The 115,343-nt window shown below is 40.7% G+C and carries 83 protein-coding genes, 1 tRNA gene, 3 rRNA genes, 2 pseudogenes and 3 riboswitches (1 of these 92 cut by a window edge); of the genes and pseudogenes, 63 read left to right on the forward strand and 26 right to left on the reverse strand.

From position 1 onward, the window contains the following. From mnmE to gyrA, 5 genes are all read left to right on the forward strand, one after another. Nucleotides 1–237, forward strand: partial view of a tRNA uridine-5-carboxymethylaminomethyl(34) synthesis GTPase MnmE gene (gene mnmE, locus CDO33_RS19900; RefSeq protein ID WP_103082993.1) — the 3' end only. Its footprint begins 1,143 nt before the window's first position; 237 of the gene's 1,380 nt are visible here — the last part of the coding sequence; the start codon falls outside the window, past its left edge; the stop codon is at nucleotides 235–237. Between the two features lie 46 nt (nucleotides 238–283). After that, nucleotides 284–2,176, forward strand: coding sequence for a tRNA uridine-5-carboxymethylaminomethyl(34) synthesis enzyme MnmG (gene mnmG, locus CDO33_RS19905; protein ID WP_103082994.1), 1,893 nt, complete (start codon nucleotides 284–286; stop codon nucleotides 2,174–2,176). Nucleotides 2,177–2,546: 370 nt separating this feature from the next. Beyond that, complete coding sequence (rsmG, locus tag CDO33_RS19910) at nucleotides 2,547–3,281, forward strand: 16S rRNA (guanine(527)-N(7))-methyltransferase RsmG (RefSeq protein ID WP_103082995.1); 735 nt, start codon at nucleotides 2,547–2,549, stop codon at nucleotides 3,279–3,281. A gap of 296 nt (nucleotides 3,282–3,577) precedes the next feature. Beyond that, the gene (gene noc / locus CDO33_RS19915) at nucleotides 3,578–4,423 is read left to right on the forward strand and encodes a nucleoid occlusion protein (RefSeq protein WP_103082996.1); all 846 of its coding nucleotides are present in this window, start codon (nucleotides 3,578–3,580) and stop codon (nucleotides 4,421–4,423) included. Between the two features lie 427 nt (nucleotides 4,424–4,850). Further along, nucleotides 4,851–7,334, forward strand: coding sequence for a DNA gyrase subunit A (gene gyrA, locus CDO33_RS19920; RefSeq protein WP_103082997.1), 2,484 nt, complete (start codon nucleotides 4,851–4,853; stop codon nucleotides 7,332–7,334). Between the two features lie 247 nt (nucleotides 7,335–7,581). On the opposite strand, the gene CDO33_RS19925 is transcribed toward gyrA, so the two are convergent. After that, nucleotides 7,582–7,809, reverse strand: a complete 228-nt coding sequence (locus CDO33_RS19925) for a hypothetical protein (protein WP_151898668.1) — start codon at nucleotides 7,807–7,809, stop codon at nucleotides 7,582–7,584. A gap of 409 nt (nucleotides 7,810–8,218) precedes the next feature. On the opposite strand from CDO33_RS19925, the gene CDO33_RS19930 reads away from it, so the two are divergent. The 8 genes from CDO33_RS19930 to nadC all read left to right on the forward strand — a co-directional run bounded on the left by CDO33_RS19930 (nucleotide 8,219) and on the right by nadC (nucleotide 18,700). Further along, nucleotides 8,219–9,916 (forward strand): 16S ribosomal RNA (locus tag CDO33_RS19930). Between the two features lie 239 nt (nucleotides 9,917–10,155). Continuing rightward, nucleotides 10,156–10,232: transfer RNA gene (locus CDO33_RS19935), tRNA-Ile, on the forward strand. A gap of 344 nt (nucleotides 10,233–10,576) precedes the next feature. Next, nucleotides 10,577–13,491, forward strand: a 23S ribosomal RNA gene (locus CDO33_RS19940). A gap of 224 nt (nucleotides 13,492–13,715) precedes the next feature. Then, nucleotides 13,716–13,832: ribosomal RNA gene (rrf, locus tag CDO33_RS19945) — 5S ribosomal RNA — on the forward strand. Together the 16S, 23S and 5S rRNA genes with 1 tRNA gene alongside form the textbook arrangement of a ribosomal RNA operon. A 345-nt stretch (nucleotides 13,833–14,177) precedes the next feature. After that, the gene (locus tag CDO33_RS19950) at nucleotides 14,178–14,825 is read left to right on the forward strand and encodes an accessory gene regulator ArgB-like protein (RefSeq protein ID WP_103082663.1); all 648 of its coding nucleotides are present in this window, start codon (nucleotides 14,178–14,180) and stop codon (nucleotides 14,823–14,825) included. 437 nt (nucleotides 14,826–15,262) lie between these two features. Then, nucleotides 15,263–16,174, forward strand: coding sequence for a quinolinate synthase NadA (nadA, locus tag CDO33_RS19955; protein WP_103082664.1), 912 nt, complete (start codon nucleotides 15,263–15,265; stop codon nucleotides 16,172–16,174). Between the two features lie 37 nt (nucleotides 16,175–16,211). Further along, nucleotides 16,212–17,807, forward strand: a complete 1,596-nt coding sequence (gene nadB, locus CDO33_RS19960; RefSeq protein ID WP_422678812.1) for an L-aspartate oxidase — start codon at nucleotides 16,212–16,214, stop codon at nucleotides 17,805–17,807. Between the two features lie 56 nt (nucleotides 17,808–17,863). Next, on the forward strand, nucleotides 17,864–18,700 hold the full coding sequence (gene nadC, locus CDO33_RS19965) for a carboxylating nicotinate-nucleotide diphosphorylase (protein WP_103082665.1): 837 nt from the start codon (nucleotides 17,864–17,866) through the stop codon (nucleotides 18,698–18,700). 399 nt (nucleotides 18,701–19,099) lie between these two features. On the opposite strand, the gene CDO33_RS19970 is transcribed toward nadC, so the two are convergent. Beyond that, nucleotides 19,100–20,143 carry a lipase family alpha/beta hydrolase gene (locus CDO33_RS19970; RefSeq protein ID WP_161496732.1) on the reverse strand — a complete coding sequence of 348 codons (1,044 nt, stop codon included), beginning with the start codon at nucleotides 20,141–20,143 and terminating at the stop codon, nucleotides 19,100–19,102. Nucleotides 20,144–20,391: 248 nt separating this feature from the next. Here CDO33_RS19970 and CDO33_RS19975 point away from each other — a divergent pair, with 248 nt between their 5' ends. After that, nucleotides 20,392–20,829 carry a CBS domain-containing protein gene (locus CDO33_RS19975; RefSeq protein ID WP_103082667.1) on the forward strand — a complete coding sequence of 146 codons (438 nt, stop codon included), beginning with the start codon at nucleotides 20,392–20,394 and terminating at the stop codon, nucleotides 20,827–20,829. A gap of 74 nt (nucleotides 20,830–20,903) precedes the next feature. Here the strand turns inward: CDO33_RS19975 and CDO33_RS19980 are convergent, their stop codons facing one another. Both CDO33_RS19980 and CDO33_RS19985 read right to left on the reverse strand, forming a co-directional pair. Next, nucleotides 20,904–21,350 (reverse strand): hypothetical protein, encoded by a 447-nt coding sequence (locus tag CDO33_RS19980; RefSeq protein WP_103082668.1) that lies wholly within the window; start codon nucleotides 21,348–21,350, stop codon nucleotides 20,904–20,906. 21 nt (nucleotides 21,351–21,371) lie between these two features. Then, a complete protein-coding gene (locus CDO33_RS19985) occupies nucleotides 21,372–21,815 on the reverse strand; it encodes a cell wall hydrolase (RefSeq protein WP_103082669.1) in 444 nt (147 codons plus the stop codon). A 214-nt stretch (nucleotides 21,816–22,029) separates the two neighbouring features. Between CDO33_RS19985 and CDO33_RS19990 the strand changes: the two genes are divergently transcribed. From CDO33_RS19990 to CDO33_RS20010, 5 genes are all read left to right on the forward strand, one after another. Continuing rightward, complete coding sequence (locus tag CDO33_RS19990) at nucleotides 22,030–22,203, forward strand: small, acid-soluble spore protein, alpha/beta type (protein ID WP_103082670.1); 174 nt, start codon at nucleotides 22,030–22,032, stop codon at nucleotides 22,201–22,203. Between the two features lie 375 nt (nucleotides 22,204–22,578). Next, on the forward strand, nucleotides 22,579–25,434 hold the full coding sequence (locus CDO33_RS19995; protein ID WP_103082671.1) for a hypothetical protein: 2,856 nt from the start codon (nucleotides 22,579–22,581) through the stop codon (nucleotides 25,432–25,434). Nucleotides 25,435–25,757: 323 nt separating this feature from the next. Further along, complete coding sequence (locus CDO33_RS20000) at nucleotides 25,758–28,880, forward strand: O-antigen ligase family protein (protein ID WP_161496584.1); 3,123 nt, start codon at nucleotides 25,758–25,760, stop codon at nucleotides 28,878–28,880. Nucleotides 28,881–29,253: 373 nt separating this feature from the next. Continuing rightward, on the forward strand, nucleotides 29,254–30,231 hold the full coding sequence (locus CDO33_RS20005; RefSeq protein ID WP_161496585.1) for a YveK family protein: 978 nt from the start codon (nucleotides 29,254–29,256) through the stop codon (nucleotides 30,229–30,231). Between the two features lie 285 nt (nucleotides 30,232–30,516). Then, nucleotides 30,517–33,537: an Ig-like domain-containing protein gene (locus tag CDO33_RS20010; RefSeq protein WP_103082674.1), complete on the forward strand. Its 3,021-nt coding sequence runs from the start codon at nucleotides 30,517–30,519 to the stop codon at nucleotides 33,535–33,537. A gap of 155 nt (nucleotides 33,538–33,692) precedes the next feature. Here CDO33_RS20010 and CDO33_RS20015 read toward each other — a convergent pair whose 3' ends face one another. Further along, nucleotides 33,693–33,869, reverse strand: coding sequence for a Spo0E family sporulation regulatory protein-aspartic acid phosphatase (locus CDO33_RS20015; protein WP_103082675.1), 177 nt, complete (start codon nucleotides 33,867–33,869; stop codon nucleotides 33,693–33,695). A 248-nt stretch (nucleotides 33,870–34,117) separates the two neighbouring features. Between CDO33_RS20015 and yycF the strand changes: the two genes are divergently transcribed. From yycF to CDO33_RS20085, 14 genes are all read left to right on the forward strand, one after another. Continuing rightward, nucleotides 34,118–34,813: a response regulator YycF gene (gene yycF, locus CDO33_RS20020; RefSeq protein ID WP_103082676.1), complete on the forward strand. Its 696-nt coding sequence runs from the start codon at nucleotides 34,118–34,120 to the stop codon at nucleotides 34,811–34,813. 23 nt (nucleotides 34,814–34,836) lie between these two features. Continuing rightward, nucleotides 34,837–36,606 (forward strand): two-component system histidine kinase PnpS, encoded by a 1,770-nt coding sequence (gene pnpS / locus CDO33_RS20025; RefSeq protein WP_103082685.1) that lies wholly within the window; start codon nucleotides 34,837–34,839, stop codon nucleotides 36,604–36,606. A gap of 151 nt (nucleotides 36,607–36,757) precedes the next feature. Further along, on the forward strand, nucleotides 36,758–37,264 hold the full coding sequence (locus CDO33_RS20030; RefSeq protein ID WP_103082677.1) for a hypothetical protein: 507 nt from the start codon (nucleotides 36,758–36,760) through the stop codon (nucleotides 37,262–37,264). Nucleotides 37,265–37,277: 13 nt separating this feature from the next. Further along, nucleotides 37,278–38,741 (forward strand): hypothetical protein, encoded by a 1,464-nt coding sequence (locus tag CDO33_RS20035; RefSeq protein WP_103082678.1) that lies wholly within the window; start codon nucleotides 37,278–37,280, stop codon nucleotides 38,739–38,741. Nucleotides 38,742–38,752: 11 nt separating this feature from the next. Further along, nucleotides 38,753–39,589 carry a two-component system regulatory protein YycI gene (locus CDO33_RS20040; RefSeq protein ID WP_161496586.1) on the forward strand — a complete coding sequence of 279 codons (837 nt, stop codon included), beginning with the start codon at nucleotides 38,753–38,755 and terminating at the stop codon, nucleotides 39,587–39,589. Between the two features lie 131 nt (nucleotides 39,590–39,720). Then, entirely contained in the window at nucleotides 39,721–40,986 is a 1,266-nt protein-coding gene (locus CDO33_RS20045; RefSeq protein WP_103082680.1) for a UDP-N-acetylglucosamine 1-carboxyvinyltransferase, read from the forward strand. Nucleotides 40,987–41,004: 18 nt separating this feature from the next. Further along, entirely contained in the window at nucleotides 41,005–41,796 is a 792-nt protein-coding gene (locus CDO33_RS20050; protein ID WP_103082681.1) for an MBL fold metallo-hydrolase, read from the forward strand. A gap of 89 nt (nucleotides 41,797–41,885) precedes the next feature. Beyond that, nucleotides 41,886–42,365, forward strand: a complete 480-nt coding sequence (gene rlmH / locus CDO33_RS20055) for a 23S rRNA (pseudouridine(1915)-N(3))-methyltransferase RlmH (protein ID WP_103082686.1) — start codon at nucleotides 41,886–41,888, stop codon at nucleotides 42,363–42,365. 71 nt (nucleotides 42,366–42,436) lie between these two features. Next, complete coding sequence (locus CDO33_RS20060) at nucleotides 42,437–42,733, forward strand: hypothetical protein (protein ID WP_151898669.1); 297 nt, start codon at nucleotides 42,437–42,439, stop codon at nucleotides 42,731–42,733. Then, nucleotides 42,711–42,965, forward strand: a complete 255-nt coding sequence (locus CDO33_RS20065; RefSeq protein WP_103082683.1) for a type II toxin-antitoxin system RelE family toxin — start codon at nucleotides 42,711–42,713, stop codon at nucleotides 42,963–42,965. The genes CDO33_RS20060 and CDO33_RS20065 overlap by 23 nt, the downstream gene beginning before the upstream one ends. Before the next feature lie 379 nt (nucleotides 42,966–43,344). Continuing rightward, nucleotides 43,345–43,911 carry a DUF6431 domain-containing protein gene (locus tag CDO33_RS20070; RefSeq protein WP_103083291.1) on the forward strand — a complete coding sequence of 189 codons (567 nt, stop codon included), beginning with the start codon at nucleotides 43,345–43,347 and terminating at the stop codon, nucleotides 43,909–43,911. Between the two features lie 78 nt (nucleotides 43,912–43,989). After that, nucleotides 43,990–45,324 carry a DDE-type integrase/transposase/recombinase gene (locus CDO33_RS20075; protein WP_103083290.1) on the forward strand — a complete coding sequence of 445 codons (1,335 nt, stop codon included), beginning with the start codon at nucleotides 43,990–43,992 and terminating at the stop codon, nucleotides 45,322–45,324. After that, nucleotides 45,317–46,120, forward strand: a complete 804-nt coding sequence (locus CDO33_RS20080) for an ExeA family protein (protein WP_103083289.1) — start codon at nucleotides 45,317–45,319, stop codon at nucleotides 46,118–46,120. Before CDO33_RS20075 ends, CDO33_RS20080 begins: the two co-directional genes overlap by 8 nt. A gap of 283 nt (nucleotides 46,121–46,403) precedes the next feature. Beyond that, complete coding sequence (locus CDO33_RS20085; protein WP_103082202.1) at nucleotides 46,404–47,510, forward strand: M48 family metalloprotease; 1,107 nt, start codon at nucleotides 46,404–46,406, stop codon at nucleotides 47,508–47,510. A gap of 483 nt (nucleotides 47,511–47,993) precedes the next feature. On the opposite strand, the gene CDO33_RS20090 is transcribed toward CDO33_RS20085, so the two are convergent. Together CDO33_RS20090 and CDO33_RS20095 are read right to left on the reverse strand one after the other, a co-directional pair. Further along, nucleotides 47,994–48,773 carry an ABC transporter ATP-binding protein gene (locus CDO33_RS20090; RefSeq protein ID WP_242973492.1) on the reverse strand — a complete coding sequence of 260 codons (780 nt, stop codon included), beginning with the start codon at nucleotides 48,771–48,773 and terminating at the stop codon, nucleotides 47,994–47,996. Between the two features lie 157 nt (nucleotides 48,774–48,930). Then, complete coding sequence (locus CDO33_RS20095) at nucleotides 48,931–50,109, reverse strand: iron-containing alcohol dehydrogenase (RefSeq protein ID WP_103082204.1); 1,179 nt, start codon at nucleotides 50,107–50,109, stop codon at nucleotides 48,931–48,933. Nucleotides 50,110–50,519: 410 nt separating this feature from the next. Here CDO33_RS20095 and CDO33_RS20100 point away from each other — a divergent pair, with 410 nt between their 5' ends. Both CDO33_RS20100 and CDO33_RS20105 read left to right on the forward strand, forming a co-directional pair. Further along, complete coding sequence (locus CDO33_RS20100; RefSeq protein WP_103082205.1) at nucleotides 50,520–51,224, forward strand: ABC transporter ATP-binding protein; 705 nt, start codon at nucleotides 50,520–50,522, stop codon at nucleotides 51,222–51,224. Between the two features lie 2 nt (nucleotides 51,225–51,226). Continuing rightward, nucleotides 51,227–54,580, forward strand: coding sequence for an ABC transporter permease (locus CDO33_RS20105; RefSeq protein ID WP_103082206.1), 3,354 nt, complete (start codon nucleotides 51,227–51,229; stop codon nucleotides 54,578–54,580). 147 nt (nucleotides 54,581–54,727) lie between these two features. On the opposite strand, the gene CDO33_RS20110 is transcribed toward CDO33_RS20105, so the two are convergent. Beyond that, complete coding sequence (locus CDO33_RS20110; protein WP_103082231.1) at nucleotides 54,728–56,086, reverse strand: MATE family efflux transporter; 1,359 nt, start codon at nucleotides 56,084–56,086, stop codon at nucleotides 54,728–54,730. Between the two features lie 565 nt (nucleotides 56,087–56,651). On the opposite strand from CDO33_RS20110, the gene CDO33_RS20115 reads away from it, so the two are divergent. The 6 genes from CDO33_RS20115 (at nucleotide 56,652) to CDO33_RS20140 (ending at nucleotide 62,769) form a co-directional block, all read left to right on the forward strand. After that, nucleotides 56,652–57,524, forward strand: a complete 873-nt coding sequence (locus CDO33_RS20115; RefSeq protein WP_103082207.1) for an FMN-binding protein — start codon at nucleotides 56,652–56,654, stop codon at nucleotides 57,522–57,524. Between the two features lie 232 nt (nucleotides 57,525–57,756). Continuing rightward, nucleotides 57,757–58,053 carry a hypothetical protein gene (locus tag CDO33_RS20120; RefSeq protein ID WP_103082208.1) on the forward strand — a complete coding sequence of 99 codons (297 nt, stop codon included), beginning with the start codon at nucleotides 57,757–57,759 and terminating at the stop codon, nucleotides 58,051–58,053. Between the two features lie 77 nt (nucleotides 58,054–58,130). Then, nucleotides 58,131–58,328: riboswitch (cobalamin riboswitch) on the forward strand. Nucleotides 58,329–58,537: 209 nt separating this feature from the next. Then, nucleotides 58,538–59,065 (forward strand): cob(I)yrinic acid a,c-diamide adenosyltransferase, encoded by a 528-nt coding sequence (locus CDO33_RS20125; RefSeq protein WP_479690683.1) that lies wholly within the window; start codon nucleotides 58,538–58,540, stop codon nucleotides 59,063–59,065. A gap of 88 nt (nucleotides 59,066–59,153) precedes the next feature. After that, nucleotides 59,154–60,212 (forward strand): ABC transporter substrate-binding protein, encoded by a 1,059-nt coding sequence (locus CDO33_RS20130; RefSeq protein ID WP_103082209.1) that lies wholly within the window; start codon nucleotides 59,154–59,156, stop codon nucleotides 60,210–60,212. A gap of 287 nt (nucleotides 60,213–60,499) precedes the next feature. Beyond that, on the forward strand, nucleotides 60,500–61,528 hold the full coding sequence (locus tag CDO33_RS20135; RefSeq protein ID WP_242973928.1) for a FecCD family ABC transporter permease: 1,029 nt from the start codon (nucleotides 60,500–60,502) through the stop codon (nucleotides 61,526–61,528). Beyond that, complete coding sequence (locus CDO33_RS20140; RefSeq protein ID WP_103082210.1) at nucleotides 61,528–62,769, forward strand: ABC transporter ATP-binding protein; 1,242 nt, start codon at nucleotides 61,528–61,530, stop codon at nucleotides 62,767–62,769. Before CDO33_RS20135 ends, CDO33_RS20140 begins: the two co-directional genes overlap by 1 nt. Before the next feature lie 701 nt (nucleotides 62,770–63,470). Here the strand turns inward: CDO33_RS20140 and CDO33_RS20145 are convergent. From CDO33_RS20145 to CDO33_RS20155, 3 genes are all read right to left on the reverse strand, one after another. Then, a complete protein-coding gene (locus CDO33_RS20145; RefSeq protein ID WP_103082211.1) occupies nucleotides 63,471–64,721 on the reverse strand; it encodes a DNA polymerase IV in 1,251 nt (416 codons plus the stop codon). Nucleotides 64,722–64,885: 164 nt separating this feature from the next. Next, on the reverse strand, nucleotides 64,886–66,166 hold the full coding sequence (locus CDO33_RS20150) for a glycoside hydrolase family 18 protein (RefSeq protein ID WP_103082212.1): 1,281 nt from the start codon (nucleotides 66,164–66,166) through the stop codon (nucleotides 64,886–64,888). Between the two features lie 402 nt (nucleotides 66,167–66,568). After that, entirely contained in the window at nucleotides 66,569–67,387 is an 819-nt protein-coding gene (locus tag CDO33_RS20155) for a sporulation peptidase YabG (protein WP_103082213.1), read from the reverse strand. Nucleotides 67,388–67,568: 181 nt separating this feature from the next. Further along, nucleotides 67,569–67,787: riboswitch (cyclic di-AMP (ydaO/yuaA leader) on the forward strand. Between the two features lie 3 nt (nucleotides 67,788–67,790). Here CDO33_RS20155 and CDO33_RS20165 point away from each other — a divergent pair. After that, a complete protein-coding gene (locus tag CDO33_RS20165; RefSeq protein ID WP_103082215.1) occupies nucleotides 67,791–68,597 on the forward strand; it encodes a LysM peptidoglycan-binding domain-containing protein in 807 nt (268 codons plus the stop codon). A 118-nt stretch (nucleotides 68,598–68,715) separates the two neighbouring features. On the opposite strand, the gene CDO33_RS20170 is transcribed toward CDO33_RS20165, so the two are convergent. Then, nucleotides 68,716–69,600 (reverse strand): AraC family transcriptional regulator, encoded by an 885-nt coding sequence (locus CDO33_RS20170; RefSeq protein ID WP_103082216.1) that lies wholly within the window; start codon nucleotides 69,598–69,600, stop codon nucleotides 68,716–68,718. Between the two features lie 703 nt (nucleotides 69,601–70,303). Between CDO33_RS20170 and CDO33_RS20175 the strand changes: the two genes are divergently transcribed. Continuing rightward, complete coding sequence (locus CDO33_RS20175) at nucleotides 70,304–71,371, forward strand: uroporphyrinogen decarboxylase family protein (protein WP_103082217.1); 1,068 nt, start codon at nucleotides 70,304–70,306, stop codon at nucleotides 71,369–71,371. Between the two features lie 124 nt (nucleotides 71,372–71,495). Here the strand turns inward: CDO33_RS20175 and CDO33_RS20180 are convergent, their stop codons facing one another. Both CDO33_RS20180 and CDO33_RS20185 read right to left on the reverse strand, forming a co-directional pair. Continuing rightward, a complete protein-coding gene (locus CDO33_RS20180) occupies nucleotides 71,496–72,605 on the reverse strand; it encodes a Gfo/Idh/MocA family protein (protein ID WP_103082218.1) in 1,110 nt (369 codons plus the stop codon). A 153-nt stretch (nucleotides 72,606–72,758) separates the two neighbouring features. Continuing rightward, nucleotides 72,759–73,424 carry a ThuA domain-containing protein gene (locus CDO33_RS20185; RefSeq protein ID WP_103082219.1) on the reverse strand — a complete coding sequence of 222 codons (666 nt, stop codon included), beginning with the start codon at nucleotides 73,422–73,424 and terminating at the stop codon, nucleotides 72,759–72,761. A 392-nt stretch (nucleotides 73,425–73,816) separates the two neighbouring features. On the opposite strand from CDO33_RS20185, the gene CDO33_RS20190 reads away from it, so the two are divergent. Next, nucleotides 73,817–74,620, forward strand: a complete 804-nt coding sequence (locus CDO33_RS20190; protein ID WP_103082220.1) for an AraC family transcriptional regulator — start codon at nucleotides 73,817–73,819, stop codon at nucleotides 74,618–74,620. Between the two features lie 88 nt (nucleotides 74,621–74,708). Here CDO33_RS20190 and CDO33_RS20195 read toward each other — a convergent pair whose 3' ends face one another. Next, nucleotides 74,709–75,836: an aldo/keto reductase gene (locus CDO33_RS20195; protein WP_103082221.1), complete on the reverse strand. Its 1,128-nt coding sequence runs from the start codon at nucleotides 75,834–75,836 to the stop codon at nucleotides 74,709–74,711. Nucleotides 75,837–76,434: 598 nt separating this feature from the next. Next, nucleotides 76,435–76,526, forward strand: a riboswitch (glycine riboswitch). Nucleotides 76,527–76,762: 236 nt separating this feature from the next. Here CDO33_RS20195 and CDO33_RS20200 point away from each other — a divergent pair. Next, nucleotides 76,763–78,145, forward strand: a complete 1,383-nt coding sequence (locus CDO33_RS20200) for an alanine/glycine:cation symporter family protein (RefSeq protein WP_103082222.1) — start codon at nucleotides 76,763–76,765, stop codon at nucleotides 78,143–78,145. A gap of 165 nt (nucleotides 78,146–78,310) precedes the next feature. On the opposite strand, the gene CDO33_RS20205 is transcribed toward CDO33_RS20200, so the two are convergent. Further along, nucleotides 78,311–78,499 (reverse strand): small, acid-soluble spore protein, H family, encoded by a 189-nt coding sequence (locus CDO33_RS20205; protein WP_103082223.1) that lies wholly within the window; start codon nucleotides 78,497–78,499, stop codon nucleotides 78,311–78,313. A 628-nt stretch (nucleotides 78,500–79,127) separates the two neighbouring features. Between CDO33_RS20205 and CDO33_RS20210 the strand changes: the two genes are divergently transcribed. Next, the gene (locus tag CDO33_RS20210) at nucleotides 79,128–80,429 is read left to right on the forward strand and encodes a methyl-accepting chemotaxis protein (RefSeq protein ID WP_103082224.1); all 1,302 of its coding nucleotides are present in this window, start codon (nucleotides 79,128–79,130) and stop codon (nucleotides 80,427–80,429) included. Nucleotides 80,430–80,556: 127 nt separating this feature from the next. Here CDO33_RS20210 and CDO33_RS20215 read toward each other — a convergent pair whose 3' ends face one another. Next, nucleotides 80,557–80,913, reverse strand: coding sequence for a hypothetical protein (locus CDO33_RS20215; protein ID WP_103082225.1), 357 nt, complete (start codon nucleotides 80,911–80,913; stop codon nucleotides 80,557–80,559). Nucleotides 80,914–81,302: 389 nt separating this feature from the next. Between CDO33_RS20215 and CDO33_RS20220 the strand changes: the two genes are divergently transcribed. The 5 genes and pseudogenes from CDO33_RS20220 to tnpC (CDO33_RS20240) all read left to right on the forward strand — a co-directional run. After that, entirely contained in the window at nucleotides 81,303–82,082 is a 780-nt protein-coding gene (locus tag CDO33_RS20220; RefSeq protein WP_103082226.1) for a hypothetical protein, read from the forward strand. Between the two features lie 478 nt (nucleotides 82,083–82,560). Beyond that, nucleotides 82,561–83,511 (forward strand): ABC transporter ATP-binding protein, encoded by a 951-nt coding sequence (locus tag CDO33_RS20225; RefSeq protein ID WP_103082227.1) that lies wholly within the window; start codon nucleotides 82,561–82,563, stop codon nucleotides 83,509–83,511. Further along, entirely contained in the window at nucleotides 83,508–84,782 is a 1,275-nt protein-coding gene (locus CDO33_RS20230; protein WP_103082228.1) for an ABC transporter permease, read from the forward strand. Before CDO33_RS20225 ends, CDO33_RS20230 begins: the two co-directional genes overlap by 4 nt. Nucleotides 84,783–85,661: 879 nt before the next feature. Continuing rightward, on the forward strand, nucleotides 85,662–86,387 hold the full coding sequence (locus CDO33_RS20235; protein ID WP_161496554.1) for a tyrosine-type recombinase/integrase: 726 nt from the start codon (nucleotides 85,662–85,664) through the stop codon (nucleotides 86,385–86,387). Nucleotides 86,388–86,494: 107 nt separating this feature from the next. Then, a pseudogene (gene tnpC / locus CDO33_RS20240) lies at nucleotides 86,495–87,349 on the forward strand (IS66 family transposase); the annotation flags it as partial. Nucleotides 87,350–87,644: 295 nt separating this feature from the next. On the opposite strand, the gene CDO33_RS20245 reads toward tnpC (CDO33_RS20240), so the two are convergent. Next, nucleotides 87,645–89,009 (reverse strand): DDE-type integrase/transposase/recombinase, encoded by a 1,365-nt coding sequence (locus tag CDO33_RS20245; RefSeq protein ID WP_207655289.1) that lies wholly within the window; start codon nucleotides 89,007–89,009, stop codon nucleotides 87,645–87,647. A 274-nt stretch (nucleotides 89,010–89,283) separates the two neighbouring features. Here CDO33_RS20245 and CDO33_RS20250 point away from each other — a divergent pair, with 274 nt between their 5' ends. Further along, on the forward strand, nucleotides 89,284–89,568 hold the full coding sequence (locus CDO33_RS20250) for a hypothetical protein (protein WP_103083277.1): 285 nt from the start codon (nucleotides 89,284–89,286) through the stop codon (nucleotides 89,566–89,568). A 611-nt stretch (nucleotides 89,569–90,179) separates the two neighbouring features. Here the strand turns inward: CDO33_RS20250 and CDO33_RS20255 are convergent. Continuing rightward, nucleotides 90,180–90,869, reverse strand: a complete 690-nt coding sequence (locus CDO33_RS20255; protein WP_103083278.1) for an SAM-dependent methyltransferase — start codon at nucleotides 90,867–90,869, stop codon at nucleotides 90,180–90,182. A 144-nt stretch (nucleotides 90,870–91,013) separates the two neighbouring features. Beyond that, complete coding sequence (locus CDO33_RS20260; protein WP_103083279.1) at nucleotides 91,014–92,231, reverse strand: IS701 family transposase; 1,218 nt, start codon at nucleotides 92,229–92,231, stop codon at nucleotides 91,014–91,016. 129 nt (nucleotides 92,232–92,360) lie between these two features. Here CDO33_RS20260 and tnpA point away from each other — a divergent pair, with 129 nt between their 5' ends. The 3 genes from tnpA to tnpC (CDO33_RS20275) all read left to right on the forward strand — a co-directional run bounded on the left by tnpA (nucleotide 92,361) and on the right by tnpC (CDO33_RS20275) (nucleotide 94,718). After that, nucleotides 92,361–92,708 (forward strand): IS66 family insertion sequence element accessory protein TnpA, encoded by a 348-nt coding sequence (gene tnpA / locus CDO33_RS20265; RefSeq protein WP_103083352.1) that lies wholly within the window; start codon nucleotides 92,361–92,363, stop codon nucleotides 92,706–92,708. After that, nucleotides 92,702–93,058 carry an IS66 family insertion sequence element accessory protein TnpB gene (gene tnpB / locus CDO33_RS20270; protein ID WP_103083353.1) on the forward strand — a complete coding sequence of 119 codons (357 nt, stop codon included), beginning with the start codon at nucleotides 92,702–92,704 and terminating at the stop codon, nucleotides 93,056–93,058. The genes tnpA and tnpB overlap by 7 nt, the downstream gene beginning before the upstream one ends. A 76-nt stretch (nucleotides 93,059–93,134) precedes the next feature. After that, a complete protein-coding gene (gene tnpC, locus CDO33_RS20275; protein WP_103083333.1) occupies nucleotides 93,135–94,718 on the forward strand; it encodes an IS66 family transposase in 1,584 nt (527 codons plus the stop codon). Nucleotides 94,719–94,720: 2 nt separating this feature from the next. Here tnpC (CDO33_RS20275) and CDO33_RS20280 read toward each other — a convergent pair whose 3' ends face one another. From CDO33_RS20280 to CDO33_RS20300, 5 genes are all read right to left on the reverse strand, one after another. Continuing rightward, nucleotides 94,721–94,942, reverse strand: coding sequence for a hypothetical protein (locus CDO33_RS20280; protein ID WP_103082924.1), 222 nt, complete (start codon nucleotides 94,940–94,942; stop codon nucleotides 94,721–94,723). An 854-nt stretch (nucleotides 94,943–95,796) separates the two neighbouring features. Further along, nucleotides 95,797–96,591 (reverse strand): TlyA family RNA methyltransferase, encoded by a 795-nt coding sequence (locus CDO33_RS20285; RefSeq protein ID WP_103082923.1) that lies wholly within the window; start codon nucleotides 96,589–96,591, stop codon nucleotides 95,797–95,799. Nucleotides 96,592–97,226: 635 nt separating this feature from the next. Then, nucleotides 97,227–99,044 (reverse strand): ABC transporter ATP-binding protein, encoded by a 1,818-nt coding sequence (locus CDO33_RS20290; protein ID WP_242973969.1) that lies wholly within the window; start codon nucleotides 99,042–99,044, stop codon nucleotides 97,227–97,229. Beyond that, nucleotides 99,004–100,746 (reverse strand): ABC transporter ATP-binding protein, encoded by a 1,743-nt coding sequence (locus CDO33_RS20295; RefSeq protein WP_103082921.1) that lies wholly within the window; start codon nucleotides 100,744–100,746, stop codon nucleotides 99,004–99,006. Before CDO33_RS20295 ends, CDO33_RS20290 begins: the two co-directional genes overlap by 41 nt. A 32-nt stretch (nucleotides 100,747–100,778) precedes the next feature. Then, a complete protein-coding gene (locus tag CDO33_RS20300; RefSeq protein ID WP_103082920.1) occupies nucleotides 100,779–101,768 on the reverse strand; it encodes a LacI family DNA-binding transcriptional regulator in 990 nt (329 codons plus the stop codon). A gap of 631 nt (nucleotides 101,769–102,399) precedes the next feature. On the opposite strand from CDO33_RS20300, the gene CDO33_RS20305 reads away from it, so the two are divergent. Further along, entirely contained in the window at nucleotides 102,400–103,473 is a 1,074-nt protein-coding gene (locus CDO33_RS20305; RefSeq protein WP_103082919.1) for a Gfo/Idh/MocA family protein, read from the forward strand. Between the two features lie 44 nt (nucleotides 103,474–103,517). Here the strand turns inward: CDO33_RS20305 and CDO33_RS21375 are convergent. After that, nucleotides 103,518–103,717, reverse strand: a pseudogene (locus CDO33_RS21375) (IS701 family transposase); the annotation flags it as partial. A gap of 774 nt (nucleotides 103,718–104,491) precedes the next feature. Between CDO33_RS21375 and CDO33_RS20310 the strand changes: the two are divergent. The 7 genes from CDO33_RS20310 (at nucleotide 104,492) to CDO33_RS20340 (ending at nucleotide 115,047) form a co-directional block, all read left to right on the forward strand. After that, nucleotides 104,492–106,093 (forward strand): response regulator transcription factor, encoded by a 1,602-nt coding sequence (locus CDO33_RS20310; RefSeq protein ID WP_103082918.1) that lies wholly within the window; start codon nucleotides 104,492–104,494, stop codon nucleotides 106,091–106,093. 4 nt (nucleotides 106,094–106,097) lie between these two features. Next, nucleotides 106,098–107,906, forward strand: a complete 1,809-nt coding sequence (locus CDO33_RS20315) for a sensor histidine kinase (protein WP_103082917.1) — start codon at nucleotides 106,098–106,100, stop codon at nucleotides 107,904–107,906. 142 nt (nucleotides 107,907–108,048) lie between these two features. Continuing rightward, nucleotides 108,049–108,987, forward strand: a complete 939-nt coding sequence (locus CDO33_RS20320) for an ABC transporter permease (RefSeq protein WP_103082925.1) — start codon at nucleotides 108,049–108,051, stop codon at nucleotides 108,985–108,987. Next, nucleotides 108,981–109,886, forward strand: a complete 906-nt coding sequence (locus tag CDO33_RS20325; RefSeq protein WP_103082916.1) for a carbohydrate ABC transporter permease — start codon at nucleotides 108,981–108,983, stop codon at nucleotides 109,884–109,886. The genes CDO33_RS20320 and CDO33_RS20325 overlap by 7 nt, the downstream gene beginning before the upstream one ends. A 67-nt stretch (nucleotides 109,887–109,953) precedes the next feature. Continuing rightward, nucleotides 109,954–111,552, forward strand: coding sequence for an extracellular solute-binding protein (locus CDO33_RS20330; RefSeq protein WP_103082915.1), 1,599 nt, complete (start codon nucleotides 109,954–109,956; stop codon nucleotides 111,550–111,552). A gap of 87 nt (nucleotides 111,553–111,639) precedes the next feature. Continuing rightward, the gene (locus tag CDO33_RS20335; protein WP_103082914.1) at nucleotides 111,640–113,853 is read left to right on the forward strand and encodes an FAD-dependent oxidoreductase; all 2,214 of its coding nucleotides are present in this window, start codon (nucleotides 111,640–111,642) and stop codon (nucleotides 113,851–113,853) included. A 78-nt stretch (nucleotides 113,854–113,931) separates the two neighbouring features. After that, nucleotides 113,932–115,047, forward strand: coding sequence for a uroporphyrinogen decarboxylase family protein (locus CDO33_RS20340; RefSeq protein ID WP_103082913.1), 1,116 nt, complete (start codon nucleotides 113,932–113,934; stop codon nucleotides 115,045–115,047). Nucleotides 115,048–115,343: the final 296 nt, after the last annotated feature.

Raw genomic sequence — 115,343 nt, forward strand, 5'->3', positions numbered from 1 at the left:
GGTGGAATAAGCCTAAACAGTGAAGTTATCATTACCAATATAAGGCACAAGGATTTAATAGCAAAGGCTATACAAAGCATAGATGAAGCCCGCGGCTCGTATGAAAACGGTATGCCGCTGGATCTGATCGCTATTGACATAAAAAATGCAGCGGAATTCATAGGTCAGATTACCGGCGAATCGGTGAGCGATGATGTAATACACGAAATTTTCAAGAACTTCTGTTTAGGAAAGTAATATCAGTTATTGTAAGAAGCAGGGAATCAGTCAGGGAGGAAAAAGAATGGAGTATTTTGCAGGTGAATATGATGTGATTGTTGTTGGGGGCGGACATGCCGGTTGCGAAGCTGCTCTTGCCTCTGCAAGGATGGGATGTAAAACTGCGGTATTTGCAATAAATCTGGACAGTATTGCCAATATGCCCTGCAACCCGAGTATCGGTGGAACTGCAAAAGGTCATCTGGTACGGGAGATTGACGCTCTGGGCGGAGAGATGGGCAAAAACACCGACAAAACGTTTATACAATCAAAGATTTTGAATTCTGCCAAGGGACCGGCCGTATTTTCCCTGAGGGCTCAGGCCGACAGAAGAAGATATCAGATGGAGATGAAGCACACCCTGGAAAAGCAGGAAAATCTGGATGTAAAGCAGGGTGAGATAGTGGAGCTTCTTACAACGGAAGATAAACGGAAAATTACAGGGGTAAAGACCCATACAGGAGCAGTATATAATTGCAAAGCCGTAATACTTGCTACCGGGACATTCCTGAAAGGCAGAATAATAATAGGTGATGTCAGCTACAGTGGGGGACCGGATGGACTTTTCCCGGCCAACAAGCTGTCCGACAGCATGAAAGAACTGGGTATAGAGCTTTTAAGATTTAAAACCGGTACTCCGGCAAGAATCAACAGGAGAAGCATTGACTTTTCAAAGATGGAGGAGCAGCCGGGGGATGAGAGGATAGTTCCTTTCTCTTTTGAAACCGACGAAATAGAAAAAGAACAGGTTTCCTGCTGGCTGACCTACACAACGGAAGAAACCCATAGAATAATAAGGGAAAATCTTCACCGTTCTCCCTTGTATTCCGGTGATATAAAGGGGGTAGGCCCCAGGTATTGTCCTTCAATAGAGGATAAGGTGGTGCGTTTTGCCGATAAGGAAAGACACCAGGTGTTTGTTGAGCCTATGGGCTTGGATACCGAGGAAATGTACCTTCAGGGAGTATCTACGAGTTTGCCTGAGGATGTTCAGATTAAATTGATGAGATCGATACCCGGCCTGGAAAATGTCTCTGTTATGAGAAGCGCCTATGCGATAGAATATGATTGCATAGATGCTACACAGCTAAAGCTTTCTCTGGAGTTTAAAAACATCGACGGGCTTTTTTCCGCCGGACAGATAAACGGAAGTTCGGGATATGAGGAGGCGGCAGCCCAGGGGCTTATGGCCGGGATAAACGCAGCGCTGAAAATCAAAGGAAAGGAACCGCTCATCCTGGACAGATCCCAGGCATATATCGGAGTACTCATTGACGATCTCGTAACGAAAGGCACAAAGGAACCCTACAGGATGATGACTTCAAGAGCCGAATACAGGCTGCTGCTGAGGCAGGATAATGCGGATTTGAGGCTGACACCAATAGGATATGCCATCGGACTCATAAGCGATGAAAGATACAGGAGGTTTGAAGAGAAGAGAAATCAGATAGCCGAAGAGATCGAGAGGGTTGAGAAGACTGTTATAGCACCCCGTGAAAATGTGAACAGGTTTTTGGAAAGCCGGAAAAGCACTCCCATAAAGAGCGGTGTGAAGCTTGCTGAACTTCTCAGAAGGCCGGAGCTCTCCTATGATGATCTTGCTGAAATTGATGAGGGTCGGCCCGCATTGAGTAGGGCTGTCCGGGAGCAGGTGGAGATATCCGTTAAATACGAGGGATATATAAAAAGACAGATGCAGCAGGTGGAGCAGTTTAAAAAGCTGGAAAACAGGAGACTTCCAAAGGATATTGACTATATGGCTATAGAGGGAATAAGGATTGAAGCCCGCCAAAAGCTGGACAAAATAAGGCCGGATTCAGTCGGCCAAGCTTCAAGAATAACCGGAGTGTCTCCTGCAGACATCAACGTGCTGCTGATATACCTTGAGCAGTCAAAGCACGGGAGAAAGAATCCATAGCAGGTTTTCCACATATTCATAAGCCAGCACTGCGATTTGGTGGATAATTTTATAATATTCCACGCAAAATGGGGATAACTTTATTAATGTGTTAACTCATTAACACAAAATAAGAATATTGCTTTCATTATTGGCTGCATTATGCAAATATGAGTGGGTTGTATTAGCATTTTCGATAGCAAAGTTCTGTGTTAAAGAGCTATAATCGTTGCTAAATAATAATTTGCAGTAAAATTTTGATATGATAGTTTTTGTTGATGGTCATACTATGCTATCATAAATGGCTGCACCGTTGGTGCCGGTGCGAAAGTAAAGGAATAATCGGTAGAAAAAATAATTAACGTAAAATATAAACTTGACAGGAGGAAGCATGGAAAGGGAGTTGGAACAGCTTCTTGTAAAAGGGGCGGAAGAATATTCAGTCCATCTTGATGAAGAAAAGATAAAAAGCTTTGGTAAGTACAAGGAAATACTTCTTGAATGGAATGAGAAAATTAACCTTACTGCGATAGAAGAAGATAAGGACATCATACTAAAGCACTTTATTGATTCACTGAGCATCATGCCTTATATACGCGGGCTTATTAAGGGAGAAAGCAGCCTGAGTTTGGTTGATGTAGGCACTGGTGCGGGTTTTCCAGGTATACCTGTGAAAATAGCCGCTCCTGAAATAAAGGTGACCCTGTTGGATTCCCTGGAAAAAAGGGTGAAATTTTTAAAAGAAGTGGTCAAGGGATTAGGGCTTACGGACATAGAAGCTATGCACGGCAGAGCTGAAGAATATGGAGTCAAAGCGGAGTTCAGAGAAAAGTTCGATGTTTCCACAGCCAGAGCTGTTGCAAGCCTCCCTGTTCTCCTCGAATACTGCCTGCCTTTTACCAAGGTGGGAGGGCTTTTTATCGCAATGAAAGGGAGCAATACTGAAGAAATCAGCAGTTCCAAAAGAGCTCTGGAAATATTGGGAGGAGAAATAGTGGATGTTAAGGAAATAACTCTTCCTTGGAGTGATATGAAAAGAAATATAATTTTAATAAAAAAGTTACGACAAACCCCTGCAAAATATCCGAGAAAAGCCGGAAAACCTGCAAAAGAACCTCTGATATAATCAAATTAATAAGGAAAAATAAAACATTTCGGCGAAAACTTTTTATTGTAAAAAAAAGGAAATGTGGAAATAATGGTGAATATAAATATTGACTACGGAAATAGATACGGGCAATGATGATGACATCCAGTCCTGGTTTATATATGAGGAGTGGAAAAGTCATCAGTGAAATTTACTAGCTAAAGCCATTATTAAGGAGTGCAATGCCAAAAAAATTATAACAGCCATAAGGCAGCCGTAGTATAACGCAAACAGCCTGTATCTTGCCTGAGGCGTTTACAAAGGAAGGTGCCGAAATGTTGGAAAGTAAACTGCATGTTTCAAAGAATGAGAAGAAAGAAGACTTAAAAAACATCACGTACATAAAAATCGAAAACATCAGACCTAATCCCTACCAACCAAGAAAGCAATTTAATAAGGCATCTCTTGAGGAGCTTTGTGAATCAATTAAGGAATATGGCGTTCTTCAGCCCATCAATGTAAGACAGATTTCAAGCAGCACTTATGAGCTGGTTGCTGGGGAGAGAAGGCTAAGGGCTGCTACTATGGCCGGTCTGGAAGAGATACCTGCCATTATTGTAAATGTCAATGATAACAACTCCGCAATAATGGCTTTGATCGAAAACCTCCAGAGGGAAAATTTAAGTTATATGGAGGAAGCAGAAGGATACAGCAATTTATTAAACGAGCACAATCTTACTCAGGAAGAACTGGCACAGAAAATAGGGAAGAGCCAGTCTACTATAGCTAATAAAGTAAGACTTTTAAAACTTCCACCCTTGGTTAAGAAAATCCTTGCTGACAACAACCTTACCGAACGCCATGCAAGAGCTTTGCTGAAACTTCATGATGAACAGCTGCAGCTTAAAGTATTAAAGCATGTTTGTGAAAAGGGATTGAATGTGAAAAAGACAGAGCAATTGGTGGAGCGGGCAATAGAAAAGTATACCCGGAGCGAAAAGGAGAAGGTGGAAGAAAAGAAAAGGACAAAAGCTATTAAAGATATAAGGATTTTTGTAAATACGGTAAGGCAGGCGATTGACCTCATGAAGAAATCAGGGGTTAACGCAAAGGCTGCCCAGCTTGATAGGGGAGAGTATATAGAATTCATAGTGAGAATACCAAAAAAGGGTGTGAATTAGAAAGACTTACAGTGAGGGCATTAAAAGATGGTATATTGGAAAGTATTAAATGGGCGGAATTTCAGCCCATTTTTTATGCATTAAAAATATGCTCCCTCAAATTTGTGTTATAATTTATATTTAATCAAAATAGTTTTACCATTTGCGTTACTATTTATTATTTAGCAAAAGCCGGACTTATCAAAATCAGCAGCAAAGCATGATATATAGGGAGGGCTTGGCCTTTAACCGACAGCATCAACTTTTAGTGTTGCAGTAGCTAAAATTGGATAAAATAAATAAGACAGCATTTGCATACATATAGCGGCCTTTATGGTATTATATGGTAAAATCAGTGGACAGGTTCAAAAAACTTTATTAAAATATATAATGTGTCAGCATGTACCAAAAAAATGACCGAAAGTAGTTTAGAAAAGGAGTTCTTTTAATGGCAGATAATACAAATGAAATTAGGGAGCAAAAGATAATACCTGTAAATATTGAATCGGAAATGAAAAAGTCCTTTATGCAGTATGCCATGAGCGTTATAATCGAAAGAGCTTTACCTGACATAAGGGATGGACTAAAACCGGTTCACAGAAGAATTTTATATGCGATGTATGAGCTGGGTTTCACTCCGGATAAAGCATATAGAAAGTGTGCGACAACTGTTGGTGAAGTTCTGGGTAAATTTCACCCCCATGGTGATGCTGCGGTATATGACAGTTTGGTTCGCATGGCTCAGGATTTTTCATTGCGGCATATACTTATAGACGGGCACGGAAATTTCGGTTCGAGGGACGGCGACCCTGCGGCAGCTATGAGGTATACTGAAGCCAGATTATCTAAAATGGCCATGGAGATGCTGACGGACATAAACAAAGACACCGTTGATTTCAAACCAAATTTTGATGAGCATGAAATGGAGCCTGTGGTTCTCCCTTCAAGATTTCCAAACCTTTTAGTGAATGGATCATCCGGTATTGCTGTAGGTATGGCTACAAATATACCTCCGCACAATCTTGGAGAAGTTATAGATGGTATAATCAAAATTATAGACAATCCGGATATAAGCTTGGATGAATTAATGAAGACCATAAAGGGTCCGGATTTTCCAACAGCCGGTATTATCGTAGGCAGGCAGGGTATAAGGGAAGCCTATAGGACCGGAAAGGGAAGAATTACGCTGAGGGCGGAAACCGTGATAGAGCAGGTATCCAGCACGAAACAGAGGATCATTGTCACGGAATTGCCCTATCAGGTAAACAAGGCGAGATTGATAGAAAAAATCGCAGAGCTGGTAAAAGAAAAAAGAATTGAAGGAATTGCAGACCTGAGGGATGAATCGGGCAGGGAAGAACCCGTAAGAATTGTCATAGATCTGAAGAAGGATGCAAATGCCAATGTAGTGCTTAACCTGCTTTATAAAAATACTCAGATGCAGGATACTTTCAGCGTAAATATGCTGGCTATTGTTGAGACGGAAGATAAAAAATATGAGCCAAGAATAGTCAATCTCAGACAGGCAATTGATTATTATATAAAACATCAGGAAGATGTAATAATAAGAAGAACTAAGTTTGACCTGGACAAAGCGGAAGCCAGAGCCCACATTTTAGAAGGGTTGAAAATAGCTTTGGATCACCTGGATGAGGTGATAAAGATAATCAGAAATTCAAAAACCGAAGCCGACGCAAAACAGGGGCTTATGGATAGTTTCGGGTTAAGCGAAAAGCAATCCCAGGCTATTGTTGACATGAGGCTGGGAAGGCTTACAGGATTAGAAAGGGAAAAAATCGAAAATGAGTACAGAGAGCTTCTGGAGAGGATTAAGTACTTCAAGGATGTTCTGGCAAACGAATCTATGGTTCTGAAAATAATAAAAGATGAACTCACGGTCATAAAGGAAAAGTATGCCGATGAAAGAAGAACCAAGATAATTGCCGATGAGGATGAAATAGATATTGAAGATCTTATTCAGGAGGAAGAAAGCGCGATAACCCTGACGCACTTCGGGTATATCAAAAGAATGCCGGCCGACACTTATAAAAGTCAAAAAAGAGGCGGAAAGGGAATCATTGGGCTTAGCACCAGGGAAGAGGATTTTGTTGAAAACCTGTTTACGGCATCAACCCATCATTTCCTGCTGTTCTTTACCAACAAGGGGAAAGTGCACAGGCTTAAGGCTTACGAAATACCTGAAGGCAGCCGCCAGGCAAAGGGAACTGCAATAGTGAACCTGCTCCAGCTGGACGCCGATGAAAAGGTAACGACAGTGATTCCTGTTGCCGAATATAAAGAGGACAGCTACCTGATAATGGCCACCAAGCATGGTCTGATAAAGAAGACCAAATTGATGGAATATGACAATATAAGAAAAGGAGGACTTACCGGCGTTGCCCTGAGAGAAAATGATGAGCTTATAGATGTAAAGCTGACAGATGGGGATAAGGATATAATACTCGTCACAAGAAACGGTATGTCCATAAGATTCAATGAGAATGATGTCCGCCCGGTAGGCAGAGTGGCTCAGGGTGTGATTGGCGTAAAGCTTGAGGACGACGATAGTGTTATCGGTATGGAGGTTTGCTGCAACGACCCCTATTTGCTGGTTGTTACCGAAAAAGGCTTCGGAAAGAGGACGGAGCTGGAAGAATATAAGGTTCAGTCGAGGGGCGGCAAAGGAATATTGACATACAGGGTGACTGAAAAAACCGGCAAAGTGGTCGGCATGAAGCTTGTGGATGACAACGATGACATAATGCTAATAAGTCAAGACGGCACAATAATTAGAATGAATGTGGATGATATAAGTGTTCTGGGAAGGGCAACCCAGGGGGTAACACTGATGAGGGTTGGTGAAGGAAACAACGTGGCTTGTATAGCCAAAATAGTTCCGGAAACCGATTCTGAAGATGATAATGAAGAATAGGATATTTAAAACTGATAAATCTTGAAAAATATAAAGGAGAGTTCACAGGGAGCTCTCCTTTATATTTTTTGACAAGGTAGGATATTAATAAAGCATTTTAAATTAATCGGATATGTCTAAAAAGTCAATAGTTTTCTTTCTCTTTGGCCGCAAGTCAGTCACAAGATAAATTGACATAAGATTCAGTCAGTGACCATATCGACAGCAGATTCCATTACTCTGCCGATCCCCAAGGGATGCAAGTCTGCTAGGTACTTCCATCGCTATTAGAATTTTCATCGGTTGCATCTATACCATACTGATTCTCATCCATCGGCTCCATGTAATCCGACGGGTGCTCCAGCCTTTTTAAAACAACAGCAATTTCTTCAACACTTTTAAGATTGCCGTCGGGAAGGACATTTACATTATATAGCCTTTCTGAAAGGCTTCTGTTTTCACGCTTTTGCTCCATAAACTCACCTCGTAAATCCATAAATTATCTTTAGGTATTTGCATAGAAATATGATATAAAAATCAAGCATTACTTAATATATGTCAAAACAGCAAAGTATATATCAGAAAGATGAATGTATTTTTGCTCAATGAAAAATAAAAAGAGAAAAATCAGGTTGATGAAGTTGGATATTGATGATATATTAATAAAGCTGTCGCTGATCAAAAAAACAACATGAATTTGGAAGAATAAACTTTCAAAAAGTTGTTGACACCAGTAAGACAGCATGATATAATAATCAAGCCGCTTCGGTGAGGCGGCAAAAAAATTGGACTTTGAAAAGTAAACAGTGTAAAGACAAAGGGAACTCGAAAATGAATTTGAGTTACGTGCTTATAAAAGCTAGTAAGTAAACAGAGCCAAAAGGCTTTTGAATAAAAGAAATCTTTTATTTGAGAGTTTGATCCTGGCTCAGGACGAACGCTGGCGGCGTGCCTAACACATGCAAGTCGAGCGGAGTAGAGTTCAACACTGAGTATTCGAGCGTTGGCAAAAGTTAAGCCAGCGTCATGCACAAACTACCTTGTTGATAGACATATTTAAAAGAAAGTTTTGTGCATCACGCTAAATTAAGTGCCTAACACAATGCTATGACTAAAGCAAGTCAAAATAGTATTGATAAGAGACGCCATACTTGAGTGCTGAGTGTTGGACTCTACTTAGCGGCGGACGGGTGAGTAACGCGTGGGCAACCTGCCTTGCACAGGGGGATAACACAGGGAAACTTGTGCTAATACCGCATAACATCACGGGGAGGCATCTTCCTGTGATCAAAGGAGAAATCCGGTGCAAGATGGGCCCGCGTCCGATTAGCTAGTTGGCGGTGTAACGGACCACCAAGGCGACGATCGGTAGCCGAACTGAGAGGTTGATCGGCCACATTGGGACTGAGACACGGCCCAGACTCCTACGGGAGGCAGCAGTGGGGAATATTGCGCAATGGAGGAAACTCTGACGCAGCAACGCCGCGTGAAGGATGAAGGTCTTCGGATTGTAAACTTCTTTGATGAGGGACGAAGGAAGTGACGGTACCTCAAAAACAAGCCACGGCTAACTACGTGCCAGCAGCCGCGGTAATACGTAGGTGGCGAGCGTTGTCCGGAATTACTGGGTGTAAAGGGCGCGTAGGCGGGGATGTAAGTCAGATGTGAAATACCATGGCTCAACCGTGGGGCTGCATCTGAAACTATGTTTCTTGAGTGCTGGAGAGGAAAGCGGAATTCCTAGTGTAGCGGTGAAATGCGTAGATATTAGGAGGAACACCAGTGGCGAAGGCGGCTTTCTGGACAGTAACTGACGCTGAGGCGCGAAAGCGTGGGGAGCGAACAGGATTAGATACCCTGGTAGTCCACGCCGTAAACGATGGATACTAGGTGTAGGAGGTATCGACCCCTTCTGTGCCGGAGTAAACACAATAAGTATCCCACCTGGGGAGTACGGCCGCAAGGTTGAAACTCAAAGGAATTGACGGGGGCCCGCACAAGCAGTGGAGTATGTGGTTTAATTCGAAGCAACGCGAAGAACCTTACCAGGGCTTGACATACAGAGGGATATGTCAGAGATGGCATAGCTCTTCGGAGCCTCTGTACAGGTGGTGCATGGTTGTCGTCAGCTCGTGTCGTGAGATGTTGGGTTAAGTCCCGCAACGAGCGCAACCCTTGTTGTTAGTTGGTAACACGTAAAGGTGACCACTCTAACGAGACTGCCGGTGACAAATCGGAGGAAGGTGGGGACGACGTCAAATCATCATGCCCCTTATGTCCTGGGCTACACACGTACTACAATGGCTACAACAAAGGGAAGCGAAGCCGTAAGGCGGAGCAAATCCCCAAAAGTAGTCCCAGTTCGGATTGTGGGCTGCAACCCGCCCACATGAAGTCGGAATTGCTAGTAATGGCAGGTCAGCATACTGCCGTGAATACGTTCCCGGGCCTTGTACACACCGCCCGTCACACCATGAGAGTCAGCAACACCCGAAGTCAGTAGCTTAACCGCAAGGAGGGCGCTGCCGAAGGTGGGGCCGATGATTGGGGTGAAGTCGTAACAAGGTAGCCGTATCGGAAGGTGCGGCTGGATCACCTCCTTTCTAAGGAGAACGGTCCGAATCTGATGGATAGCATCAGGTGAGGACGAATCTTCTGGTCGATACCGGATAACAGAAATGTTACCGGTTAAAGAGTTCCTTGTCTACACTGTTTAGTTTTCAAAGCCCAATGAGGTTTTGAAAAAAGAAAAAGTACTGGTTGACATTTAAGCGTCAATCATGTATAATAAGAAGTCCCTGATGGTTAATAAGCCGTCAGAGAAAATTGGATATAATAATATGGGCTCATAGCTCAGATGGTTAGAGCGCACGCCTGATAAGCGTGAGGTCGATGGTTCGATTCCATTTGAGCCCACCACTTTCTTGAATAGCTCAATAAGAGTTAGGAGAGAAGGAAAAAAGTACTGGTTGACATTGATATGCCAACCATGTATAATAATAAATCCCGGTTGATGAAGACTTAAAAAGTCAGAAGTCAGCCGAAGAACTTGCACTTTGAAAACTATATAATGTAAGTTGAAAATTGTTAGAACCGAGCAGTAATGCGAAGGTTATAGCAGTTTTCAGAAGATGAGAAGACAAGAAAAAATAAGGGTAACAAGTATCGAAAGGTATGCGTGACTCTTAGGAAGTCTTCACAAGATGGTTAAAAGACAATCACTTGAAGAGAACCGAAAGATATCGAGAGATCGTATCTAAGAAGGTCAAGCTATTAAGAGCATAGGGTGAATGCCTTGGCACCAGAAGCCGATGAAGGACGTGATAAGCTGCGAAAAGCTGCGGAGAGGCGCAAATAGCCATTGACCCGCAGATGTCCGAATGGGGGAACCCACCTGGGGTAAATGCCCAGGTACATGTATGTGAATACATAGCATACATGGGGGAGACGTAGGGAACTGAAACATCTAAGTACCTACAGGAAAAGAAAACAAAAGTGATTCCGTAAGTAGTGGCGAGCGAAAGCGGATTAGCCCAAACCGGGGTACAGCAATGTAGCCCGGGGTTGAGGACCGGCGGAATGATTCGGAGTATCTAGCAGAATGAGGCACTGGAACGTGCAGACCATAGAGGGTAAAAGTCCCGTATGCGAAAGATATGAAGACAGGCCGGGATCCAGAGTACCACAAGGCACGTGAAACCTGGTGGGAAGCAGGGAGGACCACCTTCCAAGGCTAAATACTAACTGGTGACCGATAGTGGAGCAGTACCGTGAGGGAAAGGTGAAAAGAACCCCGGGAGGGGAGTGAAAGAGAACCTGAAACCCTATGTTTACAAGCAGTTGGAGAGCGTTAAGGCTCGACAGCGTACTTTTTGTAGAACGGTCCGGCGAGTTATAGTATGTGGCAAGGTTAAGTACTAGAGGTACGGAGCCGAAGGGAAACCGAGTCTTAACAGGGCGACAAAGTCACATGCCATAGACCCGAAACCGGGTGACCTATCCATGGACAGGTTGAAGCGGGAGTAAAATCCCGTGGAGGACCGAACCACGTGACCGTTGAAAAGGTCTGGGATGAGCTGTGGATAGCGGAGAAATTCCAATCGAACTCGGAGATAGCTGGTTCTCCCCGAAATAGCTTTAGGGCTAGCCTCTAATGAAAGTCTAGCGGAGGTAAAGCACTGAATGGGCTAGGGGCCTTACCAGGTTACCGAACCCTATCAAACTCAGAATGCCGTATAGACGATGTTAGGGAGTCAGACTACGGGAGATAAGTTTCGTAGTCAAAAGGGAAACAGCCCAGACCATCAGCTAAGGTCCCAAAATCACAGTTAAGTGGAAAAGGATGTGGGTTTGCTAAGACAACTAGGATGTTGGCTTAGAAGCAGCCATTCATTCAAAGAGTGCGTAATAGCTCACTAGTCGAGTGAGCCTGCGCCGAAAATTACCGGGGCTAAACTGTGTACCGAAGCTATGGACTCAGAAATGGGTGGTAGGGGAGCTTACTGTCGTAGGCCGAAGCACGATCGTGAGGACGTGTGGACGAAACAGTAGTGAGAATGCCGGAATAAGTAGCGAGAGTAAAGTGAGAATCTTTACCGTCGAAAACCTAAGGTTTCCTGGGGAAGGCTCGTCCGCCCAGGGTAAGTCGGGACCTAAGCCGAGGCCGAAAGGCGTAGGCGATGGACAACAGGTTGAAATTCCTGTACTACCGTCTCTTGTTTGAGAGAGGTGGGGACGCAGGAGGATAGGCTAAGCGAGTAACTGGAAAAGCTCGTCCAAGGGAGGTAGATAGTCCGGTAGGCAAATCCGCCGGACGTTTCGAAGGCCTGATGGGGAGGGAAAATAGAGTACCGAAGTAGCCGATTCCACACTGACGAGAAAAGCCACTATCGAGAGAGAAGGTACCCGTACCGCAAACCGACACAGGTAGGTGAGGAGAGAATCCTAAGACGAGCGGGAGAAGCGTTGTTAAGGAACTCGGCAAATTGACCCCGTAAGTTCGCGAGAAGGGGTGCCTGTAGGAATACAGGCCGCAGTGAAAAGGCCCAAGCAACTGTTTATCAAAAACACAGGTCTCTGCTAAATCGAAAGATGACGTATAGGGGCTGACGCCTGCCCGGTGCTGGAAGGTTACGGGGAATGCTTAGCGCAAGCGAAGGCATGAACTTAAGCCCCAGTAAACGGCGGCCGTAACTATAACGGTCCTAAGGTAGCGAAATTCCTTGTCAGGTAAGTTCTGACCCGCACGAATGGCGTAATGATTTGGGCACTGTCTCGACAACGCACCCGGTGAAATTGTAGTACTTGTGAAGATGCAAGTTACCCGCGACTAGACGGAAAGACCCCATGGAGCTTTACTGTAGCCTGATACTGGGTTTCGGTATTCTTTGTATAGGATAGGTGGGAGGCAGAGAAGTAGCGGCGCCAGCCGCTATGGAGCCGACGTTGGAATACCACTCTAAGAGTACTGGAACTCTAACCAGAGTCCATAAGCTGGACTTGGGACACTGTCAGGTGGGCAGTTTGACTGGGGCGGTCGCCTCCCAAAAGGTAACGGAGGCGTCCAAAGGTTACCTCAGCGCGGTTGGAAACCGCGCAACGAGTGCAAAGGCATAAGGTAGCCTGACTGTGAGAGAGACACCTCGAGCAGGTACGAAAGTAGGGCTTAGTGATCCGGTGGTATGAAAGTGGAATTGCCATCGCTCAACGGATAAAAGCTACCCTGGGGATAACAGGCTTATCTCCCCCAAGAGTCCACATCGACGGGGAGGTTTGGCACCTCGATGTCGGCTCATCGCATCCTGGAGCTGTAGCAGGTTCCAAGGGTTTGGCTGTTCGCCAATTAAAGCGGTACGCGAGCTGGGTTCAGAACGTCGTGAGACAGTTCGGTCCCTATCTGTCGCGGGCGCAGGATATTTGAGGGGATCTGTCCTTAGTACGAGAGGACCGGGATGGACGAACCTCTGGTGCACCAGTTGCATTGCCAAGTGCAGAGCTGGGTAGCCAAGTTCGGCAGGGATAAACGCTGAAGGCATCTAAGCGTGAAACCCACCCCAAGATGAGATATCCCATTCGAAAGAAGTAAGACCCCATGAAGACTACATGGTAGATAGGCCGGATGTGGAAGTGCAGTAATGTACGAAGCTGACCGGTACTAATAGGTCGAGGGCTTGACCAAGAAAAGAAGGTCTTTTAATAGTCTGAAAGTGAAGACAAGTCTTCGAAGAAAGCTTACATTATATAGTTTTGAGAGTGCAAGAAATTGCACAAAGTTTATAAAATTGTTAGATGCAAGTAGTGCAAGGAAGCCGACTGCTGAGGAACGGAATTTATGAAAGATAAATGAGTACCGGAGGCAGGAAGGCTGACGCAGCAATACGAAGCATATCACAATTTTAGATATCTGGTGGCAATAACGAGAAGGAAACACCCGTACCCATTCCGAACACGGCAGTTAAGCTTCTCAGTGCCGATGATACTTGGACGGAGACGTCCTGGGAAAGTAGGTCGCTGCCAGATTTATATCAGAACCCTGAGGTTATTCACCTCAGGGTTTTGTTGTATTTGTGAAATAATTTTTGTAACATTTCTTTTTGCCCTGATTGCTACTTGAGTAAGTGTCCATTGACTCAGTTTTCGGCTGAAACATAGCCATTAATCCGACTGATTCTTTTTAATTCCAACATGCAGGATGCTATAAAATGGGAGTTTAAGCTTGGCATTTATCTTTACTTTATGACGATATGGCAAAGACAACTTTTTTATACCCAAATATAACAGAATAGTGTATAATACTAGTTAATAATCTTACAAATTAAGAAAATTTTTGTGGATAAAAATTGAACCCAGGGAGGGAATGATCAAATGAGATTCATACAATCATGCTCCTATGCCTGCGCAAAATATCTCTCCACACAGCTTAACGAAAATCATGAAAAGAGAAGAATATACTATTATGGTTTTCAGGTTGTGATCGGCGCTATAGTTAAAGGGTTTTTCCTCGTATCGATCTCTTTCCTGTTCGGGGCATTAATACCTGCCCTCATTGTAGCTGCTGCATTTGGGCTTCTAAGGAAGGCAGCGGGCGGATATCACATGGACACTTATTCAAAATGCATAGTACTTTCCATGACTTTATTTATCTCGGCAGCGTTAATAGCGAGATATACATATCCATATTGGACAGAGTGGAGCCTGATCGTTCTGATAGCCGTGGTTTTTGCAATCAGCATCCCGGTTCTTATAAAATGGGCGCCATCAGATACTCCCAACAGACCTATAACGAAACCGGAAGAAATCAAGAAGTTTAAACGGTCTTCCATTATTTATATGGTAGTTTGGTTATTGCTGGCTTTTTTAACCTTGCATCTGGAAATCGGAAAATACCAGCAATACATTATAGCTGCATCTTTTGGAGTTCTTCAGGAGCTGTTTGCCATAAGTCCGATAGGATATCGGCTTTTTAGCAAAATCAGCAAAGGCATGGATAATATAAAAGTATTTTCCCGTTAAAATCACCGTTCTAAAAAACACTGTTCGGAGAATTTACTCTTTCCTAACAATTTCTTTACAAAACAGCATCATAGTATTAAAATTATAAAGCATATAGAAGGATATCAGCCACTCGTGAAAATGTTAACATGGCTTACCAAAAAAGAGCAAAGTGGTAATTTTCAGTGTGGCTGCATCTTTACAAATATATGTGACTTATATCAAAGAAAAATTGCTGAGATTAATTTAAGATGTAAATAAGATATCTCAAAATAAATTTGCTGATGATTAGTTGCCTGTCAACAACGGATCTAAAATACCGTACAAACAGGGCTTGCTTGACGGAGGTTTATAATGTCAGCTGCTATTGGGAGTCACGCTTTCTAATAATTTAAAGCATAAGATTCATACTAGTGATATAGCAATAAAGTAAAATTGTCGGAAAGGTATATGGAAAAATGGATAAAAGGGAGTTAATTGAAAAAATTCAAGCATTAAAAAAGGAAAGGAATGCGGTAATAGTTGCACATAACTATCAGGTAGATGATGTACAGGAAGTTGCCGATATCGTTGGAGATTCCTTTGCTTTAAGCAAGTACTGTGCATCCGGCAATGCGGATGTTATTGTGTTTTGCGGAGTGCACTTCATGGCTGAAAGTGCAAAGATCTTATCACCGGAAAAAACGGTTCTTCTTCCTGAAAAGGATGCAGGATGTCCTATGGCCGATATGGTTACGGCAGATGCTTTGCGAAGGGAAAAGGAAAAATATAAGGATGCGGCTGTCGTCTGCTATATTAACTCTTCGGCTGAGGTAAAAGCCGAATGTGATGTATGCTGCACATCATCAAATGCTTTGAAGGTTGTGGGGTCGCTAAAGGAAAAAGACATACTTTTCGTTCCCGACCAGAATTTGGGAAGCTATATAGCAGCTAAGCTTCAGGAGAAGAACTTCATCCTGTGGAAAGGTTTCTGTGCTACCCACCATAGGATCAAAAAGGATGAGGTCATTAAAATCAGGGAAATGCATCCCGATGCCTTGGTGCTGGTTCATCCGGAGTGTCGGCCTGAAGTAGTTGAAATGGCTGATTTTGTCGGAAGCACTAAGCAGATAATAGATTATGCCAACAGCTCCCCTCATCAGAAATTTATCATAGGTACGGAGATGGGAGTCTTGTATAAGCTGAAAAAGGATAATCCGGGCAAGACATTTTATTTACTGTCTCCAGGCTTGATTTGCCCCAATATGAAAAAAACATCCTTGGAAAGCGTATATAATGCATTAAATGAAATGAAATATGAGATCAATGTCGATCCACAGATCAGTGCCAAAGCAAGAAGGGCGCTGGACAGAATGCTGGAGCTTGGGTAGATAATATTTGGCAGAATATATGAAGGAAGGTCTTCTTTTGAATAGATATATAGCTGATTTTAATTCTGACGAGATAGAAAAAGAATATCATGATGTGTTGGTAATAGGCAGCGGTATTGCCGGTGTTTACACGGCCCTTGAAATACCTGAGGAATATGATATAGCCATACTTACCAAGGAAACGATAGAGATAAGCAATTCCGTGCTTGCGCAGGGAGGAATAGCGGTATCCCTGGACAAGGAGGATTCTCCCGAGCTACATTTCAAGGATACCCTTTATGCCGGTGCCGGATTGTGCGATGAAGAGAGCGTATGGGTGCTTGTTAATGAAGCTGCTGATAATATTGAAAAATTGCTGGAGTACGGTGTAAACTTCGACAGAAAAAAGCAGGGAGAGCTGGCCTTTGGCAGGGAAGCCGCCCACAGCAAAAACCGCATCATCCATGCTGGGGACACTACGGGGAAAGAGGTATGTGACAAGCTCATATCGGTTGTAAGAACAAGAAACAATATCAAAATAAAAGAGAGAACTTTTGCTATAGACCTCATCACTGAGGATAACAAATGCAAGGGTATACTTGCCTATGATGAAGATACTGCTTCAAAAAAGCTTTATTTATCAAATGTGGTGATATGTGCGACTGGTGGTTTTGGTCAGCTATATTCCAGAACTACCAATCCGGAGGTTGCCACCGGTGATGGAATCTGTCTTGCATACAGGGCCGGTGCCCGGTTGATGGATCTGGAGTTCATACAATTCCATCCCACTGTGCTGTACCATCCTTTAAATAAGAGCTTTCTCATATCCGAAGCTGTGCGGGGAGAGGGAGCTATCCTGAGGAACATACACGGAAAGAGGTTTATGCCCGAGTATCATGAATTATGTGAGCTTGCACCCAGAGATGTGGTATCAAGGGCAATTTTTCAAGAAATGAAGAAGACAGGAGCTACCAATGTATTTCTGGATATCACCTTTAAAGATAAGGAGTATTTGGAAAACCGGTTTCCCAACATATATAAGACATGTCTTAGCTATGGAATAGATATGGCAAAGGACTATATACCTGTGGCTCCGGCTGAACACTACTGCATGGGGGGAATCCGTACTGATGCCTTTGGAAGGACAGGAATTGAAGGTTTTTATGCCTGTGGCGAAACTGCATGCACAGGGATACACGGAGCAAACAGGCTGGCCAGCAACTCCCTGCTGGAAGGGCTGGTTTTTGGCAGGAAGATCGGCCAGGAAGTAAGCAAGATTCTGAAAGATAGCGGCAAACGGAAATTTGACATCTCCATAAAGTATTCAGCCAACCGTTCAGAAGCTACAGTGAATGCCGATGAGGTGATCCGGCATATACAGAAGATCATGACGGAGCATGTAGGCATAGTTAGGAACAGGGAAGGCCTTCTGCTGGCAAAACAGGAGGTAGGAAATTATTTTGACCTCATTAAGAATATGAAAAATAGCACCTTAAGGGATTACGAAATGCAGAATATCGTACTTTTGGCTACGCTTATTATAGAGTCGGCCCTGGAACGGGAAGAGAGCAGGGGAGCCCACTATAGGACGGATTTCAACAAAACGGATGATGTAAACTGGAAAAGAAATATAATAAAAAAATTAGAAATATAAGCAAACATTTATGACGGATATAATAATTAAAGAAATTTCTTAGAGGGGTGTTGCTGATGCACATAGATAAATTTTACATAGATGACCTTATAATAAACTCTCTAAAAGAGGATATGCCTATGGGGGATATCACTACCGATAATCTGATAGATATCAATTCAACCTCCGAAGCAAGGCTTATCGCCAAGGAAAGAGGCATCATTGCAGGGCTGGATGTAGCAAAGAGGGTTTTTGAAATATTGGATGAAAAGGTTGTGTTTTTAAAAAGAGTTGATGACGGAACCTTGGTAGATCGGGGGGACGTAATAGCAGAAATAAGGGGAAACACCAGGGCATTGCTAAAAGGTGAAAGAACTGCCCTTAATCTGATTCAGAGATTATCCGGAGTGGCAACCAAAACCAATGAATTGTGTGAGAAGATAAAAGATCTGCCGGCTAAGATCGTTGATACGAGAAAAACAACGCCGGGCATGAGGTTTTTAGAAAAGTATGCGGTAAGGGCTGGCGGCGGACAAAACCATAGATTTTGCCTTTCCGACGGAGTTCTGATAAAAGACAATCATATAAAGGCTGCCGGTGGCATTAAAAAAGCTGTAGAAATAATAAGAAACCGGATACCTCACACCATAAAAATTGAAGTGGAGACGGAAACCCTTGAACAAGTGCAGGAGGCACTGGAGGCTGGGGTTGATATTATAATGCTGGATAATATGAGCCTTGACATGATGAAACAGGCCGTGGAATTGATAAACGGAAGAGCGCTGGTGGAAGCTTCCGGAAATGTGAATATTGATACGGTATATAATATTGCCCTTACAGGGGTGGACATAATTTCTGTAGGTGCAATAACCCATTCTGTTAAAGCTCTTGACATCAGCATGAGGATAATATAACCTGTGGATAAAAAATCACGTTATCCACAGATTTTTGTGAAATAAGCATGTTTATAATGTTAATAATTCTACAACCAGCTAAAATAGCAGCTTAGAGGGATGTGATTAATAAACAAGGATATCCACAGTCTTGTGGATATCCTATTATTTTTTCCACTTTTTACACAAATATTCGAGAATGCTTTCGCTGACTCCCGGTATAAAAGTCTTATTTGATTCCTGCATAATAGTATCACCGGTTTATAGGTTGTGAATTATGAAAGAGAGCTGGCGTATAATGAGTAAAATAAAGCAGGACAATCGGTTACTATCTGTATTATTATGATAGCTATATTATTAATAATAGAGTTAGAGTTATGAGATTTATAGCGATAGGACAGACTAATTGAACACTGGCAGCTAGGAGCCTCGTATCAGCTTGGGGTAGGGAAGCTTATTTTCCAGCATGAACAGTATTTTCTCAAATACCTTCTTGTTGCTCAAAATGCCTTTGTGGATAGGCGCTTGAACTAAGGTACCATTTAAGATGTCATCCACTGTTATGTTGCTTTTACCCAAGTTAAACAGCTCTGTTTTGATGCCCCACTCATCAAGGGATGCATTGGTAATGCCCACTACCTCATCGTACTGAGCTATGATGTTTCCAGTCTGTATTGTATTGTTTAAGCCTTTGTTGATCATGGACGGAAGGATGTGTGTGAATAATGGATTGTCAGGTATTAGATCCAAAATCCCTTGTCCTTCAAAATATTCGGCACCCAGGGAAGCAATAGGAGAACCTTTATGAGGAACTGAAATGAATATTATTTTTTTTATATCGTGGTTTTTAATGTATTCCCTGCTGCATGTGTAATAACGAGCAACAAGCCCTCCCATGCTGTGGGCGATAAGATCAAATCTTCCGACCTGGATGCCTTTCGAAAGATACACAAGTTTTTGCTGCTGTAAAAAATCCTTAAGTTCCCCGGAACCGTGAGCGATTCCTTTTATGGAGTCATAATTAAAAGGGATGCATTCATAACCTTTGGAGTTAAGATAACCCATCAGATTTTCAAATATATCACCGTTGGATTGGTAGCCATGTATCATAACTACAGGCGTACGAGTAATTTTCACCTTTACTGCCTCCGATATATCAGTATCGTCAATGGAAGCTCTTATGATGGCTTCCGCATATCCATCTGAAAAATTCTTGCTGTCATATTCCGGGGGAGAGTATGTTACAATAGCCTCTCCGAAAGTATTTGTCCTTACATCTTCGGGATATAAGCTTCCAAAGTCATTATCGGATGTCAGCAAAATACGGGCATATTGGACGGGCATACCAGACGAATCTCGCACTTCTGCCTTTAAAATCAGTTTGTTTTCCGGGTCTGCTGTCAATATGCCTATACCGGGATTAACAAGGCTTAAGCTTAAAGACAATTCACTTTTTTTAGACAATTCATATTTAATGAGATTCCAAAAATTCGCAAAGAGCATTATAAATGCCAGCAATATGCATACTGCTGATAATATAGCCCAAAATCTAAATTTTCTTAGCATTTTGCATCAATCCCTGATGAACGATGATTTGCACTTCTATAATTAAAATTATTACATACAATGAGTATTTCAACAATTGCTGCATTTAATTCACAAGATTATTTTCATTTCAGCGGGGAAAAATAATTCCGAAGGGAGATGATTTTTTGAAAGTACAAGATATCATGACTAAAAATGTTGCATATATAAGTCCCAGTTCAACATTGACCGAAGCAGCACAGCTGATGCAGAAGCATAATGTAGGGTCAATACCTGTATGTGATCAGAATGGTGTTGTAGGTATTGTAACAGACAGGGATATAGTGGTGCGCAATATAGCTCTCGGCAAAAACCCACAGAATACCCCTGTAAGTGAAATAATGACTACACAGATAAAGATGGCTAATCCATCCATGGAAGTCGATGAAGCGTCAAAAATTATGTCCCAGTACCAGGTAAGAAGGCTTCCTGTGGTTGAGAACAACCAGATTGTAGGTATGGTATCCCTTGGGGATTTGGCTGCTGATCAGAGATTTGATATGGAAGCCGGTGAAGCTTTAGCAGAAATATCAAAACCGGCCAAACCGGAAAAAATGCAGAAATAAAGTAAAGAAATATCAAAACTGCAGGCAATAGGCTATGGAGTTGTTTTGTATCTTGGTCTATTGCCTGCAACATATTAGAAGTATATATTTACAAACTTGATGGAATATAAATCGCAAACAATTACATTGTCTTCGCCTTCTTCACGAAGCAATATATAGCTTGCTCCAACGCCTACCAAAACTCCTGTTCTGTCTGTGATTGTGTTTGTACCGATAAGAAATTCAACTCTTACCCTTCTTCCTATCTGAGTCCGTAAAAATCCGGCCAGATACATTGTGCTTTGCACCGATTGGGGGACAAACTCACTGTCAGCTGCTATAGTGGGTACGCCTGTGGTTGCAGGTGGCGCAAATTGAGGTCCTGTGGGTGCACCGGTGGGCAAAGCCATAGGAATGCCTCCGGGTGTGAGTCCGCCCGGTTGGAACTGATACTGTGGCATTTGTGCTCCGTTCTGACGTGACGGCATCGGGCTGAATTTTACGTTTGCCGGACATGGCGGCATATCATCGTAACTATACATAACTATTACCATCCTCCTTCATCATGTTTGATAATAAAGTGCCGTAGGGGTGTAAAAGCAATGCTGTCTTATTCTGTTGTAGAGGCTTCCGGAACCGTTACGCGGAAATACTCGTTCACATACCGGGCTGTATGGGTTATAATACCAGAGACAGTCATCAACGCCCTGAAGCTTGTTTCCTGAGAGAGCCCAGTCAGCAATCTGATAGTGGATCTCCTCCGGAGGTGTTGCCCATACTGTCTGGGGATTTGCCTCGCCGTAAACAGTGGGCATCATGCAAGTAAACTGGTAAGGCTGGGTAATAACCTTGCGGAGGTCTCCCTGACAAACTCTTAAGTATTCACCGTCAGCCACATGGACCCTGTTCATGACAACAGTAGCCACGGCCTTCATACCTGCTTCTCCTTCCCCTTCGGCTTCGCATCTGATCAACCTTGCGAATAATTCTCTTGCTGGAAAAGGCATAACTACATCACCTGTCTGTTGTTTATTTCAATATTCAATATCAGTATATTAACATAACGCATTATTGGTAATATTAAGATGTGATTAATTTGAAAATAATTCATACGATAAAACTAAAAAAGATGCTAATAATAATAGTGTCGTTAATATCCCTGCTGCAAAAACATGCAGGACACTTAAAGCAGGCTATGCCTGCAAAAAGGAGGAATGTACTGTGAGTAGGCAGAGAAGCATGATGTCTGAAAAATTGAAGACTGAAATAGCCAAGGAACTTGGAGTCTATGACACAGTGGCAACCGAAGGTTGGGGTGCTGTGAGCTCCAGAAACTGCGGAAATATAGTGAAAAAGGCTATAGAGATGGCAGAAAGGAGCTTGGGCAGCAGGTAGATATTAAGTTAACGAACTAAAGCCGGTGAAATACCGGCTTTAATTTTGCTCATTTCCATTTTTATTTCCATATCATTCCTTCGCAAATATTAATCTTGGAAACGGAAGAAGGCTGTGGTAAGATTATTACAGCTTATGCTTAAAGAAATTTCTCTTATTTCAAATCTATTACAATTTCTTTACACTTAAAATCTATATGTTGACGAGCAAAACTGCCGATGATATAATGTGTTTGAATTCAAGATAGGCGATTATCGCTAATCTTGAGTAAGTAGTACCAAGGGGTAAGGTTACAGAAGTCTGGAAGCAGGCGTAACCAAGTTACCCTACATATTTTTTCCTGCTTCCAAAAAAATACAAGGAGGATTTGAGAGCATGAGGAATCTCAAGAGGTTTTTAGCAGTTCTCGTAGTAGTAGCAGTTATGGCTACATCTATGATTCCTGCATTCGCAGCAGATGCTGAACTCTCTCCTATCGAAGTTGTTACCGGCCTTGGAATAGTTGAAGGCGCTGGCAACGGAGTGGATGATGAGTATCTGGCAGCTGACACAACAAAAATCCAGGCAGCAGTAATACTGCTCAAGGCGCTTGGATTGTACGAAGAAGCCATAGACTTCGACGGTGAAGAAAATTTTGCAGACGCCGATGAAGTTACATGGGCAGCTGGAAGAAGAATTCTGGCTTACTTGAAAGCTCACCCTGAGTTGGGTTGGGTTGGTAATCCGGATGGAACATTTGATGCTTATGCAGTTATAGAGCCTGCACAGCTTTACAAGGTTATGCTGGAGCTCTTGGGCTATGAGCAGAACGTAGACTTCAAATGGAGCGAAGTTCTGGAAAAAGCTGTAGAGTTCGGTATGGCTGGCGAGTATGTAGATGGTGAAGGCGTAACTAACGAAGACATGATAGGCATCATCTATGAAGCCCTTTATACTCCGGTTAAAGGTGGCACAGAAGAGGATGTTCTCTTAGTGTACCTCGCTGAAATCAACGAGGCTATAAAGGAAAAGGCTATTGAGCTCGGCTTGATAGTTGTTGAAGAAGAGCCTGGTGAACTCACTGCAACAGTAGCTGCTACTGGTGCAAAGAAATTGACAGTTACTTTCAACCAGCCTGTAGACAGCTCAAAAGCTGTGTTTACAGTTAAGAGAGGCGCAGTTAAGCCTTCAGTTAAATCTATAACTTTCTCTGAAGATAAGACTTCTGCTGTAATTGAATTCAATGTTAATCTCGCAGATGGAGATTATACAGTAGAAATTGCTGGCTTGACTGAGGAAGCTATAGTTTTAACAACAAAAGTTGAAGCTGCAAAGCTGACAACTATAGAATTCAGGAGTGACATTGCTGTTATTTCTGATGTTTATGCTAGCAAGTCAGTAAAAGTAGGAGTAGTAGGTAAGAACCAGTATGGTGAGGAAGTACCTGGTTTCAACCCAGCTGTATTTGCTTCTAAAGGAACAGGTAGCGTTGCATCAGGAGTACTTACATTGACTGTTACTTCAGGTTCTTATACCGTTGGTGAAAAAATAGTAGTAACGCTTGTTGATTCCACAACTAATACCACTAAAACAGAGACCTTGACAGTCGCTCAGGCAGCACAAGTTAGCTCTGTAACTGTTGGTGAGCTGAAGACTGATGATAAGGATCTGGCAGCAAAACCGATTAACGTAAGCAATTTAAATAGCAATCTGTCAAAATACTATATACCTGTTGAAATTAAAGATCAGTATGGAAATGTTCTAAAAAAAGCTGAACTGGCTGGAGTAGACATTATTTCCTCCAATACTGAGATAATAAATCCAAAAGGATTTAAGGATCTTGATAATGGAACTACTGTTATTGAATTGCAGGCAACTACATCTTCAGCAAAAGCTGGTACTGTAGTCCTCACAGTAGTGGCATCAGGAACAGGTAAAACTGGAAACACAACTATTACAGTATTGGAAGATGCTAAGATAGATACAGTTGTTCTGTCAGCTCCTGAAACTGAATTGAAGATTGGTAAAGCAGCTGTATTGCCAATAACAGTAATAGACACTTATGGAAATGAAGTTGCATTGAAAGACATCACTTTCACTGCTAAAGACGGTGAAACAATTTCAAGTACAACTGAACTGAAGCTTAATGGAAATACTAAGCTGTCTGTAACAGGAGCCAAGTTAGCAGTTAAAACAAACTACATTACTGGTGTTACTACAGTTGAGATAACACCTGATCCAGGTAGCAAGAATATAATTGTTACCGTAACAACAGCAACTGCTAAATTCCAGAGCTTGACGTTAGTTGCAGTAGATGCACCTGTTCCAACATCGATCAAAGGTATGAAGTCTGACTTTGTAACAATGTTGGCTGATGTAGATACTATGAAGACTGAGTTCTATTCTAAGGTAGAATTGCTGGATCAATACGGTGATACTTTTGAAGATACTATGCCAACCGGTTACTCTTACATCGTAACTCCAAAAGACACACCAGCTTATACAACCTATGTATCTGGTTACGTATATGCTCAGGGCGAAGACAAAGTCGGAACTGACGTATATGTAGTTAAGTTAATGAAAGATTCTACCGTATTGGATGAAATGGAAGTAGCTGTAACTGTTGTAGATAAAGAAAAGATCACTGCATTTGGTATAGATGATCTTAACAAGTTCTACACAGGAGATACAACAGGCACTTATACACAGACAGTTAAGATTCATGGCTTAGTTGATGGTAAGAAGGTTGCCGTACCACAGGATATGATTAAACTGGTTACTGCAAACAATGGCTTGCCGATAGAAACAAATGGTGAATTTACAGCAACCACTGATGTAGACACAGATGGTAAGGATATAAATGCTACTATCACTGTTTGGGTTGAAGCAGGATCCAATACCTACACATTGACCAAAGATGTTGTTTATAGCTCAGCTGCACCTAAGGCTTCAAGCTTGGTAATTAAGAAAGGTGGCGACGAAGTTACTAATGCAGTTGAAGTAACATTAGCTAGCGGTAACCTCTTTACTGGAATCGATGGTCTCAAAGTTGAGGCAAAAGACCAGTATGGACATACCAAAACTACAGATGCTAAGTTCGCTATAACAAACAACGAAACAGGTCTGACATTAAGCGTTAATGATAGTGGAGATTTGACTGTTTCAACAGGTACTGTAGATCCTGGTAAGTCATTCACTCTCACTGTATTCATGGATGGCCTGTATAAGTCAGTTAAAGTGTATGTAAAATAATATTTACAGATTAGTGGAAGGAGGGGAGAAATCCCCTCTTTCTTTTTGTTTGGGTTTGCAAACCTAGGCTATACTTTTGGAGTAAATCCAGTTTATGTATTTGTCAGGAAGCTCGTAAGCGAATTCTTCAGCACACAGTAAATCAGGATGTTGAGTGGATCAACATAGGCTTGCTAAAACATCATAAAAGGAACAGAGAATAAAAGACATATACTATACTTAAGCAAAATTGTCACACTTATATAATTGACATATGAACATTCATTTATTAAACTTTACTTATGTTCACTATTCATTTTAGGGTAAAGGAGCGGCATCCTGGCATGTCACAAAGAAAAAGGGAAAGCAAAAGTAATAACATAAAAAATAAAAACGCTTTTAGCAAAGCATATGGTAAAATAGACCGCATTAGTATTGCTGCAAAATTAAAAACTATTATAATATTATGTCTTTCATTAATTTTATTTTATCCTCCTTTTTTAAGGGGATTGTTCTTTGATACAGAGCAGCTATTTACAGAGATTTTTGTGTTATCCGTATACTTACTATTTTGGATATATAAATATTTATTAAAGAACAGGCGAATTTTGACTACACCTATTGATTATGCTGCGTTAGGATTCGTGTTTGTATACTTCCTGTCCTTATTCCCGGCTATAGATAAATATCTAGCCATCTCAGAGTGGTTAAAATACTGTATGTATTTTGCAATTTTTCATATGGTATCGGAGATTGCCATTACTTATAGGTCAAAAGCTGTTTTATTATGGACTATGGCCGCTACTGCTTGCAGTGTTTCGATTATCGGATTGGACGCACTTGCCGGAGGAAAATTTGTAGGTGTTTTAAACAGCCTTTCAAGCAAAATAGGGTTAACACAGGCACTTGGGCTAAAAGAGATGTTCTTTATGTTGACTGCAGGTAACAGGATATCTTCTACGTTTCAATACCCTAATGCCCTTGCATCTTATAACATGGCGGTATTCTTTATAACTGTGGGACTAATCATAACATCAAGGCACTTTTGGACAAGGGCTATTGGTGGTTGTGCGGGTTTTGTACTGTTTGTTACGTTTTTTCTCACTTCCAGTCGTGGTGCATATTTGATGTTTCCTGTCGCTGGATTAATTTTTATAATGACTTTGCCGAAAGGAGACAGATTAAAAGGACTATTTTACTCAATAATATATTCGCTTATCGGGGCTGCCTTGTCTTTCAAGCTTCTCGAAGTCGTAGCAATTGGAAAAGGTAACTATTACAGTTTTTGGAAGTATATTTTGCTAGGTGTGCTAGTGTCTTCTGTTCTTACAATTGGTATGTATTATATTGTGAAATTCCTTGAGAAGTTAAGCTGGAAGGTTTATGCGGTATTGGTTTCGATACTTATTATAACTGCTGTATCCGGTTTGATTTATGCCCTAAACACAACTCTTCCTGTGGAGCTGTCCAATATGGATGCTGGATCGAATAATTTGAAGTCGGTAAGAAGGAGTGTCGTCTTAAAGCCTGGGCATCAATACAAACTGACTTTTAATGTAGAAGCTTCAATGAAAGATGAAAAGCCCTATGCATATTATGTTAATGTTCAAAGCTTAAGCGTTAATGATATTCTTTTTGACAGGGCGACTTATTTAGGGTCTTTATCTGGACAAGCTACAAATGGTATTAATAGTGAAGAGATTAGTTTCAAAGTTCCAGAGGATAGTAAAATTATTAGATTAAACTTCATAAATTATCATCAGGATACAAAAGCAGTATTTTCTGACGCAGTTATTCAGGATGCCAGCTCGGGTAAGATTGTAAAAAAAGTACCTTTGAAATATAAATATATTCCTGAATCGTTGGCTTCCAGGCTTGATGACATTTGGGCCACAAAAAGCGGTATACAAAGACTTGTGTATTATAAAGACGGATGGGAAATAATAAAGGACCGCCCTATTCTGGGAGCTGGCGGAGGTGCCTGGTCTCTTCTATACTTTATGTATCAGTCATACTTATATTTCTCTACCCAGGCTCACAATTATTTTCTTCAGCTTGGTGTGGAGACGGGTATTGTTGGGTTGCTTGCCCTTTTGGTTCTAATATTATCCATTGTGTTTATGTACACTCTTGAACTTAAGTATACAGGAGAGAATACCGGGGATAAGGTACTGCAATCAGCTGCATTTACTTCAATATGTGCATTATTTATGCATTCTTTTATAGATTTTGATTTTTCGCTAGCTGCTGTTTTTATGCTTGCCTGGGCACTTTTAGGCATATATAATTCTAGGTATATAAATACAGATTCATCTAAAACGAAACTTGATTCGTTGAAAAACAAGCTGTATAGAGGGTTAGTTACTTTAGCAGAAAAACTCGAAAATATTAAGAAAGTTTCATTTTCACCGGTTATCGGGACGATCCTAACTGCTTTGATTTTGCTTTTGCCGGTTCTCTTTTTAACAGCAAAAGGCTATGCTAAAGATTCTATAATTGCCAGATATGAAAATGACCAGGTGACGGCATTAAAAAGCATCAAATCCGCATCATTGCTAAATCCTTTTAATGTGGAATACAAAATTGAGTGGGCAAATGTAATTATTAACAAAGGCAATGTTACACAGAAGGAATTAAAAGAAGCATATAAGCTCTTAACGGAAGCCGAAAAAAAGAGCAAATTTGATGTACGTTCCCATGCCAATATAGGATCACTCTACCTTGCTATAGGAAACATTGAAAAGGGTTTGGAGCATTTTGATTTTGCTACCAAGCTTAAACCTTTGGACCCAAGTGTATGGGAGACAAGAATTGATGCATACTCCAGCGTTATTAACTATTTTATCAATAATGATGCTTTAGAAAATGCTTATAAATATATGAATGGTGTGCAAAAAATACTTGTGGAGGCAAAGGAAGCCAATAACAAAAATCTTGATCCCTTTATTTTTTCAGACCTCAATATATTTGAAAAAATTGAGGAATATAAACATATCAGTGCTACAATGGACTACAAGCAGGATAGCAATATCAATGGGTCAGTAATTAACAGTGTGATAGATAGATTTATATTTATCAACTATCCCGAACTGGATATCAACTCTGATGGTTTGCCGGACCAATGGGTAATAGGTGACCCAACTGCTACAAAAGTATATATTGAAGATGGTATGATGGTAGTTGACAGTACTAAGAACGGATATGGTTATATTACAAGCAGAAAGCTAAATCTTGAAGCAGAAAAGAGCTATACGATTGTTGTAGAGATAACGAATCCGGAAACTATTGAAAAAATAGAATATAACCTGACAGGGGTGAGTCAGGAGAACGGTATACTTGAAAAGTCAGGAAGCAAGTTTTTAGCTAACATAACTGTACCATCGGATTTTGAGCCAGGTAATAATGTGCTCCGTCTGTGGTTTCCTGAAAAAGTAATTATTGGAGATATAAAAATTTACAGAGATTAAGATTGCTATGCACCGAGATGTAGTGGCATATTAGGCATAGGAGGGACTACCTTTATAATTATTACTGCAGGAGCAGGAAGATCCGGGAGTTGGTGAGGCCATGAATGTTATTTTATGATAGAAAAATCTATTTGGCTTGCCATAACATCTTTACTGAATTATAATAATACATGGCAATAATAGGGGAAATTTTTGCAGCTTTTAGCAAGTAAAATCTTTGAATCTTGAGTATTTAAATATAAACTGAAAGGTACCTAGTTTATTAATTAATGGGTGGTTTCCCCAGATTTGAGAGCCTTGAGATTTACCTTAGTTATTAACCTAGCAGCTCTCAATTATTAGTCTTGCCAAATTCATAATGGAGGTTTATACAATGGAAGAAATCAGCCTTAGAGAACTGATTGAGATACTTTTGAAGAAAAAATGGATAATAGTAATAACTACAGTTGCATGTATGCTTGCCGGTGCAGTACTTAGCTTTTTTGTCTTAGATCCCGTTTATGAAGCAAAGTCAACTTTTATGGTTACACCCATAAGTTTGGCATCGGGAATTAATCCAAACTCAACGATAATTTTCAGTGGTGATGTGGAAAGCTTGGATTCAACAAAAGAGCTGGAAAACAAGATGCTCGGGTCGGTTTTAAGACAGGTAAGATATCCGCAAATCAGCATCAGTAAAATGGTCGCTTATATGAAAAGCACCGACTACATAACAAAGGTTTTAAAAGAGTTTGATGTTGATTTGGAAAAATATGATTATACGGAGAATATTAGTATATCAGGTAATGATCAAACAAATATTATTTCTGTTTCTGTTAAGTACAATGATGCAGATACTGCTATAGGTATAAAGGATGCTCTCATTGCTTATTTACCTGAATGCGTTATTGATGAAGTAAATAAACAGCTAAATGTTTCAGAGGATTTCCTTAATCAGGGGATTGACAGAGAAATTCAAAAAATGTATTCATTGAAGGAAAGCCTCAATGGCTTTGGCGTTGAGCTGGGAGAAAAGGATAAGCTGCCTGTGGGTAAGCAGGAGGAATATCAAAGAATATATAATGATTACCTTTTGTCCACTCAGACTTTGGACGCGTACCAGACTGTTAAAAAGGAATTTGATAATATAAAAGAAACGGATATAAATGAAATGCTCAATCTCCAGGTTCTCACCAGGGATCGTATGCCTCTTGAGCCTGTATCACCAAGAAAGATGATGAATACAGCTATAGCAGCCATACTTGGCCTCATGATAAGTGTGTTTTTTGTTCTGTTTATGGAATACTGGAAGGAAAGTGGTTTGCAGGTTAAAAACGCGAAAAGTTGCGATAACACATCCGGTGTGCAATGAAGTACATATTAGTAGTGTACAGCAGTTATAATACCGAAGCAACCTATAGATAAAGATAATCATTGAGTTTTGGGTAATTGGATAATAATAATATAGACACATAATACGAATGCGTATCAAGAAAACAAGCTATACAAAATTAGTTTAAATTTACCAGAAAGATATAGTAAGATTACAATCTTATTATATCTTTTTTTATGCTCTGGTAGTTACTACCGATTTGTTATATAATTTTATCAGTTGGTAATGTTTACTGATATCAAAAGATAAAGAGGGGTGTGAAAATTGAGAGGTACTAAGAAATTGCTGGCAGTTTTCCTTACGATTGCCGTTTTGGTTTCATCCATAACGCCTGTGCTGGCTGAAGGAACAATAAGCAAAGAGGCGCAAATCTGCTATGACCTTGGAATCCTTAAAGGTGACGAGGGTGGTTTTAATGCTAAATATCTTGCAAAGGCTACAACTAAAATTCAGGCAGCTATTGTAATGTTAAAATTGCTGGGCAGGTATGAAACTGCTGAAAACTATGATTATGGAATAAGCAATTTTAAGGATGCCGAAAAGCTGACATGGAAGGGTGGCATTAATATCCTATCCTACCTTAAAGACAACCCTGACCTGGGGTGGCAGGGAAATCCTGACGGAACTTTCGGAATAGAAGATATGGCAACTCCTCAAATGCTGTATAAAGTTTTGCTGGAAGTATTGGGATATAAATATGATCCCACAGGGGAAGGCGATTTTACGTGGTCAGAAACCATCGAATTTGCCAAATCTGTTGGTATGGGGCGCATTGCAGGGTGGCTCAGGGTGACCAATGACGATTTGGCTTCATGTATAGTTGAAGCGTTATACACTCCTGTTTGCGGAGGCAATGAAAGTGAGACTCTGCTTGCAAAGCTTGTGGAAAGCAATGCGGACTTTGCGGCAAGAGCCCAGGCTGCCGGCCTTTGGAAAAACGATCCTGTTCGAACGGTGAAGCAGCCTGATCCTGTGGAAGTGGAGTATGGAGGAACTCCGGCACTCCCTTCAAAGGTGACCGTTGTATACGAAAGCGGCAAGGAAGAAGAACGGAATGTCATTTGGGATTATGTTGATACAACCATAGAAGGATCGCGCACCGTAGTGGGGTATATTGATGGTTTAGGTATAAATACAACTATTTTGGTAAATGTTGTGCCAAGGGTTCTGGATTTCACCGTCGGCACTTCAAACCTCAAGGAGATTACAGTAAACTTTAATAAAGCTGTTGACAGCATTAGAGCTTTAAATAAAAGCAACTATATCGTGAAGGCAAAGGGCAGGGAGATGAAGATTGCGGGTATAACCCTGTCAAGTGATGGAAAAACGGTTTATTTACTGCTGGATGCGTGCATTGAACAGCAGGATAGTGTGGATGTAACAGTCAAGTCCGGTTTAGGTCTGGAAAACGATGTGACTAAAACAATAGGCAGCGTGGTCGATCTTACACCGCCTGCTATAGAAAAGGTAGAAGCTATAGGCAATAAGCTTATAAGAATAACCTTCAACGAACCGGTAATAAACGCTGGGAATATTGCCAATTACACCCTGGATAATGAGGCTTTCTCGAGTTACATGGGAGGAAGTGTTACTGAAAAGGGAAGAGTGGTGGATATTCTTGTTTATTCAAGGTTAAAAACAGGAGTCTATAGCTTAAAAGCCAGCGCAAATATTGTGGACTACGCCGGAAACAAGCTTGTGCCGGAAGCCCATGAATTTGAAGTTATAAAGGATACAACACCGCCTACGGTGGAACTGGTCAGCGCTACACAGACCGAACTGGTGGTTAGGTTTAGCGAGCCTGTAGAGAATATATATAGTAACAAGATATCAACTGCAAGCAAGTCTACGGTTGTATCTGTGACTCCTTCAGACGACCTCAGGACTTACAAAATTATGTTCAGTCCTTCATTTCCGCTGCCGGCTGGTGGCACTGAGGTGACTTTTACCGATGTCACAGATTACAGCTATGTAAAAGCTACCCTCAAGTTGAAAGTAACACCTAAAATAGATACTGAACCACCGGAATTTCTTGGATATACAGTTGAAAATCAAAACCGCATTATAATTCAGTATTCCGAACCGGTGACTCCTGTAGGCACATATACTTTAAAGAATGCAAAGGGAGAGATTGTCGCTCTGGAGACTCCCAGCTGGTACATGGCTGATGGTTTCGACCAGACCAGAATAGTGCTTCAGTGTTCCGGAAACACATCATTAGAAGCAGGTGCCTATACTCTGCAAATTGATAATGTATCGGATTATACCCCTCTGGGGAATAAGCTTACGCAGAAGATAGTGAGCATAGTTGTGGAAGATCAGACAGCTCCGAAGGTGGTGGATGTAAAGATCAGCGGACAAAAGCTTTTTGTAAGCTTCAATGAAAAACTAAATGAAGCTACGGCTATTACCAGAACCAATTACAGATATATAGAGAATATTGGCTCAGTAATGCTTCCTGCAGGAACAACGGTTTCGCTGCTTTCCGATGGGCAAACCGTGCAGATTACGTTTCCTGACAGTTTTAAAATGTCAACAATAAAAGCTCTGCAGGTGGAGAACGTCACGGATTTGGCAGGGAATGCCATAGATGTTACGGTTAAAACTGCACCTTTTGGAACTGTTGATACTGCGCCAAAAATATTGTCGGTTCAGGTTACTGATAAAAACGCCATTACTTTGACGCTGAACAGTCCGGTAAATCCTGAAAGCTTGAACATATCAGATTTTAATATTACGGCAGGGGACATAAAGCTGGAAATTATAAATGCAGAATGCAGGCAAGACGGAATGAAAATCGTGCTTTATGTGAGCGGTGAAATGAGTACGGATGGGCTGTATCAGGGATATCCCCTCCTCTTTAGAACTGTGGTTTCACCCCTTACCTCCAATATATATGGACAGAACCTGCAGTGGACTGTAACTGGGGTCAGCGATGGCTTTGCTCCACGAATAACCGGTGTCAAGGCAACATTGGTAGGAGGTAATACCGATGTGGTGCTGACCTTGAGTGAGAACATAAAAACCACTAATGGAACCGGTAAACCTTTAGTCTCAGGTGCGAGTGAGTTGGGTCAGTTCATAGTTCTTGTTGACGGTGTAAAAACTCCTGTCATTGCATCGAGATATGATGATGGAACTACCTCACAACCGGCCAGAATAACCCTTACGATAGCCGGTGATCAGACGAGCAGGGAGATTGATGTGAAATTTTTTGCAGATTCTACGAATAAATTGACGGATTTTGCCCAGCCTAATCCAAACTCACTGCAGAACAGATATTAAACATATAAAAGCAAGGTTGCATCTTTGCAAAGGATTGCAGCCTTCTTTTTTTATATATTATATTATATTATATTATAAGCCAGGTAGCCTTGTGCCTTTTGTTATGCATTATTGAGCGCTTATAAGCATTAGGCTGTGCCTGGCGGAGACAGCTTCTATTTTCGACTTGGAGTTTGATTTATAGGCTTTAAATATTGAACAATCGCTCGATCAAGCTTGCGGCTGTATTCTTGAACTCTTTCATCCATAAAGTTGTAATCACTTTCTTCCAGCAGTACATTAAGTTTGACATGCATTTTTGCGATTAAGTTACCTACTTGTTTTTTAGACATGCTTAATACCTCCCATTTCAGATGTGATCGGATAGAGATTAAGCTTTTATCCTTTGTAAACCTATTATGTTACAGTTATTATAACACAGAACTTATAAAAATTAAATTATTTTGTAGATATTTACATAGTTTTGGCATATAATGCAAACTGCATATTGGTTGTTCAAATTACGAATATTAGTGTATAATTAAAATGCGATTACTATTTAATATGGATAGTTCCCATTTAGTTGCAAGGAGTGTATTTTGTGGGCAAGAAAATTCTTATTGTTGATGATGAGAAAAATATTGTAGACATTCTGAAGTTTAATCTGAAAAGAGAAGGATTTGATATAGTTGAAGCCTATGATGGAGAACAGGCTTTGAATATGGTTATCACAGAAAAACCGGATTTGATTTTGCTGGATGTAATGCTTCCTAAAATGGATGGTTTTACGGTATGCAGGAAGATCAGAGAGTCCTTTTCCACACCGGTGTTGATGCTTACGGCAAAAGAAGAGGAAGTTGATAAGGTGTTGGGCCTTGAGCTCGGTGCTGATGACTATATAACAAAACCTTTCAGCGTAAGAGAACTCATGGCCAGGGTAAAGGCAAACTTACGCAGGGTGACGACCGACGAGCAGGTAAAAACAGCGGGAAATGTTATCAAATGCGGGGACCTCGTCATCGATATGGACCGTTATGTTGTAGAACGGGATGGAAAGGTTATTGAACTTACCTTAAGGGAATTTGAGCTTGTGAGATTTCTCGCTTTACAGCAAGATCAGGTGTTTACAAGAGAAAGCCTTCTTGAAAAGGTCTGGGGTTATGAATATTACGGCGATGTTAGAACGGTAGATGTCACTATACGGAGGCTTAGGGAAAAAATTGAGAAGAACCCCAGCAATCCGGAATACATAATGACAAGAAGAGGAGTAGGCTATTATTTCAACAAAATAAGCTAAAATTGGAAGCGGTAGAGGTATTTATGCGTTTTTTTAAAAGCCTGCAGTGGAGGCTTGTGTTTATTTTCATAGCAATGGATATTTGCGTTATCATACCTATAAGCCTCCTGCTAAAATTCCAGGTAGAAACAAGTTATTATGAGGCGTTCAAAGAGGATATAGAAAGGGGTAGCCAGGCGTGGAACATCAAGCCTGGCAGCAGCCTTCATGACATTATGTATGACCTCAGCCTTGAGGGAAACAAAAATGTCTATCTTTTTAACATATACAGCAAAAACAAAACCTACACTATTTATGATAAGTCAACAAACACCATGATGTCCACAGATAAAAGATTTGAAATGAATCAGGACAAGTTTGAGCTGGAGGTATTGAATTCGTCCAACTTTGTATCGGCATTGGCCGGGAACCCTGGGAACAGAAGAAATATGATGCGCTCCGATGGTGAAGCTTTTTTTGATTATGCTTTATTAAAGGGAGATTTTATAATATATTTCAGGTATTACAGTGATGATTGGGCGGGAATTATTGAAGAATTCAACAATATCATATTAAATGTTGCGTTTATAGCGGTTATTGCCTCTTTGATCATTGGATATATCCTTTCAAAAACAATAACAATACCCATTGCGGACATAATGCAAAAGGCCAGGGCGATAGCCGAAGGAGAATTTGGCAGGGTTCTTGAGGTGAGATCCGATGATGAGATAGGCGATTTAACCAAAACCTTCAATTATATGTCCAGTGAACTTAAAAACACCCTTATAGAGATATCGAGCGAAAAAAGCAAGATTGAGACCATCTTAAAAAATATGACCGATGGAATTATCGCCTTTAATATAAAGGGGGAGATAATCCATATAAATCCGGCGGCAAAGGTTATACTGGGAGAAAACGAGCTAAGCATGAATTTTAATGAGTTTTCGGATAAGTACGGGTTAAATATTTCCCTCGAGGATATAATTTATCTGCAGATTTCAACAGCTGAGGAAAAAAGTGTATTTATAAACGATAAGTATATAAGAATTTATTTTGCTACATTTACTGACGATAACAAAAAAGCTGAAGGAGTAATAGCGGTGCTTCAGGATGTCACGGAAATGCAGAAGCTGGACAATATGCGCAAGGAGTTTGTTGCAAATGTCTCCCATGAAATGAGAACTCCGCTGACATCCATTAAAAGCTATGCAGAGACGCTCCTTGACGGTGCATATAAAGATAGTGAAACAGCTGTAAAATTTCTTACTGTAATAAACTCGGAAGCTGACAGGATGACCAGGCTGGTGAAAGACCTTTTGCAGCTTTCCAGGCTGGATAACCATCAGATGCAATGGAATATGCAGCAATTTTCCTTTACCGAGCTGGTCAGGAATTCCATTGTCAAGCTTCAGATAGAGGCAGAAAATAAGAATCAAAAGATAGAAAGCTATATAATGGGTGATATTCCTGAGATAAAGGGCGATCGTGACAGGATTGAGCAGGTGGTATTGAACATACTTACCAATGCTATTAAATATACTCCTGAAGGTGGAAAGATAACGGTATATGTAAGCAGGATATTTAATGATGTCACCCTTAAGGTTGCTGACACAGGAATAGGCATACCCCGTAAGGATCTTTCCAGGATATTTGAAAGGTTTTACCGTGTGGATAAGGCACGATCCCGGGAGATGGGCGGAACAGGACTGGGACTTTCCATTGCCAAGGAAATTGTGGAGGCTCATGGGGGTACGATAACGGCAGAAAGTGAGCTGGGCAAGGGTACTGAAATAACGGTCAAGCTGCCGATATAGGCATTGCAGCCTATACATTTTAAGCGTTCAAAGGTGTAACTTATTCTTAAATGCTGTGTAATTGTTTTGTAATATAAATATTGTATAATTAAACCATGAAAATGGGCAAAATATAGTAACATTTTTAAATCACTTTTGAGGTGTTTGGAGCATGTTGAAGAAGCTATGGGGAGTTTTCGTCATTGTAATTGCTGTTTCACTTTTTTTTAACACAGTTGCTTACGGCGCAGATAAGGTAGACATTTATGATCCTGATACACCTGCTACTGAACAAACGGTTTTAACGATAACTAGGCCTGAAGGCAAGGAAATACCGTATAGTAAATCTTATGAAATATGCGGCTATGCCAATAAGGAAAATGTAACTGTTCTGTTTCTTATCCTGAATGACAAAGATTCCAAGTATGTAGAATTCAAGGATGTAAACGGGGAGAGCAAGTGGGAAAATATCGGAGTTTACTTTGCAAAAGAGGTTATTCTTAAAGAAGGGAAAAATTGCATAAGAATAGTAGCTTATTCTAAAAATAACCCCGATGAAATTCAGATAAGTGATTTGACCATCAAAGTTGTTAACAAAAAGAGTGTTGCGGATAAAATAAAAGAGATAAAAGATGGTATCCTCAATACCATAAATCAGATGCTCTCACCTAACGATTGATACGAGGTTAAAAATGGGCCTTGTGTGGAAAGAACGTTTAAAAATCTGGATATTAATCACTTTAATAATAACCAGCTTGATGCAGGTAGGAATTCTATGGAACTATCAGAACTATGGATTTCCTACCGATGTTTTTTCGGTGTTTTCTTTGGGTATGTCCACCAGTAACTCGTTGGAAGACTATGAAAGAGTTATTAGAGACAAGTACTTTCTCCCCAGCAAAATTATCCTTTCTGCAGGGTATGACAATCCCAGGTGGATTGTCGACCGGCAAAGCAGCGACTATGATGAATTATGGCAGGAAGCTCGGTTTTATCTGGAGAGCGCAATGCTTTCGAAACCTGTCCAACGCCTGGATGCGGACGAATGGGGAAGGTTGATGGCAGCAAGATCTGTCATATTTGAGTTCAGCTCAAATATAAGCAAGCACCTTCTTGCCTGGTTTCTTGATGAGTCGGGGGTCGCATCCGGCGCCATATCCGGAGTGTATAAAATGATTATCCTGCCGGAGGAAAACTTAAATTATAATCTTAATACTGTCTATCTCAGGGATGAATCCTCTATATACAAGTACATAATACAATTTCCTGAAGGGATGATGAACAGGAACAGTTATGGAGCCCTGTTCAGCCGTTATGAAAAAGATGAGAATTTGATTCAGTATACTCTGCTCAAGGAAAAGTATAATATTGATTCCATAGGCAAAGATGTCCTCGGTGTGATAAAAGGCCAGGGATATAAGCGATATAACAGTATTGTATGCAATCTTCCTGAGATATTTAAGACAGGGGATATTTATGATTCCAGTGATGTGGATAAAATAGCGGATGCAGTATTAGGTAGTGAAAAATATGGATACGATCGCTCGTGGGATAGCGATAATACTATAGAATTTAAAACTCTTAACAATATATACAGAATATTTAACGACGGCCTTCTGGACTATAGGTTTCTTTCCGGTGCTGCTGCTTCCGACAAGGGAAGCGTGGGCGACGCTTTTTTGAAGGCGGCGATGTTTTTGGAGCAGATGGAGCCTATCTCTTCTAATCCCGATGTAGGCCTTAGTTTGACTAAAATTGAAGAAACGCATGCCTATTACAGATTTTATTTCGATTATACGGTATCCGGGATTCCTGTTGTAGTCGACTATAAGCCACAACATGCGGATGAAGCCAATCTTAATAATGCCTTTGTAATTGAAGCCAATAGCAAAAATGTTCTTAAAGGCTATGGAATTTTACGGAAGTTTGAGAAAGGAATTGAGTCAAAACTATACAATATAATGTTCACCGACCTTATAAATGATGCGTACCAGGTGCATGGCTATTCCGAATTTGGAAGTGTTTCCGGTATTATTATTAACGATATAAAAAGTGCTTACAAAGTAGAGTACAGCACAGAAAGCCAGGTACTTGCGCCTGTATGGATTATTACAACGCCGGACAGGATCTATACCATTCCCATGAGGGGAAAATAAGGAGAGCTCCTATGAACTGGTCAAAGGCTAAAACTATATTGATCATCATTTTTGCTGCAATGAATATATTCTTGCTGATAAATCTTATTAAAATCTACAGCAATGATGAGACTGCATTAAATATAACCAATACGGAGAAAATTCTTAAAGACAGAGGCTATATCTTAAATTGCGATATACCCGGCAACATCCATTCCGGTATGCTTAATTTTGAGACAGGTGACTTTGACCGTAAGAAAATCGGTGAAAAGCTTTTGGGAGTTAAGATATCAGCGGAGGGTGAATTAGGGGATGGATTTGAATATACATCGGGAGACAGGAGCTTAAAATTTCAGTCTGGAAATGTAATAATATACAACGATAAAAATCCTTCGGATAATGTTGATATTTACGATATAAGAAAAATCAGAAAGTATGCGGAAAGCTTTATAAAAGATCTTGATATACCGGCCAATCAGTATTTTGCAGAGAAATACAATTCGGATGGTAGCATTACTTTATACTATAAGCAAAAATATAAAGGATTTCTTATTTTCTATAATGAAGCGGAAGTTACCATTACCGAGAAAGGAATAACAGGCTTTAGGTGTAAATTTATAAAGCCACTTGGGATAGCGGCGGCAAAGAAAATTGTTCCGGCCTACCAGATTTTGCTTAAGCATTTTGATGGAGGAGATAATACTGTTATTACCAGCATTGACGCTGGGTTTGTCGGCTCATTCCATCAGAGCAGCGTTCAGGCATCGGAAGCCCTCGTATGGCGTATAGGCATTGACGGGCAAAAGCCGCTATATTTTAATGCCGTTAATGCGGAAAAAATCGATATTGAAGGGATGTTTTCCGATTGACAATGCTTTTCAGGGCACAGAGCTTGTCTTTTCTGTCATTTTTAATATAGTGGCACAATATTTTATATAATGCTATAATATGAAGATGTAAGAAATGTAGCTGCAATAGTCGAGAAAGTTGGTGTATTTAGTTGGAAAGGTATGCAATAAACGGTGGCAAACCTCTATATGGTGAAGTGTGTATAAGCGGGGCGAAAAATGCAGCTGTTGCGATTATTCCTGCCTCTTTATTGGTGGATGGTCCTTGCAGGATTGAAAATATTCCCAATATAAGCGATGTGATTTCTTTAAAATATATCCTTACATATTTAGGGGCTACCATAAAATATGAGAGCAATAACGAAAATGCGATGATTATAGATACTTCCGGTGTTAACTCTTATACAGCAACATGCGACAGGGTTAAAAACTTAAGGGCATCCTATTATCTTCTGGGAGCGCTTCTGGGCAGGTTCAAGAAAGCTGAGGTTGTTTTTCCGGGAGGCTGCGATTTTGGATTCAGGCCCATGGATCAGCACTTTAAAGGTTTTGAAGCTCTAGGTGCAAAGGTAAAAGTAGAGCATGGCATAATAAAGGTATCAGCCGACAGGTTGAAGGGTAGTAGAATATACCTTGATGTGGTAAGTGTCGGTGCTACAATAAACCTGATGCTGGCAGCGGTAAAGGCCGAAGGGGTGACCATCATTGAAAATGCGGCCAAAGAACCTCATGTGGTTGACGTGGCTAATTTTCTCAATGCTATGGGAGCCAAAATAAGGGGTGCCGGCACAGATGTGATAAAAATAACAGGCGTTCCTGTGCTTCGGGGAAGGGCAACCTATTCGATAATACCCGACCAGATTGAAGCAGGAACATTTATGATAGCTGCTGCGGCGACCAAAGGTGATGTTACGGTCAGGAATGTCATACCCAAACACATGGAATCTCTTAGTGCGAAGCTGATGGAAATGGGTATAGAAGTGATACAGGGTGAGGACTGGATAAGGGTAAAATACAATGGACAAATAAACAAGGTCAGCATTAAAACTCTTCCCTATCCCGGATTTCCTACGGACCTTCATCCTCTTACAGCAGTGCTTTTGTGCCTGGCTGACGGTACCAGCACCATAACGGAGGGAGTATGGGATTCCAGGTTCCAGTATGTTGATGAGCTGAAACGAATGGGGGCCTTGATAAAAGTTGAGGGCAGAATGGCGGTAATCGAAGGAGTGGGCAAGCTTACCGGAGCACCGATAAAAGCCACCGATCTAAGGGCCGGGGCTGCAATGACAATAGCAGGCCTCTGTGCGGAGGGACATACTGAAGTATTTGATGTAAAATATATTGACAGGGGATATGAAAAGTTTGATACAAAACTCAGAAGCCTTGGAGCGGATATAACCAGGGTAACAGATTGAGGAAGCGTGGAGGCACAAATGATAAAATTTTGCAGCCTGTTCAGCGGGAGCAGCGGTAATTCCCTTTATATAGAGGCAAATGGCACTAAAATTCTGATAGATGCCGGATTAAGCGGAAAAAGGATAATACAGGCGCTTAACTCAATTGGCGAACAGCCTTCGGAGATAAGTGCTGTTTTGGTTACCCATGAGCATAGTGACCATATTAGAGGGGTAGGAATATTATCGAGGAAGTTTAACATACCTGTTTATGCAAATGAGAAGACCTGGGATGCTATGGGGACACAAATAGGGCCTATCAATGCCGATAATATGAGATGCTTTACCACGGGCAAGGAATTTGAAATAGGAAATTTGTGCATAAAGCCTTTTCCCATACCTCATGATGCTTCGGAGCCGGTTGGGTTCAATTTCTTTGCAGAAAATAAGAAGGTTACCACAGCTACCGACATCGGACATATAACCAAAGAGGTTCTGGAGAGCCTCATAGAGAGCGATCTTGTCCTTCTGGAATCCAACCATGACATCGAGATGCTTAAGGTGGGACCATATCCATGGCCGCTGAAAAGGAGGATTCTGGGTGACCGAGGGCACCTTTCCAATGAGATGGCCGGCAAGGTAGCTGTACATATGGCCCAAAGGGGAACCAGAAAATTTCTGCTGGGGCACCTCAGCAAGGAAAACAATTTTCCCGAGCTGGCATATCAGACAGTATACAATGCATTAAGCGAGCAGAAAATAAAAGTGGGATCGGATGTAACGCTAGAAGTAGCTATGAGGGATTATACCGGCAGTGTTATTACACTTTAGGTTATGATGCCGGTTTTTATGCCGTGTTGAATTTATACTACCGGCATTGCATGGAAAATTTCCGATCACCCATAGGGATGGTGGCGTATATCAAAATAACTGTTATAGCTGTAGGAAAACTGAAGGAGAAGTATTTAAAAGAAGGCATAAATGAATACGTAAAACGCCTGTCAAGGTTCTGCGACATTGAAATACAGGAGGTTGGAGACGAACAGGCTCCGGAAAACCTCAGTCCTGCCCAGGAAAAGCAGATAAAAGGGAAGGAAGCGGAAAGGATAGTAAAAAAGATTAAGGACAACAGTTTGTTGATTGCATTGGACGTAAAAGGACAAAAGCTTGATTCTGAAGGTTTTGCTGAAAAGCTGCAGTCTTTTTTTATTTCAGGGCATTCCCATATAACCTTTCTGATAGGCGGATCTTTAGGACTGGACCATGAACTCCTGAAAAGGGCTCACATGCGCTTTTCCATGTCAGACCTTACCTTTCCCCACCAGTTGGCCCGGCTGATATTGATGGAGCAGTTGTTCCGGGCATTTAAGATTATTAACGGTGAGACCTATCATAAGTGAGGGAAGGGCAATATTATCCTTATGACATAGTATAACATTCAGATGGGTTTGTGATATAATATTGGTGTAATATGTATAACAGGCAGGTGAATAATGTGAGTCCGCTATCGAGAGAGTTAATTATTAAGTTAGCAAAGGAAAATGACTCAGAACTTCTTAGAGAAGTCTTAAATTATTATGCCTTTTTAAAGAATAAAAAAGAGCAGGAAGCCAGGAAACAGTGGGAAAGCATTGAAGAAGTCCAGCCTGATAAAGAAGAAATTGAAATCATTAATGAATTTGAGAAGAATCGTGAGAAATTCGAGTTTATCAGTATGGAAGAAGTTCTGACGGAGTTAGGGATTGATGAATCAGAACTACAAAATTAACATAAGCAAGAATGCTTTGAAGTTTATTAACAAACAGGATAATTATCAAAGGAAGAGAATATTATCTGCTATTTATGGATTGCCCAAAGGAGATGTAAAGAAATTAAAAGGCTATGAGTATTATAGACTTAGAGTTGGAGATTTCAGAGTCATTTTTACTAAGAATGATAAAAAACTCGTAATACTGGTTATTGATATAGGAAATAGAGGCCAGGTATATGAGAATTTATAAATTTGTCGTACATGATGTACGACTTTTTGCTTATTATCTCAAGAAAGTCATGTATTCAGTAGTACACGGTGAACCGTATCATAAGTGAGGGGCAATATTATCCTTATAACATTTAATGGTATGGTCCAGGTAAAAAGAACCATTCTTTGTCGCCTTTTCTCATATTGTTGTAATTACCCTTTGTTGCTCATATCATTTTTTCTAGGAACTTCTGTTTCTGCCCCGGATAAATGTCCCGGAGTTGCTCAAGTTGCGTGACCGTTTGCACGTATGCTAATATCTTCCTGGAAGAAAAAAAGGAGGATATGATAAGAGCTTTGAATATATATGTTAAGTGTTCCAGCACCTAACCCTCAAAGCCCTTTAACACATTTGTAATATGATAATAGCATATCTGGGGCGGAATGTTAAGGAGTATCGCAGAAATTGTTTAAAATTTTTGGAAAGGCTGGAGTTGATATGCCCGAAATGCGGCGGGAAAACAACCTTTCATGACAGATATGCACGTCATGTGCATATGGGCGAGGAAATTGAATGGATTAACATATTCCGTGTAATCTGTAGCAAGTGTGGGAAGACACATGCAATCATACCGGATTTCATCAGGCCGTATAAGCATTACTCGGCTTGTGATAGCGAGCTGGTCCTTCGGGACCAGGAGGACGGTATACCTCTTGAGGAGATTGAGACTGCCGCCAGCATATCCACATTAAGGCGGTGGGTAGAAGAATTCAGGCAACGGGGGCGGCAAGCTGCAGGAGCATTAAGAGCTATACTGTACAGGTATTATGGCAAGTTTGTCAATGAGCTGGAGATGATAGAAACAAAGGTATTCCACATGATTGAGCGGCTGCTTGGGTTACTGCCGCAGATAGAAAGCAGCCATCTTGCCATAGGTGAAACGAATATGTGGCTAACAAATCATCTGGCAGGAGTATTTGTATAGAAAATTCCCACATAGTTTGCGTAGCTGTCCGGAGTTCCCTTCTGATAGGCTTTAGGAAAAAGCACAGGAGGGATCGAAATGATAAACAATGAAGTATTGGAAAAAGCATTAAAGAAACATGAGATCATATCGCCGCTATTGCAGCCGGATCTGGATGAGGCGGAAAAGCGGAGAATACGGCAGGAGATACTTGAGAGGGAAGGAATTTCGGAAAGGACACTTCGGAGGTATCTTGCAGCGTACCGGGAGAATGGTTACGAAGGGCTATTACCAAAGATACGAAAAGATACAGGGCAACAAAGAGCGATATCTCAGGAAATATTAGATCGGGCAATCGAAATAAAACAGGAACTGCCGGAGAGAAGTGTCAGGAGGATCATAAAGATCCTTGAAGGCGAAGGGATTGTCAAAAAAGGAAGTGTCTCCAGAAGCACCTTGTCCAGGCATCTTTTGAAGATGGGCTTTGGTGCAAAAGACTTCAGAAATGTTCGTATAGAAGGAACGACAGCCCGCCGGTTCGTCAAAAACGGAAGGAACACATTGTGGCAGGCAGATATCAAATACGGTCCGTACATACCGACTGCCGACGGCGGTAAGAAACGGACATACATGGTGGCATTTATTGACGATGCGACGAGGCTGGTGTGTCATGCAGAATTTTACGACAATCAGAGGCTTCCGATATTGGAAGACAGTTTTCGCAAGGCAATATTGAAATACGGCAAGCCGGAGGCAGTATACGTTGACAATGGCAAGGTATTTATCTCGAAATGGTTCAGAGTAGCATGTGCAAAGCTGGGAATCCGTCACATGAACACAAAGGCGTATTCTCCGGAGAGCAAAGGCAAGATTGAGAGGTTCAATGCCACAGTTGAAGAGTTTTTCCAGGAGATATCGCTGGAGAAAGCAAAAAGCCTGGAGGAACTTAACCGCAAATTTCGGGTATGGCTGGATGAAGGGTACAACGGGAAGCCTCATAGCAGTTTAAAAGGGGTTTCTCCATCGCAGGCGTATGCAAGTGATCCAAAGAAGGTGCGGTTTGCAACTCCTGAAGAATGCCGGGACGCATTTTTATGGGAAGATACAAGGAAAGTTGACAACACAGGCTGTTTCAAGCTGCAAGGGATAGAATATGAAGCCGGAATCGAATACATAGGCAAAAAAGTGGATGTGCGGTATGATCCTTTTGATATGAGCCTTCTGGAGATATGGTACAATGGTGAGCGCCGAAAGACAGCAACCCCGCTGAAGGTTGGGGAATACTGCTCAAAGGTTGAAAAAACACCAGCAACGAAATCGGCGACTCATTCACGGCTATTAAAAATATATGAGAGCGAGAATGAAAAGAGGCAAAAACGGCAGACCGGAGCATTAACCTTCAGGAGCATGAAGGGCGGTGACAGAAATGTTTGAGCAGTACTACAACTTTCTGCACACGCCGTTCACCCGGGATATACCGGAGAAGCATTTGTATAGCAATCCGGAGCTGGAAGAGGTCTGCAGCAGGCTTGAGTATGCGGCCCGGAACCGGTTGTTTGCAGTGATAACGGGAGATGTTGGTACAGGAAAGACCACAGCCATAAGGAAGTTTGTTGGGGCGCTGGACAGCAACCGGTACAAGGTAATGTACATAAGCGATTCGGCGTTGACACCGAGGAATTTTTACTGGGAAGTATTGAACCAGCTGGGATGTGAAGCGAAATTCTACAGGAGCGATGCAAAACGACAACTAACGAGAGAGATCAGCAACCTGATTGAAATACAGAGACGTATTCCTATAATCATCACAGATGAGGCACACCTACTTTCAAGGGAGATGCTGGAGGAAATCCGGTTTTTACTAAACTTCAGGATGGATTCGTATAACCCAATGAGTTTAATCCTGGTAGGCCAGAGTGAGTTGAAGGACATCCTGAAGAAGCAGATATATGAGGCAATATGCCAGCGAATAGATATCCGATATCATATGATGCCATATGATCGGCAAAGAACCGGTGAATACATAAGAAAGCACCTGGAGTATGCAGGAGAAAGCCGGGAGATATTTACGGATATGGCGGTAGACGAGATATATGAATATTCTCATGGAGTACCGCGAAAAATCAACCGGGCGTGTACAGCTTGCCTTTTACATGGGGCACAGGTACAGAAAAAAATCATAGACGATCATGTGGTAAGGCTTATTGTTGAGGAAGAATTGAACTGGTAGTTAATATGCCCTGTCCGTATACATCTGCGGACAGGGCTAATGAGCAAAACTAGCGGTCAAAAAGAATGAGCAGATTGCGGTCAAAGAGGCCGAACAGCGACAGAACTTCTGTAACAAATAAAGACAGAAAAAGAGTTTTATATTGGTTTTTTGAGATTTTAAAGAGGATTTGAGGAAATTATAATTAATTTATTATGTAAGTGATAGTACCTTGTTGTAGTACCCTTTACATAATGAGTTAAATTTATTGCAAAGTAGTCATAGTATTGAAAGGGGAATTAATATGGGTTCAGTATTCGATACAGGTTTTACTGATTTATCTTACTTCAACATAACAAAAGTGTATACTGAAAAAATTTATGAAAATGCAGTTAATGCACCTTCAAATACAAATGCCAAGATAAAAACAAAGGGGCTAAAGTTTCAATTTGTAGAAGACAGTGAAGTTAATGCCTGTGCATTTCTTAGGGACAATTATGATTATATGCGAATAAACACTGGGACTTTAGTTACAATATATTCGTTGTTACATAGTGCGTTCTCAAATCCCAATGTTTTCCCTAATATAGGTGATGCACGGAAGGAGACGGGTTGTCAAGTAAATGGATTTTTTGATTCTCAAAAAAAGCAGATATTATTTGATGGCGTTCCAATTGACGAGAATAGGAAAATGATATCTGAATTTGCATCATTGCTTGCAACTAGATTTATTGCAATGCATGAACTAGGGCATCTCTTGAATGGACATACTCATTATATAGGAACTCTAAAAAGCAACTATTATATAGAGATGATTGTTAAGGAAAAGCTTAGCAAAATAAGCAATAAAATAGATATTTCATATGCTTTAGATAGAAGGACTATGGAGATGGATGCCGATGCTTTTGCTGCTACAAATAGCATGACAAATCTTATTGGATTATTTCAAAATAAAGAATCTTTTAATCTTATATTTGATCACATGGAAAATCCGTATCAGATTTTTGAACTATGGTCTTTTGCAATACACTTAATCTTTATGGAATTTGAACGATATGCAGAATCTGATTACTCTAAATATAGTTATTATTTACCTAATAGTGCAAGAGAATTATTATGCCATAGCTCTGCGATTAATGCTCTGGAAGCACAGAGAAACTCAGGATACTTTAGTTGCAGTAGAGAAGAAGTTGAACTTATAGAAAATTATATGATAAAAGGTATTCAAAGAGCTGAAAATTACTTTAACAGCGTATATAATACTGATTTCAACTTTATTGTAAAAATATTGGACCCCAAATTTATTGACTATGTCGATGAAGTACAAAATCATTGGAATAATAAACTGAGGAAAGATCTTCAAAAGTTTTCAAGAGCATTGTTATACGATCCAAATGGTATGGAAATTTAATTATTATGCGCTTATTTTAAGTAATTCTTAGCATATCTATGCAGCTAAAATGTAACTATAATCGAAAGAGTTAGTTGCAAGGTTAGCAAGGAAAATGACTCAGAACTTCTTAAGGAAGTTTTAGTTATTATACCTTTTAAAGCATAATAAGCAACAGAAAATCTCAAAACGAAAAGCATGTAAAAATTAAAAGTAGTTCAACATGATATAAAAATTGAGATAATTAATGTATAAAAAATAATGAATTAAAAAAAGTTTTGGAAAATTTGAGTTTATTCGCAAGGACTTTTGAGATAGCGACATTGATGGTAAAATATGGAATTATGTATAAACCAGAAGAAATACTGCATCATATACCATAACAAGAATGCCTCGAAGTTTACCCGCAAACAGGAGCATGAGACATTCGGATATGCACCAAGCCGATGCAAAGTGTAATACCTGAAGCATAGCTATGGCACCGGCTTATGTAGTACCCGTCTATTACAGATAAGAAAAGGGACGCACTAAAAACCGGCCTCCTAAGTTTTCACAACGGACAGGTATTTCATAAAAATCCTCAAGATTCTCTTTGGTCATCATGGCTGCTGTTTCTCCAGAGGAATGAACCTGACCCCTGCGCAGCAACAAGGTGTGGCTGAATGTCGGAAGTATTTCTTCGGTTACATGGGTGACATAGATCATTGCCGGAGCATCCGGTCTGCTGCTAAAGCTTCCTATAATGGAAAGCAGTTTTTCTTTAGCGAAAATGTCCAGACCGGTACAGGGTTCGTCCAGAATTAGCAGGCGCGGTGACGCCATCAGGGCCCTGGCAATCAAAACCAGCTGCTTTTCGCCCTGGGAGAGGGTCTCATAGGTACGAAGGGATAATTCCCGGCAGCCCAACTGCTCCAGTATGTCCCTGGCTAAAGCTCTGTCTTCCTGGCTGGGCTCTTCATAAAGGCCAATGGATGCATATCTGCCGCTGATTACGATGTCTTCTGCCGATTCACTTTTATAAAGTCTCTCTTGGAGAGCTGTACTCACCCAACCAATGGATTTTCTAAGTTCCCTCCAGTCATATTTTCCGAAAGTTTTGCCGAGAACCTGGATTTCTCCCCTGGATGGAAATACATATCCATTGATCACGTTTAGCAGCGTGGTTTTGCCCGAACCGTTAAGCCCGAGGATTGCCCAGTGTTCACCTCTTTTAAACGACCAGCTTATATCTTTCAGAATATATTTATTATTTCGTATTACTGAAACCTGATTTGCTTCGACCACCAACTGTTTTCGCCCCTTTATTAAAATAACGGAAGAAATTGCGTAGCAATTACAACACACCGTTTCTATAAGGTGGGAGATTTTAACCCACCGCTTATTGTGGAATTAGGTACCCGCCACCTATAAGAGGTGGCGGGCATCTTTAGCCTCGTTATATTTATTTGTAAGCATTATTCAATATTTCTATAGTTTCCTCCAAAGAAAGCTTGTAACGATCCAGCTCGAAAAGTCCTCCCATAGTAGTGCGGGCATTTTCTGCGAGGACAGGAATCTCTTCCTTCTTAATTCCATAGTCGGACATTTTTAAATCTCTTACGCCACAGGCCTCCTGCAGTTCAATCAGGGCTTTTACAAAGGAAAACGGCCGTTCGTCCTCCGGCAGGGAGTCTACATCAACCCCCATGGCTTTAGCCATGTCCACAAACCTTTCAGGAACCTTGGAAGCAAAGAAAGTATAGTAGGCTTCAGAAAGCATTATGAGTCCGGCGCCGTGAGGAAGCTCAGGATGGTGAGCGCTAAGGGCATGCTCCAAGGAATGCTCCGAAGTGCAGCTGGATATCGACTCCACAAATCCTGAAAGAGTATTAGCCAGAGCGAGCTGTGTACGGGCTTCCAGATTGTTTCCGTTCTTGACACATTCAGGAAGGTACTTGGATATCAGCTCAATGCTTTTAAGGGCGTAGATATCACTCATGGGAGTGGCAATACTGGCAATATATCCTTCGGTAGAATGAAAAAGAGCATCAAAGCCTTGATAAGCTGTCAGCTTTTCCGGAACGGAAAGCATAAGCTCCGGATCTACCACCGATAGCACAGGAAAAGTCATATAATTGCCAAAGCCTATCTTTTCATTGGTATCTTCTTTGGTAATAACAGTCCAGGGATCCGCCTCGGTACCAGTGCCTGCGGTGGTAGTAATAGCCACGATAGGGAGAGGAGGGTTTTGAAGAGGCATTCCCTTTCCAGTACCTCCGCTTACATAGTCCCAGTAATCTCCGGGATTGGTAGCCATTACGGCGATACTCTTCGCAGAGTCGATGCTGCTGCCACCGCCTAATCCTATTACAAAGTCACAGCCTTCCTTCCTCGCCAGCTGCGCTCCTTCCATAACATGGGTTTTAATAGGGTTGGGAAGTATCTTGTCAAACAGTGCATATTCAATCTGCTTGGACTGAAGAATTTTAATCAACCGGTCCAGGTACCCGTTCTCTTTCATCGACTTGCCGGAAGAAATCACGATAAGGGCCTTTTTTCCGGGCAGATTCTCTTTGGACAATTCCTCCAGCTTACCAGGACCAAAAAGAATCCTTGTAGGAATGTAATAGTTGAAATTCATAGGCGAATCACCTCAACAAACATATTTATTAAGATATAGTATAATATTTACGCAGATTTTGGCAAGTATGTATTCCCTGATTTTCGCAATCCTTACATTTATATAACCGAGTTCTGCACAGGGCTATAAATGGGCTGTAGATTAACACAAAGTAAAAAACATAACGGCCAGCAGAGTTGTGATGCCGATGAAAAAGGAAAGAACCCGGTTTTTATATGCAGGCGCGTTTGCTAAAAACAATAAGAATAGGCAAACATAAATGAATAATTGCAGAGAATAAGGCTTAATGGCTTGCTTAAGGACATTGAATGGGTCGGCACTAAGGTGTAAAATATAAAGAATATCAAAATAACAGGGAGCTGATAAAGCTCCGTGGATCAAAGCAGAAAGAGCTGGAGGTTGTAGCAGAAATGAGCAGCTTCATAGAACTAAGGAATGTAAAAAAGAAATATGTTGTAGGTGAGGTTGAGATAAAGGCAGTGGATGATGTTTCCTTTTCCATTGACAAGGGAGAATTCGCTGTCATAATGGGTGCCAGCGGTGCCGGCAAATCCACCATACTTAACCTTCTGGGAGGAATGGATCAGGTTACGGAGGGCAGTATTTTTGTTGACGGCAGCGAGATAAGCAAATATGACAAAAAGATGCTTACAAAATACAGGCGGGAGGATATAGGCTTTGTATTTCAGTTCTATAACCTCGTACAGAATCTGAACGCATTGGAGAATGTAGAACTGGCGGTAGAGATATGCAAAAATCCCATGGACCCTGAAGAAGCCCTCAAAAGTGTAGGCCTTGGCGACAGGATGTACAATTTTCCATCACAGCTTTCGGGAGGAGAGCAGCAAAGAGTATCCATAGCCAGAGCCCTTGCCAAAAACCCGAAAATACTTCTTTGCGACGAACCCACCGGGGCATTGGACTATAACACCGGCAAATCAATATTGAAGCTTTTGCACGACACATCAAGAAAATTTGGAATGACAGTGGTGGTAATAACGCACAATTCGGCCATAGCACCTATTGCCGACAAGGTGATAACCGTAAAAAGCGGAAGGATCGAAAGGATAGTAAAAAATCCTGATCCGGTGCCAATAGAGAGTATAGAGTGGTAGGTATGAGCAGAACATTTATAAAGAACCTATTAAGGGACATAAAAAAGACACTTTCCAGGTTTTTATCCATAGTTATTATCATTACTGTCGGTGTAGCAATCTATGACGGAGTCAGAGCCACAAGCCCGGATCTGAAGATGTCGGGGGATCATTATTTTAAAGAAAGCAATTTCATGGATTTCAAGGTCATATCCACTCTGGGATTAACAGAAGATGACCTTTGGGAGATAAGAAAGCTGGACGGAATAACGGCGGCGGAAGGTTCTTATTCTCTTGATGCGGTGGTGGAAAAGGATAAGAAGGCGATGGTCGTGAATATTAATTCCCTGCCGGATGAAAGGGGCATTAACAGGCTGAAAATAGTCCGGGGCAGAAGACCGGAAAAAAACGATGAAGCCGTAGTGGAGGAGAGATTTTTTGCTGAATACGGCTTTATGCTGGGAGATACGATAGTATTGGAATCCGGTGATGAAAAGGCTGAAATAGACGGTCTTAAAAATAACGAGTATAAAATTGTAGGAACGGCCGACTCTCCTCTGTATATTTCGGCCCAGAGGCAGCATAGCTCTGTGGGCAATGGTTCTGTGAGGGGTTTTATATATATCATGCCGGAAGCCTTCGACATGGATGTTTATACTGAGATATATGTAAGGATACAGGGCGAGGAATCGGATAGAAGCTTGGTTAGCCGTGAGCACTATATGAAAGCTGCAGAGGGCATTAAAAAAGCCCTTGAGGCTCTTGGACCTATCAGGAACGAAATAAGATATGCCGAGGTTTTAAAAGCAGCCACCGACAAGATAGAGGAAGCAGAGCAAGAACTCAAAAAATCCAGGAAAGAAGCGGAAGATAAATTTGCTGAGGGTTACAGGGAGTTGGAGGCGGCAAAGGCTGAACTGGAAAAGGGAAAAGATGAGCTGAAAAGAAACGAGATATTATTTAATGAAGAAATGGAGAAGGGAGAAAAACGGATAAAGGACGGAGAAAATGCAATATCAGCTGCAGAAAAGGAGATAGCCTTAAGAACCGGCGAGATAGAGAAGGGCAAACAGGAGATAGCCGAGGCTAAAAAGCTGCTGGAAGAAAACGAGGATAAATTAAACCTGGAAAAGTGGCAGGCGGCAGAGAATATTTCAGCGGCCATATCGGAAAAAGTACAGGAAGCGGAAACTCTGCTGGCTTTGGAACCGGAAAACCCGGAATACATATCGCAATATCATTATCTGAAAAACATATACGAGAACGGCATAAAGGACAAGGATTTTGACAGCATCTATGCCTCGTTGAAGAAATCCGGGGCGATGGATTTGCTAAAACCTTATTTGGACATGGAAGCTTTAAAGCTGAGTTTCGATGAAGCATCCGCCCAAGTAAAGGCTGGAAGGGATCAATTGTCCATCCAGGAGAAAATGTTAAAGGATGGAGAAGCAGAATTGGAAGCCGGAAAGACCGAGCTGGAAAATAACCGAAAAAGCATAGCCGAAGCAAAAGCCCAGCTGGATAAGGCGAGAGAAGAAGGTTTGGCAAGGATTGAGGATGGAAGAAAGGAACTGGAAAAGGCGGAAAAAGAAATAAATGAAAACACCGCAAAGCTTAAGGCAGAGGAAGAAAAGGCAAACAACGAATTCCGCAAGGCCGAATCGGATATTAAGGAGAACAGGGAAAAGTTAAAAAGCATAAAAAAGCCTGAGTGGTATGTGCTGGAGCGTTCCGACAATATCGGGTACGAATCCTATTTCCAGGACAGTGAGAGAATCGACAATATTGGAAAGGTATTTCCGTTAATATTTTTCCTGGTAGCAGCTCTGGTGAGTCTTACCACCATGACGAGGATGGTCCAGGAAAACAGGACGGAGATTGGGATTTTCAATGCATTGGGGTATTCAAAGGCAGCAATAGTAGGTCACTATATGATATATTCCCTTTCTGCCAGTCTTACCGGAAGCATAATTGGTACGGTAATCGGATTCAACCTGTTTCCGTCCATCCTAATGAATGCCTATGGACTGCTTTATGTCGTACCCGACAGGATAATGGCCTTTGATTGGAGACTGGCCTTGCAGGCGGCATTGATAGCAATATTGTTTATAACAGCTGCTTCTATTGGAGCGACACTGGAGGAGTTAAGGGAGACTCCTGCATCGTTGCTGAGGCCGAAAGCTCCGAAGCCAGGCAAAAAGATATGGTTGGAGAGGATAACTCCTCTGTGGAAAAGGATCGGTTTTACAGGCAAGGTTACCGCCAGAAACATATTCAGATACAAGCAGAGGCTTTTTATGACTGTGACAGGCATTGCTGCCTGCACAGGACTAATGGTAACCGGCTTTGGCTTAAGGGAAGGCATAGTAGGCGCTATTGAAAAGCAATTCAATGATATTTTCAGGTATGATATGCAGGTCGTGCTCACAAAGGAGATAAAAGATGATGAGATAAATAAACTAAAGGATGCGGTGATGGAGGATTCCAACATCCGGGCGGTACTATTTACATCCTACGGCAGCACTTCTGTCAGCACTGCAGGTTCCGGAAATGGAGATGTTTATGTGGTTATACCTGAAGAGAAGGCCGCATTGAATGATTATATAAGCCTTTCCATGAAAGGCGAGGATCTGGTCTTGGATGATGAAGGAGCAATACTGACCCGCAAACTTGCCACAGTGTTGGATAAGAAAGTAGGGGATACCTTTAAGCTGACCTTGAACGAAAAGACAGTAGAAGTTAAGGTGTCTGCCATAACAGAGCATTATTTGCAGCATTACATTTATATGAGCCGGGATTATTACGAGAGGATAACCGGAGATAAAGTGCTGTATAACAGTTTTTATGGTCTGATTTATGACAGCGGTGAAGAAGCTGAAAATGCAACCCTCAGCAGTCTAAAGAGCATTGATGGGATAGGGGCTGTAAGCTTTAAGGGCAATGTTCAGATTGAGGCAGGCAAGAGCATGGAAAGCATAGACTCGGTGGTATTCATACTGATCATATCCGCCGGCATACTGGCTTTTGTGGTAATATACAACCTGACAAACATAAATATCAATGAAAGAAGAAGGGAACTGGCAACAATAAAACTGTTGGGCTTCTACGATAAGGAGCTGGCAATGTACATATACCGGGAGAACATAATATTGACCATTATCGGATGCCTTTTGGGAATACCTCTGGGGAAACTGCTCACCAATTTTGTGATTGTTACGGCGGAAACAAATATAATGATGTTTATGAGAACCATTGATGCGGTTTATTTTCTGTATTCCATCGCATTAACCATTGCTTTTTCCGTAATAGTGAACCTGGTTATGTATGGAAAGTTCGATAAAATAGATATGATAGAATCCCTAAAGAGCGCTGAATAACTGACTTGGGGCATAACAAGAGTAAGAAAATGGGACAAAAGCAAGAGGAAATATAAGCGTAAAGATCTATACAACAGATTAATGAATATTAAAAAGGAATGGTTTTTGCAATATGCATAGGAACCATTCCTTTAAATTTTATTTGGGTCAAGCCTGAATTTCCTCGGCTTGTTTCATTGTCTTGTGTGCTTTTATATATTTCCATTTGCCGGACCGATACCGGAGATATACGATGGCGGATCTGGAATACTGGTCAAGAACAAGGGCTACCCATGCTCCTATGAGCCCCCAATGAAATATATTGACGAAGATATAGGCCACTACCACACGGAAAACCCATATTCCAAAACCGGATGCATATAAAGGATACATTGTATCCCCTGCTCCCCTCAGAGCTCCTGCCAGGGAAAGCTGCGTGGACTGACCGGGCTGGGCCAATGCCAGGATTTTGAGTACGGTGCCCGCCATGGCTGCGACAGTCAGATCTGATGTATACAACCTTGCCAGGGGATGGGAGAATAGGATAAACATCAATCCCATGAAACAAGCTACGCAAATGGCAATATGATGAATTACGTCGGCATATTTTTTTGCTTTTTCAGCATCATTCGCGCCTAGGCTCTGCCCTACCAGGGAAGTAGCAGCGACTCCGAAAGCCATGCTCGGAGAAAAAGTCAAGCCGCTGATGTTAATGCCTATCTGATGGGCGGCATAGGCATTGGTACCTAGTCCTGAAACCGTCCTGGCAAACAGCATAAGGCCGCTTTGGATGATGGTTTGCTCCATCGCCGATGGAAAACCAATAGAGAAAACCTGTTTTATAATTCTCCGGTCAAGCCGGTAGCTGCCTTTAAAAGATAAGGAAATGACAGATTTATCCGAAAAATATACCACATACAGAGCCGCCAAACAAGCTAAAAACCGAGATATGGTTGTGGAAGCCGCCGCTCCGGCAACGCCCCATTTCGGAAGGCCGAGCTTGCCATATATAAGCAAATAGTTGCCAAGAACATTTATCAGGTTGCTGCCTATATTATACATCATCGGGAGCTTTGTCTCTCCTGCTCCACGCAATGATGCCGTTACTCCCATGGTGACAGCCTGAAACAGCAAACCGGAAGAGACAATCTGGAAATATCGTGTGGCGTATTCTACAGTGTCGGCTTCAGCACCCATGAACTTTACTATACTCCGGGCACTTAAAATTCCTACGGTGCTCATGACTAATCCCAGTATGGCATTTGCCACCAGGATTTGCCGGGTTACCGCAGAAGCTTCTTCTTTGTTTCCTGCTCCTATATTCCATGCCACCAGGGTGGTGGTACCCACATTTACTGCAGCAAATATTGCCAGTAAAAGATTGAAAGGCTGAATGGTAAGTCCAACGGAAGCTATGGCTGCCGGGCTTAGCTGCCCAACCATCATCATATCCACCATGCCAAATAAGGTAGACATAACCAGTTCAAGAAAAGCAGGCCATGTAATGGAAATTATATTATGCCTCATTTCGGAGATGTTTTTATGATTGTCCCTGTTCTTGTTACTTAACAAAAAATGCAAAGGAAAATACCTTCTTTCTATAGACTTTATGATGCACAATGACGGAAAGAATCAGTGCAATTTTAATATATAAAGCAGACTCTATCAATTGAAAGTCCTCCATGGCTTAACCTTTGATCCTGGTATCAATCACCATAAATGTCTAGCATTATTATTTTACTATTGAGCATTGATAAGTTCAAACATGTTACATAACCAAAAAAATTGTTTTTCGGAACATAGGTGGCATATTCTTGGAAATCAGGAGGTATTGCATGAAATACTTCGATATTATCTTTATAAATCCACCGGGACCCGGAACTTCGAAAAAGCTTTGAGAAGCAGCCATAACCCGGATGAAGCATTTTTCGGCAGAGGGTGGAAGCTAGAAAATAGTGTGTTAAAAAATTAATAATATTGTGATAAAACACCAATAATAGGGTATAATATAAGAGGGTCTATGTATTGACACAAAAAAGTGGGTAAATTATAATACATACTGTACTGCTAAAAGTACAAAGGGGGAGAATACATGAATATAAGAAAATTCGTAGCAACAGGCTTATCACTCATAATTGCCGCCGGTCTTATGGCAGGCTGCGGAACATCAAACAAGGACACAGGCAGTGAAAAAACTCAGGCAGGAAAATACGCAGATGGAGTTTATTTTGCACAACAGGATCAGTACGATGAAAGCAGCGGTTGGAAATCCATAGTAACTCTGGAAGTAAAGGACGGAAAAATTACTAAAGCTGACTGGAACGCCCTCAGCATTAAAGGAGGCGACGACAAGAAAACGGCCTCTAAAAATGGTACTTACGGTATGAAGGCAAAAGGTAATGCTTCTGCAGAATGGCATGAGCAGGCAGAAAAGGTAGAGGCATACCTGATAGAGACTCAGGATCCGACAAAAATAAAATATTCGGATGAGGAAGGCCATACCGACGCAATATCAGGCGCTACAATACATGTAAATGATTTCTTTGAACTGGCCAAAAAAGCTCTGGATAACGGACCGCTTGCAAAAGGACCATACAAGGACGGATTCTATCGTGCTGAAGCAGATGATTTTGATGCTAATTCCGGATGGAAGGGCACGGTGGATATAACTGTTGTCGGCGGTAATATTGTAGCTGCAAACTGGAATGCTGTACATAAGGATGGCGGCGACGACAAGAAGACGGCTTCTATAAAGGGCGATTACGGCATGAAAGCAAAGGGTAATGCTTCTGCAGAATGGCATGAGCAGGCAGAAAAAGTAGAGGCATACCTGATTAAAACCCAGGATCCGAAAAAGATAGAGTACTCGGATAACGAAGGGCATACCGATGCAATATCCGGTGCCACAATACATGTAAATGAGTTCTTTACTCTGGCTGAGAAAGCTCTTGCAAATGCTAAATAAAGAAATACCTTGGTACAAATAATTTTTCTATGCGACCATAAGGCTTTAGGTTCTATCCTAAAGCCTTTTTTTATGGCAATATTTTCAGTTTTCCAATGTCAGTGGAATATGCTACAATATAGAAGTATATTTGGGTACTCCGCCGAGGGAGAAGAGCTTTTCCACCGGGAATTAAAATTATGAAGATCGGAGCAGCCGGCAAAGATAACCTACCTTTACGAGGTGCTTGCAAATGAACTTACAAATGATAGAGACAAGATTTATACTCCTTCTTGCAGGGACAGCGGCAATATTCGCTGTAATTACTCTTTTACTGCATATCTTTTTCAGGAAGCGAAGGTATATCAAATATATTCCTTGTGTATTTACCCTAGCCTTTGGAATATATAACTTTGTGCTGGCTTTTACGGTGGAGACCGTCGGTTTTAACGATATTGGGAAGGCGATATTAGGGATAATATCCATGGTAGGATTTACAGCAAGCCTTGTCAGTGCCGTGTTATTTGATATTTTTGCTTTTAAAAAGTAAATATTATAAAAGTACAATAAAAATTGAGCAAGTACATTGAAAATATTTTCTGGATAAATTATAATCAAAAAAGAAAACTGAATATTTACGTTTCAGGTGCTGATAATGATCCTGAAGGAGGATCATATATCGCTTAATAGGGAAGTTGGGTGTAAGTCCCACGCGGTCCCGCCGCTGTAAAAGAGGAATCTTCATATGATACCACTGGGCAACCGGGAAGGATATGAAGGTGATGATGCTTAAGCCAGAAGACCTGCCTGAAAATGCACACCGTTAACTCTACGGGCGATAGAGGGTGTCGGCGATTAAAAGTTTCATAAAAGAAAGCTTTTTAATAGGAAGGTTTCTTAAAAGCTATTTGTTTGCTGATGGAATCAAAACCTCTTAGCCTGTAGTGGCAAGAGGTTTTTTTATACTTATTTTTTATATGCAGAAAGCCATTGTGCAACAGCATATTAAACAAAAAAAGAAAGCGGGTGAAATTGTGAAAGGTCTGGTTCACATATATACCGGAGATGGTAAAGGGAAGACGACGGCTGCACTGGGACTGGGAATGAGGGCATATGGCAGTGGACTTGTTGTCCTCATGGTACAGTTTCTAAAGAGCATGGAAACCGGCGAGAAGAAAGTGATTGATGAATTTTTGCCGGGGTTCAAAATGCACAGGGGAAAAGGAGCAAGCAAATTTACCTGGGATATGACCCCCGATGAATTGAAGGAATTGAAGGCCGAAGTGCATGATCTGTTTAAGTATGCTCAGGACGCGGCCTTAAAGGGAGACTGCGATCTTCTGATACTGGATGAAATATTGGGCTGCATAGCCGGAGAATTCCTTTCAGTAAGGGAAGTAACGGATTTCCTGAAAAATAAACCGGAGGGGCTTGAGGTTGTTTTGACCGGAAGAAATGCGCCCTCTGAGATTATTGAGCTGGCGGATTATGTTTCAGAAATTAAGTGCATAAAGCACCCTTATCAAAAAGGAATTCCGGGGAGAAAAGGCATAGAGTTTTAAAAAAGCGGATTAACAGAAGCAATTCGGAAGAAAAGCGAGCATGATTATCATTAAAATCAGCAATAACATACAAAAGGAGAGATTTTAAATGAAAAGGATAATATCATTATTAATCGTAATTATGATGACGGTAGGGATTGTTGCCGGCTGCGGACAGAATGCAGGAAACGGCACGATGAATGAAAAAAGCAGCGAAAGCAGCGTAGCACCGGAAAACACCGGGGAAAGCCAGGATGGCAGTGATCAGTCAGCCGGTACTGCTGAAAATCAGGAGGAGGCTGTGACTGATGAATTCCCTCTGACAGTGAAGGATGCCGGCGGGTTTGAGATGACTATAGAAAAGAAGCCGGAAAAGATAGCTTCCCTGACCTTGGGAACCGATGAAATGCTTCTTTCTCTTGTGGACAGCAGCAGGATAGTTGCCCTGTCCAGCATGGCAGATATGGAAGGAACCTCAAACATTGTTGAGGAAGCGAAAGCGTTTCCCAATAAAATATCATCCCAAAGTCTTGAAACTATAATCAGCTTGAGTCCGGATCTCCTCTTTGCATCCAGCTGGACCGATGTCAATTTGCTTGAACAGCTCAGGGATGCAGGTATAGTAGTTTACTGCTATGAATCTCCCAATAGCATTGACCAGCAAAAGGACACCATAAGAGAAATCGCCAAACTGGTGGGAGAGAAGGAAAAGGGTGAAGAGCTCATTGCCTGGATGGACCAGAAGCTAAAAGAGGTTGAGGATAAGATAAAGAGCCTCAAGGAGGATGAAAAGCTGTCAGCCCTTTATTATGACAGTTCAACCTATACCTATGGGAAAAATACTTCCTTTGATGATGTTGTTACCAGAGCCGGAATGAGAAATGTGGTTTCAGAAGCCGGACTTGATGGTTGGCCTCAGATTTCCAAAGAGGAGATCGTAAAGCTGAATCCTGATGTAATAATAGTACCTTCCGTATCATGGACAGAACAAACGCCGGAGGCTTTTGCCGAAGAGCTTAGAAAGGACCCGGGCCTTAAAGAAGTAAGTGCAGTCAAAAACAACAGGGTCTTTATAATATCCGATGCCCATAGATCCGCCATATCCCAATACATAGTCTATGGGGTGGAAGATCTGGCAAAGGCAGCATATCCTGATCTTTTCAAGTAAAAGCAAGGCGCTGAATTCTTCCTATATCCTATAGTACTTGGCCTTAGGATAAAGGCTCAACATATAAAAGCCAGTTTTTTAACTCATTGATATAGGAATAATAATCAATTAAAATTAAGAAGCGATCTAAGTTTTGATCTATCAACAGAGATTATATCACAAGCTTCCTTTATCCTATGATAAGGAAGCGAGGACATTAAATAGTTGATAGGGTTTTAATCGCAAAAAGGCTTCATTGAAAACCAACAACTTCAAAAATAAAGTACATTGAAGAGAGGGTAATTGATTTGAAAAAACCCCAGAAAAAATTTATAATTGCGATGCTTCTGGCACTGATGGCGGTGGTCGTATTTGCCACCGCCGTAGGGGCTGTATATGTTCCTTTTGCACAGACTGTAAAAATCATACTTAAAAATTTTGGCTTAATAAAGAATGTTGAATTCCAATCCGGTCAGGAATCCATCATATTCTACATACGGTTTCCGAGAGTCCTGGTAGCGGTGATGGTGGGAGCAGCTCTTGCAACTTCCGGAGCGGTGATGCAGGGAATATTCAGAAATCCTATGGCTGATCCCGGTACGCTGGGCGTTTCCAGCGGAGCCAGTCTCGGCGCAGTTGTTGCAATAGCGTTGGGGCTTACTACCAGAAGCCTGTATGTGATGCCTGTTTTTGCTGCTGCCGGAGCTCTGACAGTAGCTTTTGTAATATTCGTGTTATCCCTCAGGAGTGGCAAAATATCGCCCCTTACCCTTATTCTTTCAGGAATAGCTGTAAGCATGTTTGTGAATGCCATTACTTCCGTCGTGCTTTCCTTTGCCAGAAGCGACCAGATTAAAGAGTATATATTCTGGACGACCGGCGGATTGGGTTCGAGAAGATGGGAGCACCTTGCTATAGGTATTGGTCCCATACTGGTATGCGGTGCATTGCTGTTTCTTTTTTCCAGGGAACTCAATGTTCTCATGCTGGGGGAGGAAGAAGCATACGCTTTGGGGCTGGACCCTTCTAAAGCAAGGAAGATAATGTTGTTTCTTTCTTCCATAACTACTGCTGCTGCTGTAAGTGTCAGCGGCAATATCAGCTTTGTGGGCCTTATTGTTCCCCATATCATGAGGTTGATCGTGGGGCCGGATCATAGGGCGCTGCTGCCTGCCAGCGCGGTGGGAGGAGCGTTGTTTCTGGTTTTGTGCGATGTGGTGGCAAGGACTGTGATACAGCCTGAAGAAATTGGAGTGGGAATCATCACTTCCCTTCTGGGTGCTCCATATTTTCTGTCCCTTCTTATAAAGACCAGGAAGGAAGGTGCTTTATTGTAATGGTGGACAGCAAAGGACAAGCAGTAGTGATAAAAGACCTTCATTTCAGGGTTAACGGGTTGGAAATACTAAAGGGTATAAATCTGACCGTTAATAAGGGAGAGTTTGTGGGGCTGATAGGACCTAACGGTGCCGGAAAGACGACCCTTTTAAAATGCATAAACGGCATTAATAAAGCAGAAGGCACTATATTGATAGACGGAACTCCCCTTAATCAGCTTAAAGAAAAGGAAATAGCCAGGAATGTCGCCCTCATGCATCAGGACACATCCATATCCTTTCCTTTCCCGGCTTTGGATGTAGTGCTGATGGGAAGGTACCCCCACTTAAAAAGGATGCAGAGGGAGAGTGCCAATGACTATAAAATTGCTCGCAAGCATATGGAATATACCGATACGCTTAAGTTTGAAAAGAAACCGGTTACTCAGATTTCCGGAGGAGAGAGGCAGAGGGTTATTTTCGCCAGGGTGCTTACCCAGGAGACGGAAATAATACTTCTGGATGAGCCTGCCGCAAGCCTTGACATATCCCATCAGGAGCAGATTTTCAAATACTGCTGTGAATTGATTGCCGCAGGAAAGACAGTTATAGCGGCAGTGCATGACCTGAAAATAGCAGCTCGTTACTGTTCGAAGCTTGTCCTCATTCAAGGGGGAAGAATTATAGCTCAAGGTATCCCGGAAGAGGTGTTGACTTCACAGAATATGTCCAAAGCGTACGGTGTGAATGCGATTGTTTACAGGGATAAAGTCACAGGACAGTTGGATTTTTACCTATACAACGGCCGGGATGATGTCCGTGGAACATCGGTGCATGTGCTGGGGGGAGGGGGCTCGGCTTCCGGAGTTATAAGGGAGCTATTTGAAAAGGGCTACAAGATTTCCACAGGGGTTCTTGCCCATGGAGACAGCGACCTTATGTGTGCAGAAATCTTCGGCATAGACTATATAGCCTGTGAGCCTTTCAGCGAAATATCGGATGAAGCTTTTGCCTTAAATGTGGATAAGATAAAAGATGCCCAGATCACCATTTTATGCAACATGCCTTTTGGAAAGCAGAACATAAGAAACCTGGAAGCAGCTCAGTATGCCAACAGGCTTATTATCATAGAGGATGATCCGCCGGAGGCCAGGGATTTTACCGATGGAAAAGCTTTAAGGCTGTATGGACTTCTGAGACAGAGGGCAGAAGTTGTCCCATCAGCAAGGCTTCATGAAGTGATTAAGATTTTACAGGTTTAGATTTTATTTGCTAAAACGAAAAAAGAATGTTATTTTTATAATTGATTGTGCTTTGCAAGCGTGAGGGATTGTACTGACGAAAATGCCGGCACAATCATTTAATTTTTCAGAATTTTTAAGCACAAACGACCCTTATAAATAATTTCCTGTCCTTTATAGAAAAGCAAAAGGTGTCCCACCTGTGGATTAATTCTTATTATACGCTGGAAGAAGTTTTAATTCCAATATATCGGAATTGAAACGGTAAGGGGCCTATTTTAGTAACAATCAGAAAATCCGTTTTAATCGTAACATGCCAAAGCATAATTAATATTACACAGGACTAAAATTGAGCAAAAATTTAAAGTTATCCACAGCTATCCGCAAAAAATAAGGTATTCACAGTCTTTGTGGATATAAAAACTGTGGATAATGTGTATAAGTCTGTGAATAACCATGTAGGGCTTGTCTTAGATGTGTATAAAATGTAGAAATTAATGCACACTTATCACCATTATGTATACCGGCATCAAAGCAGGAGAAAAGCAGGTTTGTGATATTTTATATAAGAAATATTAATATTATTTACATAAGAATAGACTGTGGATAAAAAGATAACATCCTTATCCACAGTCAAAACTAACTAATATTACTTATTCACAGACTTATGCACACTATCCACAGGATGTGTATCAACAAAATCTACGTTTTATGTTTATATTTTATATGCTAAACGGGTCCTTCTTTTCCGCGCTGCTACTGCTTATTAAGTTATTGCCGATGACTTTTGCCCTTTTTACGATGTCCTTACCGTATTTTGCCCGGATGCTGTCTATAGCTTTTTCCAGGTTTTCTTCCCGAACACGGCTCCCGGAGGTGCTGCTATCCGCTTCCTCCATTATATCGAACAGTGATATCTGTCTTTCCATATCGTCGCTGTCATTAAAGTTATCCAGGCCGATACCCAGCAGCCGTACGGGACGGTGTTTGTCCCAGTTTTCCTCAAGAAGGCTTATGCCCGTCCTGTATATATCCCTTGTGAGATAAGTCGGATTGATGGACTTCTGTCGGGTGATGGAATGAAAATCCTTATATTTTATAGTTATGGAAACTGTCCTGCCTTTATATCCATATGCCCTTGCTTCCGCGCCTACTTCCTCGGAAAGCCTGAGCAAGACAGTTTTGGCCTCATCTATGTCTGTTATATCCCTGGGCAGGGTTGTTGAGCGGCTTATGGACTTGCTGTCATGATGGGGATGCTCGGTCACCGGTGACAAATCTATCCCATTGGCCAGCTTTTGCAGTTCTTCACCCCATTTGCCCAAATTTTTCGTCAGGAGCTTTCTGTCACAGCAGGCCAGATCGCCTATTGTGTAAATAGCCAGGTTTGAAAGTTTTTTCTCTGTTTGACGGCCTATGCCATACATTTCCCTTACAGGCAATGGCCAGATCTTCTCTTTAACATCCTTCTGCCATACTTCGGTTATTCCCAAAGGCTTTTTCATTTCCGATGCCATTTTTGCGAGAAACTTATTTTCTGAAATTCCTATGGAGCACCATAGGTCGAGCTCGTTCATGATATCCTTCATAATCTTCTGAGCGATCTCAACAGGTGTTCCAAAAAGGACTTCACAGCCGGTGATATCCAGCCATGCTTCATCTATGCTGTTTTGCTCAATGACCGGAGAGTATCTCCTGAGAATATTCATCACTTCCCGGGATTTTTGCTCATAAAATTCATGGTCGGGAGGGATGAGAATAAGATCTGGACAGAGTTTTTTTGCTTCATGCACCAGCATGGTAGTTTTAATTTTATATTTCCGCGCTTCGTAATTGGCTGTGAGGATTATGCCGGTGCGGTTTTTAGGGTCACCTGCAACTGCTGCCGGCTTGCCCTTTAGAGCAGGATTCCTGGACATTTCACAGCTTATAAAAAAGGCATTCATATCCACCAGCAATATAGCCCTTCCCATTCAATTCTCCTCCGTATGGCGCATATCAACCTTATGTTCAAGGATTCAGATTTCATAAGCATTAAAGCTTAATTCAAAATAGCACACTTATTTAATAATATAATAATTGCAGACATAATTTCACTGCTGCAATTATTATATCATATGGCGGAAGGGCTATACATTTAAAATAACTTGACTATATTGTAAACCGAGCTTAGGACGAGCCAGTTTTGCGGGAAGAAGCTGCCAATGGTCCAGTAGCTTATACCTCCTACTCTGAATTCATTTGCCAGTGTAAGCTTTGCCAGAATGCTCCTTGCATCTTCAAACCATACCTCATGTCTTCTGCCGTTCTCATCATAATAGTTGAAGAAAGGTGCCTGGGATATGGTGTCATACTGTATTACGGCGCCCACATTTGCTGCGAGGTCAACAGCACCTGTATTGGATATGGTCCTGGCTGCGGTTCCGGGAGTAAAAGGCAGTGTCCAGTTGTATCCGTAATTCGGTATGCCCATGAAGATTTTATTCCGGGGGATCGCGGTTACAGCATAGTTTAGAACTCTCCTTATTTCATTTATTGGGGCAACAGCCATAGGAGGACTATATGTGTAACCCCATTCATAAGTCATTATTATGACATGGTTTACAAGAGCTCCATGTACTGGGTAATCATGGGCTTCATAAAGTATGCCCTGCTGGGTAGCCGCGATTTTAGGAGCTAAAGCAGTTGCTATGACATAACCAAGAGGTCTTAAAGCTGAGGTTATTCTTCTCAGGAAGTTATTGTAGCTTTCCCTGTCATAGGGATAGATATATTCAAAATCTATAGCCAGTCCGTAGTAATCCTTCTCACCTAAAATTCTTGTGACGTTGTTTATAAGGGCGTCCTGGGCTTCATTATTCGTTAAAATCGAGTGGGCGATATCGCTGCTGAAGCCGCCACCTTCTTCTATGTTTGTTATTACCATCATTGGAGCAACATTAGCCGCATAGGCTGCCTGTATCAGGGCATCATCATCGATGGTTCTTAAAGAGCCGTCGGCATTTACTTCGTAGCTGAATATGCTCAAATATGTCAGATAGGGAAGGGTCCTCCTGAGTACATCCATATTGATGTTGGGAAAAGCATATCCGTTAACCTCGATGTTTCCGAAATTGATGGTTCTGGGCGGTATTATTATTACCTGGCCCACAGATATGGAAGCAGGATCCGTTATCCCGGGATTTGCTGCCAGAAGAGCATTTACGCTTGTGCCATACAGCCGGGCTATCGTGTATAAGGATTGCCCCGGAGCAACCGTATGCCTGCGCTCTCCTTCCAAAATTACAAGTGTTTGTCCCACAACAAGCCGGTTTGGAAATCTTAACTCATTGTCAGCGATAATTTTGGACGCCGGCACGCCATACTGCCTTGAAATGGTGTATATACTTTCACCGGGTCTTACTACATGAATAATCAAGGAAATCACCTCGTTTCCCAAATGTGTGGATTCATAATATGCAATATTTCAAGCTTAAGTATGAATAACTGCCATAAGCCGGTTAACAATTCCTTTGGTCGTCGTTGGGAGTCTTTCTATAGAAGATTTGAACGGGCGTCCAGCAGATTACCGGCTTCTAATTCAATATATGCTGGTTTACTTAAAATGGTTACCTGAGAAAGGAGAGATGCAAACAGGTCGGAGGAGGATGGACAAATTCATCAACAAAAATATAACAAATTACCCACAAGGTAAAATTAACTAAAATGAATTATTCACAGACTTATACACATTATCCACAGGGATATAAATCCACAAAACAGCTGTTTTGTGGATTTATATCCCTGATTTTCCTTTAAGTTTCCGTAAGTTTTACATTCATCACAGCTTTAGATGGCCTCTTGTTTTTTTGCCCCATATGCCATCGGCACCGGATACAGTTATTCTTGATATCTGTTCGGGAGTGACGAAGGTTCTTGAACTGGTGAGGGCTACTTTTTCTGCTACAATTGCCGGATCTAAAGCGTTGATCAATATCCTTCCCGGTGAACTGGCAAAATTGGCTCCTGCGTTCATAATACCTTCATAATAGGACTGGCATGCACCTGCGAATATGCATAGTTTATCATCATTGGGCTCATATTTTCTGGCTTCTTTAACGGATTGTATATAATATTTTGAGTTCCTGTAACTGTTTATGGAATTAAGATCCACAGATCCTTTTTTTATACCGTCGTGGCCGGTAACGACAAGAATATCGGGACGGTATCTCTCCAGGGCGCCTCTTATAAGTTCCGGCTGTCTGCTCTCTTCCGCGTGGATGCTTGTTGCATGAAGACCTGCCTTTTTGTAATTCTGCATGCACATATCTATAAATTCCCTGCTGGAATCTATATGCAGAATTTTACCGGCTCTTGCCCGGAAGGGGCTGTATCTTAAGAGGGGATTGGATCGCCTATACTGTGGTACATGCCGCGTTGCCATTATTACATTTCTTTTCATGCTTTCAATGGCGCTTCTATAGGTTTGCTTTATGAGATCATTTTCATCATCAGTGTCTGCCTGGATTCTATGGAGAAGGCCCCGCAAAATATATACGGGTTTCCCATTGGAACCAATTTCTATTCTGTCAATTACAAAAGATATATCTGCGTTATAAGATTTCCTTGCAACAATGTCTCCTATTTTTAAGCTATTCACATTTATCACCCCCTGTTAGTTGACATATTACATACTATGCAGGGGAGGCCAATAAGGATATTGGTGTGATAAAAGAACTCAAAAAAAGTTTTACTGTTCCGGGTTATTCCGTCAAAGCATTGATATTCCTGCGTTACCAATAATTTTGTATGGAAATGATGCATAAATCCTGTTAGAATGGCATGGAAAACAGCCGAATCTCCACAATGGAGTACGGAGGATATTTTACCTGGGGTGAATCCGTTCCTGATATGGGATGCAAGCGGCAGTATATAATAGATTTCTGCTTTATTAGGCATGCATCATTGCTTAGCATTTATGCCGCTTCCAAGGTCAGGGATGGTAGGGTACCTCATCCCGAACCCGTCAACTAACTCCGGAGGCGAAAGGGGGAAAAAATGTAATGTTTAAGAAAGGCAGATTAAAAACTTTATTTTCTGCGGCATTTGTGTGCTTCGGACTGTTGGTGATAGCACCGGGTGTGGCTAATGCTGCATCCTACAAAGTAGTGAAGGGTGATTCGCTTTATACCATAAGCAAGCTCTTCAATACTTCGGTCTCTGCAATCCAGAGCAGTAATAATATAAAAGGAACAGTGATATATCCGGGACAGGTGTTAAATGTGCCTGCTGCGACGTATACCGTAAAAAGCGGGGATAGCTTATATCTAATAGCAAAAAAACACGGGATATCTCTTGATTCCTTAAGGAAAGCCAATAATAAGTGGGATGATATGATTTATCCGGGACAAACCCTTATTATACCCGGAACATCATCAACTTCTGCAGGGACTTCCTCAGGAACTTCAACATCCGGAGGAAATGGCGCAAAAGCTGTGGTTTCCTACAGTGAAAGCGACGTAGACCTTCTGGCAAGGCTTATAAGAGCGGAGGCAGAAAGCCAGCCGTATGAAGCTCAGGTTGCTGTTGGTGCTGTTGTTATAAACAGGGTGCAGAGTGATGAATGGCCGAATACTATAAAAAGCGTAATATATCAGAAGATTGGGAACTACTATCAGTTCAGCCCGGTAGAGAACGGGTGGATTAACAGGCCGGCAACGGATGAATCCAAGAAAGCAGCTTATGCGGCTTTGTATGGAAGTGATCCAAGCAACGGCGCCATATTCTATTTCGATGACAGCACAACGAATAAGTGGATATGGTCGAGACCTATAGCAGCAAGAATAGGCAGGATGGTATACACATACTAGACTTGCAAACAGGTAGAGTATGAAACAGGGAGAGCCGTAAAGACGCTTAAATCGCGGAGCCGGCCTCCCTTGTTACATATTATCGTTATATTTACGGTATAAGGCTGCCCATTCATTATCACAATCGGATTTGCCTGTACTGTACGGGAGTCAGCCCTTCATATTTTTTAAATACTCTGGAAAAGTGATGTAAGTCATAAAATCCTACATCGTTTGCTATATCATGAATTTTTCTGTTGGTCTCAAGAAGCAGTTTCTTTGAAACGGATATCCTGTGAAGATTAATAAATTCTGTAACGGAATGCCCGGTCTGTTTTTTAAAAAGCCCGCTTAAATAAGTTGGCTGCAAATGGACATGGTTTGACAGGTCTGTTAAAGTGATGCGGTTCATGTAATTGCTCTTTATGTAATCCACCGCCAGCAAAACCTCGTTGGACCTGATATTTTCGGGAAGCTGGCTGCATTTCTGCCTGTAAAGGTTGATAAGAAGGTCGGTAAAGATGGATTTGATGACGGAATTGAATCCTGCCAGCTGCCTCTCCGTTTCATTGATAATCCTGCGAAACAGCATATGCACATGGCTTGAATTGCTTATGGCAATATGCTCAGGAAACTCCACAACCGCTTTATGATATTTTACGGGCTTTAAAGGTATGGTTTCGTAGTAGGCTTGCTTAAGCATCTGCAAGTCATCTGCAGGTTTGGACACATATAAATCAAAATGCATGCACAGGAATTTGAAAGGGGTAGTGAGGGATTTCCCCGAATGGAACACTTCCGGTTTGAGGAAAATCAAATCATTGGGGGACACTTCATATGTCCTGTCCCCAATCACAAACAGGCCCTCCCCTTCGGTTATAAAAATAAGCTCATAGTCGCTGATTTTTCTTCTGTTGAGCTCCCAGGGGCTGTAATATTTATCTTCGGCGCAATATCTTATGTAGGGGATAAAATGAGTATACTTTGAATAGTTTTCCTCATTAACCACTATGGATAACGGCATGGAATTTCCTCCCCCGAATTTTATTTTACTGCTGCGATCAAATCCATATAATTTAGTAACCAATTCAGTCAATAGTTTGCCTGATGGTTATATGCTTTGAATCCTTTTGCAAAAGCAATAATCCATTTCAATTAGCAGAATTCAAACTAATTTATATAAGCAAGTAGCCATCGTCCAATCAATGCAGTTTAATTTATCGACATGGCTTGATATGCAATTTATATTATATACTACATGCATTGTGCAGATAACTGGCTTTTTGAAAATTATGAAATGATTCGGGAAATTAGACAAGCAATTCATTGAGGACTACTTAAGCCATATGAACATAAGCTTTTCGTACAAAGCTGTAATATTTTAAATACAATATGGGTAATCAAGCTTGAATAGGGAATGATAATTGCAGTGGTCAGTTGTGTTGTAAAATTTTTAATCATCTAATGCGTTTGGAAGGATGCAAAAAAGATTTATCCAAAACCTTAAAGACCATGATAACGAAAGGCTCAGAATATTTTAGTCTTGAACTTTGGAGCAATACCAGTCTATCCTTCATAACCTATGGCAAAACATAAAAACGTACCCCTGGAACATAAATCCGTGCAAATCATTATTAAACAAAAAAGTATACAATCACTATATAGGCAGTTATTTTAAGCTAAAGGCAACAAAAAACGGATGGAATAATATCACTGGAGGTGCATCCATGTATAAGATGACGACGCATGAACGGTTTACCAGAATGTTTCAGCATAAGGAGGCCGACAGGGTTCCGATTGCTGATTCTCCATGGGGCTCTACCATTGAGAGATGGCAAAGGGAAGGAATGCCGGAAGGCATTGATTACAGAGACTATTTCGATATCGACAAGGTGGCATCCATAAATGTGGATAATAGCCCCAGATATGAGACAAAAGTTATTGAGGAGACGGAAAAACATATTATCTATACCACAAGCTGGGGTGTTACCCTGAAGCAATGGAAGCACATGGACTCCACCCCGGAATTCCTCGACTTTACAACAACGGACCCTGAGAAGTGGAAGGAAGCTAAAAGCCGAATGACCCCCACCGAAGACAGGATTCCATGGGATTATCTTAAAAAGAATTACAAAAGGTGGCGCGAAGAAGGCCAATGGATAGAAGCAGGCTTCTGGTTTGGCTTCGATGTGACCCACTCCTGGTCTGTGGGAACAGAGACCTTGCTTATTGCGTTGGTGGAAGATCCAGAATGGTGCGTTGACATGTTCAACACTTATCTGGATATGGATATTGCCCTTTTTGATATGATATGGGATGCCGGCTATACTTTTGACAGCATTAAATGGCCTGACGATATGGGCTATAAGCATAACCAGTTCTTTTCCGTCAAGACCTACCGCGAATTGCTGAAGCCTGTACATAAAAGGGCGGTTGAATGGGCTCATAAAAAGGGAATAAAGGCACATCTTCACTCCTGCGGGGACATAAACCCGTTGATTCCTGAATTGATCGACATAGGCATTGATGCCCTGAATCCGCTGGAAGTTAAAGCCGGTATGAACCCGGTTGAGCTGAAGAGGAAATACGGTAAGGATCTTGTATTCCATGGCGGTATTAATGCGGTGCTCTGGGACGATATTGAAGCGATAAGCGCCGAAATGGAAAAAACTTTACCGATAATGAAGGAATCCGGTGGATATATATTTTCATCGGACCATTCCATTCCGTCTTCCGTCAGCCTGGAAAATTTCCGCAGGATCATCGAGCTGGCAAAAAGTTTGGGAAGCTATTAAGATGCGAATAAATCTGCCCTATAAAAGACAAACCGGAGTATGCCTGCACAATGACAAGCTTACTCCGGTTTGCTGCTGCCGATAGAAACCGGCACTTTACTATAAAGTATTGTTTCAATCCCTTCTACAGGCTGACATAACCTTTAGTCAGACCTATAGCCAGAGGCTTCGGCCTTTCACAATCCGTTTTCAAATCCACAAAGGCCCTCTTTTCAGCGCTTTCATGGAATGCATGCATTATTTCCAGCACATGGCATGCCAGATCCCCATTAGCAATATTTGTCCTATTGTTTATTATTGCATCAGCCATGTCGGCTACGCCTAAACCCCTGCTGTTTTCAGAATAAATATGGGTCAGTGGAACTTCCTTAAACTCGTTTTGGAAATAGGTCTGTATCCGTACATCTCCTCCGAAGGTGTTGGGGTCCGGAACTATCAGCGTTCCCCTGGAGCCGTATATTTCAATCCTTGGAAGAGTGCTGCCCCAGACGTCGAAACTGGTGATGACGGTTGCAATGGCGCCGTTTTTAAATTCTATTGTCCCGGTCACATGGGTAGGCACCTTTACATCTATGACCTTCCCGAATTTTTTCCGGCTGGTTATCGTCCTCTGCTTAAAGGTTATGGAATTCATTCCGGTGACAGTTTTTGCCGGACCTATCATTGAAACGAGAGCGGTGAGATAGTATGGTCCCATATCAAACATAGGGCCTCCGCCTTCCTCATAATAAAATTCCGGGTCCGGATGCCAGCTCTCATGACCGTGGCACACCATAAAGGCAGTTGCACCTATTACATCGCCGATGAGGCCATCGTCAATGGCCTTTCTGCAGGTTTGAAGGCCTGCGCCTAAAAATGTGTCGGGAGCGCATCCGAGAAGCAAATTGTTCTTCCTGGCCAGTTCCTTCAACTCCATCCCCTGCTCAACCTTTAAGGACAAAGGTTTTTCCACATACACATGCTTTCCGGCCTCCAAGGCCTTTTTGCATATTTGATAGTGATCCCCGGGGGTGGTTAAATTGACTATAATCTGTATTTCTTTGAGACCCAATATTTCATCCACATTGGTAAACATATATGGAATGTTATACTTCTGGCGCGCGGCTTGTGCCCTTTCTTCGATAATATCGCATACCGCCAGGACTTCCGTATTGACAAAGGTTGACGTCAGGTTTTGCAGATAAATATCGCTTATGTTGCCGCACCCTATAATTCCGATTTTTATCTTATCCATTGAGAGTTTCCTCCCTTTCATGAATGTATTTTAATGAAAATCAATATTTGCTTAAAAGCAAAAGCCAATGACATCGTCTTTCCTATGCTGTTGAAAATGCTGGTATAAAAGCTTTTAACGCATGTCACTGTGCAATTGATTACTAAGAAGCGGTCACAGCAGCCTGCTTGCCCATAAAAAGCCGCGTCTCATCAATTCACTGGCCTCCGGGATGTCAAATATATCTGCATGGTGGCCCAGGGAATTATAAAAAATCCGACCTTTACCCCATCTCTTTGTGTAGACTACCGGCATCAGAACAGTCCCATTAGCGCTGTGAGGCCCTGGAACGAGGGGAAAGGTGGTGGTTGCCAGGACATTTACGGCAGGATCCAGGTGCAAGTAATAGTGTTCCGTTTTCACCTTGAAGTCGTTGATTCCTTCAATGATGGGACTGGAGCTGGATTTTACAATGTTTACTTCATATTCTACACCGTCATTTCCGGGGTGTTCTACCCACTGGGAGCCGGTCAAAAATTGCCATCTTGTATTGTTCCTGAAGGCATCGCACATACCGCCATGGCAGCCGGCCAGTCCTACACCGCTTTCAACTGCTGCACATACATTGTCCACATATTCGCCTTTTATCTCACCCATGGTGTATACAGGAATGATTAAAGAATAGCTGTGAAGGTTTTCCAGATCCCCAAAGACGTCAAGGTCTTCATGAATGTCCACTGCAAAGCCTTCCTTCATGAGAATTTTTTCAAAAACCTGTGAAACCTCAACAGGCTCATGGCCTTCCCATCCACCTCTTACGATAAGAGCTTTCCTGTCCATAAGAACCCTCCCTTTCTTTTATCTAAAGAGTATTATAAAGTCCGGCATGCATGCGGCCCAAGGTTGGACTTCCCTTTGCGGTGCATATAAGCCTTTATCCATTTCCGACATTTCCGTTCTTGGAATTGAAAGGCTTCTTTCCTCTTCCGGACGGCTACCGCAAGGGAGATATTCATTAAAGCGCATTACATTGCCAATAGTACTGATATTATACTACTATTTAAAATATGTAATAAAAAGAAAATATAAAAATAAACATAGACAATTATTGCTGTCGGGTACATTATATCAATTGTGGCAGTGAAATTTTCCAATCATTTATTTACCTCATAAATCAATGGTTTGCTGTCGAAATATTATATATATACTGATGAAATCCGGAGGATTTTCTGATGATATTTTATGAAAACAAATCCTACAGTTTATACTGCGGGTATGGCAATGACATGACATTTCCCCTTCATATCCATAAGGAGCTTGAGCTGCTAATGGTGATGGGAGGAGAGATCGAAATTGCATCCAATGCCGGGACATATACCTTGGAGAAGGGGGATATCAGCGTTGTGCTTCCCAATACTGTCCACGGATATAAGACCCATAAACACAGTGAACATTTTATTATGATATTCAACGGAAGCATGCTGCCTCTTTACAAAAATGCTTTTACGGCATGTAAGCCTTCTGTAAGCTGCATACGGGGAAGCCAGGTCCACCCCGAGGCATATACATCCCTTAAGTGCATATATGAAGAAACCAGAGCAGGAAATAACCCCGGTATCATCACCGGACATCTTTATCTGGCTGTGAGCAGGCTTATGCCTTTTTTGAACCTGCAGAAGAGGGAGAAGGACACAGGGGATGAATTGATTGAACGCATTCTCAGCTATATCCAGTCAAACTACCAGAGCCCCATAAATTTGTCATCCATCGCCAAAGAACTGAAGGTCAGCCCGTTTCATATGTCCAGGGTTTTTTCCAATAGCGTGGGACAGAGACTTGATAGGTATATCAATGAATTGAGGATAAATTACGCGAATCATTTGCTGGCTTGCACTGACAAGCCTATTACTGAAATAGCTTTTGAATGCGGCTTTGAGACTCTGAGAACCTTCAACAGGGTGTATAAAAGTGTTATGTCCATCACTCCGCGGGAATATCGCAAACAGCAAAATAATGACCCATCAACAGCTTTATAACCTTCATCCGTTTAAACGTGCAATATAAAATAGAGGGGACATTAGAGAATGCCCCCGGTGTTAATCTGATCAGTTGATGCTTATTTGCTTATGCCATAAGCGCTGCTACATCCTTCAGGTATTGCCTGATGGTCAGTTTCTGCGGGCAAGACTTTTCGCATTTTCCGCATTCGATGCATTTTACGGCATTTCCGGCCATGGAGTTGAAATGCTTCTTTTTCTCTTCCAGAGAGCCACCGTACATGAAATATTCATTATAGAACGAGAAATTCCATGGTATGTCTACGCCGGAAGGGCAGGGCATACAATATCCGCATGATGTGCAGGCTACCTTGGACAGGGAATTGTAAGTATCCCTCACCTTTTCCACCAGAGCTACTTCTTCCGCGGAAAGGGAACCAGGCTCGGCTTCGTCGGCAATCCTGAGGTTTTCCACAACCTGTTCCATGGTGCTCATGCCGCTCAGCACCACTGAAACTTCCGGATGGTTCCAGACCCAACGGAGAGCCCATTCGGCAGGAGTTCTCTTGATTTTTGCTGAATCCCAAAGCTCCTGAATGCAGTCGGCTGGTTTTTGGGCAAGCTTGCCTCCCCTGATGGGTTCCATGATCACCACTGCAAGTCCCTTTGATGCCGCATATTTTAAGCCTTCCATTCCTGCTTGGGTGTTTTCATCCATGTAATTGAGCTGTATCTGGCAAAAATCCCAGTCATAAGAATCGACAATTTTTTTAAAGGTGTCAACATCATCATGGAATGAGAATCCCATGTACTTCACTTTGCCGGATTTCTTGTATTCATCCATGGCTTTGAAGACATCCAGTTTGAGCAGTTTATCCCATCTTCCTTTATCCAGCGCATGAAGGAGATACAGGTCTATGTACTCCGTATCCAGTCTTTTAAGCTGCTCATCCAGGTATTTGTTGAAATCCGGATACTCTTTAACCAGCCATACCGGCAGTTTAGTCGCAAGCTTAACCTTCTCGCGGTAGCCATCCTTAAGCGCTTTTCCTACAAAAATTTCGCTATTGCCATGATGATAAGGATATGCGGTATCGATATAATTTACACCATTATCGATGGCATACCGTAGCATCTTGATCGCTTCAGGTTCATCAATCCTGTTTGTGCCGTCATTGACCACCGGCAGCCTCATACATCCAAATCCCAGTGCAGAGGCATTAAAACCTGTTTTTCCAAACTTTCTGTACTTCATAATTACCTCCTTCATATCCAAAGCGTATACTATCTACAAATAATAATACATCATTTTCAACGATGAAAAAACAAAAAGATAATGTTTTTTTAAATCCTCGAAATCCTCACGGGAAAATGCAGATTAACGATTTTGTGAGGTATCTACCGTGCAGCATCGTCCAGGATTACTTAAGGGGATTGAGGTAAAATTTGAATGCCTCCTGCTGGGATTTTGGAAATATTTCCACGAACACTAATAAAAATTGCATGCCTTTTTACATAACGGCTTCTTCCGGGTTTTCCAAGGAGCTTTGGGTTATTCGGAAGCAATGTAATATAAGAGCAGCTTCCGGCATAACCATATTTTAAGAAAATGATGGATATAGCGCATATCTTTGAAATAGTTTTACTGCTAAGCCTTCATGAAAAAATCTCATGTTATGCTTTTATTTACAAAGGAATAATGTATACAAAATACTTGAAAAACTAACTGGGATTATGTAAAATAGATGGGAAATAAATATATGCTGGATGAGGGTTTGCAGAAGAGGACCGTAAGGTACGCCGAAGGAGTAACACTCTCAGGTATCCGGATGATCCGGGTAGGACTGCAAATCTGACAGAACTCTGGAGAGACCTTTGATAGGCGCCGAAGGGGCAAGGTGCGATTTGCACTAAATCTCTCAGGCAAAAGGACAGGGACGCTGAACATATATCTTAGGGCCTTACTATGGCCTTCAATATCAGTTGCGTTATATCCGGAGTCAAATCATGCTGTGATTTGACTCTTTATAATATAGCGTAAGGAATTAATTGCAAAATCAATTCCCACCTGCCGTTTCATTATGAAATGGAAACAGCTTTTGCCCTATTATGATAATTTTTAATCCCTTCCCAGTCGTCAGGAAACTCCGGAATATTATCTTTTTTAAGGAGGATCTATATATGGATTGGATTAAACTGTTGGATCAAATTGATAGTTTTATTTGGGGACCGCCGCTTTTGATTTTGCTGGTGGGTACAGGAGTATTTCTGTCCTTTCGATTGAAATTTCTTCAGGTCTTCCGCCTGCCTTTTGCCCTAAAGCTTATCTTTAAGGCCGAGAACGACGGCACAGGGGATGTTAACAGCTTCGGAGCGCTTTGCACTGCTCTGGCGGCGACTATAGGCACCGGAAATATCATTGGCGTGGCCACCGCGATTAAAGCAGGAGGCCCAGGAGCTCTTTTCTGGATGTGGATGGCTGCTTTTTTCGGCATGGCAACCAAATATGGTGAGGGACTCCTTGCTATAAAGTACAGATCCAAGGATGCCAATGGTCAGATAGCCGGAGGGCCCATGCACTACATACTTAAAGGTATGGGAGAAAAGTTCCGCCCGCTGGCGGTATTTTTTGCAGTAAGTGGAGTTTTGGTAGCGCTTTTGGGCATAGGCACATTTCCACAGGTAAATGCCATTGTTTCCAGCATAAATGGCACTTTTGGCATCCCTGCGGAGGTTTCTGGCATCTTATTGACCATACTGGTTGCCCTTATAGTGATAGGGGGACTTAAGAGCATAGCTAATGTATCCACCAAAGTCATTCCTTTCATGTCCGTTCTTTATGTGACGATATGCCTGGTGGTTGTATTTACATCATTCGACAAAATTCCTCAAGCAGTGAACCTTGTAATCTCCAATGCTTTTACGGGCACTGCAGCCGTAGGAGGCTTCCTGGGTGCTACGATGCAGATGGCTGTCAGAAACGGAGTGGCCCGCGGTGTGTTTTCCAATGAATCAGGTCTGGGAAGCGCCCCTATTGCTGCTGCGGCAGCAAAGACAAAATGGCCGGCTGAACAGGGACTCATTTCGATGACAGGTACATTTATCGATACCATAATCGTATGCACACTGACCGGTCTAAGCATAGTCGTAACCGGGGTATGGCAGACGGACCTCCAAGGTACGGAGCTTACCAGCGCTGCTTTCGGCACGGTTATGCCTGTCTTGGGACCGGTTTTGCTGACATTGAGCCTTGCATTGTTTGCCTTTACGACTATAATAGGCTGGAATTATTACGGCGAGCGCTGCTGCGAATTCCTATTCGGAGTGAAGTCCATTATGCCTTATCGGATTGTGTTTATTGCTATGGTAGCTCTGGGGGCTTTCATAAAGCTTGAAGCCATCTGGCTCATCGCTGATATTGTAAATGGCCTCATGGCGCTGCCAAACCTCATAGCCCTGGTATGCCTTTCAGGTGTGATAGCAGCAGAAACCAAGCTATATGTAAAGCATCTGAAAAAGGAATCCGGAAAAATCCGTTCTGTCGGGTCCGGTACCAGAATATGATTTTTATTTTCATCCGGTTCCATAATATATTGGTTTTATAAAGCAATATATGTTGTAGGAGCGGGCTTCGTAGGCTCGACAACAGCTTATACCCTGACGCTAAATAGTAAAGCCATGTAATTTGCCGCATCCTAACGCTAACTACATGGCTTTGAGGGTACAATCCTATATGGTATACAAGGGATCAGTTTCTGCAAGGGCGCTGATCGGGATGTCGATTTTTTTACCCATGCCGATCAGTGTCACTTCAGCTAAATCACCACGAATACTCTCAATATTAACAGGCATTCCATTATAGCTGACATGGATTAAACCATTGGATTTCATAATTTCTTCCGCTCTTTTACTGTCCATAACATCACACCTTTCTTATTTCTGCAAGCTGCTATGCTCGTCATTCATATGATGCACTATTAGTATGAGCAAACGGAAAGGTTTATATGTTCAAAGGATTTTAGCCAACATATCGATAAAAACACATCATTAAATATCACATCATTCTTATCATTCATAAACCTGCATTGTAATGCTGGAACATGATGGCCTTAGGCTGTTTTAGCTTGTTTCTGGCAATCAAAAATCAATCTGGTGAAGCCAAAGCGGATGGTCGGTTAACCTACAAATCAATTTATCGAGCTTCGGATAAAGCAAATCTTTCGGTGAATATTTTCTGTACAATATCATAACAACATCATCATAGTAGCATTTAGCATCGTCATGATAGCATCGTAGAAGTGACAGAGAGAAAAATTATGAAAATCAATTACGTAAATCATGATTATGATTGTCGACAGGCAAAGTCTCATTACGCAGGTATATCATTAATGGAATTTTATCTTTTTCTATCGAGAAAATAATAATAATGTCATTTTTTAGTATGCTTTGTATTTACAATTATTATACTTATATGTTACAATTTTAACAGTTATGTATTTATATTCATTTTTGCAGTATAGTTTTAGTACAGCAAGGAGGAATAGCAATGGAAAAGGGTTTTAAAAAAGCAAGCAGTTTAGTTATTGGGGTAGTTTTTTGCATAGTTGTTGCAGTACTAATATTAATCAATGGCGCTGCAATCATTTTACCTCACTTCTTTAACTCTCTGTCACCTTTTATGCAAAAGCATGGATTCCTTATCACATCAATCGCAACTCCCGCAGCATTAATAGCTGAAATCTTCCTGTTTATATACATGATTTTTTTCTATTTTATTCCCGCAAAAAAGCTTGTTTCTGGTTTAGAGAAAATAATACATATGGACGGCGGCAGCTTCACCAATGGAAAAAAAGCTGCAGGAAAAGGTGACATCAGTGAGGCAGCTGCAGAAATCAACCAATATATCGGAAAGATTTACAATATAACAGATCAGCTGGCTGAGATATCACTGCAAATGAATATATCCAGTGAAGAGCTTTCAGTATCCACATCAGAAACCAACAAGTCGCTGGAGCAAATAGCCCAATCCATAAGCAGCATATCCGCAGGAGCCTTTGAGAATACAAAAATAGTGGATGAAACAAAAAAAGGGATAGAAGAAGTGGTACAAATCTCCCAATCAGCTACGGAAGTAAGTAAATCAACCGTGCAGCAAGCACTGGATATGAAGCAGCTTGCTGACAAAGGCGCAACTGACGTGGATAACATAACAATGCGCATGGAGGAAATCAAAAACTTGTCTGAACAGACCACCTACGTAATCAGTGAGCTTGTGGAATCATCTAAAAAGATTGAGGATATAGTTCAGATAATCAGAGGCATTTCCGAGCAAACAAATCTGCTGGCCTTGAATGCTGCAATCGAAGCTGCGAGAGCAGGTGAAAGCGGAAAAGGCTTTACCGTCGTATCGGAGGAAATACGTAAATTGGCTAATCAAAGCGCTTCCGCTGCGAAAAACATTATTGAACTGGTTAAAGAGAACAAGATGAAATCTGAAAAAGCGGTAGAGTTCATCACTGATGCAAGCAGCCGGATTGCAGAGGGATCACAGACTGTCATTGCCGTAAGTGGTCATATGAAGAGCATAATCTCCGGCATTGAGAACATTGTCGATCAAATGCAGAAGATTGATGAAGCTGTTGAACTGCAAATGGCGCTGATAAGCGAAATTCCTTATATGATGGAGACAATTTCCGCAACTTCCAATGAAACTGCTGCCGGGACACAGCAGATCAGCGCAAGTGTTCAGGAGCAGCTTAGCATTATGGAGGAGATAGGAGCAACGTCCTCAAAGCTGGCAGATATGAGTGAAAACCTTAAAAAACTTACGGATGGACTTAAAATTTAAAGATTCTAAGTTTGGTTTCAGAATTAAGATATATTATTTTATATATAATAAGTAAACATAATAAGATATAATAATACATACTAAAAACCTCCATAGATTTCTATGGAGGTTTTATGTACGCTTTGAATTACAGGTTTTTATAAACTTCTTCTACACTGGTTACCATTATGAACTGGTCTACTTCATCTTTTCCGACCCTCTTTACCTGCTGCATAGCAACGGCAGACTCCAATACAACGGAGAATCTTTTTGCAAAAGGAATTTCAGTGTAGAGCTTCAGTGCTTTTTCAAGACAGGGTAAAGCATCGGGAGCAATGGCTTTCTGTTCTCTTGCATCGATGATCAGTGCATACTGGCTGGGATCAATTTTCTTTACGATTTCCTGCAGTTCATTCAAGTAGCTGTTAACCTCATCTGCCTTCAGCATGCCTGATGCTGTTACTTTAACTGCTTTCTTTTTTGAATCCAACTCAACATTGATCATTTGAATGGCACCACCTTTTCATAAATTTTCCCACTCTTTATAGAATGATATTAATAATATATTATTCTTTATTTTATGTCAATTAATGTAACCTCGATTATTGTAATTTATCTACATTTATTGGGTTATTTTGCCGAATTGTGTTGATTTTTCATTATTTCCTGGATTTCTACAAAATATTTAGATTGAATAAGCAAACCTGCCAGTTTTATGTAATATTATACAATCATCGGATATAATAGACTTTTTTACCTATTGCGCCCCGACTAATAATTGAATATTATGTAAAGGTATTATTTGCTTTTTTTGGATTTAATTCGGTCTTGATTGTAGGCAGTGATTCAACATGGCAAGTAATAGATTAAAGCCATATGAAAGGGGTTGGGGTTATGGAAATCGCTTTAACTGCAGAAAGACGTTTGGAAAAAGGACAAGATGTCATATGTCCCGTAATCTTGGATTATGAGTATAAGGTATTGGACCCGGATGACGAGAAAGTCATGATCGACACGGCGGAATGCCTCGCTGAGACTTTTGCAGGGACATATATTGACGGGGTAAGAGTAAGTGAACCTATGGTTAATGCTTGCAATTTATCGAAGGAAGCGATGTTTGAGTTTACAATGGGTTACCTGAAAAATGTCGCTGATCAGGGCTTGTGCTATGTAGCCTTAGACAGGGAGACCGGCAGGGTTGTAGGGGCGCTGGCCTGTGAAGACTTTAATCCGGATGAGGAACCGCCGGTGTTTGAAGGTGACCTTGAACCGATGAATATCATTATCCCCTTCCTTACGGATCTGGATGAGCGTTTGGTCAATACGATCCATGCCAAAACAGGAAAAAGGCCTACGAGAAACGAGTATATTCATACATTTATGGCCGGTGTGAGACTCGGAAAGCTTAAACGGTTTGTAGTCATAAGAATGTTTGATATGCTGATAAAGGAAGGTCGCAAAAGAGGGTATAAGGGTATGTTCGGTGAAGCGACCAACTTTAAATCCATGAAAATGATGACTGAATACAGCGGTTTTCATCCTGTATATGATCTTTCAGGAAAACCGATTCTGTCCCTGTATTCAGAACATGAGGTGTTTAAGTCTATCCCTCCTGAGATATCCACCGATTGCAGGATACTTTACAGACCACTGTTCCCTGAATATGATATATAGTAATTGAGGACTGTAACTCAAGCTAAAGGCAAATCCGTTAAATATTTGGACATGTGCCAGAATCTTTTGACATAATTAAATTTTATATTCGATAATTGATAACAGAGAGCCGGAACTTTACATAAGTACCGGTTCTTCCTTCGTGCAGCAAATCTTTTTTCTATCAATGGATTACATTCAATATGTTTACATCAATATGCTTGCAATAATATGCTTTCAATATTGCGCTTTCAATGAGTAAAGGTCTGTAATTTTTATTCTATTCTATAGAAATATTCCATGATTAAATTTTCAAATTTCCTCGACAAACGCCTGGATTTGCTATTTTCTTCTCCATCGGAACAGCAGATGTTTCAATTTATAAACCATATCTTATCCAAAGTGCTATATAATGGCAATAAATTAAAATAAATAGTGAAATTTTGTATTAACTGATATAAAATATAATAGTCAGAATATATTTCATGTGAGGTTGATTATGAGACTAGAGGTTTGCAATATCAACAAAAGCTTTTCGGGAAGGCACATCCTTCATGATGTTTCATTCCGGGTGGAGAGCGGTAAAGCCATGGGATTCCTTGGCAGGAATGGCGCTGGAAAGACCACAACCATCAGAACTCTGATGAATGTGTTTGAGCCTGACTCCGGTGAATTCCTTCTGGATGGCAAACCCTTTGACCGGCAGAAATATAAAATCGGATACCTGCCGGAGGAAAGAGGTATGTACTCTAAAATATCCATCCTGGACCAGCTGGTTTATTTTGGAGAGTTAAAACACATGTCAAGGTCTGATGCAAAAAAGTCAGCCCGGAAATGGCTGGAGCGGTTTGAGCTTGCTGAGTATGAGAAGAAACCGCTGGATACGCTTTCTAAAGGAAACCAGCAGAAGATTCAGATTTTGCAGGCAGTTATCAATGATCCGGATATACTGATTCTCGATGAACCCTTCAGTGGGTTAGACCCTGTCAATGCCCAGGTTTTAAAGGAACTCATCCGGGAGTATATCGCCAAAGACAGGCTTGTCATCTTTTCAAGCCATCAAATGGGTTATGTGGAGGAATTCTGTGATGATGTAACCTTTATTAAAAGCGGTCGGATTATACTGAGCGCCAACCTAAAAGAAACCAAAAGGGATATGGGAAGAAATAAACTGCGCATCAAAATATCAGGAATGGATATGAATGAGGCGCAAAAGCGAATATCAGCTTTTTCCGACATCCGCGTGGATATGGACAGGCAATCCCTTATTGTGGAATGTCTGAATAACAGAACTCCCAATGAATTTCTGTCGGAAGTCATCAGCAACAATCTTCCTGTGGAGCTGTTCAGCTTTTATGAGCCAAGTCTGGAGGATATCTTCATCCAACTGGAGAGGGATGAAGGATTGGATGGCATCGACAGTAAAACTGAAGGAGGCGGTATAGGATGAGGGATTTGAAAACTGTATTTGGTTTTGAATTAAGTAACAAGCTGAAAGAAAAAACAGTCAGGCTTACAACTATCATCATTTTGGTTATCATACTGATTGCTACATTCATTCCAACGTTGGTTTCCATGCTTAGCGGAGATTCCTCCGGAGATAGCGGTGATATGGGGCAAAATACGGGGGGACATTCTTATGAAGGTGTGGCTCCGCTGAGCGATGAATATGGATATGTTATTGAAAATAATGCTATTAGCGAAGAAGCCTTGAAGACCCTTTATCCTTTCTTCTTGTCAAAATCCTATCCCGATGAAAAAGCGCTGCGGGACGCGATAGAGAAGGAGGAGATAAAGAAAGGGATTCTGGTCACATCAGCCACAAGCTTTAAGCTGATTGCCAATGACTTGTCCATGTATGACACCAGTGTTCAAAGCATATCCGCTTCACTGTCCAGGTTCAACAGAGATTTATTTTTGAGCAAGGAAGGGATTGACCCGGCTAAGGTTGATCAGGCGGAGAACGTTCAAATACAGGCAGATACGGAGATATTAGGCAAGAATGCATTGACGGGATATGCTTTTGCCTATGTCGGCATGTTCATGATTTACATGCTGGTAATTCTATATGGAAACTCCGTTGCTACCTCTGTTGCGCGGGAGAAAAATGACCGTACCATGGAGCTGCTTATTACAAATACCTCCTCCAACAACCTGATCTGGGGGAAGGTGCTGGCATCGATGGTTGTGAGCATAGGACAGCTAATCCTGATGATTCTGGTAGCCGGTGCGGGTATAGTATTAAACAGGGACAACTATCCTGAGTTTATGATCAGAATGATCAAGGAAGGTATCACTATTGATGCCTTGGTTTTATTCATCGTCTTTTCCCTGTTCGGAAGCCTTATGTATTATTTCCTGTATGCTTCCGTAGGTGCATTGGTAAGCAAGGTGGAAGAGGTTAACAGCGCCATGACTCCCATTCAGTTTGTATTCATAGCTGCCTTTTTGCTGTGCAGCATGGGCCTTAATATGCCCGATGGAACTTTGATGAGGGTCATATCCATCGTTCCTTTTACATCGCCGATGGCTATGTTTATCCGTTACTCCATGACAACGGTGCCGATAGTAGACCTGATAGGCGCCCTGGTTCTTTTGCTGGTTACCTTGTATATCATGGCATATCTTGCCACAAGGATTTACCGTATGGGTACATTGAATTACGGCAATAGAATCGGCTTTTTCAAGGCTGTGGGAATGGTGTTTAAGAATGTCCGCTAATTAAAAGCTGTAGATTAACTGGTATACATAATATCATCAGTATGGAAGGGACCTATTAAATAGGCGTATTAACTGATAAAGAAAGCCCTGAGGTTTCTTTCGATATGCTCCCCGTTAAGTAGACGGTTAAAATGATAAACCGTTTACCGTAAGGAGGAGCATATCTTTTGGAGCCCAGGGCTTTTTATGTGTACCGCAAAAGCGAGTCCAACTGCTTATAGGGCTACTTGAAGATAGCTTTACTACACAAATGATGTTGGAAGGTCCACTGAAATCACTATACAATAGGAAGGTCCTGCTTCTTAGCCATAAAAAGTTTTTGGAAATCCTGATAAGTGCGGCTCATTCGATGTTTCTTGTCTAGTTTAAATTGATCCTTCTTTTTTTGCATTTTCTAATTCGCGTAATACGTATCATATCAATATTTTAAACAAACCATTGTTCATATAATTATATAAAGAGAGTGTTCGTTTAGCATAATTTTATTCGTATGGGTAACGTATATGAGGTAGAGTGACTGGCTTCTCATAATGAGGTAGTTGATAAGAGAATCCAGTCTTAAGCTTTCTCTTCGGTGAATTGTATGCCTTGACATGACTCATAATGTACTGTCTCATATTCTTTTAAGTGTTCGCTGCAGAATAAATCCTCTTTCCAACATACAAGAATTTATGAATACATATTCGTTGCAGACAAAGGAAGCTTTGGAGTTCATTGCATATTTCTTAATGGAAATCAGGGCATAAGGTTGAGCAAGAATAAAGAATTACAGAAGCTATAGTTACGCTTGCACTTTCATCTGCTGCAAAGATGTCGAGAGGCTGCAGCATCAACTCGAGAAATCAGCGGCTTGCTGCATTAAAAGCTTTTTGTGGTTATGTGGCACGTAAAAGTCCGGAAAAAAGTGCCCTGTGTCAGGGTGTCTTAAAAATTCGTGTTAAGAAGGCTCCCCAGAAACCGGTTGAATACCTAAGCGTAGACGCTGTTGAATATCTCCTCAAAATTCCCGACAGGCATTCTACGCAAGGTATTCGTGATCTTGCAATGATTGCATTAATGTATGAATCCGGCTGCAGGGTTCAGGAACTCATTGATTTGAGGGTAGGTGACATTGTATTCCGGAGCCCAAACACGGTTACCCTTACCGGAAAAGGAAACAAGGCAAGAGTAATACCTATAAGTACCAATGCTGCAGATATCATAAAAGCTTATCTGAATTCTACTAGCATCTGCGACATGGCGCATCCAGTGTTTGTCAATATATACGATAAACCCTTGTCAAGATCGGGAGTTTCCTATGTCCTTGATAAATATGGACAAATGGCTCGTAATGCAAGGCCAGAATTATACCCATGTAAACTGCATCCTCATATATTGAGGCATTCCAAAGCTATGCATCTGCTTGAAAATGGAGTAAATTTAATATATATCAGGGATTTTCTTGGACATTCATCTGTTACCACAACAGAGATCTATGCAAGATGCAACCCTGAACTTAAAAGAAAATACATTGAACAGGCAGGCAGCCTGATTACGGAGTCCATTGAAGAATATAGTGAAAGTGAAAAAGAAGCTTTAATTGCCTGGCTTCGCGAAAACATCTAATGTTATAAATAATTATGTTGAGTGGTTATGCCGCAAATCCCATGTCTAAGCGGCATAACTGCCCACGACTCCACATAATATACGGCTCTACATAAGATGAAACCACGGTCCAGGTAATAAAAGAACCGGGAAAGGCAGCACAGTCAAAAAGTTACATGTGGCTATACAGGACCAGTGGCGAAGCCAAAAAACAGATAGTGCTTTATGACTACCAGCCCGATAGAAGGCACACACGGCCGAAAGAGTTTCTTGAAGGATTCAGCGGGTATTTACACGCGGATGGGTATGAGGGGTATCATAAACTACCTGAAAACATAATGATTGTAGGCTGTCTGGCACATCTTCGCCGAAAGTTCTTTGATGGGCTGAAGATCTTACCGGAAGAAAAGAAGAAAGATTCACTTTTATTAAAAGGCGTGGAATATTGTGACAGGCTGTTCCGATATGAAAGGGAGTTTGCTTTGCTTGAGACTGATGAACGCCTGGAAAGAAGACAACGGATATCGAAGCCTCTATTCGAAGAATTCTACTCTTGGATAGAAGGCTTAAATGTGCTGCCCGGAAGTACTTTGGGCAAGGCAGTGCACTATGCTCGCGTACAAAGGAAATACATAGAAAGATACCTGACCGACGGACGGCTTGAAATCAGTAACAACCGTGCGGAACGGAGCATAAAGCCATTTGTGATTGGCAGAAAAAATTGGTTATTCTCGTACACACCTGCCGGAGCAAGAGCCAGTGCGGTTTATTACAGCATAGTAATAACCGCAATAGAAAATGGGTTAAATCCTTATGAATACCTGAAATGGGTACTGACTCAAATGCCGAATCTCGGGAAGCCCGGGTATGCATCGTCAGTTGAAGAGTTATTACCGTGCAGTGAAGTTTTGCCAAAAGAAGTTTATGCACCGTTTTCAAAGAAAGAACCGGAACAATATGCGGTAGTGTCAAAAGTTCTATGAAAGAATAAAATTTTGACGCCAGAAATGAGAGTATTTACCAAATATGCACATTGGAAACCAAATAAGCAACAAGAAAAACCATGGGAATATAATACCTGTGGATTTGATGGATAACCCGCCCGAGGCATGGATAACAAGTGGATAAAGCATTGGCAACGAAAAGCGTGTTGCCAACACTTTATCACACAAGTTACCCACACCCCTCAAATCAGCGGGTTACCCACAAACTCCACAGGTTCGGCGGCGACTGTTTTGCTATGCTATGCTACAAAAATAAGAGGATGAATTTCGTTCCTTAAGCAGATTGTTGGGCTTTGATGTATTCTTGGGACATTTTAATGAGTGTAACCCACCTGGCAGGCATATTAGGCCGGTCTTTGAGCTCTTCTAAGACCACCGGCACCCTGCCTTCCAGAGAGGAATGAGGCCTTAGGAAGTTGAAGTAGGCTACAAACAGTGTAAGGAAGGATACTGAACCTGCATAGTTGTTAAAACCGTTGGTGGGTCTGTAGTTTCCCTTGAAGGTGCGGTTTAACCTTTCGATGATCTGCTTTAAAGGCCTGTATTCTTCGGAGATAGGGTCGTCGTTGGTAAGACCGATTACCTGCTTTATGTCAAAGTGGATGCCGTACTGGGCGAAATAGTGTTGAGCAAGCATGTAAATAGGGTTCCCGTCAAAGATCAGGGTAAGATCCTCAGGAAGCTTATCGAACTTGGACAATGCTTCGTCAAGAGCATAAATTGCAGCTTTAACATCACGGTTGGCAGAGACGGGGTATGAGAGGATAATCTTCTTTACTGCGTCGAATATAAAGAATACGTAATGCCATTTGCCCAGAACCTTTATGTACGTCTCATCCCCGCAGATGGAATCTGAGAGATCATACTTGTAGTTGTCAATGAAGGGTTTAATGTTTGTGGCAACAGCATCGGCATAATTTGATACCGACTGATGAGAAACACTTACACCATGTACTTCACGCATAAGGGCAGCTGTCATCCGGGTAGAAAGGCCAAAATTGACATGGTATGTAAGTATCAGCCCCAGGACGTGAGGAGAGACATAAAGCCTTGATATATCTACACTCGGAGGCTGGGAAGGCTTTCTTACCAAAGGCTCAAAGTCAATATCAAACTCCCTGTAGATGTAATGGAGCTTGAAATCATGTGGAGAAGACTTGTAGCGCTGCTTGTCTTCCTCGGACATGGAATTGAGCCTGTCAAGGTAATAGGGGCACTTGGAGTTGGTGCACTTATGTACGTTGAAGTCCTTACGCTCTTTCTTAAGTTCCAGTGTCCTTCCACAGTGGGGGCAGAGGAAGATGAGATTTTTTAGGTAACGGTTTTTCTTGTTGAAAGTGCACTTGCAGACTTTGCATAAGTACTGGCCTTTACCACCGGTATTGTCGTAAAGGTATTCATGAGGAGCTCCACATCTTGGGCAGGCCATAGTATCAGGGACTGTAGAAGCTTTTCTCCTTGTAATAGGGGTTATAAGCTTACCGGTTTCCTTGAGATGATTTGAAATAAGCTGCTTATAATCAAGCTTCTCAAGTGTCTCAATAATCGGCATGGTATCCACCACAAGCTTGCGGTAAGGCTTCCTAACAGGCTCATCGTAGTACTTGCGGACGGATCCTTTACTAAAGAGTGCACACATGAGGTAAATGATAATTTTAGCTTGTATTTGAATGTATAGTAGTAAAACTGTTATAATGTTGTTCAAAGGTACTTAACTCCTTTCTTTGGGGGTTGTCCAGCAACAACATTATACCAAAAAAAGGGCAAGTACCTTTGCCTTTCTATACATTCTTAATTTCCAGTTAAATGAGGGTAAAACCCTTAATAATATAAAAGCAAGTAAAACCAAGGGTTAGAGGTCAAAAGCATATCAAAACTTTTGACACTACCCAATATGCCTGGGAGGAAGAAGAATGAAATTGGGGAAACACACAAAGTTTATGATAGAGTTTATTAAAGATTTTATAGACGGAGAGATAGACAGCTATTTTTTTGAGCTGGATTATAGCGCATATGTAATAGAGCATTTTCCGTATATGGAAGAAGAAAATCCCGAACTTGCGGAACGTTTTGCTGATACCGTAGATTATGTATATGAGTATTACATAGACCGGGGGTTACCGGAAGAAGAATTCAGGGCTAAAATATCTAAGGCATTTGATCAATGGCTGGGTAAAGGTTTTAGTTTTTCGTCCTAATCTATTTGACGCTTACGCTATTTCGCAGGGTCTTGGTGATTCATTAGGGGATTAAGGATAACTATAGGCTACAGGGGTCTCCTATATATGTGCGAAAAATTCTTAACCACCTTTGAGGTTGTAAGGATAACATCCATACTTAGCATAAATGCTAGTTTTCGGATAAATCGCATTTGCTCCAGTGGTGCTTTAAGTTTTGTGTAAATTCAAGGATAATATATTTTGTGTGCCGGAATACCTGATTTTTTGGGATCTCAGTTGTTTAACTCTATCATTCGATTACATCTTAGTCAATACATATTAGTGAATTCTTATTAAATTCTGGAATTCTGAAAAAGTTTTATGCCGTGAAAGTCTCTTGATAATGAGTAAAGCAGCATGTTAGGCTATCAGCGAGGCATCCTCCATGCTGCACTCCTTTGGTCAAAATGGGTGGTGCCGGCAGATGCCTTGTAACATGCCAGCAGAGGCTCATTGCTAAGAGGATCGTGGAATAAATGCTCGCAGCTTTACTATATCGTCCGCACCCCCGTCTCTATATATCTTTTTCTGTTATCCGCCTGTTAAAATTGACCATAAGCTGATCAAGAATAGTGCTCCGATCTTATTCATCAAATGGAAGTAACTTCATAATTGCCAAAACTCTTATCAAATTCGTCAAGCATCCACCCCTTATCTATGGAGTATGTTATCTCACTTTTTATTTCTTCTGTTGTCTTGCGTGGTCTGCTATCATCTAACGATACTCCTATGAAAAATTCGATAGTACCTTTATTTCCCCTCACAGGACTATATGTAATGCCAAAAACATTATAACCTAATGTTAAATTTATGTAGTCGACTAATTTTGTTAAAATATCATAAAAAACTTGCTTATCATTTATTTCTCCATTCCTTCTAATTTCTGAGGACTCAACCTCGTAAATAGGTTTTACAAGGCCAATTATTATACCTTTTTTATTCATTATATCTGCACATATTGGTATTGCCTTCCTTAGTGAAAGATAAGAAAGGTCCAACGTGGCTATTTCCGGTTTTTCGCTTAATTCTAGCAATCTAGCATCACTAATATTAGTCTTTTCCATATTTACTACATTTGGATTTTGGAGAAGTTTCCCACTAAGTTGTCCAAATCCAACATCAATAGCATATACTTTCCTAGCCCCAAATTGTATAAGGCAATCAGTAAACCCTCCTGTTGATGCTCCTATATCTATTGCAACTTTATTAGATACATCAATAGAAAAATCCTTTAATGCACCCTCGAGCTTTAACCGTAAGCGCTTAATATAAGTGCGCATAGAAGTTTATCCGTCCATATGAGATAATCCATCCAAAAGTCTTTAGACTTTTTCGAGTTTTTCGACTCTGACTAAAAAGTCTAGAATCTCTAAGGAGGCTATCTCAATATGGATAATTAGACCTGTGCAGTAAAAAGGGAAATTTTAAGCAGCAATCCCTAATTTGGAAATCATAGATTCAAGACTTACCCCTTCAGCTGCACAATAGTATGCAAACTTAGCAATTTCAACCATATACTGTTGGCGAAAATACCCTACGGTGTCTCCAATGGTCTTTAGTTTCAAGGTTTTACCATTAGATGTCCTGAATAGTTCCAAAAACGTGTAAGCCATGAATATCATGCTCCAGAAACGCTTTATTGAAGTCAATGATTCAACCTGGTACTCATCAAAACCAAGAGAATTCTTATGATATCTGTAGCTAACCTCTATGTCCCAGCGGTTTTGGTAGTATTCCAGAATAATAGCAGTATTAAGACTTACATCCGTGCTTACAATGAAAGCTGGTTTATCTGACAGGTCAGCTTTGCTCCAACACATTAGAATAACGGCGTTTTCAAGGTCATTGATTTTTCCTTCATACCTGTATACGTAATACTTATTGTCCCCTGCTGTAACCGGGCAGGTTTCATTCTTACGTATATGGGTGGAGAATCCTTTTACACTTGTTTTAATGCCAAAAGGATAAATCACTCGGTTGGATTTTACTCTTCCTATAGTGTGATATCCTCTTTTAAGTCCATGGAGCATTAACTTTCCTGATGTGTACCAAGCATCTACAAGTAAGTACGTTGTCTCTGTAGCTGGTGTAAATTCATCAACCAATTGCATAGCAAGTTCATGTTTATTTTTAAAATGCCTTTTAGCTTTTTTGCCGAAGAACTGCTTTCTAAGATAGAGCTTGAAGTTAAGCGGTAGCGAGTACTCAGATACTTTGTAATGGGAACTGACAATACAATGAGACCACATGGTTTTTCCATCACTGTGGGAATGATGATAATCAAGGCCTTCAATCTTTTTTGTAGAATTGTCTTTTTTACTCAAAGAGTCATCTACAATGAGGAAGCCTACAGCATCTTGATTAACATTTTTCTTAACAGCATGCAGAGAATGTGAAATTCTTTTGTGATCCACATATTCATGGTTCCACTTGTATTCTCCTAGGAATCTGGAACCGCAGCTCCTGTCACGATTGCAGGTAAGCTTTCTATAGATAGCAGAAACGTTTTTATTACCTTCGGCAGTGATTATGCCTGAGACCATATTGAGCATGTGGTTTTGTATTGAAGAAGAATATGGCAATTGTAGCATATTTATATAATTGCTGATGTTCTGATTTTGTTCTATTATTATCTCAGGCATAAGTTTTGACCCCCCGTGGAATTGTTTTGTTTTTTAGCAATTCAAAACTACCACATTCGGTCAGCTTATGCTTTAATTTTACCAGTCTACTGGTAATACAATTTTTTACTTTTCACTGCACAACACTAAATGGATAAAATCACAAATGCCAAAACTGAATTCCGACTCAAGCAGTGGAGCAAGATTATCCAAGCCTGCCAAACCAGTGGAATGACAGTTGTCAGTTGGTGCAGCCAGAACAATGTAAAAATTAAATCGTACTACTACTGGCTGCGAAGAATCCGCACCTTGGCGTGTGAGACCGGATCACTTGTACCTCAGAAACCGGAACAAGAAATTGTCCCAGTACCATTTCACCAGACAAAGGTATCTGCAGCAGTCACAATCCACTTGCCTTCTTTTTGTGTTGATATACATGACGGAACTTCCAGAGAAACCATCGAGGCAGTTCTGTCGGCATTGAAAAGCATATGTTAGGCGATATTACAAGGGCAGAAGATATCTACATTGTCTGCGGGTACTCAGACATGAGAAAGTCAATTGATGGATTAGCGGCTATTATCAAAGAGACATTTGGCATGGATCCCTTTTCTCCGAGCCTGTTCCTCTTCTGTGGGAGACGTCGTGATCGTCTCAAAGCTCTCTTCTGGGAAGGAGACGGTTTTGTACTGCTATATAAGCGTCTTGAGAATGGGAACTTTAAATGGCCCCGTACACCGGAGCAAGCAAGACGGCTTACCCAGCAGGAATTCCGGTGGCTGATGGAGGGTCTGACGATAGATCAACCCAAAGCAATACGAAAAGCAAGAACAGGCGAAATCTACTGATAAAAAAGTGCGTAAAAGTATTGATTTTACAGCATTTAAGCTGGATTTTTCAGGTGAAATATGGTACAATTATCTTATGCAAAAGATAAATTTTACAGGGCTTACGCCAGAACAAATTGAATATGTTTCCACTCTGGAAAAAATAGTGGAAAACCAGCAAATCCGTATCAACCAGCTTACAGAGCTTCTTATCAAATCCCAAAAAGCTCTATACGGCCAATCCAGCGAAAAGCGTCGTTATGTTTTAGGAGAAGACAACGATCAAATCTCACTTTTCAACGAAGCAGAGGTCGAAGCGAACAACAAAGCAGAAGAACCTACCGTACAGACAATTGTGGCTGCCCATACCAGAAAACCTAAAAGAACAAAGGAAGAACTGGCACAGACAGTTCCTGTAGTGGAGGTTGTTTGTGACCTTGACGAGGACAAGCGCTCTTGCGGTATTTGCCAGGCTGACCTTAGATATCTGGGCAAGGAGCATGTCAGGGATGAACTTGAGATTATCCCTGCCCAAGTAAGAGTATTGAGATACATTCGTTTTAATTATGTGTGTACCGTCTGCGAGAAGGAAACCGGAGATGCCAACATTGTCAAAGCGCCGGTTCCAGCCCCGGTCATGAAACGCAGCCTTGCTTCTGCCTCAACAGTTGCTTATGTTATGTATCAGAAATATGCCAACGGAATGCCTTTATACCGGCAGGAGAAAGACTGGGCAAATCAGGGGGTGACACTTTCCAGAGCCACCCTGGCAAACTGGATCATACGTCCAAGCCATGAATGGCTTGAACCAATGTACAATGCCATTCATAAGCACTTGATTTCCGAACCCCTGATTCATGCAGACGAAACTGTACTGCAGGTATTAAAAGAACCGGGACGGAAAGCAACGACAGAATCGCGGATGTGGGTCTACACTTCCGGGCGAAGTCCAACCCCGGCTGTTTTATTTGAATACCAACCGACACGATCCGGCCAGCATGCCCGAAGATTTCTTGAGGGTTTTTCGGGTTACCTTCAGACAGATGGCTATAGTGGCTACAATGCAGTGCCTGATGTTATACATTGTGGATGTTGGGCTCATTTACAACGCAAATTCGAAGAAGCAATTCCCCAGGGGGCTGACACTAAGACTTCCAAGGCGGCTATCGGATATGATTATTGTAACCGTCTGTTTGCCATGGACAAGAAATGGGAGGAACTATCCGCTGAAAGGCGGTATGAAGAACGACTTAAAAATATGAAACCCCTTCTTGATGAGTTCTGGGAATGGGTGCAACAACTAAATCCGCTGCCAAACTCCAATCTGGGGAAAGCGATCACATATGCATTGAATCAAAAGGAATCATTGAATCGTTTCCTGTTGGATGGACGAATCGAGCTTTCCAACAATCGAGCCGAAAATGCCATTCGTCCGTATGTCACAGGCAGGAAGAACTGGCTGTTTGCCGACACAACTCGCGGAGCCAAGGCCAGTGCTATTGTCTACAGCATGATAGAAACTGCCAAAGCAAATCAACTTAATCCATATATGTATTTGGTGCATCTACTGACAAATTTACCAAGCTTAAAGGAATTGACGCATGAATCTCTGACACCTTATCTACCGTGGTCACCTGAACTACCCTCCTGGTGCCGTAATGATTCATACAAGGCACCCTAAAATTAAGCGCTTACCTTTAACCCACCTTTATTAACATATTTCTGATTATAACCTTTTATCTTTATAGAATCGTTGCGATAGACTTTTTGTCCACCTGTAAGAACCAACTCACCGTTGACATAAACTTTCCTCATCATAATCCAGCTTAAAGCTTCTTTCTTATCTTTAAATATACATTCACTCAGCAATCTATCTAAAATTGTAACCTTCTTTTCTTCTTTCATTTTATATCCTTCCTTCCGCTTCACTCAAGCCACAAAACGTAATAAACAAGTTTCCTAAGATTTTCTAGATGCTTTGTTTGATATTGCACCTTTAATGTATAGCTCTATAAAAATAAAATTCCTAAATTAGAGCTTGCCATTGGCGGTTATATCATATCAGAACAGGCTGACAAACCAAAGGTTATTAAAAGCATTTTGAAGATTTATAATCTCGGAAAACAGGGCTAGAAAAACTGGTTTATGCGCTCGCTGGTTCCTATCAGCAAGAACTTGACCTAATTCTAATTACTCCAGCATTTAAGAACATCTTCTCTACAATCATAGCTATTTCATGGATTGGTGTTAACACCGAGGCTTTTCCTCCGACGAAGCACTTGCGTTCTTGGGCAGATTTTATACCTGCTAACAATAAAATGTAGGAAAAAATCCTATCGGGTTTTCAAAGCTGGATGCTATATCAAACCATTCTAGGTGCAATGCGCCAACTTTATGGTTAAAAGTGAAAAGCATCCCGAAATCCGTAACTGCTTACCTTCGTTTTAGAAAGCAGCATGGTCACAAAAAAGCAATCATTACAATTGCAAGAACACTCCTAGCATTATACAATATGCTACAGAAAAGAGTCATACAACTCTGAACTCTATAGGAAATTTAACTTTTTTCCTACCGACCTTAGGGTTACTGTGTAGCGGGCAGTATTAATAGTGAAATACCAGAGTTGTAGAATTAAGTCAGCCACCGGGTAGCCCGATTTTATACATTTATTCAATTTTTCAACCATCATAAGATGGCTTGTATGTCATACTTCTAAGGAAAGTGCCAATTTCTGGTTTTCTTTTCCAATTTTACTCCTATCAAGCCAAAGATTCTGTTATTACCGCTTGTATAATATTTTTAACTTCATCATCATTATATTTTTTATCACGTTTTAAATATAATAAGTATTCTATAGCACCATTATTACCTCTTATAGGAGAATAAGTTAATCCATTTATATTAAGTTGATTATATTCTGCATGAGTTATGAGGTCATGAATTATTTTAAGAAGCACTGTGGTATTAGTAATTACTCCATTTTTGCCAACCTCATTAGCAGGTGCTTCAAATTGTGGCTTAATTAGACATATGCATTCTCCATTTGCATGTAAAATATCATTAATGACAGGAAAAATTAATTTCAATGAAATAAAAGATACATCAACTGTAATAATGTCTGCATATTCACCGATGTTTTTAAATGACAATAGCCTCGCATTCGTTCTTTCTAAAGGTATAACCCTACTGTCCTGCCTGATTTTCCATGCTAAAATGCCATAGGCAACATCTACTGAATAAACTTTTCCAATACCGTGTTGCAGTAAGCAGTCAGTAAAACCTCCTTCTGATGCACCAATATCAACAGCAATTTTATTTTTCACGTCAATATTAAAATAGGATATGGCTTTTTCAAGTTTATATCCTGATCTTGTAACATATTTCTTTTTATTATCTTTAATGGTAATAACGCTGTTGTCATAAACACATTCACCAGGTTTATCAATTAATTTATTGTCAACAAAAACTTTTCCTGCCATTATCAATGATTTTGCTTCTTTATCTTCATACGCAAAATTTTTACATAATAATTCATATAGCTTAATTTTCTTCAAAACAATATCCCTTTATCAAATTATTTGTTACTTATGTTATTTTATTAAAAATTGGCAAAATATTCAAGAGGTTTTGTCATTTCCATATGTTTGTTGATGCATGAACTCATTTTTTGCCAACATTATCTTTCGAAAATTATTAAAAATGTTACTATTCCAGTGCTAGTTATAGGATAGGACTATTATTGTAAGGAAGTGGACCATGTATTATGGTGCTAAAAACGCCCGGAATGTAACCTCCAAACTCAAATGCATACTCTCTATACTCCTATGCTTCTGCATCCCGATTGCATATACTTCTAATGTCGTGGCACTACCCCAAGATATTTCTGCTATTTCCTCACATTGCCTTTTTACATTTGCAAATGACCATTCCTATTTTGGTAAGCTTTATCCGACCTTTAAGTGTATCCATCCATTTATTCTTCATAGAATAATAGTACTAGTGGTTGGCTTATCGGTGATTATAGCCTCATCCTAATAGAGGATTACCCTAGTACTATCATCCGCATTCTTAACGAGTTCTTTAAGCCTATTTTAAAAGCTTCCTGCTTTTCAGAACCTGCATTCATGTACTGTTTTTTAGGCCTTTATAATGTCTAACTTGATCCAAACTATACATATGCCATCCTTTTTTAGTTTGCTGCCACCTTATACTCTGGATTTTCACCGTGACGATCTCCTTCGTCTATCATCCTCTTGTAGTGTCCGCCCAGGCGCATCAACTCTTCATGTTTGCCCATCTCCACAATTTTGCCCTTGCTTATTACTATTATCTTATCCGCGTTTCTGATGGTGGAGAGCCTGTGAGCTATAATCAGAGTGGTTCTGTCCCGGGTGATATTTTCTATGGCTTTTTGTATGAGCTTTTCCGTATGGGTATCAATATTGGCCGTGGCCTCATCCAGCACAAAAATCGAAGGATTGTGGGCAATGGCTCTGGCGAAGGACAGGAGCTGCCTTTGCCCGGCGGAGAAGGTGCTGCCTCTTTCCATTACAGGCTCATAAATGCCTCCCGGAAGGCTGTAGACAAAATCGTAAGCACAGGCGGCCTTCAGAGCATCATTAACGTGCTCATCGCTCATTTCATTGTTCAGAGTGATATTTTTCTTAATATCCCCGGAGAATAAAAACACATCCTGAAGGACTACGGCAATGTTTCTTCTGAGATCCCTCTTTTTTATCCTGTTGATGTCTATGCCGTCAATCAGAATCTGCCCTTTCTGGATTTTGTAAAATCCGTTTATAAGGCTTATTATTGTGGTTTTACCTGCTCCGGTTTCGCCGACAAATGCCGCTGTTTGACCTTTTTCCAGCTTAAAGCTTACATCCTTTAAAACCCAGTCCTCTCCATTGTAAGCAAACCAAACGTTCTTGAATTCGATATTTCCTTCGATGCGGTCCATGCTTATGCCTTCGTCCAGGTCTTCCAGAGTGCTTTCCTGATCCAGCAGTTCAAAAATCCTGTCGGCGGATACCAGCGCCGACTGTATTGTAGTATAGCTCTCAGCAAGCTCGGATATGGGGCCAAAAAACTGCTTTATGTATGTGGTAAAGGCGTATAAAACACCGATATCAAGAGTATGGTCGGCAATTTTGCCCATTCCATACCATATCAGAATGGCAATAGCCAAGCTCTGAAAAATGTCTGCCGCAGGCCTTAAAATACTGTTCAAACGAACCTGGAACAGGGTTGTTTTATAATAATCTCCGTTTAGCTTTAAAAACTCATTCTTCTTCTCTTTTTCTCCTCGGAATATCTGAATGATCTTCATGCCTGAAATGTTTTCCGCCATAAAGCCGTTTATCCGGCCGATCAGGCTCTTCATGTTCTTGAAGTTTTCCCTTATTTTCTTTTTCATCAGGAAAACCAGCAAAAACATCAGAGGCACTATTGAAAAGGATATGAGAGCCAGCCTGACATTGAGGGCCAGCATCGTATACACTATTCCCACCAGCAGGAAAATATCCTTGAAAAAATTCAATATCACGTCCGTGTACATTTCACTGATGGCTTCCACATCGTTGGTGGCCCTGGTTATGAGCCTGCCGGAGGATGTTTTGTCCAGGTAAGGGAGGGGAAGGAGCTGGATGGTTTTAAATACCCTGTACCTTAAATTTTTCATGATGTCCTGGCTGGCTCTGTTTATTATGTTGGCTTGGGCAAAGGAGAAAAATCCGCCCAAGGCGACTATGGCAAAATACAATATGCCCATTGCAGCAATGGAATAAAAACCGCTCTGGACCGAATGGTTTACCAGAAAATCATCGATGACTATTTTTAGGATATATGGCTTAATCAGCTGGGCACCGTTTACCAGCAGCACACATAGGAAAGCCAGTATGATTTTGCCCAGGTGAGGGCGCATCAGCATCAAAAGCCTTATGATGCTGTGGATTTTCTTTGTGCTTTTATTGGAGCCTGTCATTTCTGCTTTCGGTTTGCTCTGCATAGATTCCATAGTAAACACCCCCTTTTTTCAATAGTTCCTCATGCGTTCCCCTCTCACATATCCGGCCGTTGTCCATGACGATTATCTCATCTGCTGACTCCACGGCGGAAAGCCGGTGGGCGATGATGATGGTGGTTTTGTTTTTTCTTATCCTCTTAAAATTGTCCAATATTTTCGCTTCTGTTATCGTGTCCACGGCTGAAAGGGAATCGTCCAGGATAAGTATGGCCGGATCCCTTGCGATGGCGCGGGCAATGGAGACACGCTGTTTTTGTCCACCGGAGAGGTTTACTCCACGTTCTCCCAGAATGGTGTCAAAACCATCGGGGAACTCCTTTATGCTGTCATAGATGCAACTGTTCTTAGCTGCTTTTTCAACTTTTTCATCGGGAAAATCCGGCTTGAAAAAGGTTATGTTATCCTTTATGGACGCCGAGAACAGGAAATTATCCTGAGGTACATACCCGAAACCATCTCTCAACGTTGCCAGAGAGTAATCATTTATATCCACGCCGTCAATGAATATTTTGCCGTTTTCTACGTTATACAGCTTTAGCAAAAGATTAGCAATAGTGCTCTTACCTGAACCGGTTCTGCCTACTATGCCAAGGGTGTGGCCTTTGGGAATTTTTATGCTGATGTCCGAAAGAGCTTTGCTTTCGGTTCCTGGATAACTGAAGTCAAGGTTCCTGATTTCTATATCCCCTTGGATTGGACGGGATATCATCTTTTCACCGTCTTTTATCTGGGGTTCGGTATCGAATACCTCATTCAGCCTTTTAAGGGATGCCATACCCCTTTCCATGATGGTGATCACACGGCCTATGGAGACTACCGGCCTGAGTATCATGGTCAAATATCCGTTGAAAGCGATAAAATCACCCAAAGATATGCTTCCTGCCAGAACCATGTTGCCTCCGATAATAAGATTCAGCACAAAGCTTATGCTAAAGGCAATTTCTATGGCTGGGGAAAGAAGGGAGGATATTCTTACCATGCTTACATTGGCTTCAACCATCTGGTTATTCAGGGTCTGGAAATTTTCCATCTCCGAATCTTCCTGCGTATATGCCTTGATTACTCTGATTCCATTGATGTTTTCATTAACTCTGCCGGATACCGCAGCAAAACATTCCTGCACTCTTCTGAAGCGGCTTTGGATGAGCTTTCCGATTTTCAGCATGAAAACTACAATGAAAGGTATGGGCAGCAGTGCTGCCAGGGTGAGCTGCCAGCTTCCGGACTGAGTCATGGAATAGATGACAATGGCGCATGTTACGATACCATTGATGGTCAGGGATGTGGCAGGGCCAAGGGTCATTCGTATGGCAGAAATATCGTTTATGGCATATGCTATTAGATCTCCTGTTGCATGCTTATTGTAAAATTCGGGAGAAAGCTTCTGAAAATGGTTATACAGCATTTCCCGAAGGTGGCACTCGAGCTTTCTGGCATTTACTATAACCATGTTTCGCCATAAATAAGTGGTAATGAAAGTACCCACGGCTATGAGAAGTATTAATGCAATATACTTCATTACAACCCCGGTTTCAAAACCGTCCATGCTCAACACATCGATGGTTTTTCCCAGCACATTGGGGAACAATGACTGGATATAGGACGTCAGCAGCATAAAGACAATGCCGATTATGTATGAGATCTTGTGTTTCTTCAGAAATGTGAGGATTATCTGTTTTCCCATTTCCTACCCCCATAATATGATTTGTAAATTAATCAAAGCTCTCTGACGGAATCCCTTTCTATCAATATACTATTTATAAGTATACTTTCATTGGGTTTGTCAGGGCTGTTGATCCTTCTTATAAGCAGATTGACGGCTGCTTCGCACGAATATTCTATGTTCAGGTCAAGAGTCGTCAAAGATGGTATGCACAGAGAGGACATCTCCGTGTTGCCGCTACCTATCACCGAAATATCATCCGGAACACGGATTCCCCGGTCATATAGCAGCTTGATCAGCCTTACTGCCGTATAATCCCACTGGCATATCAATGCGGTGGGCTTTTCCTTTCCCTTTAACATCTCCATGACATTATCTTCAAAGCTGTCGTCCACATACATAAAAAACTCATCTCTGACAGGAAGATTGTAATTTTCCAGTGCGGACTTAATGCCCAACTCTTTCTCCCGGTTTTTATATGCGTTTCTTCCACCTATGAACCCTATATTTTTATGGCCTTTTTTAATAAGGTACTCGCACTGCTTATAGCCTCCGTTGTTGAAGTTGAACCAGACGCTGTCATAATCATAGGAAGGAGAATAACCGGTGTAAAGGACCTGGTTCTTAATCCTTTCCTTAAGGAAATCCACATATTCCTGCTTGAATCCGCCAATGAAGATGATGCCGTCGAAGCTGTTCCCCTTGGATAGTTTTGTGGGAAGGAGCATTTCATCCTGGTTTTTCTTTTCGATAAATTCAATCTGGTATTCCGCACCGACTTTCTGGATAGCCTGTTCCATACCCTGGATCATCAGGCTGTAGTTGCTGGTGTCCTGCAGATAGGGCTTTTGATGTAGAACAAGAATATTTAGATCGCTGCTGCTTTTAGGCTTGATATATCCCATTTCCTTAGCCTTTTCAATTATCCGGGCTCTTAATTCCTGACTTACTCCATATTGGCCGGAAAGGGCTCTGCTGACTGTTATAACTGAAACATTAAGGGCTTCTGCAATATCGGCAATTTTGGTTTTATCATTCTTCATCGTTATCACCCCTAGTTTATTATACGTTAATTATTATAAAAATACAACGATAAATTAATTCATAAAAATAACGATATAATTATGTGTAAATCTAGCTTTTGATATATCTTCATGATGATTAGGCTTTTGTATATCCCTCACCATCATAACCTCGCTGTCTTTATGCATCATGCGGTTATGCTTCTGGAGCCCAATTATATAGTTTAGAAATGAACTAAGCTGATAACGGATGTATTGATAGTTGTGTGCTTTGAATCCTTTCCGAACAACAATCATCCATTTCAACTAGCTGAATTTAAACCGATTTTATATAGTCCTTAGAATAAATTATATAGCCAACCAATCCGGCAGCATGACCGGCAGTTTAAATCCGGACGAGGCATCTCAGTTGGCAAGCCGGATAAAATATGCTTTAATTTATATATCAACAGTTCCAATGCTGATTATTATACAGAGTGTCAGCGGCGTGGGCATAGGGAGGCGGACGAAGGATTGTGAACGATAAATATGATCAGAAATTCCTCTGGATTGGTTAGTTAAGACAGATGAATTTACCTTTGACATTTACCGGGCCTTTGGGGAATGATTTAATGGGGAATATTTTAAACTGATTTTGCAAGGGGGCTTGGCTGTGAAAAAGTTTAACGTAATGGATTATATCCCGGCAGAAAAGCCTAAGCCGGTATGCCAAAAGGGTGAATTTGTATTTGCCGCAGTGGCTTTAGAGCATGCTCATATTTACGGCATGTGCAACGGCCTCATTGAAGCCGGAGCAACCCTTAAATATGTCTATGACCCGCATAAAAGCAAGGTTGAGCAATTCTGCAGGACATACCCCGACGTAAAAGTCGCATCAAGTGAAGATGAGATTTTAAATGACAAATCTGTGTCCTTAGTGGCTGCCGCAGCAGTGCCTTCTGAAAGATGCGCCCTGGGATTGAAGGTAATGGACCATGGCAAGGACTATTTTACCGATAAGGCTCCCTTCACATCTCTGGAACAGCTTGAGGCAGCCAGAAAAAAGGTAAGAGAAACAGGGTTAAAATATTCCGTATATTACAGTGAGCGCATTCATTCAGAATGTGCGGTTTTAGCCGGGCAGCTTATAAAGGGAGGAGCCATCGGCCGTGTAATCCACGTAATGGGCCTTGGGCCCCATCGTTTAAGCGCAGCAGGCAGGCCGAAGTGGTTTTTTAAAAAGGACAAGTATGGCGGAATCCTTTGTGATATAGGAAGCCATCAAATAGAGCAGTACCTGTATTTCGCCGGGGAGGAGGACGCTGAAGTCGTGCGAAGCCAGGTGGCCAATTTCAACAACAAGGACTATCCTGAACTGGAGGACTTCGGCGAAGCCATGCTGGTAGGCAGGAAAGGTACCACGAACTATTTCAGGGTCGACTGGTTAACCCCCGACGGTTTAAGCACATGGGGAGATGGGCGCACGATTATCGAAGGGACAAAAGGTTATATTGAGCTGAGGAAGTTCGTAGACATCGCCCGGGATATCCATGGCGACCATTTGTATATTGTAAACGGTAAGGGGGAAAAGCATCTGAGCGCACGAGGGTTAGTAGGCTTCCCTTTCTTTGGCGAGCTGATACTTGACTGCCTTAACAGGACCGAAAAGGCAATGACTCAAGAGCATGCCTTCAAAGCAGCCGAATTGTGCCTTAAGGCTCAAAATCAGGCAGTAGTCATCCGGTGATATTTAAGATATTTAATTAGTGTCGTGCAGTAAATTATAAATGTTTATGCAGCTATCCCTAATTTGGTAATGACAGTATCGACAGTTACCTCTTTTACTGCACAAGTATATTCAAGCTTGGCAATTGAAACCAAGCATTAAATACCATGCTCCAGAATTGCTTTGTTGAAATTAAGGATTCAACCTGGTATTCATAAAATCCAAGTGAGTTTTTTTGATACCGATAACTCGTTTCTATACCCCAGCACTTCAGGAAGGTTTTATAAAAAAGGTAGTGTAATGTAGTATCACGGCTCGGCTATATAATTTACTAAGACCGTCAATCTGTGGATTTATTGACAAATTTATGTTTCTTAAATACAATTTATCAAAGATACATTTTTTAATAACTTGAATTATAAACACTCTTTGTTTGGTTTTGCTGAATAAACTTACTACTATTGATTTTAGAAAGTAGGCGAAAGAATGACATATTAGATTAAAAACATCTGAATAAGAAATCACAGTTTATATGATGAACTTCCAAATAAACTGAATACTTCGAAAAACTTATCTAGGTTATTCTGCAAATGAATAGACACTATAAAGAAAACAAAAAAATTTACAGTCGAACAAAACCTATCTGCAATTAAAGGTCATAAGGAAGAAGTTTAAGTAGTAGAAACATATATCATAGGAAGCATATATTAATCCGGTAATTTCCAGATAATAGTAGATATAACTTAGAGGACATTTAGACACTCAATACTCGGTTTCCAATGTAGGAATTTTTGGGTTCTCAAGATTTCAGCAATCATAAATTTTTTACTATACTGTCAGTTTTTTTAATATGCCGAAAAAGATTTACTGTGTAGACTAAATGAGTTAGATTTTTTGAGACAAAAGATATTACCCCTTATTAATCCATTATGATATCTGGTTTAGGGACGTGAGGTAAAGTTATTTGTTTTCAGACGCTATAAATCAATAAAAATAAGGAATTCAGATTTATTGAACATATACCATCGGAGGTGATTTAATGTACAGGATAATGATTGTAGATGATGAAGAAATAATGCGTGATGGTTTGAAAAGTTTAGTAAATTGGGAATCTCTGGGGTTTCAAATAGCGGCTGATTTTGAAGATGGACAGGAAGCACTCGAATACTTAAAGAATAATGAAGTGGATGTTATATTAACAGATATTAAAATGACATTTGTATCCGGTTTAGATTTGGCACGTTATGTAAATGATCAAAAGCTTTCAACTAAAGTGGTTTTAATCAGCGGATATAAGGATTTTGAATATGCTCGTCAGGCTGTAAACTATAATGTAGTTCAGTATTTGCTTAAACCAATATCTTTGAAAGATGTCAACAGGGTTTTTGCGGAAATACGGATGAAAATAGATAGGGAAAAAGAACTGCAAAAAAGACAGGAAGATTATCAGAAGAAATTTAATGAGCTTATTTCTTTTATGCGGGACCAATTTTTCACAGATTTAGTTTTGGGTGCTTTAAAGGACCGTAATGAAATTAATAAAAGATTGGAAATGTTAGACTTAAATTTGGATACGCAAAATAGCCCATGTTGTTTATGGACAGCCACAATTGACAGATATGAAGAATTCATAAATGAAAACTGGCAATATGGAAAGGATGCATTCTGTAAGACAATTACAAACATTTTTTGTTCAGCCAGAAGTGAGCTTAAATATCAGTTTATAAATAGACGAGAGGGAAAATTCAAAATATTGATTATTGGAACGCCAAATATTTCTGAAACAGACTTTATAAAAAAAATAGAATCTGATATTGAATATGCAAAAAATAATGCGGAAAAATTGCTGGGAATTAAATTAGGCAGCTGTCATACTGATTTTTATGAGACTCTTTATGATTTGGCTATAAACAGACCAAAAAGGATAAAGGATGAGCTGGAGTCCATCAACTATAAAGACATAAATGAAGATATTAAAGAACATTTATTAGACCAGCAAAAACTTCTTATGACCCATGTATTTAATGGAAACAGAGAGTCAGTGTTTAGTCTTATGGAGCAAATTTTTAAAGAAACTGAACCCCTGGGCATTAAACAAAGGGTAAAGTTTTTTACGGATCTATTTAATATATTGTTAAATCAATTGCAAATAAACCAGATAGATATTTCTAAACTAATGAAAAATAGCTGGACTGATTTTAGTGATCTTAATTTGAGTAATCCGGAAGAATTTAAGAAAATGCTGTTTATGAAGCTGGATAATATATTACATAGTATAAAAGGAGACGAAGAGCAACCTGACAGCATCATTATCAGCCATATTAAAGAGTATATTCATGAAAATTATAATAAGGACATAACACTGGAACAAATAGCAGATCATGTTTTTTTGAGCCCTGTGTATGTAAGCCGTCTTTTTAAAGAAAAAACAGGAGAGAACTTTAGTGATTATTTAGTTAAGGTAAGAATGGAAAAAGCTTTGAAACTTTTAGAGGAGCCACGTTATAAGGTTTATGAAGTTGGATACGAGATAGGTTATATGAGCACAAAATATTTTTATAAGCTCTTTAAAAAATATTATGGTTGTACCCCTACGGAATATCGCAAAAATTTATTTTTTTTAAAAAGAAAAGGTGATTGATTGCATGAAAAATGGGCATAGGATATGGGACTATATTAGGAATTATAAGTTCAATAGCCTTTTTATAAAAAATTTTTTGCTCATCTTGATACTGGTAGTATTCCCTTTGATAGGAACTAGCATTGGAATATATATATATTATGGGAATATTCTTAAAGATGAAATAGGTGCCGCCCATGTTAACTCTCTTTCCAAAGTAAAGGATACCATGGACATGGTCATGCGGGAAATAGACAGACTTTCTGTAAGGTTTGCATCAGATGAAAAAGTGGAAGAATTAATCAAGCTGAATAAAAATGAATTTCCCGATTATGATACAATCAGTATTCTTCAAAATATAATCAAAACTATTAGCATTTCTGCCAGCGATTATATCAATTCTATCTATGTATATTCGGATAAAAATAAATATATCCTTTCTTCTAATAGGGGAGGCACTGTAATATCCTATTTCTATGATACCAATTGGCTGCATGAATTTATAAGCCAAAGGAATATAAAAAAACACTGGGTATCTTCGAGAAGGGTTAATGATTTTTTTGCTGAAAAATATTACTATTTTCTTTCCAGCTTTTATTTAGCGCCTCTAAGTGATCCCGGAAGAGAAGGTGTAGTTCTGGTAAACCTGGATATAGACAGGCTAAAATCTTTATTTACCGATGAAAATTACAATCAGATGGAAAGTATTTACATCTGCGACAGGACAGGGAATATTCTGTTTAGCTATGATAATTCTCAAATTGGTATGACTGCCGAAAGCATTCCTGAACTTAAAATTGCTTTGGAACAAGAAAATTTTTCTGACGAAGTTCGAGAAATAAATGGAGTAAAGGAAGTGATAACTCAAGTAAGATCACAATATAATGATTGGAGATACATTTCCGTGACTCCCTTAAATGTTTATGAAAGCAAAATGAGAAATCTGGTACATCTTATGTGGCTAATGATTTTTATTGATATTGCCACTGCGGTTGTTGTATCTTTTCTTATTTCAGTACGAGTTTTTATGCCTATAAAAGGGATTATAGCATTGTTGGAAAATCCGGAAAGCTATTTCCAGAGAAAAAAACATACACAAAAAGAAAGATTTAATGAATTTATATATATTGCCAAAAATATAATAAAATCTTTTGATGAAAACAAGCATATGGAAGAAGAATTAAGCAGGCGAATGGATATGCTTAAGAAAGCCCAAGCTGCAGCACTTCAAGCACAAATCAATCCCCATTTTTTATATAATACCCTTCAAACAATTAACTGGTTGGCGATGGGGCTAACCAAAGATGAGAATGATGTTACTAATGTGATTGAAGCATTATCAGATATTTTAAGAGTTTCCATGGAAACTGAGAATCATTTAATTCCAATCGGAGAGGAGATAGCTCATGCAAAAAGATATATAGAAATTCAACAAATACGTTATAAGAATAAGTTTGAGGTAATATGGGATGTAGAAGAAGATATAATGAATAACCTTATTGCTAAAATAACATTGCAGCCAATTATTGAAAATGCCATTTATCATGGAATAAAGCCAAAGAAAGAGAAAGGCCATATCGTTATTCAGGGCTATGCAGAAGGAGATCATATTGTATTTGGTATATTGGATGATGGCGTAGGAATGTCTCAAAATAAAATCACGGCATTAAACGAGGAACTTGCCAATTATTATGCAAAAGACGATCAGCATATTGGAATAAGAAATATAAATCAAAGAATAAAGCTGATATTTGGTGAGGAGTATGGAGTCAGCTTAATAGGCCGGGAGGATGAAGGATTACAGGTTAAAGTAATAATACCAAAGTTAAGATAGTGCTACTTTGTTATTAGCGTATAACTGATTTTTCTTTGCTTTTTTGAGCAAAATTCTAGTACTAAAAGATAATTTAATATTATTTTCAAAGAAGAAGTTAAAAGATAAAATGTCACTATAAGGTGGTGGTTTAGTGACATCGATGAAAATAAGAAGTCTTCAAAATCCAAACTCTAAGAAAAGTTTATTGGAATATATTTTTAGAAACAAATGGTTATATATTATGCTGATTCCCGGAATAACTCTTTTAATAATTTTTAAATATATTCCTATGTACGGTATAACCATTGCATTCAAAGACTTCAATGTTGTGAAAGGAATTTGGCAAAGCCCGTGGATAGGGTTGGAAAACTTTAAATACTTATTTAGATCCAGAGATTTTTTCATTGTTCTGAAGAATTCAATATTAATCAGTTTATATAGACTTTTGTGGGGATTTCCGGTTCCTATCATTCTGGCCCTATTGCTTAACGAAGTGCGTCATATTTACTATAAAAAAGCTATTCAAACTATTTTATATCTTCCTCATTTTATATCCTGGGTTGTCATTGTGGGAATTGTGTATAATTTTCTATCCCCGTCTACCGGAATTGTTAATCATATTATTAAGATGTTTTCTGGACAGCCCATTGCATTTTTGCAAAAAGAAGAATATTTTCGCAGTATCATTGTGATTACCGATATATGGAAAGAGTCCGGGTGGGGTACAATTATTTATTTAGCAGCAATAACAGGTATAGACCAGGATTTATATGAGGCTGCAATAATTGATGGTGCTTCAAGATGGCAGAGAGTTCGCTATATTACCTTACCTGGAATCATGAGCACAGTTGTGGTGTTGTTGATTCTGAGAGCCGGTTCTATTTTAAAAAATGGTTTTGAACAAATTTTCTTAATGTATAGCCCACTTGTATACGATGTTGCAGATGTTTTTGAGACATATTCCTACCGAGTAGGACTCCAAGAAGGAAGGTTCAGCTATGCAACGGCAGTCGGAATGTTTCAATCAGTAGTAGGACTTATACTGATTTGGATAACCAATGTTTTTGCCAAAAAATATGGCGAGGGAGGATTATGGTGATTAAACAGAGTGTAAAAAGGCATCCCAGCAACAGTAGTTTGCTTTCTGATATATTGATTTATACAATATTAGCTCTTATTGCTGCTTGTATGTTGTATCCTTTTTTAAATGTTATTGCAGTTTCTATCAGTGACTACAGTTCATACTTAGAAAATCCAACGAGAATATTGCCCGGAAAAATCAACTTGGGTGCTTTTAAGTATGTATTCAGCAGTTCGTTAATTTTATCAAGTTATCGCAATACTATTATTATTACGATACTCGGAACATTAATAAGTGTAATTGTAACTATTTTAACAGCATACCCTCTTTCAAAGAAAAGTTTGAAAGGGAAAAGCATAATTATGAATTTGTTGATTTTCAGCATGATGTTCAGTGGAGGAATTATTCCCGATTTTTATTTAATCCGTAGTTTAGGCCTGTTAGATACTCTATGGGCATTGATCTTGCCTTCTGTTATTTCATCATACAATATTATTTTAATGAAGAACTTCTTTACTTCCATACCGGAAAGCTTAGAGGAAGCTGCTAGAATTGATGGTGCGTCCGATATATATATTTTGTGGAAAATTATAGTTCCGCTTTCTACTCCTATTATAGCTACAATTAGCCTTTTTGTATGTGTAGGATATTGGAATAGTTATTTTAGCGCAGTATTATATATCAGAGATCAACGTAAGTGGACTTTGCAGCTTCTTCTTCGGGAAATTATTTTATCCGCAAATACCCAATTATTAAATGCCGGGGGTAATTTTGCCGAGCTTTCCTCAAACAATATTCCCTTGCAGACTGTAAAATATGCTTCGCTTATAGTTGTTATTTTGCCTATCTTATGTGTATATCCTTTCCTTCAGAAATATTTCGTTAAGGGAATAATGATGGGTGCCGTCAAAGGATAAGCAGCTCATACTGCTTTAATTAAATTACTCCGAAAGGAGATTATTATATTTAAAAGGGGGAATACATATGATCAATATGAATGTTAAAAAAATTTTGTCAGTCTTGTTGATTGTCACATTTGTAATCACATTTTTTGCTGGATGTGGAAGCGGTAATAACAAGGCTTCTCAGCAGTCAAACGATAATAGTTCAGCAAGTAAGTCCAATGAAAAGAGCAATGGTGAAGATAAAACTGCAGCAGAAGAAGTCTATACATTTAAAATGTTTGCCAACTTTACACCAGCAGAACAAAGTGAAGCAGATAAAGCTTTCTTTGAGTTAGTAGAAAGAGAAAATAACGTAAAGATCGATTTGGAGATTCCGCCTTCAACCAATTATGCTGAACGACTCCAGATCATGATAGCCGGAGGAGATTACCCGGAAGTAGTGCTAATTACAAACTCAAGTGATAAAGTGGTATTGGATGCTGTAAAGAGCGGTGTATTTCTCCCTCTTAATGAATACCTGGAAAACGCACCAAATCTAAAACAATACACCTATGATATTTCCTGGGAATCTTTAAAATTAACAGGAGATGAAAATATTTATGGTATACCTAGAACCAGTATTGCCAGAGCAGATGGATATATAGTGCGAAAAGACTGGTTGGATAAGGTGGGTATAACCATTCCGGAAGACGGGGCCGTTACTAAAGAAGAATTTGTACAGATAGTAAGGGCATTTACTAAGGAGGACCCGGATGGGAATGGTAAAGATGATACTTATGGATTGGCCGCATCTACTGACAGCGGAGATATGGGACCATTATTGGCATGGCCTTTTGGAATAATTGGATGGCAGAAAGCTGATAACGGACCTTACGAATATATGAACCTTCAATATAGTCGTGAACATGACAATTATAAAAAGGCTCTTGAATTTACTCAGACGTTGTGGAAAGAGGGATTAATTGATCCGGATTGGCCGGTAACCAAAAGAGATGTATCTATGGAAAGATTTAAACAGGGAATTACCGGAGTGATTTCAGAATTTGCAGGTTGGATCCCGCAGTACTTGGATGATATGCTTCCAATTAATCCAAATGTTGAACTCACTTATATTACAGGTGTTAAAAATGACGATGGTATAGTAGAAGGGGGAAGTTTTAGCACAGGTTTCTGGGGATTTTGGGCGATAACCACGTCTGCAAAAAAACCGGAACGAATTATACAGGTATTTGATTGGCTGCTGTCTGATGATGGTTGGAATGCTGCCAATTATGGACCGGAAGGAGTAACATATACAGTTGAAGGCGATAAAAAAGTGGCTACGGACCTTTATCAAGATTTTAAATGGGGTAGAGCTATTGTAAGAAGAAATAATGATCCGGGATTTTTTGTACCGCTGAACACTCCTTCTGATTTGCAGCCAAAGTTGGAAAAATGGATCGGTATATGCATTGACCAGTTCGTATTCTCCCTGGACAGAGGCTATAGGCCAGCGGCTGCTGACAATCCTGAATTTATTGACTACTCCCAGAAAACTTATGCCCAAACCATTTCCAAGATTATTGTAGGAGAATTGCCGGTTAGTGCCTATGATGAATTATTGGAAGGATGGTATGAAAATGGCGGAGAAGAATATGTGCAACAGATGAACGAATATATTAAGAGCATGGAAGAATAACAAATTTACGCAAGTTTTGCCGGTTCTGTTTTATAGTTGAGCCGGCTTCTTATATTAAGCAAATAAAATCAAAAGGAGGGGTTTTCATTGGAATTTAAAAGGTATAAGGTTAAAAAGGATTTGATTATTGTAGGTGCCGGTATGCCCGGAATATGTGCAGCAATTCAAGCCGCACGCTTAGGCTTAACGGTTGCTTTAATTAATAATAGAGGTTATTTGGGTGGAAATTCCAGCGCAGAAATCGGAGTCAGTGTAGACGGAGCAGACGGTTGCCATGAGTTTAATTGCTATTCAAGAGAAGCAGGTATAGTGGATGAGCTTAGATTGGAAAATCTGTATCGAAATCCCCAACGAAACAGATATGTTTGGGATGCAGTATTAATAGATGCAATAAGAAAGGAACCTAATATTGAAGTGTTTCTAAATACCAATATCGATCAGGTAGAAATGGAAGATGAGAAAAGAATTAAATTTGTTTCGGGTTCTCAACTTGGAAGCGAAAAAAGATTTGAGTTCTATGGTTTGTGTTTTCTCGATGATACCGGAGATGGAACGGTGGGATATCTGGCAGGAGCGGATTATAGGATGGGAAGGGAATCTAAAGATGAATTTGGTGAGAGAATCGCTCCTGATAAGGCGGATGACTGTGTGATACCCAGTACCCTTACATTTTATGCTAAGGACATGGGAAAACCGGTTCGATATATAAGACCTGATTTTGCGATTGACTTGACTAAGACAGATGTATTAAAATACCGCACAATTCCTAAAGATGAATTTTATAGATTTCATTGGTACTATGAGGTGACAGGAAGCATCAATCAGATCGAGAACAGCGAGAAAATTATACAGATGCATAGGGAATTGGTTTATGGTATTTGGGATTATATTAAAAATAGCAGTGAATACGATGCAGATAATTATGATCTTGAATATGTGGCTCCTGTACCTGGAAAGCGAGAATCCCGAAGGCTAATGGGTGATTATATTCTAAAAGAATCTGATATAGTAGAACAGAGGGATTTTGAGGACACTGTGGGACATGGAGGATGGTCCATTGATCTCCATGCTATTGAAGGCTTCTTTTCAAAAGATTTAGTTAATCAGCACATTTTTCTTAAAGGAATATATCAAATACCCTATAGAACCGGTTATTCCTGGAATGTAGAAAACTTGTTTATGGCAGGACGATGTATGTCCACTACCCATGTTGCTTTTGGATCTACACGGGTTATGGCCACACTGAGCACATTAGGGCAGGCATTGGGTGCGGCAGCATATTTATGTAAGAAGTATAATACTATTCCACGGGGAGTATATGAGAATCACCGAAAAGAGCTTCAACAAATCCTTTTAAAATGGGATCAGTATATTGTAGGATGCAGAAATGTAGATCCGGCAGATATGGCCAGGGAGGCTGAGATTGAGGTTTCTTCCGTACAAGAATGTGAATTGACATGTGTCGAATTTGCAAAATCATTAGAAAATCGATTGGGCTTAATCATTCCCGCTGATGGGTTTATTAACAATCTATATATAAAAGTCAGAGCAATTAAGGACGCTTTGTTTCATTATGCACTGTATCTTCCTGTTAAGAAAGAAAATTATAATCCTGAAAACAAGATTGCGGAAGGAACAGTTGAAGTGAAGGCTTCCCAGGACTGGAAGTGGGTTGCTATTCCAATAAACAAGGAAGTAGACAAAAATAAAATTTTTATTGAGCTGGATGAAAAGCCGGAACTGGAAATAGGTATGACAGGTAAGAAACTCACCGGAGTTGTTTGTTTTGAAAGAGTAAAAAATCAGGCTCCCACAATAGTGGATATAGACACTTTGAAGATGAAGGAATATATATGGAGAAATTTAAAAGGAACCATATGTTTTAAAGTTGAGCCGGAGCAGAAAGTTTATGGTGGAGAAAATATCATTAACGGTTATGCACGTCCTTATGGCTTGCCTAATATTTGGTTTTCAAAGGAAGGAGCAGAAGGACAGCATGTAAAGCTGACTTGGCATGAGAAAAAATGCATAAAGGAAATAATACTCTATTTTGATTCTGATCTAAACTTCCGAATCGGTTTTAGACCAACTTTGGAAAATGTAATTCCGGAGATTGTGAAAGACTATGATATTTATTGCAAAACGGAAGCCGGATATATCAAGATTAAAGAAATACGTAACAACCATCAAAGAATGAATCGGATTTTAATAGATCCGATAGAAACAAATGAAATCAAGATTGAATTCCATGCAACTAATGGATGTCCTCGAGTAGGTTTATATGAGGTAAGGATTTATTAGTGTTTGTTCTGCGGCAAAACTATCATGGCCTATTGAAGTGTCTGAAAGAGATATTTATAAAAGGAGATATTTGGAAGTATGGGAACCGAACTAACAAGTAGGGAGAGACTGACAAGATTATTTAACGGTCAGGAAATTGATCGAATCCCAATATGGCTTTTAGCGCCTTATCATCCGATAGAGTGTTATGTGGATATATATAACATTCCATGCTATAAGCCGATTGTAGAGTATATTGATAAATATTGTGATACTTTTGATCGCAGAAGTTTCACCACCGGGTTTTGCTGCAATGCCAATCCGGAAATACAGGTAATAAAAACCGCAGAGGAGAAGGGTGGGAATCGGGTCGAGAAAGAGATTATACGATATAAAAATATTTCTTTTGAGAAATATATATCCAGAGGAATTGATGGAACAAAGATCAAGCCTTTATTGGAAGAACCGAAAGAATTAGACAAAGTTTTGTCCATTCCCTATGTGCCACCACAACCTGCGGTGGATCGGTTTTTTCAAGAACAAGAGGAATTGGGTGATAAGGGATTAATGATGGTGAGTACAGGGGACCCTCTGGCTCCTCTATATGGTCTTACAAGTGCTGAAAATTTTTCTTTATGGACAGTAACAGATTACGATAGGATACTACATTTTTTAGATGAAATGTATCGCCGTGTATATGAATTTCACAAATACTTGCTGGAACGAAATGTAGGTGATGTATATTTTATTGTAGGGGCTGAGTTTGCCGGTCCGCCCTTGGTATCTCCTTCGAAATTCAATGAGATTTCTGTCAGATATGTTAAAGGAATTGTAGATTTAATAAGGGAGTATGGGAAAAAATCCATTGTTCATTACCATGGAAATTTATATAAAATATTGGAAGGTATAAAGGAAATTAATCCCGATGGACTTCATACTATAGAAGCACCTCCTATAGGTGATTGTACCATCACCCAAGCTCGTAAAGTGTTGGGAAAAGACATGGTGTTAGTTGGAAATATTCAGTATGACGATTTAACCAGATGCGGCAGGGAAGAAATTGAGGAGATGGTAAAGAACGCCATTGAAGAAGGTAAATCAGGTAGATTTATACTGTCACCTACGGCAGGACCATATGAACCTTTTATAGACGAGAGAACTGTAAACAACTATCTGGCTTTTATTGAGGCAGGGTTAAAATATGGGAAGTTATAAAATATGAAAAGTTATAAAGTATATCTTTTTTATTATTTAATCTGGTATGATGGGGTAAGCAGGAGGTAGTGTCAAAAGTTCTATGAAAGAATAAAATTTTGACGCCAGAAATGAGAGTATTTACCAAATATGCACATTGGAAACCAAATAAGCAACAAGAAAAACCATGGGAATATAATACCTGTGGATTTGATGGATAACCCGCCCGAGGCATGGATAACAAGTGGATAAAGCATTGGCAACGAAAAGCGTGTTGCCAACACTTTATCACACAAGTTACCCACACCCCTCAAATC

The organism is Clostridium thermosuccinogenes (genome assembly GCF_002896855.1).
Lineage (GTDB): Bacteria > Bacillota > Clostridia > Acetivibrionales > DSM-5807 > Pseudoclostridium > Pseudoclostridium thermosuccinogenes.

Coding starts and splice junctions, on each gene's coding strand:
- mnmG (WP_103082994.1), top strand. CDS start 284: ATGGAGTATTTTGCAGGTGAATATGATGTGATTGTTGTTGGGGGCGGA.
- rsmG (WP_103082995.1), top strand. CDS start 2,547: ATGGAAAGGGAGTTGGAACAGCTTCTTGTAAAAGGGGCGGAAGAATAT.
- noc (WP_103082996.1), top strand. CDS start 3,578: ATGTTGGAAAGTAAACTGCATGTTTCAAAGAATGAGAAGAAAGAAGAC.
- gyrA (WP_103082997.1), top strand. CDS start 4,851: ATGGCAGATAATACAAATGAAATTAGGGAGCAAAAGATAATACCTGTA.
- CDO33_RS19925 (WP_151898668.1), bottom strand. CDS start 7,809: ATGGATTTACGAGGTGAGTTTATGGAGCAAAAGCGTGAAAACAGAAGC.
- CDO33_RS19950 (WP_103082663.1), top strand. CDS start 14,178: ATGAGATTCATACAATCATGCTCCTATGCCTGCGCAAAATATCTCTCC.
- nadA (WP_103082664.1), top strand. CDS start 15,263: ATGGATAAAAGGGAGTTAATTGAAAAAATTCAAGCATTAAAAAAGGAA.
- nadC (WP_103082665.1), top strand. CDS start 17,864: ATGCACATAGATAAATTTTACATAGATGACCTTATAATAAACTCTCTA.
- CDO33_RS19980 (WP_103082668.1), bottom strand. CDS start 21,350: ATGTATAGTTACGATGATATGCCGCCATGTCCGGCAAACGTAAAATTC.
- CDO33_RS19985 (WP_103082669.1), bottom strand. CDS start 21,815: ATGCCTTTTCCAGCAAGAGAATTATTCGCAAGGTTGATCAGATGCGAA.
- CDO33_RS19995 (WP_103082671.1), top strand. CDS start 22,579: ATGAGGAATCTCAAGAGGTTTTTAGCAGTTCTCGTAGTAGTAGCAGTT.
- CDO33_RS20000 (WP_161496584.1), top strand. CDS start 25,758: ATGTCACAAAGAAAAAGGGAAAGCAAAAGTAATAACATAAAAAATAAA.
- CDO33_RS20005 (WP_161496585.1), top strand. CDS start 29,254: ATGGAAGAAATCAGCCTTAGAGAACTGATTGAGATACTTTTGAAGAAA.
- CDO33_RS20015 (WP_103082675.1), bottom strand. CDS start 33,869: ATGTCTAAAAAACAAGTAGGTAACTTAATCGCAAAAATGCATGTCAAA.
- pnpS (WP_103082685.1), top strand. CDS start 34,837: ATGCGTTTTTTTAAAAGCCTGCAGTGGAGGCTTGTGTTTATTTTCATA.
- CDO33_RS20030 (WP_103082677.1), top strand. CDS start 36,758: ATGTTGAAGAAGCTATGGGGAGTTTTCGTCATTGTAATTGCTGTTTCA.
- CDO33_RS20035 (WP_103082678.1), top strand. CDS start 37,278: ATGGGCCTTGTGTGGAAAGAACGTTTAAAAATCTGGATATTAATCACT.
- CDO33_RS20040 (WP_161496586.1), top strand. CDS start 38,753: ATGAACTGGTCAAAGGCTAAAACTATATTGATCATCATTTTTGCTGCA.
- CDO33_RS20050 (WP_103082681.1), top strand. CDS start 41,005: ATGATAAAATTTTGCAGCCTGTTCAGCGGGAGCAGCGGTAATTCCCTT.
- CDO33_RS20060 (WP_151898669.1), top strand. CDS start 42,437: ATGTATAACAGGCAGGTGAATAATGTGAGTCCGCTATCGAGAGAGTTA.
- CDO33_RS20065 (WP_103082683.1), top strand. CDS start 42,711: ATGAATCAGAACTACAAAATTAACATAAGCAAGAATGCTTTGAAGTTT.
- CDO33_RS20070 (WP_103083291.1), top strand. CDS start 43,345: ATGATAATAGCATATCTGGGGCGGAATGTTAAGGAGTATCGCAGAAAT.
- CDO33_RS20075 (WP_103083290.1), top strand. CDS start 43,990: ATGATAAACAATGAAGTATTGGAAAAAGCATTAAAGAAACATGAGATC.
- CDO33_RS20080 (WP_103083289.1), top strand. CDS start 45,317: ATGTTTGAGCAGTACTACAACTTTCTGCACACGCCGTTCACCCGGGAT.
- CDO33_RS20085 (WP_103082202.1), top strand. CDS start 46,404: ATGGGTTCAGTATTCGATACAGGTTTTACTGATTTATCTTACTTCAAC.
- CDO33_RS20095 (WP_103082204.1), bottom strand. CDS start 50,109: ATGAATTTCAACTATTACATTCCTACAAGGATTCTTTTTGGTCCTGGT.
- CDO33_RS20100 (WP_103082205.1), top strand. CDS start 50,520: ATGAGCAGCTTCATAGAACTAAGGAATGTAAAAAAGAAATATGTTGTA.
- CDO33_RS20105 (WP_103082206.1), top strand. CDS start 51,227: ATGAGCAGAACATTTATAAAGAACCTATTAAGGGACATAAAAAAGACA.
- CDO33_RS20110 (WP_103082231.1), bottom strand. CDS start 56,086: ATGAGGCATAATATAATTTCCATTACATGGCCTGCTTTTCTTGAACTG.
- CDO33_RS20115 (WP_103082207.1), top strand. CDS start 56,652: ATGAATATAAGAAAATTCGTAGCAACAGGCTTATCACTCATAATTGCC.
- CDO33_RS20120 (WP_103082208.1), top strand. CDS start 57,757: ATGAACTTACAAATGATAGAGACAAGATTTATACTCCTTCTTGCAGGG.
- CDO33_RS20130 (WP_103082209.1), top strand. CDS start 59,154: ATGAAAAGGATAATATCATTATTAATCGTAATTATGATGACGGTAGGG.
- CDO33_RS20140 (WP_103082210.1), top strand. CDS start 61,528: ATGGTGGACAGCAAAGGACAAGCAGTAGTGATAAAAGACCTTCATTTC.
- CDO33_RS20145 (WP_103082211.1), bottom strand. CDS start 64,721: ATGGGAAGGGCTATATTGCTGGTGGATATGAATGCCTTTTTTATAAGC.
- CDO33_RS20165 (WP_103082215.1), top strand. CDS start 67,791: ATGTTTAAGAAAGGCAGATTAAAAACTTTATTTTCTGCGGCATTTGTG.
- CDO33_RS20170 (WP_103082216.1), bottom strand. CDS start 69,600: ATGCCGTTATCCATAGTGGTTAATGAGGAAAACTATTCAAAGTATACT.
- CDO33_RS20175 (WP_103082217.1), top strand. CDS start 70,304: ATGTATAAGATGACGACGCATGAACGGTTTACCAGAATGTTTCAGCAT.
- CDO33_RS20180 (WP_103082218.1), bottom strand. CDS start 72,605: ATGGATAAGATAAAAATCGGAATTATAGGGTGCGGCAACATAAGCGAT.
- CDO33_RS20185 (WP_103082219.1), bottom strand. CDS start 73,424: ATGGACAGGAAAGCTCTTATCGTAAGAGGTGGATGGGAAGGCCATGAG.
- CDO33_RS20190 (WP_103082220.1), top strand. CDS start 73,817: ATGATATTTTATGAAAACAAATCCTACAGTTTATACTGCGGGTATGGC.
- CDO33_RS20195 (WP_103082221.1), bottom strand. CDS start 75,836: ATGAAGTACAGAAAGTTTGGAAAAACAGGTTTTAATGCCTCTGCACTG.
- CDO33_RS20200 (WP_103082222.1), top strand. CDS start 76,763: ATGGATTGGATTAAACTGTTGGATCAAATTGATAGTTTTATTTGGGGA.
- CDO33_RS20205 (WP_103082223.1), bottom strand. CDS start 78,499: ATGGACAGTAAAAGAGCGGAAGAAATTATGAAATCCAATGGTTTAATC.
- CDO33_RS20210 (WP_103082224.1), top strand. CDS start 79,128: ATGGAAAAGGGTTTTAAAAAAGCAAGCAGTTTAGTTATTGGGGTAGTT.
- CDO33_RS20215 (WP_103082225.1), bottom strand. CDS start 80,913: ATGATCAATGTTGAGTTGGATTCAAAAAAGAAAGCAGTTAAAGTAACA.
- CDO33_RS20220 (WP_103082226.1), top strand. CDS start 81,303: ATGGAAATCGCTTTAACTGCAGAAAGACGTTTGGAAAAAGGACAAGAT.
- CDO33_RS20225 (WP_103082227.1), top strand. CDS start 82,561: ATGAGACTAGAGGTTTGCAATATCAACAAAAGCTTTTCGGGAAGGCAC.
- CDO33_RS20230 (WP_103082228.1), top strand. CDS start 83,508: ATGAGGGATTTGAAAACTGTATTTGGTTTTGAATTAAGTAACAAGCTG.
- CDO33_RS20245 (WP_207655289.1), bottom strand. CDS start 89,009: ATGTGTGCACTCTTTAGTAAAGGATCCGTCCGCAAGTACTACGATGAG.
- CDO33_RS20250 (WP_103083277.1), top strand. CDS start 89,284: ATGAAATTGGGGAAACACACAAAGTTTATGATAGAGTTTATTAAAGAT.
- CDO33_RS20255 (WP_103083278.1), bottom strand. CDS start 90,869: ATGCGCACTTATATTAAGCGCTTACGGTTAAAGCTCGAGGGTGCATTA.
- CDO33_RS20260 (WP_103083279.1), bottom strand. CDS start 92,231: ATGCCTGAGATAATAATAGAACAAAATCAGAACATCAGCAATTATATA.
- tnpA (WP_103083352.1), top strand. CDS start 92,361: ATGGATAAAATCACAAATGCCAAAACTGAATTCCGACTCAAGCAGTGG.
- tnpB (WP_103083353.1), top strand. CDS start 92,702: ATGTTAGGCGATATTACAAGGGCAGAAGATATCTACATTGTCTGCGGG.
- tnpC (WP_103083333.1), top strand. CDS start 93,135: ATGCAAAAGATAAATTTTACAGGGCTTACGCCAGAACAAATTGAATAT.
- CDO33_RS20280 (WP_103082924.1), bottom strand. CDS start 94,942: ATGAAAGAAGAAAAGAAGGTTACAATTTTAGATAGATTGCTGAGTGAA.
- CDO33_RS20290 (WP_242973969.1), bottom strand. CDS start 99,044: ATGCAGAGCAAACCGAAAGCAGAAATGACAGGCTCCAATAAAAGCACA.
- CDO33_RS20295 (WP_103082921.1), bottom strand. CDS start 100,746: ATGGGAAAACAGATAATCCTCACATTTCTGAAGAAACACAAGATCTCA.
- CDO33_RS20300 (WP_103082920.1), bottom strand. CDS start 101,768: ATGAAGAATGATAAAACCAAAATTGCCGATATTGCAGAAGCCCTTAAT.
- CDO33_RS20310 (WP_103082918.1), top strand. CDS start 104,492: ATGTACAGGATAATGATTGTAGATGATGAAGAAATAATGCGTGATGGT.
- CDO33_RS20315 (WP_103082917.1), top strand. CDS start 106,098: ATGAAAAATGGGCATAGGATATGGGACTATATTAGGAATTATAAGTTC.
- CDO33_RS20320 (WP_103082925.1), top strand. CDS start 108,049: ATGAAAATAAGAAGTCTTCAAAATCCAAACTCTAAGAAAAGTTTATTG.
- CDO33_RS20325 (WP_103082916.1), top strand. CDS start 108,981: ATGGTGATTAAACAGAGTGTAAAAAGGCATCCCAGCAACAGTAGTTTG.
- CDO33_RS20330 (WP_103082915.1), top strand. CDS start 109,954: ATGATCAATATGAATGTTAAAAAAATTTTGTCAGTCTTGTTGATTGTC.
- CDO33_RS20340 (WP_103082913.1), top strand. CDS start 113,932: ATGGGAACCGAACTAACAAGTAGGGAGAGACTGACAAGATTATTTAAC.